General features: G+C 44.9%; 119 protein-coding genes, 2 pseudogenes and 1 riboswitch (1 of these 122 running past the window's edge). Of the genes and pseudogenes, 93 read left to right on the plus strand and 28 right to left on the minus strand.

All coding sequences use genetic code 11. The features are described from left to right. The first annotated feature begins 94 nt into the window (after nt 1–94). On the plus strand, nt 95–1,714 hold the full coding sequence (locus tag JOJ89_RS08320; RefSeq protein ID WP_029285240.1) for an ABC-F family ATP-binding cassette domain-containing protein: 1,620 nt from the start codon (nt 95–97) through the stop codon (nt 1,712–1,714). Nucleotides 1,715–1,770: 56 nt separating this feature from the next. Here the strand turns inward: JOJ89_RS08320 and JOJ89_RS08325 are convergent, their stop codons facing one another. Together JOJ89_RS08325 and JOJ89_RS08330 are read right to left on the minus strand one after the other, a co-directional pair. Further along, a complete protein-coding gene (locus JOJ89_RS08325; protein ID WP_029285239.1) occupies nt 1,771–2,685 on the minus strand; it encodes a CobW family GTP-binding protein in 915 nt (304 codons plus the stop codon). Between the two features lie 119 nt (nt 2,686–2,804). Then, nucleotides 2,805–4,034: an aminopeptidase gene (locus JOJ89_RS08330; RefSeq protein ID WP_203290088.1), complete on the minus strand. Its 1,230-nt coding sequence runs from the start codon at nt 4,032–4,034 to the stop codon at nt 2,805–2,807. Nucleotides 4,035–4,194: 160 nt separating this feature from the next. Between JOJ89_RS08330 and JOJ89_RS08335 the strand changes: the two genes are divergently transcribed. From JOJ89_RS08335 to abc-f, 3 genes are all read left to right on the plus strand, one after another. Next, nucleotides 4,195–5,361, plus strand: a complete 1,167-nt coding sequence (locus JOJ89_RS08335) for an acyl-CoA dehydrogenase family protein (RefSeq protein WP_203290089.1) — start codon at nt 4,195–4,197, stop codon at nt 5,359–5,361. Further along, nucleotides 5,361–6,233 carry an aminoglycoside phosphotransferase family protein gene (locus tag JOJ89_RS08340; RefSeq protein ID WP_242524706.1) on the plus strand — a complete coding sequence of 291 codons (873 nt, stop codon included), beginning with the start codon at nt 5,361–5,363 and terminating at the stop codon, nt 6,231–6,233. Before JOJ89_RS08335 ends, JOJ89_RS08340 begins: the two co-directional genes overlap by 1 nt. A 281-nt stretch (nt 6,234–6,514) precedes the next feature. Beyond that, nucleotides 6,515–8,275, plus strand: coding sequence for a ribosomal protection-like ABC-F family protein (gene abc-f, locus JOJ89_RS08345; RefSeq protein ID WP_203290091.1), 1,761 nt, complete (start codon nt 6,515–6,517; stop codon nt 8,273–8,275). 42 nt (nt 8,276–8,317) lie between these two features. Here the strand turns inward: abc-f and JOJ89_RS08350 are convergent, their stop codons facing one another. Together JOJ89_RS08350 and mreBH are read right to left on the minus strand one after the other, a co-directional pair. Next, the gene (locus tag JOJ89_RS08350) at nt 8,318–9,172 is read right to left on the minus strand and encodes a VanW family protein (protein WP_203290092.1); all 855 of its coding nucleotides are present in this window, start codon (nt 9,170–9,172) and stop codon (nt 8,318–8,320) included. A 264-nt stretch (nt 9,173–9,436) separates the two neighbouring features. Beyond that, complete coding sequence (gene mreBH / locus JOJ89_RS08355) at nt 9,437–10,444, minus strand: rod-share determining protein MreBH (RefSeq protein WP_203290093.1); 1,008 nt, start codon at nt 10,442–10,444, stop codon at nt 9,437–9,439. Nucleotides 10,445–10,597: 153 nt separating this feature from the next. Here mreBH and JOJ89_RS08360 point away from each other — a divergent pair, with 153 nt between their 5' ends. The 6 genes from JOJ89_RS08360 to ade all read left to right on the plus strand — a co-directional run bounded on the left by JOJ89_RS08360 (nt 10,598) and on the right by ade (nt 15,802). Continuing rightward, nucleotides 10,598–11,110, plus strand: coding sequence for an acyl-CoA thioesterase (locus tag JOJ89_RS08360; RefSeq protein WP_029285225.1), 513 nt, complete (start codon nt 10,598–10,600; stop codon nt 11,108–11,110). A gap of 170 nt (nt 11,111–11,280) precedes the next feature. After that, nucleotides 11,281–11,736: a DUF6884 domain-containing protein gene (locus tag JOJ89_RS08365; RefSeq protein ID WP_029285223.1), complete on the plus strand. Its 456-nt coding sequence runs from the start codon at nt 11,281–11,283 to the stop codon at nt 11,734–11,736. A gap of 85 nt (nt 11,737–11,821) precedes the next feature. After that, nucleotides 11,822–12,676: a gamma-glutamylcyclotransferase family protein gene (locus tag JOJ89_RS08370; protein ID WP_029565537.1), complete on the plus strand. Its 855-nt coding sequence runs from the start codon at nt 11,822–11,824 to the stop codon at nt 12,674–12,676. Between the two features lie 109 nt (nt 12,677–12,785). Beyond that, entirely contained in the window at nt 12,786–13,448 is a 663-nt protein-coding gene (locus JOJ89_RS08375) for a potassium channel family protein (RefSeq protein ID WP_029285219.1), read from the plus strand. Nucleotides 13,449–13,615: 167 nt separating this feature from the next. Beyond that, nucleotides 13,616–13,699 carry a putative holin-like toxin gene (locus tag JOJ89_RS21370; protein ID WP_406817974.1) on the plus strand — a complete coding sequence of 28 codons (84 nt, stop codon included), beginning with the start codon at nt 13,616–13,618 and terminating at the stop codon, nt 13,697–13,699. 214 nt (nt 13,700–13,913) lie between these two features. Next, nucleotides 13,914–14,015, plus strand: a riboswitch (purine riboswitch). A 65-nt stretch (nt 14,016–14,080) separates the two neighbouring features. Continuing rightward, nucleotides 14,081–15,802 (plus strand): adenine deaminase, encoded by a 1,722-nt coding sequence (gene ade / locus JOJ89_RS08380; RefSeq protein ID WP_203290094.1) that lies wholly within the window; start codon nt 14,081–14,083, stop codon nt 15,800–15,802. A gap of 69 nt (nt 15,803–15,871) precedes the next feature. Here the strand turns inward: ade and JOJ89_RS08385 are convergent, their stop codons facing one another. The 3 genes from JOJ89_RS08385 to JOJ89_RS08395 form a co-directional block, all read right to left on the minus strand. Continuing rightward, complete coding sequence (locus tag JOJ89_RS08385) at nt 15,872–16,009, minus strand: hypothetical protein (protein ID WP_158001607.1); 138 nt, start codon at nt 16,007–16,009, stop codon at nt 15,872–15,874. A gap of 218 nt (nt 16,010–16,227) precedes the next feature. After that, the gene (gene rnjA / locus JOJ89_RS08390; RefSeq protein WP_029285211.1) at nt 16,228–17,895 is read right to left on the minus strand and encodes a ribonuclease J1; all 1,668 of its coding nucleotides are present in this window, start codon (nt 17,893–17,895) and stop codon (nt 16,228–16,230) included. A gap of 4 nt (nt 17,896–17,899) precedes the next feature. Next, nucleotides 17,900–18,109, minus strand: a complete 210-nt coding sequence (locus JOJ89_RS08395; RefSeq protein ID WP_029285209.1) for a DNA-dependent RNA polymerase subunit epsilon — start codon at nt 18,107–18,109, stop codon at nt 17,900–17,902. A gap of 433 nt (nt 18,110–18,542) precedes the next feature. Between JOJ89_RS08395 and JOJ89_RS08400 the strand changes: the two genes are divergently transcribed. After that, nucleotides 18,543–19,313: a Cof-type HAD-IIB family hydrolase gene (locus JOJ89_RS08400; RefSeq protein WP_029285207.1), complete on the plus strand. Its 771-nt coding sequence runs from the start codon at nt 18,543–18,545 to the stop codon at nt 19,311–19,313. A 45-nt stretch (nt 19,314–19,358) separates the two neighbouring features. Here the strand turns inward: JOJ89_RS08400 and def are convergent, their stop codons facing one another. Together def and JOJ89_RS08410 are read right to left on the minus strand one after the other, a co-directional pair. Next, nucleotides 19,359–19,913 carry a peptide deformylase gene (gene def / locus JOJ89_RS08405; protein WP_203290095.1) on the minus strand — a complete coding sequence of 185 codons (555 nt, stop codon included), beginning with the start codon at nt 19,911–19,913 and terminating at the stop codon, nt 19,359–19,361. A gap of 145 nt (nt 19,914–20,058) precedes the next feature. After that, nucleotides 20,059–20,187, minus strand: coding sequence for a YjcZ family sporulation protein (locus JOJ89_RS08410; RefSeq protein ID WP_081414064.1), 129 nt, complete (start codon nt 20,185–20,187; stop codon nt 20,059–20,061). Nucleotides 20,188–20,425: 238 nt separating this feature from the next. Here JOJ89_RS08410 and JOJ89_RS08415 point away from each other — a divergent pair, with 238 nt between their 5' ends. From JOJ89_RS08415 to lpdA, 5 genes are all read left to right on the plus strand, one after another. Further along, nucleotides 20,426–21,094 carry a YkyA family protein gene (locus tag JOJ89_RS08415; protein WP_029565540.1) on the plus strand — a complete coding sequence of 223 codons (669 nt, stop codon included), beginning with the start codon at nt 20,426–20,428 and terminating at the stop codon, nt 21,092–21,094. A gap of 463 nt (nt 21,095–21,557) precedes the next feature. Continuing rightward, complete coding sequence (gene pdhA / locus JOJ89_RS08420; RefSeq protein WP_029285202.1) at nt 21,558–22,673, plus strand: pyruvate dehydrogenase (acetyl-transferring) E1 component subunit alpha; 1,116 nt, start codon at nt 21,558–21,560, stop codon at nt 22,671–22,673. Nucleotides 22,674–22,676: 3 nt separating this feature from the next. Beyond that, the gene (locus tag JOJ89_RS08425; RefSeq protein ID WP_029285200.1) at nt 22,677–23,654 is read left to right on the plus strand and encodes an alpha-ketoacid dehydrogenase subunit beta; all 978 of its coding nucleotides are present in this window, start codon (nt 22,677–22,679) and stop codon (nt 23,652–23,654) included. Between the two features lie 156 nt (nt 23,655–23,810). Further along, on the plus strand, nt 23,811–25,181 hold the full coding sequence (locus JOJ89_RS08430; RefSeq protein WP_203290096.1) for a dihydrolipoamide acetyltransferase family protein: 1,371 nt from the start codon (nt 23,811–23,813) through the stop codon (nt 25,179–25,181). A gap of 4 nt (nt 25,182–25,185) precedes the next feature. Beyond that, on the plus strand, nt 25,186–26,598 hold the full coding sequence (gene lpdA / locus JOJ89_RS08435; RefSeq protein WP_029285196.1) for a dihydrolipoyl dehydrogenase: 1,413 nt from the start codon (nt 25,186–25,188) through the stop codon (nt 26,596–26,598). Nucleotides 26,599–26,667: 69 nt separating this feature from the next. Here the strand turns inward: lpdA and JOJ89_RS08440 are convergent, their stop codons facing one another. Next, nucleotides 26,668–27,054, minus strand: a complete 387-nt coding sequence (locus JOJ89_RS08440) for a hypothetical protein (RefSeq protein WP_051827077.1) — start codon at nt 27,052–27,054, stop codon at nt 26,668–26,670. A 398-nt stretch (nt 27,055–27,452) separates the two neighbouring features. Continuing rightward, nucleotides 27,453–28,991 (minus strand): glycine betaine uptake BCCT transporter, encoded by a 1,539-nt coding sequence (locus tag JOJ89_RS08445; protein WP_029285183.1) that lies wholly within the window; start codon nt 28,989–28,991, stop codon nt 27,453–27,455. A 117-nt stretch (nt 28,992–29,108) separates the two neighbouring features. On the opposite strand from JOJ89_RS08445, the gene JOJ89_RS08450 reads away from it, so the two are divergent. Then, nucleotides 29,109–29,942: a polysaccharide deacetylase family protein gene (locus JOJ89_RS08450; RefSeq protein WP_242524679.1), complete on the plus strand. Its 834-nt coding sequence runs from the start codon at nt 29,109–29,111 to the stop codon at nt 29,940–29,942. A 33-nt stretch (nt 29,943–29,975) separates the two neighbouring features. Here the strand turns inward: JOJ89_RS08450 and JOJ89_RS08455 are convergent, their stop codons facing one another. Then, nucleotides 29,976–30,374 (minus strand): DUF1885 family protein, encoded by a 399-nt coding sequence (locus JOJ89_RS08455; RefSeq protein ID WP_203290097.1) that lies wholly within the window; start codon nt 30,372–30,374, stop codon nt 29,976–29,978. 155 nt (nt 30,375–30,529) lie between these two features. Here JOJ89_RS08455 and JOJ89_RS08460 point away from each other — a divergent pair, with 155 nt between their 5' ends. Both JOJ89_RS08460 and JOJ89_RS08465 read left to right on the plus strand, forming a co-directional pair. Beyond that, entirely contained in the window at nt 30,530–30,829 is a 300-nt protein-coding gene (locus JOJ89_RS08460) for a DUF3055 domain-containing protein (protein WP_029285178.1), read from the plus strand. 197 nt (nt 30,830–31,026) lie between these two features. Beyond that, nucleotides 31,027–31,167: a GapA-binding peptide SR1P gene (locus tag JOJ89_RS08465; protein ID WP_081414065.1), complete on the plus strand. Its 141-nt coding sequence runs from the start codon at nt 31,027–31,029 to the stop codon at nt 31,165–31,167. 614 nt (nt 31,168–31,781) lie between these two features. Here JOJ89_RS08465 and JOJ89_RS08470 read toward each other — a convergent pair. After that, nucleotides 31,782–33,254: an aminotransferase class I/II-fold pyridoxal phosphate-dependent enzyme gene (locus JOJ89_RS08470; RefSeq protein ID WP_029285176.1), complete on the minus strand. Its 1,473-nt coding sequence runs from the start codon at nt 33,252–33,254 to the stop codon at nt 31,782–31,784. Nucleotides 33,255–33,500: 246 nt separating this feature from the next. On the opposite strand from JOJ89_RS08470, the gene JOJ89_RS08475 reads away from it, so the two are divergent. The 23 genes and pseudogenes from JOJ89_RS08475 to JOJ89_RS08585 all read left to right on the plus strand — a co-directional run bounded on the left by JOJ89_RS08475 (nt 33,501) and on the right by JOJ89_RS08585 (nt 55,683). Beyond that, nucleotides 33,501–34,727, plus strand: a complete 1,227-nt coding sequence (locus tag JOJ89_RS08475; RefSeq protein ID WP_029285174.1) for an acyl-CoA dehydrogenase — start codon at nt 33,501–33,503, stop codon at nt 34,725–34,727. An 11-nt stretch (nt 34,728–34,738) separates the two neighbouring features. Continuing rightward, nucleotides 34,739–35,515, plus strand: a complete 777-nt coding sequence (locus JOJ89_RS08480; protein WP_029285172.1) for an SDR family oxidoreductase — start codon at nt 34,739–34,741, stop codon at nt 35,513–35,515. A gap of 12 nt (nt 35,516–35,527) precedes the next feature. Next, nucleotides 35,528–36,703 carry a thiolase family protein gene (locus tag JOJ89_RS08485; RefSeq protein ID WP_203290098.1) on the plus strand — a complete coding sequence of 392 codons (1,176 nt, stop codon included), beginning with the start codon at nt 35,528–35,530 and terminating at the stop codon, nt 36,701–36,703. After that, nucleotides 36,703–37,455, plus strand: a complete 753-nt coding sequence (locus JOJ89_RS08490; RefSeq protein ID WP_203290293.1) for an SDR family NAD(P)-dependent oxidoreductase — start codon at nt 36,703–36,705, stop codon at nt 37,453–37,455. Before JOJ89_RS08485 ends, JOJ89_RS08490 begins: the two co-directional genes overlap by 1 nt. Before the next feature lie 36 nt (nt 37,456–37,491). Then, the gene (locus JOJ89_RS08495; protein ID WP_029565544.1) at nt 37,492–39,096 is read left to right on the plus strand and encodes a long-chain-fatty-acid--CoA ligase; all 1,605 of its coding nucleotides are present in this window, start codon (nt 37,492–37,494) and stop codon (nt 39,094–39,096) included. A 72-nt stretch (nt 39,097–39,168) separates the two neighbouring features. Beyond that, the gene (locus JOJ89_RS08500) at nt 39,169–39,732 is read left to right on the plus strand and encodes a TetR/AcrR family transcriptional regulator (RefSeq protein ID WP_029565545.1); all 564 of its coding nucleotides are present in this window, start codon (nt 39,169–39,171) and stop codon (nt 39,730–39,732) included. A 78-nt stretch (nt 39,733–39,810) separates the two neighbouring features. Continuing rightward, on the plus strand, nt 39,811–40,695 hold the full coding sequence (locus JOJ89_RS08505; RefSeq protein WP_029285163.1) for a 3-hydroxyacyl-CoA dehydrogenase family protein: 885 nt from the start codon (nt 39,811–39,813) through the stop codon (nt 40,693–40,695). Continuing rightward, on the plus strand, nt 40,692–41,468 hold the full coding sequence (locus JOJ89_RS08510) for an enoyl-CoA hydratase (RefSeq protein WP_203290099.1): 777 nt from the start codon (nt 40,692–40,694) through the stop codon (nt 41,466–41,468). Before JOJ89_RS08505 ends, JOJ89_RS08510 begins: the two co-directional genes overlap by 4 nt. A gap of 11 nt (nt 41,469–41,479) precedes the next feature. Continuing rightward, the gene (locus tag JOJ89_RS08515; protein WP_029285159.1) at nt 41,480–41,887 is read left to right on the plus strand and encodes an acyl-CoA thioesterase; all 408 of its coding nucleotides are present in this window, start codon (nt 41,480–41,482) and stop codon (nt 41,885–41,887) included. Nucleotides 41,888–41,911: 24 nt separating this feature from the next. Next, complete coding sequence (locus JOJ89_RS08520) at nt 41,912–42,967, plus strand: phosphotransferase family protein (RefSeq protein ID WP_029565546.1); 1,056 nt, start codon at nt 41,912–41,914, stop codon at nt 42,965–42,967. 2 nt (nt 42,968–42,969) lie between these two features. Further along, a complete protein-coding gene (locus JOJ89_RS08525; protein ID WP_029285156.1) occupies nt 42,970–43,713 on the plus strand; it encodes a 2-phosphosulfolactate phosphatase in 744 nt (247 codons plus the stop codon). A gap of 16 nt (nt 43,714–43,729) precedes the next feature. After that, on the plus strand, nt 43,730–44,494 hold the full coding sequence (locus tag JOJ89_RS08530) for an SDR family NAD(P)-dependent oxidoreductase (RefSeq protein ID WP_029565548.1): 765 nt from the start codon (nt 43,730–43,732) through the stop codon (nt 44,492–44,494). A gap of 11 nt (nt 44,495–44,505) precedes the next feature. Continuing rightward, a complete protein-coding gene (locus tag JOJ89_RS08535; RefSeq protein WP_035206491.1) occupies nt 44,506–45,285 on the plus strand; it encodes an enoyl-CoA hydratase/isomerase family protein in 780 nt (259 codons plus the stop codon). A gap of 7 nt (nt 45,286–45,292) precedes the next feature. Further along, nucleotides 45,293–46,276, plus strand: a complete 984-nt coding sequence (locus JOJ89_RS08540) for a quinone oxidoreductase family protein (protein WP_029285150.1) — start codon at nt 45,293–45,295, stop codon at nt 46,274–46,276. Nucleotides 46,277–46,450: 174 nt separating this feature from the next. Then, entirely contained in the window at nt 46,451–47,317 is an 867-nt protein-coding gene (locus JOJ89_RS08545; RefSeq protein ID WP_029285149.1) for a branched-chain amino acid ABC transporter permease, read from the plus strand. Continuing rightward, complete coding sequence (locus JOJ89_RS08550) at nt 47,314–48,294, plus strand: branched-chain amino acid ABC transporter permease (RefSeq protein WP_029285147.1); 981 nt, start codon at nt 47,314–47,316, stop codon at nt 48,292–48,294. Before JOJ89_RS08545 ends, JOJ89_RS08550 begins: the two co-directional genes overlap by 4 nt. After that, nucleotides 48,294–49,073, plus strand: coding sequence for an ABC transporter ATP-binding protein (locus JOJ89_RS08555; protein ID WP_203290294.1), 780 nt, complete (start codon nt 48,294–48,296; stop codon nt 49,071–49,073). The genes JOJ89_RS08550 and JOJ89_RS08555 overlap by 1 nt, the downstream gene beginning before the upstream one ends. Then, nucleotides 49,051–49,758: an ABC transporter ATP-binding protein gene (locus tag JOJ89_RS08560; protein WP_203290100.1), complete on the plus strand. Its 708-nt coding sequence runs from the start codon at nt 49,051–49,053 to the stop codon at nt 49,756–49,758. The genes JOJ89_RS08555 and JOJ89_RS08560 overlap by 23 nt, the downstream gene beginning before the upstream one ends. 110 nt (nt 49,759–49,868) lie before the next feature. Next, the gene (locus JOJ89_RS08565) at nt 49,869–51,020 is read left to right on the plus strand and encodes an ABC transporter substrate-binding protein (RefSeq protein ID WP_029285141.1); all 1,152 of its coding nucleotides are present in this window, start codon (nt 49,869–49,871) and stop codon (nt 51,018–51,020) included. Nucleotides 51,021–51,314: 294 nt separating this feature from the next. Beyond that, nucleotides 51,315–52,988: a long-chain fatty acid--CoA ligase gene (locus tag JOJ89_RS08570; RefSeq protein WP_203290101.1), complete on the plus strand. Its 1,674-nt coding sequence runs from the start codon at nt 51,315–51,317 to the stop codon at nt 52,986–52,988. A 6-nt stretch (nt 52,989–52,994) separates the two neighbouring features. Beyond that, nucleotides 52,995–53,996, plus strand: coding sequence for a phosphotriesterase family protein (locus JOJ89_RS08575; RefSeq protein WP_029285137.1), 1,002 nt, complete (start codon nt 52,995–52,997; stop codon nt 53,994–53,996). A 436-nt stretch (nt 53,997–54,432) separates the two neighbouring features. Continuing rightward, a pseudogene (locus tag JOJ89_RS08580) lies at nt 54,433–55,387 on the plus strand (NAD(P)H-dependent flavin oxidoreductase). A gap of 26 nt (nt 55,388–55,413) precedes the next feature. Next, nucleotides 55,414–55,683: a UPF0223 family protein gene (locus tag JOJ89_RS08585; RefSeq protein ID WP_029285133.1), complete on the plus strand. Its 270-nt coding sequence runs from the start codon at nt 55,414–55,416 to the stop codon at nt 55,681–55,683. Between the two features lie 70 nt (nt 55,684–55,753). On the opposite strand, the gene JOJ89_RS08590 is transcribed toward JOJ89_RS08585, so the two are convergent. Beyond that, the gene (locus JOJ89_RS08590; protein WP_029285131.1) at nt 55,754–56,395 is read right to left on the minus strand and encodes a YktB family protein; all 642 of its coding nucleotides are present in this window, start codon (nt 56,393–56,395) and stop codon (nt 55,754–55,756) included. Nucleotides 56,396–56,649: 254 nt separating this feature from the next. Here JOJ89_RS08590 and JOJ89_RS08595 point away from each other — a divergent pair, with 254 nt between their 5' ends. From JOJ89_RS08595 to JOJ89_RS08605, 3 genes are all read left to right on the plus strand, one after another. Then, nucleotides 56,650–56,838, plus strand: a complete 189-nt coding sequence (locus JOJ89_RS08595; RefSeq protein WP_029285129.1) for a hypothetical protein — start codon at nt 56,650–56,652, stop codon at nt 56,836–56,838. 174 nt (nt 56,839–57,012) lie between these two features. Further along, nucleotides 57,013–57,804, plus strand: a complete 792-nt coding sequence (locus JOJ89_RS08600; protein WP_029285128.1) for an inositol monophosphatase family protein — start codon at nt 57,013–57,015, stop codon at nt 57,802–57,804. Then, on the plus strand, nt 57,804–58,259 hold the full coding sequence (locus JOJ89_RS08605; protein ID WP_242524680.1) for a GNAT family N-acetyltransferase: 456 nt from the start codon (nt 57,804–57,806) through the stop codon (nt 58,257–58,259). Before JOJ89_RS08600 ends, JOJ89_RS08605 begins: the two co-directional genes overlap by 1 nt. Nucleotides 58,260–58,320: 61 nt before the next feature. On the opposite strand, the gene JOJ89_RS08610 is transcribed toward JOJ89_RS08605, so the two are convergent. Beyond that, the gene (locus JOJ89_RS08610; RefSeq protein ID WP_029285124.1) at nt 58,321–58,506 is read right to left on the minus strand and encodes a YlaF family protein; all 186 of its coding nucleotides are present in this window, start codon (nt 58,504–58,506) and stop codon (nt 58,321–58,323) included. Nucleotides 58,507–58,645: 139 nt separating this feature from the next. Here JOJ89_RS08610 and typA point away from each other — a divergent pair, with 139 nt between their 5' ends. From typA to JOJ89_RS08625, 3 genes are read left to right on the plus strand one after another with little or no spacing between them, the layout of a single operon-like run. Continuing rightward, complete coding sequence (typA, locus tag JOJ89_RS08615; RefSeq protein WP_029285122.1) at nt 58,646–60,490, plus strand: translational GTPase TypA; 1,845 nt, start codon at nt 58,646–58,648, stop codon at nt 60,488–60,490. A 54-nt stretch (nt 60,491–60,544) separates the two neighbouring features. Next, nucleotides 60,545–60,853: a YlaH-like family protein gene (locus tag JOJ89_RS08620; protein ID WP_369733087.1), complete on the plus strand. Its 309-nt coding sequence runs from the start codon at nt 60,545–60,547 to the stop codon at nt 60,851–60,853. Beyond that, nucleotides 60,850–61,131 carry a hypothetical protein gene (locus JOJ89_RS08625; RefSeq protein WP_029285118.1) on the plus strand — a complete coding sequence of 94 codons (282 nt, stop codon included), beginning with the start codon at nt 60,850–60,852 and terminating at the stop codon, nt 61,129–61,131. The genes JOJ89_RS08620 and JOJ89_RS08625 overlap by 4 nt, the downstream gene beginning before the upstream one ends. A 9-nt stretch (nt 61,132–61,140) precedes the next feature. On the opposite strand, the gene JOJ89_RS08630 is transcribed toward JOJ89_RS08625, so the two are convergent. Together JOJ89_RS08630 and JOJ89_RS08635 are read right to left on the minus strand one after the other, a co-directional pair. Next, nucleotides 61,141–61,563, minus strand: coding sequence for a hypothetical protein (locus JOJ89_RS08630; RefSeq protein WP_035319098.1), 423 nt, complete (start codon nt 61,561–61,563; stop codon nt 61,141–61,143). After that, nucleotides 61,563–61,763 carry a YlaI family protein gene (locus JOJ89_RS08635; protein ID WP_029285115.1) on the minus strand — a complete coding sequence of 67 codons (201 nt, stop codon included), beginning with the start codon at nt 61,761–61,763 and terminating at the stop codon, nt 61,563–61,565. The genes JOJ89_RS08630 and JOJ89_RS08635 overlap by 1 nt, the downstream gene beginning before the upstream one ends. Before the next feature lie 176 nt (nt 61,764–61,939). Here JOJ89_RS08635 and JOJ89_RS08640 point away from each other — a divergent pair, with 176 nt between their 5' ends. Beyond that, nucleotides 61,940–62,395 (plus strand): pyridoxamine 5'-phosphate oxidase family protein, encoded by a 456-nt coding sequence (locus JOJ89_RS08640; protein ID WP_029285113.1) that lies wholly within the window; start codon nt 61,940–61,942, stop codon nt 62,393–62,395. 27 nt (nt 62,396–62,422) lie between these two features. Here the strand turns inward: JOJ89_RS08640 and JOJ89_RS08645 are convergent, their stop codons facing one another. After that, entirely contained in the window at nt 62,423–63,037 is a 615-nt protein-coding gene (locus tag JOJ89_RS08645; RefSeq protein ID WP_029285111.1) for a YhcN/YlaJ family sporulation lipoprotein, read from the minus strand. 170 nt (nt 63,038–63,207) lie between these two features. On the opposite strand from JOJ89_RS08645, the pseudogene JOJ89_RS08650 reads away from it, so the two are divergent. Then, nucleotides 63,208–64,535, plus strand: a pseudogene (locus JOJ89_RS08650) (PhoH family protein). Between the two features lie 58 nt (nt 64,536–64,593). Here the strand turns inward: JOJ89_RS08650 and JOJ89_RS08655 are convergent. Further along, on the minus strand, nt 64,594–65,082 hold the full coding sequence (locus JOJ89_RS08655; protein ID WP_029285107.1) for a hypothetical protein: 489 nt from the start codon (nt 65,080–65,082) through the stop codon (nt 64,594–64,596). 134 nt (nt 65,083–65,216) lie between these two features. Between JOJ89_RS08655 and glsA the strand changes: the two genes are divergently transcribed. From glsA to JOJ89_RS08680, 5 genes are all read left to right on the plus strand, one after another. Beyond that, nucleotides 65,217–66,146: a glutaminase A gene (glsA, locus tag JOJ89_RS08660; RefSeq protein WP_029285105.1), complete on the plus strand. Its 930-nt coding sequence runs from the start codon at nt 65,217–65,219 to the stop codon at nt 66,144–66,146. Between the two features lie 112 nt (nt 66,147–66,258). Continuing rightward, nucleotides 66,259–66,540, plus strand: a complete 282-nt coding sequence (locus JOJ89_RS08665; protein ID WP_029285103.1) for an Fpa/YlaN family protein — start codon at nt 66,259–66,261, stop codon at nt 66,538–66,540. Nucleotides 66,541–66,803: 263 nt separating this feature from the next. After that, nucleotides 66,804–68,012 (plus strand): FtsW/RodA/SpoVE family cell cycle protein, encoded by a 1,209-nt coding sequence (locus JOJ89_RS08670; RefSeq protein ID WP_029285101.1) that lies wholly within the window; start codon nt 66,804–66,806, stop codon nt 68,010–68,012. A gap of 69 nt (nt 68,013–68,081) precedes the next feature. Further along, on the plus strand, nt 68,082–71,525 hold the full coding sequence (gene pyc / locus JOJ89_RS08675; RefSeq protein WP_203290102.1) for a pyruvate carboxylase: 3,444 nt from the start codon (nt 68,082–68,084) through the stop codon (nt 71,523–71,525). A gap of 130 nt (nt 71,526–71,655) precedes the next feature. After that, nucleotides 71,656–73,080, plus strand: coding sequence for a cryptochrome/photolyase family protein (locus JOJ89_RS08680; protein WP_203290103.1), 1,425 nt, complete (start codon nt 71,656–71,658; stop codon nt 73,078–73,080). 27 nt (nt 73,081–73,107) lie between these two features. On the opposite strand, the gene JOJ89_RS08685 is transcribed toward JOJ89_RS08680, so the two are convergent. After that, nucleotides 73,108–74,049: a COX15/CtaA family protein gene (locus JOJ89_RS08685; protein WP_029285096.1), complete on the minus strand. Its 942-nt coding sequence runs from the start codon at nt 74,047–74,049 to the stop codon at nt 73,108–73,110. 463 nt (nt 74,050–74,512) lie between these two features. Here JOJ89_RS08685 and cyoE point away from each other — a divergent pair, with 463 nt between their 5' ends. The 9 genes from cyoE to JOJ89_RS08730 all read left to right on the plus strand — a co-directional run bounded on the left by cyoE (nt 74,513) and on the right by JOJ89_RS08730 (nt 82,765). Further along, entirely contained in the window at nt 74,513–75,430 is a 918-nt protein-coding gene (gene cyoE, locus JOJ89_RS08690; RefSeq protein WP_203290104.1) for a heme o synthase, read from the plus strand. Between the two features lie 99 nt (nt 75,431–75,529). Next, nucleotides 75,530–76,609 carry a cytochrome c oxidase subunit II gene (coxB, locus tag JOJ89_RS08695; RefSeq protein WP_203290105.1) on the plus strand — a complete coding sequence of 360 codons (1,080 nt, stop codon included), beginning with the start codon at nt 75,530–75,532 and terminating at the stop codon, nt 76,607–76,609. Nucleotides 76,610–76,643: 34 nt separating this feature from the next. Continuing rightward, complete coding sequence (ctaD, locus tag JOJ89_RS08700) at nt 76,644–78,515, plus strand: cytochrome c oxidase subunit I (RefSeq protein ID WP_029285092.1); 1,872 nt, start codon at nt 76,644–76,646, stop codon at nt 78,513–78,515. Continuing rightward, nucleotides 78,515–79,138 (plus strand): cytochrome c oxidase subunit III, encoded by a 624-nt coding sequence (gene ctaE, locus JOJ89_RS08705; protein WP_029285090.1) that lies wholly within the window; start codon nt 78,515–78,517, stop codon nt 79,136–79,138. The genes ctaD and ctaE overlap by 1 nt, the downstream gene beginning before the upstream one ends. Before the next feature lie 4 nt (nt 79,139–79,142). Then, complete coding sequence (gene ctaF / locus JOJ89_RS08710; RefSeq protein WP_029285089.1) at nt 79,143–79,472, plus strand: cytochrome c oxidase subunit IVB; 330 nt, start codon at nt 79,143–79,145, stop codon at nt 79,470–79,472. Nucleotides 79,473–79,645: 173 nt separating this feature from the next. After that, the gene (gene ctaG / locus JOJ89_RS08715) at nt 79,646–80,536 is read left to right on the plus strand and encodes a cytochrome c oxidase assembly factor CtaG (RefSeq protein WP_029285087.1); all 891 of its coding nucleotides are present in this window, start codon (nt 79,646–79,648) and stop codon (nt 80,534–80,536) included. Nucleotides 80,537–80,594: 58 nt separating this feature from the next. After that, on the plus strand, nt 80,595–81,056 hold the full coding sequence (locus JOJ89_RS08720) for a DUF420 domain-containing protein (protein WP_029285085.1): 462 nt from the start codon (nt 80,595–80,597) through the stop codon (nt 81,054–81,056). Nucleotides 81,057–81,201: 145 nt separating this feature from the next. Beyond that, on the plus strand, nt 81,202–81,711 hold the full coding sequence (locus JOJ89_RS08725) for a GNAT family N-acetyltransferase (RefSeq protein WP_029565559.1): 510 nt from the start codon (nt 81,202–81,204) through the stop codon (nt 81,709–81,711). A 313-nt stretch (nt 81,712–82,024) separates the two neighbouring features. Continuing rightward, complete coding sequence (locus JOJ89_RS08730) at nt 82,025–82,765, plus strand: sterol carrier protein domain-containing protein (protein WP_203290106.1); 741 nt, start codon at nt 82,025–82,027, stop codon at nt 82,763–82,765. A 37-nt stretch (nt 82,766–82,802) separates the two neighbouring features. Here JOJ89_RS08730 and ytvI read toward each other — a convergent pair whose 3' ends face one another. Together ytvI and JOJ89_RS08740 are read right to left on the minus strand one after the other, a co-directional pair. Further along, nucleotides 82,803–83,861: a sporulation integral membrane protein YtvI gene (gene ytvI / locus JOJ89_RS08735; RefSeq protein ID WP_029285079.1), complete on the minus strand. Its 1,059-nt coding sequence runs from the start codon at nt 83,859–83,861 to the stop codon at nt 82,803–82,805. 172 nt (nt 83,862–84,033) lie between these two features. Next, on the minus strand, nt 84,034–84,390 hold the full coding sequence (locus tag JOJ89_RS08740) for a YugN family protein (RefSeq protein WP_029285077.1): 357 nt from the start codon (nt 84,388–84,390) through the stop codon (nt 84,034–84,036). A gap of 195 nt (nt 84,391–84,585) precedes the next feature. On the opposite strand from JOJ89_RS08740, the gene JOJ89_RS08745 reads away from it, so the two are divergent. Together JOJ89_RS08745 and JOJ89_RS08750 are read left to right on the plus strand one after the other, a co-directional pair. Continuing rightward, a complete protein-coding gene (locus JOJ89_RS08745; protein WP_203290107.1) occupies nt 84,586–85,014 on the plus strand; it encodes a CBS domain-containing protein in 429 nt (142 codons plus the stop codon). 204 nt (nt 85,015–85,218) lie between these two features. Next, nucleotides 85,219–86,256, plus strand: a complete 1,038-nt coding sequence (locus JOJ89_RS08750; RefSeq protein ID WP_029285074.1) for a CAP domain-containing protein — start codon at nt 85,219–85,221, stop codon at nt 86,254–86,256. 192 nt (nt 86,257–86,448) lie between these two features. Here the strand turns inward: JOJ89_RS08750 and JOJ89_RS08755 are convergent, their stop codons facing one another. Then, on the minus strand, nt 86,449–86,931 hold the full coding sequence (locus JOJ89_RS08755) for a PaaI family thioesterase (protein ID WP_029285072.1): 483 nt from the start codon (nt 86,929–86,931) through the stop codon (nt 86,449–86,451). Between the two features lie 171 nt (nt 86,932–87,102). On the opposite strand from JOJ89_RS08755, the gene ylbD reads away from it, so the two are divergent. The 4 genes from ylbD (at nt 87,103) to JOJ89_RS08775 (ending at nt 88,793) form a co-directional block, all read left to right on the plus strand. Beyond that, nucleotides 87,103–87,498, plus strand: coding sequence for a YlbD family protein (gene ylbD, locus JOJ89_RS08760; RefSeq protein WP_029285070.1), 396 nt, complete (start codon nt 87,103–87,105; stop codon nt 87,496–87,498). Nucleotides 87,499–87,513: 15 nt separating this feature from the next. After that, nucleotides 87,514–87,753 carry a YlbE-like family protein gene (locus JOJ89_RS08765; RefSeq protein ID WP_203290108.1) on the plus strand — a complete coding sequence of 80 codons (240 nt, stop codon included), beginning with the start codon at nt 87,514–87,516 and terminating at the stop codon, nt 87,751–87,753. 103 nt (nt 87,754–87,856) lie between these two features. Then, complete coding sequence (locus tag JOJ89_RS08770) at nt 87,857–88,273, plus strand: hypothetical protein (protein WP_051827080.1); 417 nt, start codon at nt 87,857–87,859, stop codon at nt 88,271–88,273. 70 nt (nt 88,274–88,343) lie between these two features. Then, nucleotides 88,344–88,793 (plus strand): YlbF/YmcA family competence regulator, encoded by a 450-nt coding sequence (locus JOJ89_RS08775; RefSeq protein WP_029285065.1) that lies wholly within the window; start codon nt 88,344–88,346, stop codon nt 88,791–88,793. A 9-nt stretch (nt 88,794–88,802) separates the two neighbouring features. Here JOJ89_RS08775 and JOJ89_RS08780 read toward each other — a convergent pair whose 3' ends face one another. Further along, on the minus strand, nt 88,803–89,138 hold the full coding sequence (locus JOJ89_RS08780) for a hypothetical protein (protein WP_035206503.1): 336 nt from the start codon (nt 89,136–89,138) through the stop codon (nt 88,803–88,805). Nucleotides 89,139–89,233: 95 nt separating this feature from the next. Between JOJ89_RS08780 and JOJ89_RS08785 the strand changes: the two genes are divergently transcribed. Continuing rightward, entirely contained in the window at nt 89,234–89,506 is a 273-nt protein-coding gene (locus JOJ89_RS08785) for a YlbG family protein (protein WP_029285061.1), read from the plus strand. A gap of 53 nt (nt 89,507–89,559) precedes the next feature. Here JOJ89_RS08785 and JOJ89_RS08790 read toward each other — a convergent pair whose 3' ends face one another. Next, nucleotides 89,560–89,940, minus strand: coding sequence for a DUF7147 family protein (locus JOJ89_RS08790; RefSeq protein ID WP_029285059.1), 381 nt, complete (start codon nt 89,938–89,940; stop codon nt 89,560–89,562). A gap of 381 nt (nt 89,941–90,321) precedes the next feature. Here JOJ89_RS08790 and rsmD point away from each other — a divergent pair, with 381 nt between their 5' ends. Continuing rightward, a complete protein-coding gene (gene rsmD / locus JOJ89_RS08795) occupies nt 90,322–90,891 on the plus strand; it encodes a 16S rRNA (guanine(966)-N(2))-methyltransferase RsmD (RefSeq protein ID WP_203290109.1) in 570 nt (189 codons plus the stop codon). Between the two features lies 1 nt (nt 90,892). Beyond that, a complete protein-coding gene (coaD, locus tag JOJ89_RS08800) occupies nt 90,893–91,375 on the plus strand; it encodes a pantetheine-phosphate adenylyltransferase (protein ID WP_029285056.1) in 483 nt (160 codons plus the stop codon). A 46-nt stretch (nt 91,376–91,421) separates the two neighbouring features. Here the strand turns inward: coaD and ylbJ are convergent, their stop codons facing one another. Continuing rightward, the gene (gene ylbJ, locus JOJ89_RS08805) at nt 91,422–92,636 is read right to left on the minus strand and encodes a sporulation integral membrane protein YlbJ (protein WP_411334960.1); all 1,215 of its coding nucleotides are present in this window, start codon (nt 92,634–92,636) and stop codon (nt 91,422–91,424) included. 141 nt (nt 92,637–92,777) lie between these two features. On the opposite strand from ylbJ, the gene JOJ89_RS08810 reads away from it, so the two are divergent. Both JOJ89_RS08810 and JOJ89_RS08815 read left to right on the plus strand, forming a co-directional pair. Then, the gene (locus JOJ89_RS08810; protein ID WP_051827082.1) at nt 92,778–93,617 is read left to right on the plus strand and encodes a patatin-like phospholipase family protein; all 840 of its coding nucleotides are present in this window, start codon (nt 92,778–92,780) and stop codon (nt 93,615–93,617) included. After that, nucleotides 93,601–94,623: a SepM family pheromone-processing serine protease gene (locus JOJ89_RS08815; RefSeq protein ID WP_203290110.1), complete on the plus strand. Its 1,023-nt coding sequence runs from the start codon at nt 93,601–93,603 to the stop codon at nt 94,621–94,623. The genes JOJ89_RS08810 and JOJ89_RS08815 overlap by 17 nt, the downstream gene beginning before the upstream one ends. A gap of 82 nt (nt 94,624–94,705) precedes the next feature. Here JOJ89_RS08815 and JOJ89_RS08820 read toward each other — a convergent pair whose 3' ends face one another. Further along, complete coding sequence (locus JOJ89_RS08820) at nt 94,706–95,935, minus strand: nucleotidyltransferase (RefSeq protein WP_203290111.1); 1,230 nt, start codon at nt 95,933–95,935, stop codon at nt 94,706–94,708. A 296-nt stretch (nt 95,936–96,231) separates the two neighbouring features. Here JOJ89_RS08820 and JOJ89_RS08825 point away from each other — a divergent pair, with 296 nt between their 5' ends. The 5 genes from JOJ89_RS08825 (at nt 96,232) to JOJ89_RS08845 (ending at nt 98,891) form a co-directional block, all read left to right on the plus strand. Continuing rightward, a complete protein-coding gene (locus JOJ89_RS08825) occupies nt 96,232–96,468 on the plus strand; it encodes a hypothetical protein (RefSeq protein WP_203290112.1) in 237 nt (78 codons plus the stop codon). Nucleotides 96,469–96,521: 53 nt separating this feature from the next. Further along, entirely contained in the window at nt 96,522–97,043 is a 522-nt protein-coding gene (locus JOJ89_RS08830) for a YceD family protein (protein WP_029285045.1), read from the plus strand. A gap of 72 nt (nt 97,044–97,115) precedes the next feature. Next, on the plus strand, nt 97,116–97,289 hold the full coding sequence (rpmF, locus tag JOJ89_RS08835) for a 50S ribosomal protein L32 (protein ID WP_029285043.1): 174 nt from the start codon (nt 97,116–97,118) through the stop codon (nt 97,287–97,289). A gap of 123 nt (nt 97,290–97,412) precedes the next feature. Further along, nucleotides 97,413–98,195, plus strand: a complete 783-nt coding sequence (locus tag JOJ89_RS08840; RefSeq protein ID WP_029285041.1) for an enoyl-CoA hydratase/isomerase family protein — start codon at nt 97,413–97,415, stop codon at nt 98,193–98,195. Nucleotides 98,196–98,282: 87 nt separating this feature from the next. Beyond that, nucleotides 98,283–98,891 carry an RsfA family transcriptional regulator gene (locus JOJ89_RS08845; protein ID WP_029285040.1) on the plus strand — a complete coding sequence of 203 codons (609 nt, stop codon included), beginning with the start codon at nt 98,283–98,285 and terminating at the stop codon, nt 98,889–98,891. A gap of 35 nt (nt 98,892–98,926) precedes the next feature. Here the strand turns inward: JOJ89_RS08845 and JOJ89_RS08850 are convergent, their stop codons facing one another. Then, nucleotides 98,927–99,406, minus strand: coding sequence for an N-acetyltransferase (locus tag JOJ89_RS08850; RefSeq protein ID WP_029285038.1), 480 nt, complete (start codon nt 99,404–99,406; stop codon nt 98,927–98,929). Nucleotides 99,407–99,601: 195 nt separating this feature from the next. Here JOJ89_RS08850 and JOJ89_RS08855 point away from each other — a divergent pair, with 195 nt between their 5' ends. From JOJ89_RS08855 to mraY, 13 genes are all read left to right on the plus strand, one after another. Then, nucleotides 99,602–100,936 (plus strand): acetyl-CoA carboxylase biotin carboxylase subunit, encoded by a 1,335-nt coding sequence (locus JOJ89_RS08855; RefSeq protein WP_203290113.1) that lies wholly within the window; start codon nt 99,602–99,604, stop codon nt 100,934–100,936. Between the two features lie 76 nt (nt 100,937–101,012). Further along, entirely contained in the window at nt 101,013–101,228 is a 216-nt protein-coding gene (locus tag JOJ89_RS08860) for an acetyl-CoA carboxylase biotin carboxyl carrier protein subunit (RefSeq protein WP_029285035.1), read from the plus strand. A gap of 20 nt (nt 101,229–101,248) precedes the next feature. Further along, nucleotides 101,249–102,787: an acyl-CoA carboxylase subunit beta gene (locus JOJ89_RS08865; protein ID WP_407656359.1), complete on the plus strand. Its 1,539-nt coding sequence runs from the start codon at nt 101,249–101,251 to the stop codon at nt 102,785–102,787. Nucleotides 102,788–102,928: 141 nt separating this feature from the next. Beyond that, entirely contained in the window at nt 102,929–103,807 is an 879-nt protein-coding gene (locus tag JOJ89_RS08870) for a 2-dehydropantoate 2-reductase (protein WP_203290114.1), read from the plus strand. Next, nucleotides 103,804–104,193: a DUF3397 family protein gene (locus tag JOJ89_RS08875; RefSeq protein ID WP_203290115.1), complete on the plus strand. Its 390-nt coding sequence runs from the start codon at nt 103,804–103,806 to the stop codon at nt 104,191–104,193. The genes JOJ89_RS08870 and JOJ89_RS08875 overlap by 4 nt, the downstream gene beginning before the upstream one ends. A gap of 89 nt (nt 104,194–104,282) precedes the next feature. Continuing rightward, complete coding sequence (bshC, locus tag JOJ89_RS08880) at nt 104,283–105,908, plus strand: bacillithiol biosynthesis cysteine-adding enzyme BshC (protein WP_203290116.1); 1,626 nt, start codon at nt 104,283–104,285, stop codon at nt 105,906–105,908. 123 nt (nt 105,909–106,031) lie between these two features. Next, nucleotides 106,032–106,463: a division/cell wall cluster transcriptional repressor MraZ gene (gene mraZ / locus JOJ89_RS08885; RefSeq protein WP_029285027.1), complete on the plus strand. Its 432-nt coding sequence runs from the start codon at nt 106,032–106,034 to the stop codon at nt 106,461–106,463. 84 nt (nt 106,464–106,547) lie between these two features. Continuing rightward, nucleotides 106,548–107,480, plus strand: coding sequence for a 16S rRNA (cytosine(1402)-N(4))-methyltransferase RsmH (rsmH, locus tag JOJ89_RS08890; protein ID WP_203290117.1), 933 nt, complete (start codon nt 106,548–106,550; stop codon nt 107,478–107,480). 29 nt (nt 107,481–107,509) lie between these two features. Then, nucleotides 107,510–107,875: a cell division protein FtsL gene (ftsL, locus tag JOJ89_RS08895; RefSeq protein WP_029285023.1), complete on the plus strand. Its 366-nt coding sequence runs from the start codon at nt 107,510–107,512 to the stop codon at nt 107,873–107,875. A gap of 2 nt (nt 107,876–107,877) precedes the next feature. After that, on the plus strand, nt 107,878–110,079 hold the full coding sequence (locus JOJ89_RS08900; RefSeq protein ID WP_029565564.1) for a penicillin-binding protein: 2,202 nt from the start codon (nt 107,878–107,880) through the stop codon (nt 110,077–110,079). 122 nt (nt 110,080–110,201) lie between these two features. Continuing rightward, nucleotides 110,202–112,145, plus strand: coding sequence for a stage V sporulation protein D (locus tag JOJ89_RS08905; RefSeq protein WP_203290118.1), 1,944 nt, complete (start codon nt 110,202–110,204; stop codon nt 112,143–112,145). 263 nt (nt 112,146–112,408) lie between these two features. Beyond that, nucleotides 112,409–113,878: a UDP-N-acetylmuramoyl-L-alanyl-D-glutamate--2,6-diaminopimelate ligase gene (locus JOJ89_RS08910; RefSeq protein WP_029285018.1), complete on the plus strand. Its 1,470-nt coding sequence runs from the start codon at nt 112,409–112,411 to the stop codon at nt 113,876–113,878. Between the two features lie 90 nt (nt 113,879–113,968). Continuing rightward, nucleotides 113,969–114,808, plus strand: the 5' portion of a protein-coding gene (gene mraY, locus JOJ89_RS08915) for a phospho-N-acetylmuramoyl-pentapeptide-transferase (RefSeq protein ID WP_203290119.1). It continues 135 nt past the right edge of the window; only the first 840 of its 975 coding nucleotides appear in the window; the start codon lies at nt 113,969–113,971; its stop codon lies off the right edge, out of view.

The following is a 114,808-nucleotide window of genomic DNA, read 5'->3' on the forward strand; positions in this document are numbered from 1 at the left end:
TGTGAACATTGAATTCAGATTCTGTATGCATATTTTTTTCTGCCGGTTCGTGTTATAATTTTGTAGATATTGTATAGATGGAGGCTTAACTTTAATGATAACAGTAAGCAATGTAGGATTGCGCTATGGTGACCGCAAACTTTTTGAAGATGTTAATATAAAATTCACACCGGGAAACTGCTACGGATTAATTGGGGCAAACGGTGCAGGCAAATCAACATTTATTAAAATTCTCTCCGGAGAAATTGAAGCACAGTCAGGGAACGTAAGCATGGGACCTGGAGAGCGTCTTGCTGTCCTGAAACAGAACCACTTCGAGTATGAGGAAATTGAAGTGATGCAGGTCGTCATTATGGGCCATGCACGTCTGTATGAAGTGATGCAGGAGAAGGATGCAATCTACATGAAAGCTGATTTCTCAGATGAAGACGGCATGCGTGCGGCTGAGCTGGAAGGCGAATTTGCCGAGCTTAACGGATGGGAAGCAGAAAGTGAAGCTGCCATTCTTTTAAAAGGACTTGGCATCACTGAAGATCTTCATACGAAGAAAATGGCAGATCTTGCTGGCGGAGACAAAGTGAAGGTTCTTCTTGCACAGGCTCTCTTCGGCAAACCGGATGTTCTACTTCTGGATGAGCCTACTAACCACCTTGACATCAAGGCGATTCAATGGCTTGAAGAATTCCTGATCAACTTTGAGAATACGGTCATCGTTGTATCCCATGACCGTCATTTCCTAAACAAAGTATGTACTCATATCGCTGACCTTGACTACGGAAAAATCCAGCTGTATGTCGGAAACTATGACTTCTGGTACGAATCAAGCCAGCTGGCTTCCCGCATGGCTTCGGATGCGAACAAGAAAAAAGAAGAAAAAATCAAAGAACTTCAGGCGTTCATTGCACGCTTCAGTGCGAATGCATCAAAGTCCAAGCAGGCTACTTCAAGAAAGAAACTGCTTGATAAAATTTCTCTTGATGACATCAGACCTTCATCAAGACGCTATCCGTATGTCGGATTTTCACCTGAGCGCGAAATCGGGAATGATGTTCTTCGTGTAGACGGCATTTCTAAAACGATTGACGGCGTGAAAGTACTTGATAATGTCAGCTTTATCATGAACAAAGAGGACAAAATTGCGTTAGTCGGCCGCGACGAAATCGCGATTACAACGCTCTTCAAAATTCTGATGGGTGAAATGGAGCCGGACAGCGGAACGTTTAAATGGGGTATTACAACGTCCCAGGCCTATTTCCCGAAAGACAACAGCGAGTTCTTTGAAGGTGTCGACATGAACCTTGTTGACTGGCTCCGCCAATATTCGCCGAATGACCAAAGCGAGAGCTTCCTTCGAGGTTTCCTCGGCAGAATGCTGTTCTCAGGGGAAGAAGTGCTTAAAAAAGCAAGCGTTCTGTCCGGAGGAGAAAAAGTACGCTGCATGCTTTCAAAAATGATGCTAAGCAGCTCAAATATCCTGCTTCTTGACGAACCTACGAACCACTTGGATCTTGAGTCGATTACAGCACTGAACAACGGTCTTATTGCCTTCAAAGGCGCTATGATCTTTACGTCCCATGACCATCAGTTTGTACAGACGATTGCCAACCGCATCATTGAGGTTACTCCAAACGGCGTTGTCGACAAGCAAATGACGTATGATGAGTACCTTGAAAATGAAGATGTTCAAAAACAAGTACAAGGGATGTACGCATAATTTTGCGGCGCCAGAAATAGAAAAAATCGTCCTGCAGCTCGTGCAGGACGATTTTTTTATTGCTGAAGTCTGTCCAGTTCCTGTTTCAGCCAGTGGTGATCCAGGTTTTCTCCAATAAAGACAAGGGTTTTTTTCATTTTGACAGGTTCTTTCATGTAAAGCGGCATCCCGTAGGAATACTGAAAAAGATACGTTTCCGCCGAGCGGGTGAAAGCGACATAGCCTTTTACCCGGTAGATCGTATCAGGCATCGTTCGAAGGAAGTTCTCAAATGAGTCAAAATCAATCGGACCCGTAAAGGTATGAACATACGTCTTTAAATGCAGATGATGCTCGACATGAGTCTCTTCGTGCTCACGTCTCTTCATGCGTGTCACTTGCTGAAAATCACTCAGGCGGACGGATGCAAACTGGGTAAGCAGTACCTTCGATGCAGGAGCTATGTTCTGAATATCCATTACAAGGGAGGCCTGCTCAGAATCTGATAAGGCATCGATTTTATTAAGTAGCACAACATCTGCATGGTGAATTTGCTCCTGAAGCAGTTTCTGAAGCTGAATGCTGAGACCGGTACGGTCGTGATAGCGGGGGCCGTCAACAAGGGTGACAATGGCACCGATGGCAAGTTTGTCTGCAAAAACAGGAGACAAACAGGCGTCAAGGACTTCTATAGGGTGCGCTGCACCTGTCGTCTCAATATAGATGGCATCAAGCTCATACTGGGAAAGCATGCCTTGAAGCTGTGCTTCAAGCTGTCCCTGCATCGTGCAGCAGACGCACCCGTTGAGCAGTTCTTTCAGCGGAATATCATCAGAAACAGCATCCGAATCTATGGATATTTTACCGAGCTCATTCATCACGACGGCAATTTTTCTTCCGTTTTCTTGTTCCTGTTTCAGAATGTTTTTTAATAGAGTGGTTTTCCCTGCCCCTAAAAATCCGGACAGAATGTAGACTTCTACAGATTTCATATCATGTACGCTCCGTTCTTTAAGCTATTTTTCTATGGTACATGAAGGCTGCATGCAGCGTCAATTCCATTAAAAGAAACCTGCACGGATGCCATGCAGGTTTGGTGAATCCGGTTGAATTAAATAGACCATGTTCCTTTTCTGAAAATCGGTTCGCTTGTGCCGTCTTCAAGAATGCCGTCAATATCCATCTCTTCAGAGCCAATCATAAAGTCAACATGAGTGATGCTCGAGTTGACGCCGTTCTTCTCAAGCTCTTCGCGGGACATTTTTTTTCCGCCCTCAATGCAGAAAGCATACGCATTGCCGATTGCCAGATGGTTCGACGCGTTTTCATCAAACAGCGTATTATAGAAAAGTACATTCGACATTGAGATCGGGGAGTCATGAGGCACGAGAGCAACTTCGCCAAGGTAGTGAGATCCCTCATCAGTAGCGACAAGCTCCTTCAAAATCTCTTCGCCCTCTTCTGCTTTCACATCGGTAATTCTCCCGTTTTCAAACGTGATGGAGAAGTTGTCGATCAAGTTGCCGCCATAGCTTAACGGCTTTGTACTCGCCACTGTACCGTTTACGCCTTCTTTTGCAGGGACCGTAAACACTTCCTCTGTCGGCATATTGGCCATAAAGTCATGACCTTGTTCATTTGTGCTGCCTGCGCCGATCCAAAGATGTTTTTCAGGAAGCTCAATCGTTAAATCGGTTCCTTCTGCACGGTAGTGAAGTTTTTTATATTTTTTGCCGTTTAAATATTCGACTTTGCTGTTCAGTGAGCGGTCATGTTCTTTCCATGCGGAAACAGGATCTTCAAGATCAGTGCGTGTTGCTTTAAAAATAGCATCCCACAGGAGGTCAACTGCCTGGTCTCCTGCATCAGGGAAAACCTTTGCCGCCCACTTTTCAGAAGGAACAGCAATGACAGACCAGCTCACTTTGTCTGCCTGTATGTAATTTCTGTAGGTTGAAAGCGCCGTTCCAGCAGCTTTTGAATTCGCCGCGATGCGTTTTGAATCAATGCCTTTCAGCAAATCCGGTGATGATGAAACGATGGACATGAACGCAGCACCGCCTTCAGCCAGAGCTTCAAGCCCTTTCGCACGCCACTCAGGGAATTCGCTGAACGCTTCCATTGGAGCAAGCTCAAAACGGGCGCGCGTCACTTCATCGTCCGCCCAGTCAACCTGAACATGCTTCGCTCCTGTTTCATACGCTTTTCTGACGACAAGACGGACGAATTCCGCTGCATCGAGCGAAGCATTAATCACAAGCGTCTGTCCTTTTTGAATGTTTACCCCAACTTTAACGGCCAGCTCGGCATATTTTTCTAGATTACTTTGAAAAGAAGTCATTTGTTTAGCTCCTTATATAAGATTGGTTCTATTTTATCAGAACTGGCGGTTTTAGGAAATAAAAAAGACTGAGTATTCTATTTTCATCTGGGCTCAAACCGGAATTCTTTTCAAGCGGTGTATGAAAGAGATAAAATATAGTCAGAAAGAGGGTGGATGTATGCGGAATTCATCATTTATCAAGACAGATAAACAAAAACAGCTTGCCGCAAAGGCGGAGAAACTTGCTGAAACCTTTTCTGAGCGTGCGGAATATTATGACCGCCATGCGCTCTTTCCATTTGAAAACTTTGATGACTTAAAAAAAGCCGGATTTTTAACTTTATCCATTCCAGATACATACGGAGGGTCCGGACTTTCTCTTTATGACTTTGTTATGGTCCAGGAAATCCTGGCGCAGGGAGACGGACCGACAGCGCTGTCGCTTGGCTGGCATCTTGGCATTTTAATGAACATAAGAGAAACCGATAGATGGCCGGAAGAATTGTACGCTCAGATTTCCCGAGAAATCATACAGTTCGACAAAATCATCAACAGCGCTGCTTCCGAGCCGAACAGCGGCAGTCCTGTAAGAGGGGGAAAACCGGAAACAACGGCTGTCCGCAGGGGAAATAAGTGGGTCATCAACGGGAAAAAGATCTTTACATCGCTTGCCCCTGCCCTTGATTATTTTTTAATTACAGCAACAATAGAAGAATCCGGTGAAGTGGGAGAATTTATTATTCCGAAGGATTCAAAAGGACTTTCCATTATGGAAACGTGGGATACTCTTGGCATGAGAGGGACCAGAAGCGATGACCTCATTCTGGATGATGTTGTGCTCGATGATCAGGCGCTTGCTTCTTACCGTTCAAAACCTGCCAAAAAACCAATGCCCCAGGGCTGGCTCCTTCATATTCCGGCCTGTTATCTTGGAATCGCGATTGCCGCAAGAAATTTCGCAGTGGAGTTTGCGAAGAAACATCAGCCAAACAGTTTGGACCATCCGATTTCTGAGCTTCCTGAAGTCAGAAGAAAGACAGCCGAAATGGATTTAAAGCTTATGACGGCTAGACACCTTTTGTACGGCACAGCGGAAAAGTGGGATGAGAATCCCGATACGCGGCACACACTTTCAGCGGAACTGGCAGCTTCCAAAACGGTTGTAACGAACGCGGCCGTTGAAGTCGTTGATCTTGCAATGAGAATTGTCGGCGGGCAGAGCATCTTCCGCTCGCTTCCTATAGAACGCTATTACCGGGATGTAAGAGCCGGACTTCATAACCCTCCGGCAGATGACATTACCTATAAGCTCCTGGCCGACCAGGCATACAGTGAAGAATCGTGATGCTTCCTGAAACGTTCAGGCAGACAATCAGCGGCGTTCATGGTGAGAATGGAGATGTCTGGCTTCGGGATCTTCCTGACAGGCTTGCCGGTTGGGAGCGGAAATACGGCATCAGGATAGGCAAATTCTATCCAATGACCTTTCATTTTGTTGCTGAAGTGACGCTTAATGGCGGCGTGGAAGCGGTTATTAAAGCGGGATTGCCTGCTGATAAAGAGCTTATTAACGAAAAAAACGCCCTTACTGTTTTTGGAAGGGGCGCCGGAGTGATCAAGCTGCTTGAGGATCATACTGATGAAGGGTTTTTGCTGCTTGAAAAGGCAGTTCCGGGGACGGTCCTCTCAGACAGCATGGAGGATGAAAAAGCAGTCGCTGCTGCAGCGGCTGTGATGGGGCAAATTCGTGCGGATGACTGGGGCAGCATGCACTTTCCTCATTTAGCATACTGGTTTAAAGGTCTGGACCGTGCAGAAGATATTCCCGAAAGATACCTCAAAAAGGCATCTGCGATCGTAAAAGAGCTGCTGTCTGAAATGAATCATCCCACTCTTTTGCATGGAGACCTGCATCAGAATAATATACTCAGCCATTACGGGGAATGGAAAGCGATTGACCCCAAAGGCGTGATCGGCGAGAAGGAGTTTGAGGTGACCAGTTTTTGCAGAAACAATCTTTTTAGTAAGCAAAAGCCATTTGATATCCTTCAAACCAGGTTGTCTATATTTGAGAAAGAGACTGGACTTAACCTCAATAAAATGATCCGGTGGGGATACTGCGGAGCCGTTTTAAGCGCCTGCTGGTGCAAGGAAGATCATATGCCGTGCGCTGATGAAAATCTGAAACTCGCTGATTTGTATGAAAAACTGCTTTAAACATTCCATTTTTTGTTGACTTCTGATCAGAATACTGAATATACTAAAGTATAGTCTATTTTTGGAAAGGAAAAGGTGCTTGAAACAATGTGGAACTAATCTTATTTTCTAAACGTTTTTTGAATAAAGAAAAAACGGGACCTAGAGAATAGGATGAGTGTGCTCATTTTTCATACCATTTCCGAATTGAAAGGATTTTTCTGTGCATCTTTATGCCAGGTTCTTTCGGTTTCTTACATATGGTTGAAAATCCTCTCTAGGGCAAACTGGGAGGTTTTTTTATGGCTAAAAATAAACGGAACGAAAAAGCAATCGTGAAAATAAACGGACTGACAAAGCATTATGGAGATAAAGCGGTTTTCGAGAATGTCAGTTTTGACATCAGAGCAGGTGATCGTGCCGGTCTGGCAGGCTATAACGGTACGGGGAAAACAACACTTGCGAATTTGCTGTTTGGTGCACTCGAGCCTGACAAAGGCAGCATTACAAGGAAAGCCGATCTTAAAATTGGCTATTTACTGCAGTCAGTAGACTATTCGGTGCAGCATTTTAAAGACGCATTGAACAGCCAAGGGGATCAAACGATGCTTGAAGCAGCAGGCAGGCTTGGACTTCAAAAGGTGGCTGACTGGGAAGAGGAGCGGCTCCTGCATTTGAGCGGGGGAGAAAAGCTGAAGCTTGCTCTTGCTCAGGTCATTTCATCAAATCCGGACCTGCTGATTCTGGATGAACCGACCAATCATCTTGATTATCATGGCATTGAATGGCTGGCAGACTGGCTCCAAACATTCAAGGGAGCAGTACTGATCATATCCCACGACAGGCATTTTCTGGACCGGACCGTTTCACACATTTTTGAACTCCACAACAAAAAGCTAAAGGAGTTCAAAGGAAATTATACGGCGTACAGACAGGAAAAAAAGCGGCAGCTTGAGGAGCAAAAGCACGATTATGAAGAGCAGCAGCGTCATAAGGCGAAAATTGAGGGGCAAATGGAGAACCTGCGCAGCTGGTCTGAAAAGGCACACCGGAACTCAACAAAACAGGGAAGTCTGTCTGAGCGCAGGCAAATGGGCTACAAAGAATATCACCGGGCAAAAGCAAAAAAAATGGATGTGCAGGTGCGTTCTAAAATGAAAAGGCTGGAAGCCGAGCTTGTAAAAAATAAAGTTGAAAAGCCTCTTGAGGAAGCTGTTGTACAGTTTGAATTTGACGCTGCCGGAAAGAGGGGAAAACGGATTTTTGAAGCAAAAGGACTTCAAAAATCATTCGACGGCCGCACTCTGATTGAAAGCAGCCATTTTTACGTCAAACATGGAGAAAGAATAGGGATCATCGGGAGGAACGGTGCAGGAAAGACGACTCTCATACGAATACTTCAAGGAATTGAAGTGTTGTCCGGTGGAGAATTATGGAAGAGCCCCACATTGAAAATCGCCTGTCTGAGCCAGGATGTGGGCGACTTAAATGCGGATGAAAGTGTCCTGGATGCCATGCATGCAGTCGGCAGGGATAAGTTGCTAGAAGCGAGGACACTTCTTGCCAATATGGGGCTTAAAGAAGAGAAAATCAATGAGAAGATTGACTGCTTGAGTCTTGGCGAGAGAACCAGAGTCAAACTGGCCGGGCTCATCTTAAACGAATACGATTGTCTGATCCTGGATGAACCGACGAACCATCTCGATCTGCCAAGCAGGGAGCAGCTGGAGGAAACGCTGAGTCAGTTTGAAGGAACCCTCATCATCATCTCCCACGACAGATATTTTGTTGAAAAACTGTGCGATAAACTGCTGGTTTTTGAGAACGGCAGCATTAGAAGAGCTGATATGAGAATCGGTGAGTATTATTCAGCATTAAAGAATGGAAATACAGTAACTAATGACGATGAGGAAGAACTGCTGAAAGTGAATAACCGTCTGACAGCAGTAATAGGCAAGCTTAGCCTTATAAACAGGGATCATCCTGAATTCCAGGAATATGATAATGAATTTGCAAGGCTTATCCGCGAGAAAAATCTTCTTGAGAAACGCAAAAAAAGCTGAGACGGAATTCCGTCTCAGCTTTTTTTGGCTCCAGCGAGTTGTTTATTTTACTGCTTCAATGATCTGTACTTGAAGACTGCCGCTTGTGAGGTCTGTCATAGTCTTAATAATGACTGGATGGTCTTTGCTGTTCATAAACTTAAAATCATATCCGCCCCATGAAACGGTAGCATCCTTATTTATAGGAACATAGCCGACTTCTTTGGAATGGTGGTGAAGTTCAATGATTTCAAGTCCTGCCTGAGCCACTGCGTTGTACAGGGTGCTTGAAGTCTGGCATATTCCTCCGCCGATGCCTTCGACAAATTCTTTATTGACGATCTCCATTGCTTTTTGGTATCCGCGTGCAGGAGTCCGTTCGCCGACTGTCTGATTAAAAGCAAATCTGTCTCCGGGGCCAAGTACAATCTGGTCGATCGCATTTGCAGACAAAGCGATATTCATGCTCCTGCCCTTTACTGTAGCATTAAATGTCGTTCTGTAGGTTCCAATCACTTTCTGAGAAGCTCCGGTCAATGATTCTGCCGTAACGTTTGGTTGAGTTTCTGTAATCGGAAGGATAATTTCCCTGTCAAAAGCAGGAAGCGACTGCAGCTGCTGCAGCAATGCTTTTTCATCCAGAATAACTCTGCTTTGACCAGGTTCAAGCTGGCCGTTTCTTATTTTTGAAGGTGTCATTGGCCTGTCATACTGTCCGGCAAGCTCTTTCACAAGCTTTTGCATATTTTCCGCGTGGGCTGCTTTATCTGACAGAGGAGCGGCTTCGATGGTTTTGACTGCTTTGCCGTCCCTTGGGTCAATTAAGGCAAACTCCCGGCTGATTTCAGCAGCTTTTGCTGAGACCGCTTTGGCGCTGACGGCATTTTTAGCTGTCAGCAGCACCTCTTTTTCTCCCAATCCGCATCCGCTTAAACCTGCAGCAACAATTACAGCAATTAAAAAGCGTTTAATGATGTTCTCCCCCAGTTATCTATCATTTATTGTGAATCATACATTAGATAAGACGAAAAGGAAAGAGAAAAAGTTTCAAAAATTTGGAGAAAAAAAGAATATTTTGCTAAGGTTGAATTTGGAATTAATAAATGGTAGAATGAAATAAAAGAACATATGTTCTTATTTTGATGAGAAAAAGAACCGCTCAGGAAGCGGTCCGTTTTATGATTATTTAGAGACTTTCTGAAGCTTATGAATAACCTGCAGAGATCTGCCTGTTCCAATCGCCACAGATTCCAGAGGGTTTGGTGCAAGGTGAACTGGAACGACAATCTCTTCGCTCAGCCACTCCTGCATGCCTTTCATTAAAGCTCCTCCTCCTGTCAGAATCACACCGCGGTCTACGATATCACCGCTTAGTTCAGGCGGACAGTCTTCAAGTGTAGCGCGTATCGCTTCAAGAATGTGAAGCAGGGATTCTCTCATAGCGTTTTGCATTTCTGCAGATGACAGTGTAATCGTTTTTGGAAGTCCTGTCACCAGGTCACGGCCTCTGACATCCATATGAAGCTCTTCATGTTTGACAAGGGCATATCCGATTTCCATTTTGATGTTCTCCGCTGTGCGCTCACCGATCAGCAGGTTATAATTTTTGCGGACGTAGCCGATAATATCTTCATCAAGCTGATCTCCGCCAATTCTGATGGAATGGCATGATACGACACCGCCGAATGAAATAATGGCAACTTCAGTCGTACCGCCGCCGATATCAACAATCACATTTGCGATCGGTTCATCAACAGGCAGATCAGCGCCAATTGCAGCAGCAACCGGCTCTTCAATTAAATGAACAATCTTTGCGCCTGAATTCTTGACAGCATCGTGGATGGCGCGGCGCTCAACGCTTGTAGCGCCAGAAGGCGTGCACACGACAACGGTTGGTTTTCTGATTGAAAATCCAAGTTTCTTCGACGCTTTTCTCATAATTTGTTTAAGCATTTCTGTGGTCACATCATAATCAGCAATGACACCGTCTTTAAGAGGGCGTACAGCCACTATTTTACCAGGCGTTTTGCCGATCATGCTTTTTGCTTCCGTGCCGACGGCGAGTACATTTTTTGTAACAGTATCAATCGCCACTACGGACGGTTCGTTTAGAGCAATTCCTTTATCCTTGCTGTAGACAAGAATGTTTGCTGTGCCTAAATCAATTCCAATTTCAGAAGTAGAAAACATTTATCTTCACCCAATCCTCATAGATTTCGAGTCTTTCATAAGTATTCTGCAAAGAGTGTCGATTTATGGGGGCAGGATCAACTATTTCCTCATGAATTTTTTCGGTTTTTAAGGGCATACAAAGGAAAGGACCGAAAAAGGAAGTGAATGTAAGTGGAAATAAAGTTCTGCCGACACTCTTTTGTTGTGAAAACAAGCATTGTCCTTCCGTCAGATACAAATAACTACGGGACGTTATTTGGAGGAAGGCTGATGTCGTATATCGACGATGTTGCAGCAATAGCAGCAATCAGGCATGCTAGGACGCCGGTCGTCACAGCGTCCACAGATTCTGTTGATTTTCTTCATCCTATTTATGAAGGGAATTCAGTCTGTCTTGAAGCATTTGTGACGTATACAGGAAGAACGTCAATGGAAGTATTTGTGAAAGTCATTTCCGAAGATCTCCTGAACGGCAACAGAAACCTTTGCGCCATGTCGTTTTTAACGATGGTTGCCGTAGACAAACATAACAAGCCCACACCTGTCCCGCAGGTGGTGCCTGAATCAGAAACAGAAAAAATGCTGCATGACTCCGCACTGAAGCGGGCAGCAATCAGAAAAAAACGCAAAGAAGAAGCTGCTGGCATGGCAGCTGCATTTGGAACGGACTATCCGTGGTGCTGAAGCGAAAGCTGCAGGACCACGCGGTTTTTTTCAGGAAATCAACAATATGTTCCCTGAGATAGATTTTAAGTAAACTTGCTTTATATATTGTTTGTTCCAATACTTAGAGTTTAGCATGCATGCACCGCTTAAATGAACAAGAACAAACTTCCAGGAGGATGGATTCAGAGATGAAAGAGCTTTGTATCATACCGTGCGGAAACAGGAAAATATGGGATAAGGAGCCGGATATTGGCGAAGTGGAGGCAAAATACGCCTATACAGGAACGTTTCATTTGCTTTGCAGACAGTATGCAGATCTTTTCTATCATGATCAATGGGTGATTCTGTCGGCTAAACACGGTTTCCTGCTGCCGGAGGATCCAGTGCATGGTCCATATAACCTTTCTTTCAGCATGAAATCAGACGAGATTATGAAACTGGAAGACTTAAAGAAGCAGGCAGCCGAAAAAAATCTGATGCAGTATGAGCGCCAAGTAGTCCTTGGCGGAAAAAAATTCAGACCTATAGCAGATTCGGTGTTTGAAGGGGAAGCTGTTTTTCCTTTAAGCGGGTGCAAGGGGATCGGCTATATGCAGCAAAAACTGAAAAAAGCCATTGCTGAAAAAAGAAGGATTCACTGCTGAACTGCCGGTTCAGTCAGAATATACCGGCAATTGAGAAAATGGTATACTGAAGAAAATCAGCCGTGAAAGGAGAAAAAGGAACATAATGAAAGTAAGCTTGTTTGTTTATGGAACACTCCGGCACGGAGAAAGCAATTTTACATATATGAAAGAGGCCTCGTGCATAGCTGAACAGGCTCGGACGTCAGGAAAGCTTTATGACACGGGGGAAGGATATCCTGCAATGACAGCTGAATCCGGAGCTGTTTATGGGGAGCTGTATGTACTGGACAAAGAAAATCTGGAACGCATCCATGAGTTGGAGGGGTACTTTGCCGAAAACCACCAGAATAACTTATTTGACCTTAAAGAAGTCACTGTTATGACGGATACTGGAGAATTCCACGCTCTTACCTATGTAATGAACGAAAGCAGAACAAACGGGATGAAACAGATTGAGAGCGGCGACTGGAAAGAATATTTGTTTGCTTCCGAATTGCCAGAAGAAACGCTGTACTTTGCTTATGGGTCCTGCATGGATACAGAACGCTTCAAACTTGCAGGAGTCGATCATCACTTTTCTGAAGTGATAGGGGCAGGGAAAACAGAGCGATATTCGGTGAAATTCACTATTTCCGTACATGACGGCGGACGTGCAGATCTTGTTGAGGAACACGGGGGAGCGGAAGGAATTCTGTACAGAGTTTCCAAAGAAGCTGTCGAGTATCTTTATGTGAGAGAAGGCGTAGGAACAGGCATGTACCGCCCTGCATTTATCGGAGTAAAGGTAAATGGCCGTGAATACAAGCAGTGTCTGACTTTTACAGTCATCGACAAGAAAGAAGAGTTTCGGCCGCCTGGTCATTATTCGTCAGAGATATTAAAAGGTGCTGAGGGACGACTAAGTCCAGAATATGTGAAGCAAATAAAACGCTATATGGATGAGCTACCCGAAATGTAGGATTTCATTCTGCGGATAAGGCCGCCTGGATGGCGCTTGCCATTTTGATTTTTTGGGTTTAAAGTTATGGTAACATTTATTTGCAAAATGATAGCTGGAGGAAGTACATATGAAAAAAGATTTTGCAGTTATCGGCCTTGGACGCTTTGGCGGCAGCATTTGCCGTGAGCTCAGTGAAGAAGGCATGGAAGTAATGGCGATTGATCTTGATGAAGATAAAGTGAACGAATTTGCCAACATCGCGTCACATGCTGTTGTAGGGGATACAACAGATGAGGCAGTACTTAAAAGCCTTGGTATCCGAAACTTTGATCATGTCATTGTTGCGATTGGGGATAATATCCAGTCGAGCATCCTCACCACTCTGATGCTTAAGGAGCTGGGAGTAAAGTTCATTACGGTCAAAGCCCAGAATGATTATCACGAAAAGGTGCTTTCAAAAATAGGCGCCGATCAGATTGTCCATCCAGAGCGGGATATGGGTAGACGGATTGCCCATAATCTTATTTCAAACAATGTGCTTGATTATCTTGAGCTTTCAGATGAACACAGCATCGTTGAGATTGTGGCTAACAGCAAGCTTGATGGAAACACGCTGATTGATCTTGATATTCGTGCAAAATACGGGATTAACATTGTTGCCATTAAAAGAGATAAAGAAATTTTCGTATCTCCCCAGGCCGATGAAATTATCCAAAAAGGCGATATTCTGATTGTCATAGGTGCAGATACAGATATAGACCGGTTTGAAAAGCGGGTTTTGGAAGCTTAAAAAAGACACATTGCGTGTCTTTTTTTCATATGACATGCCTCGTCTGTCCGTTTGTACTTTTGGAAAAGTGGCATACTTGATAATGTATACATGCTGGATTCCAGCTGGGCGGTCGGCTGAGCCCCTGTCTCTTTTCTTTTGAAGCAAAGGAAGGGGGTGATGCCCGGATGACAGTCTTTGAAAGCTTGACGTTAGCTATCTCTTTCGCCACGCTTATCATTGCCATCCTGTCATTTGACCATAAAAAATAGACCCCCGGCTGTTCGGCTGCAGGCGAGGTCTGGAATGTTCTTTGACTGTTTCTTTCAGGCCGGCCCCAGATTCGGGACCCTTGTATGCAGGCCGCAGGCTGTCAAGCACCTGCGGCTTTATTTATTGCCTTCCTTTTATAGCCTTCCTCAGAAAGAGCTTTTCTATAAGCAGAAAAAAAGATTGACTGCAAGGCTGATGTGCCTTAGTATATGAAACTAATTAAACATCTTTTCTCGTATAATTTTGGAAATAAGGTCCAAAAGTTTCTACCGAACTGCCGTAAAAAGTTTGACTGCGGGGATTATATTAGAACAGGCGCAAACACATGCGTCTTTCTTTTGCATCCTCTTCGCAAGCCTATAAAAGCGAGGGGTTTTTTTATGACTGAAAAAGAAGAATTGAAATACAAGATCCGGGCTGCATCAAAAAAAGAAAAAGCAGAGCTTGTTTTTAAAAATGCCCGTATCGTGGATGTGTTTAATTTGGACATCATCCAGGGCGATGTCGCCGTTTCAGCGGGGAAAATAGTCGGCATCGGCGATTATGAGGGGCATGATGAGATCGATGCATCAGACAAATTTATCTGTCCCGGCCTGATTGACGGTCATGTCCACATTGAATCCTCCATGGTTCCTCCTCACGAATTTGCTGAAGCTGTGCTTCCGCACGGAGTAACTGCCGTGATAGCAGATCCTCATGAAATTGCCAATGTTTCGGGGGTGAATGGCATTCAGTACATGCTTGACAGCTCAGAGGGCATACCGCTTGATGTTTTCATTATGCTTCCATCCTGTGTTCCGGCAACAAGCTTTGAGCATTCAGGTGCAAGACTTGAAGCAGAGGACCTCCAGCCTTTTTTTCTGCATGAACGTGTCATTGGCCTTGCGGAAGTGATGGACTATGTAGCTGTAAGTAACACGTCAGAAAGTATGATGGATAAGCTTGAAATGGCGCTGAAGCATTCCAGCTTGCTTGACGGCCATATGGCGGGGCTCCCTTCGGATATGGCCAATGTTTACAGATCGGCCGGAATAAGTACGGATCACGAAGTGACGACTGCCCAAGAGGCAATACAACGCGTGCAGCGGGGAATGTATGTGCAGATCAGGCAAGGGTCTGCGGCTAAAGACTTTAACCGGGTTATTGGGGCGGTCAATCAGAAGAATGCCCGCAGATTTTTATTCTGCACAGATGATAAACACCTTGATGATCTTGTAAAAGAGGGAAGTGTGGACCATCATATCAGACTTGCAGTTAAACATGGTATACATCCTGTAACAGCCATTGGGATGGCGACTTTGAATGCTGCAGAATGTTACGGGCTTAAAAGCAAGGGTGCTGTAGCGCCAGGATATGATGCAGATCTTGTACTCGTAGATGATTTAAGCAGTTTTAAAGTTGATTCAGTTTATAAGCGAGGGGTGCTAACCGCAGCCAATGGAAAAACGGTGAAAACCGCAGATCGAAGAAAGGTTCCCGGCATGCTGCTGGATTCTGTTGTTCTTCCTGAAATCGATTCCTCCATGCTTGCTGTCCGTGCAGACGAAAATCAGCTGATGACTATAATTGAAGCTGTGCCCAATCAGCTCATCACGCGAAGGGCTGAGGAGTGCGTCAATACGGAAGGAGGATTTTTTGTTCCATCCGCAGATCTTGGGCACGTAAAGCTGATCATGGCTGAACGTCATAAAGGAACCGGGCTGATCGGCAAAGGAATTCTGAAAGGGTTCCCGATGAAGCGCGGCGCCATAGCAACGACGATTGCACATGACTCTCACAACCTCATTGCTGCCGGCATGAGTGATGAGGATCTCATCCACGCTGCAGCAGCAATCAAGGAAATGGGGGGAGGACTTGCCGTTGCGGCTGACGGGAAAATCCTCGCAAAGCTTCCTCTTCCTGTATCCGGTCTGCTGTCAGATCAGCCTTATGAAAAAGTTCTTGATGGCCTGCAAAAGATTCATGATGCTCTTGCTGTAACCGGCCTTCCGGACAGCTTTAATCCGTTTCTGACATTGTCGTTTCTCGGCCTTCCGGTTATTCCGGAGCTGAAAATAACGTGCGAAGGCATATTTGATGTTGCTGAATTCAGACATATATAACAGAAAAAACCGGTCCCAGAAATTTCTGGGACCGGTTTTTTAAAATGTATGTAAGAATGCAATGCTGCTCTAATTTTCAAACTGAGTCTTTCTGTCGATCTGCAAAAGAGTGACCGCCTTTTTAGTGGCAGGGCTGATCACGTCCGCCTTTACACCTTTTTCTTTTAAACGCTGTACAAATTTTTCAAGAGAGGATGGCTTTTTCATCGCTTAGGCACTACCTTTCTGAATCTAAAAGTACTTGACTGAACGGTCAGTTCATTATACCCCAAATGACACTCAGCTTCAAGATGGTTTAAGGAGGAGAATGTGCCGGTAAAAGCATAACTTCGGAGAATGAAAAAGACTGCCGTTAGCAGGGCAGTCTTCTTCAAAAAATATAAGATGGTGCGTCCGGGAAGAATCCCGGCTTGCAGCATTCTAGATTAAACCTCCATGATAATCGGCAGGATCATCGGGCGGCGTTTTGTTTTTTCATACAGGAACGGTGCAAGTGTGTCTGTAATTTCATTTTTGATTTCAGACCACTGGCTTGTGCGGCGTTCCATCACTTTATTCAAGTGTTTTGTAATCAGAACCTGGGCGTCATTGATCAGGTCGCCGGATTCTCTCATATAGACAAATCCGCGTGAAATGATGTCTGGACCGGCTGAAATTTTAAATTCTTTCATATTAATGCTTACGACTACAATGACAAGTCCTTCTTCTGAAAGAATGCGGCGGTCTCTGAGAACGATGTTTCCGATGTCGCCAATTCCGCTGCCGTCAATGTAAACAGATCCTGAAGGGATTTTGCCTGCTACGGACACTTCGCGGTCGCTTAATGCAAGCACTTCGCCGTTATCCATGATAAAGCAGTTTTCTGCAGCTACTCCGCAATCCTTTGCGAGCTTGGAGTGCATAATCTGCATGCGGTATTCACCGTGAATTGGCATAAAGTATTCAGGTTTCATAAGGCGCAGCATCAGCTTTTGTTCTTCCTGGCCGCCGTGGCCTGAAGTATGAACGTCGCTCAATGAACCGTGAATGACTTCTGCTCCTGCACGGTAGAGCTGGTTAATGGTCCGGCTTACGCTGATTGTGTTGCCCGGAATCGGCGAAGATGAGAAAACAACAGTGTCGCCAGGAATAATCTGAATCTGGCGGTGTGTTCCGTTCGCGATGCGGGAAAGAGCAGCCATCGGTTCACCCTGGCTTCCTGTGCAGAGAATGGTCACTCTGTTTGCAGGAAGGCGGTTAATTTCATGAGGCTCAACAAATGTATCTTTCGGACACTGAATGTAGCCAAGATCCTGACCAATTGTAATGGCAGATTCCATGCTACGGCCAAATACGGCAATTTTTCTGCCATGCTGAACCGCAGCTTCTACTACCTGCTGGAGCCTGTGAATGTTGGATGCAAAGGTAGCGAAAATGACGCGTCCGTCGACTTTCCGGAAAATTTCCTGGATGCTTTCCCCAACGCGGCGCTCTGACATTGTGAAATGGGGAATTTCGCTGTTTGTGCTGTCTGATAACAGGCACAGTACGCCTTCTTTGCCGATCTCAGCCATTTTCGTCAAGTTGGCAGGTTCGCCGACAGGTGTGAAATCGAATTTAAAGTCTCCTGTATGGACGATATTTCCCGGCGGTGTTTTGACAACGATTCCATAAGAATCCGGAATGCTGTGAGTAGTGCGGAAGAATGTTACAGACGTTTTTCTGAACTTAATAATGTCATCTTCTTTAATTTCGATGAGTTTAGCCTGGCGAAGCAAACCGTGCTCTTCTAATTTGTTGCGGATAAGTCCGAGGGCAAGCTTACCTCCGTAGATCGGAATGTTCACTTGCTTTAAAAGGTAGGGAATTCCTCCAATATGATCTTCGTGGCCGTGCGTGATGAAAAGCCCCTTAATTTTATCCTCGTTTTTTACTAAGTACGTATAATCGGGTATAACATAATCAATTCCAAGCAGTTCCTCTTCAGGAAACTTAATGCCCGCATCAATCATGATGATCTCATCCTGGAACTGGACACCGTACGTGTTTTTCCCGATTTCTCCAAGTCCACCAAGAGCAAAAACCGCTACCTGGTCATTTTTAACAAATTTCATAAAATCAAATCTCCAATACTTTAAAGTTTTCGTTTTGTTTTTCGTATTCTAAGTAAGCACCTTCAACAGATTGAACAAATTCAATGTTGTGATTGCGTTCCTTCAGTTTATTGCGTGCATCGCCTTCTGTTTTAGCTTCAATATAAAGGGTTTTTGTTTTTTCGCGAACAGGAACCTCTCCGAGTTTTTCCTGAAAATAAACTTTGTATAACATTGCCAAATCTCTCCTTAACTGCCGTATGTTAGACTAACTTGTTCTATTATATTCGATAATGGCCTCTAAGCCAACCCTCACCCGGTCCCGGGGCGTTTTTGGAGGAAAGAAAAAACCTTTCTGCGGGCAGAAAGGTTTCATTACGCTATTGATTTTCTGCCGAGAATGCTATTCCATTGAGAACGCAATCTGCGTCTGAGTTTTTTCATCATTATGTCCCACACTCCCATCTTGTCCAATTTTCGGATTGTTTACCGTTCGAATCTGCCAGACTTAGTATATGTGAATATCGGAAAAGATAACATGGGTATTTATGGAAGGGGGGGGCTGCGGCAAAAAATGCAGGTGTTTTGGTTGTGGCTGCATTTATTTTCCGCTATGATGAGTCATGTAAAAGCTGTCCAAATTAAGTACAAGTAAGGAGACCTATACTATGACAGGTAACGTAATCTTTTTTGATATAGACGGAACATTGCTTAATCATGATAAGGAAATTCCTGATTCAACAAGAAAAGCGGTAGAGGATGTGAAAAAAGCGGGACACCATGTTGCGATTGCAACAGGAAGAGCCCCGTTCATGTTTGAAGACCTTCGCCGCGAGCTTGGAATCGATTCCTTTGTCAGCTTCAACGGACAATATGTTGTTTTCGAAGGTGAAGTGATTTATAAAAACCCGCTTCATACAGAACGTCTGGAAGAATTATATGAATACGCAAAAACTTCGAATCATCCGCTTGTCTTTATGAGCAATGAAACGATGATGTCAACAGAAACAGATCACCCTTACATACATGAAAGCATGGGAAGCCTGAAATTCATGCACCCAGAGCATGATCCGGAATTCTACCGGAATCGTGAGATTTATCAGACGCTGCTGTTCTGCAAAGAAGGCGAAGAAGAGGCTTATAAAAAATACGAGGATTTTCACATCATCCGCTGGCATGAACTTGCAACAGATATTCTTCCATTTGGCGGATCAAAGGCAGAGGGGATCAAAAAGCTTATCGAACGCCTAAATATCAGCAAAGAAAATGTATATGCATTTGGTGACGGGCTGAATGACCTTGAAATGATTAAATTTGCAGGAACCGGCGTGGCTATGGGGAATGCGGTTTCCGAACTCAAAGAAATTGCAGATGAAATCACAACGAGTGTAGATGAAGACGGTATTTTGAACGGCTTGAAGAAAACCGGTCTTCTATAAGAAAAAACCTGTCTGCAGAGAAGACAGGTTTTTACGTGCTTACTTTTACCGTTCGATTGCAATGGCGCCTTCAGGTTCTTGCAAAGGGTCTTCACTGCTGAAGTGATCGTAGAACATCACACCGTTTAAATGGTCAATTTCGTGCTGAAAGACGATGGCAAGCAGCCCGCGAAGTCTGAGGTCTACATTTTCTCCTTCAAGGGATACGGCTTTTACCCGGATTCTCGCATAGCGCGGAACATATCCCGGAACAGGTCTGTCAACTGAGAGACAGCCCTCTCCGCTTGTTAAATAACTTTTCTCAACTGAATGACTTACAATTTTAGGATTGAACAGAGCGTAACTGTGCAATTGGCCCTTTTCATCTGTTAACCGGATGGCAATCATCCGTTTGGAGACATTTATTTGAGGGGCTGCAAGGCCAATCCCGGGTCTCAGGCCGTATTTTTCAATCATCTCGGGATTCTGGCTGTTCTGGACATATTCAAGCAGCTCCTGCAGCGTTTTTTTATCTTCATCAGAAGGCGGCATCGGCACTTCTTCTGCAGCTTTACGCAAGGTTGGATGACCTTCCCTGATAATATCCTCCGTAGTAATCACCCGGACTCACACTCCTTTTCCTGCTGAATTATCTTACTAAGTATAATGGAACTTGGATCAAACGAAAAGTCCTGCTTGTCCACCAGTATCATTTTTGGATGCGGCGGCCCACATCGAATGTGGGCTCTGCTGCCGCAAGCCATTTTTAGCAATGACCTACAAACGCTGCTCCTACGATAATTAATAGAATAAACAATACAACAATCAGAGCAAACGTGCGTCCATAACCAGGATAGCCGCAGCCGCCATAACCGTATCCAGGATAACCGTACATGAGAAAACCTCCTTTAAATGTGACGCTTTACCCTCAGCAGCCTGTGCATCAGCCTTCAGCGTCTAATATAACCTATGTTTTTTGGTTGAATGTGTATAGACGATAGCCCAGTTCCCCAAAAAATGAATGTCATTTTTCAGATGCCGGAGTTTTAAAACAAATAAAAATATTGTAAAAATACCCAGAACCTTTTATAGTAAATATGTTGAATGGGTTAGGGGGACTCGCGGTGAAAAAAATGGTTGCAGCTTCTGCAGTGCTGCTTGCCGGAGCATTATTCCTGGCAGGTTGCAGCGGTACTTCTGCAGAGGAAGAAATGTATAATGCTCTTGAGAAAGCCGTTTCGGCGGAAAGTTCATTCGAAGATCAGCAGGAGCCATTGGTGGAACTTGAGAAAAAAGAAAACGAACTTTACGAAGAAATCATTTCACTCGGCATGAAAGAGTATGAAAAAATCGTCTCACTTTCTGAAGAAGCACTTTCTGTCGTTGAAGAAAGAGAGAAAAGAGCCGAAGATGAAAAAGAGAGCATCATGGATTCGAAAGAAGAATTCAAAGCAGTTGAGGACATTTCAAAGAACCTGGATGATCAGGCTCTGAAAAGCAAAGCTTCTGACCTGCAAAAATTGATGCAGCAGCGCTACGACGCTTACGATGCACTTTCTGCAGCTTATAATGAAGCGATCGCTCTTGATAAAGAGCTGTATCAGCTTTTTCAGAAAAAAGATCTGAAGCTTGAGGAACTGGAAGCGAAAATCACGGAAATTAACAGCAGCTACGAAAAAGTGGCGGCTCTGAATAAAGAATTCAACGATTTTACTGAAAAGTACAACAAGGCTAAGATGGATTTTTACAAAAAAGCCGGAATTGAAGTCGAGCAGTCAGATGCCAAAGGCAAAACGTCATAATGGAGTTCAGTGAATGCAGGGAGCAGCCGCCCCTGCATTTTTTGTATGCTGACGAAGGATATGTCTGGAACTGCAAAAAGAGACAATGCTGTATCGATTTTTATAGTACAGAATATCAAATAGTTATAGTACAGATTGATTAAAAGGGAATAAAAGTAAAATGAAAAGCAGCAAAAAGGTTGAAAGAATATCAGTATAAATCAATTGACGTATACATTTTTAATGGTGTACACTAAAACATGTTGAAATGAATTGTATTAATTTTTTTCTTCCCTTTAATTAGTACAGATTTTTGTACTGTCCAATACATAGAGAACGTTTCGGCATTCTCTAAAGTGGTATAAAGATATGTAGAGTGAAGCCTAAAATAATGTGTCATAAGATGTCATTTTGGGAAGGCTAATGCTGTATGTGTCATATAATCAAGAATTATTTTTTATTAGAGAAAGGACAGGTGACTTAGATGGCTGCTAAAACGAAAAATGCTGTAGTTGACAGCAAAAAGCAATTTGAAGGAATTGCAAAGCAGTTTGAAACGTTCCAAATTCTGAATGAGCAGGGCGAGGTAGTAAATGAAGCTGCAATGCCGGACTTGTCAGATGACCAATTAAAAGAATTAATGCGCCGTATGGTGTATACGCGTATTTTGGACCAGCGCTCAATTTCATTGAACCGCCAGGGCCGTTTAGGATTTTATGCACCGACAGCAGGACAGGAAGCTTCACAGATCGCTTCTCATTTTGCACTTGAAAAAGAAGATTTCGTTCTTCCTGGATACCGTGATGTGCCTCAGATTATCTGGCACGGACTTCCTTTATACCAAGCATTCCTTTTCTCACGCGGACATTTCCACGGAAACCAGTTCCCTGAGGATGTAAATGCATTATCTCCTCAAATTATCATCGGTGCTCAAATCATCCAGACAGCGGGTGTTGCACTTGGACTTAAAAAGAAAGATAAAAAAGCTGTTGCAATCACTTACACTGGTGACGGCGGAGCATCTCAGGGCGATTTCTACGAAGGAATCAACTTTGCAGGCGCTTATAAAGCACCGGCTATCTTCGTTGTGCAAAACAACCGTTTTGCGATCTCAACTCCGGTTGAAAAACAATCAGCTGCACAGACAATCGCTCAAAAAGCGGCTGCTGCAGGTATCGTAGGTATTCAAGTTGACGGCATGGATGCACTTGCTGTATACGCTGCTGTGCGTGATGCACGCGAGCGCGCTGTAAACGGCGAAGGCCCGACACTTGTTGAAACACTTACTTACCGCTATGGCCCGCATACAATGGCCGGCGATGATCCGACACGCTACCGCACAAAAGAGCTTGACACCGAGTGGGAAGAAAAAGATCCTCTTGTACGCTTCCGCAAATTCCTTGAAACAAAAGGCATCTGGAGCGAAGAAGAAGAGAACAAAGTGATCGAACAGGCTAAAGAAGATATTAAAGAAGCGATTAAAAAAGCGGATGAATATCCAAAACAAAAAGTAACAGATCTAATGGATATCATGTATGAAGAAATGCCATTCAATCTGAAAGAGCAATATGAAATCTACAAAGCAAAGGAGTCGAAGTAAGCCATGGCTCAAATGACAATGATTCAAGCAATTACGGATGCTCTCCGCACAGAACTTAAAAACGATTCAAACGTTCTTCTATTCGGAGAAGACGTTGGCGTAAACGGAGGAGTATTCCGTGCTACAGAAGGACTTCAAAAAGAATTTGGCGAAGACCGCGTGTTTGACACGCCGCTTGCTGAATCAGGAATCGGCGGTCTTGCAATCGGACTTGGCCTGACAGGTTTCCGTCCGGTTGCTGAAATCCAGTTCTTCGGTTTCGTTTACGAAGTAATGGATTCCATCTCAGGACAAATGGCACGTATGCGCTACCGTTCAGGCGGCCGCTGGAATTCTCCAGTAACAATCCGTTCACCGTTTGGCGGAGGCGTTCATACTCCTGAGATGCATGCTGACAGCTTAGAGGGTCTTATGGCGCAGCAGCCTGGTGTGAAGGTTGTTATTCCTTCAACTCCATACGATGCCAAAGGACTTTTAATCTCTGCTATCCGCGACAACGACCCAGTCGTTTTCCTTGAGCACATGAAACTTTACCGTTCATTCCGCCAGGAAGTTCCGGAAGAAGAGTACACAATTGAAATCGGCAAAGCAGAAGTGAAGCGCGAAGGTTCAGACCTTTCAATCATCACTTACGGAGCAATGGTTCATGAATCTTTAAAAGCGGCTGAAGAGCTTGAAAAAGAAGGCGTTTCTGCAGAAGTTATCGACCTTCGCACAATCAGCCCGATTGATATTGACGCAATTATTGCATCTGTTGAAAAAACAGGACGTGCAATTGTTGTACAGGAAGCTCAAAAGCAAGCCGGCATTGCAGCTAACGTAGTGGCTGAAATCAACGACCGCGCTATCTTAAGCCTTGAAGCACCTGTGCTTCGCGTAGCAGCTCCTGACACTGTTTTCCCATTCTCTCAAGCAGAGGGAGTATGGCTTCCTAACTTCAAGGATGTCATTGAAACAGCTAAAAAAGTAATGAATTTCTAATTATACATTTATGAAAAGAAATCAGTTGGTCCGGGCAGAGTGTTATTGTTTCATGATGGAGCGCATCGAAGGCGCAAAAGCATTTGAACGATCAAAGTTCTTCCGAGACCTGACACCTGGTTTCTTTTCCATATGAAAAATAGGAGGTAGTATACCGTGTCTTTCGAATTTAAAATGCCGGATATCGGTGAAGGTATCCACGAAGGTGAGATTGTAAAGTGGTTTATCAAGCCTGGCGATGAAGTAAACGAAGATGATGTTCTGGCTGAGATTCAGAATGATAAAGCAGTCGTAGAAATTCCTTCTCCTGTCAAAGGAAAAGTAATTGAGGTTAAAGTGGAAGAGGGAACTGTTGCTACGGTTGGACAAACTCTTATCACATTTGATGCACCAGGTTACGAAAACCTTAAATTTAAAGGTGACGACCATGGCGATGAGCCTGCTAAAGAAGAGTCTAAAAAAGAGGAAGCTCAAGTTCAGGCTACAGCTGAAGCCGGCCAGGACGTGAAAAAAGAAGAAGCTCCTAAACAGGAAGAAGAAGCAGCAACTGGTGCAGGTGCACAAGATCAGGCTGATGCAGATCCAAACAAGCGTGTAATCGCAATGCCATCAGTACGCAAATACGCTCGTGAAAAAGGCGTTGAAATCCGTCAGGTATCAGGCTCAGGCAAAAACGGCCGCGTAAGCAAAGAAGATCTCGACGCATTCCTTGATGGCGGTTCTAAACCTGCTGCTGAAGCTCAGGCTGAAGCTCCGAAGGCAGAAGCTAAAGAAGAAAAAGCAGAGCAAAAAGCACCTGCTAAACAAGCTGTTCCAGAAGGCGACTTCCCTGAAACACGCGAAAAAATGAGCCCGATGCGCAAAGCGATCGCTAAAGCAATGGTTAACTCGAAGCATACAGCTCCTCACGTAACATTGATGGACGAAGTGGACGTAACAAACCTTGTTGCTCACAGAAAACAGTTCAAAGGTGTTGCAGCCGAGCAGGGTATTAAGTTAACATATTTACCGTACGTAGTGAAAGCTCTTACATCAGCGCTTAAGAAATACCCGGTTCTTAATACTTCAATCGATGACAAAACCGAAGAAGTTGTTCAAAAGCATTACTACAACATCGGTATTGCCGCTGACACAGAAAAAGGACTTATGGTTCCTGTTGTTAAAAACGCAGAACGCAAATCAGTCTTTGAAATTTCTGATGAAATTAACGGCCTGGCTACAAAAGCCCGCGACGGTAAACTTTCTGCTGCGGAAATGAAAGGCGCTTCTTGCACGATTACAAACATCGGTTCTGCAGGCGGCCAATGGTTCACTCCGGTTATCAACCACCCAGAGGTTGCGATTCTTGGAATCGGCCGCATCGCTGAAAAAGCAATCGTTGTTGACGGAGAAATTGTTGCTGCTCCAGTACTTGCGCTGTCACTGAGCTTTGACCACCGCATGATTGATGGTGCTACAGCACAAAATGCTCTAAATCACATTAAGCGTTTATTGAACGACCCACAACTTATTCTAATGGAGGCGTAATTCAATGGTAGTAGGAGATTTCCCTATTGAAACAGATACTCTTGTCATTGGTGCGGGACCTGGCGGCTATGTAGCTGCCATCCGCGCTGCACAACTAGGACAAAAAGTAACAATCGTAGAAAAAGCAAACCTTGGCGGCGTTTGCCTTAACGTAGGATGTATTCCTTCAAAAGCTTTAATTGCTGCAGGTCACCGCTTTGAGAATGCCAAGCATTCTGAAGACATGGGAATTAAAGCCGAAAACGTAACAGTTGACTTTACAAAGGTACAGGAATTCAAAGCTGGCGTTGTAAAGAAACTTGTCGGCGGAGTTGAAGGACTTCTTAAAGGAAACAAAGTTGAGATTGTCAGCGGAGAAGCTTACTTTGTTGACAGCGAATCTATTAAAGTAATGGATGACAACTCATCTCAAACGTACAAATTCAAAAACGCAATCATTGCTACTGGATCTCGCCCAATTGAAATTCCAGGATTCAAATACTCTAAAAGAGTGCTTGATTCAACTGGTGCTCTAAGCTTGAACGAAATTCCAAAGAAAATTGTTGTTATCGGTGCAGGCTACATAGGCACTGAGCTTGGAACAGCTTATGCCAACTTTGGTTCTGAAGTTGTCTTCATCGAGGCAATGGATGAAATCCTTATGGGCTTCGAAAAGCAAATGAGTTCTCTTGTTAAGCGTAACCTTAAGAAAAAAGGAAACGTTGAAATCCATACAAAAGCAAAAGCAAAATCTGTTGAAGAAACAGAAAACGGCGTAAAAGTAACCTTTGAAGTGAAAGGCGAAGAGCAGACAGTTGAAGCAGATTACCTTCTTGTAACTGTTGGCCGCCGTGCAAACACTGATGAGCTTGGACTTGAGCAAGTAGGCGTTGAAATGTCAGACCGCGGCGTTATCAAAATTGATAAGCAGTGCCGTACAAGCGTTTCTAACATCTACGCAATCGGTGACATCGTTGAAGGTCCTCCGCTTGCTCATAAAGCTTCATACGAAGGTAAAATTGCTGCTGAAGCAATTGCCGGCGAGCATGCTGAAATCGACTACCTCGGAATTCCTGCTGTTGTATTCTCTGAGCCTGAACTGGCTACAGTTGGATACACTGAAACACAGGCTAAAGAAGAAGGAATCGAAGTTGTTGCAGCGAAGTTCCCATTTGCTGCTAACGGACGTGCTCTTTCTCTTAACGAAACAGACGGTTTCTTGAAACTTGTTACACGTAAAGAAGACGGTCTTGTTATCGGAGCTCAAATCGCAGGTGCGGCTGCTTCTGATATGATTTCAGAGCTAAGCCTTGCAATTGAAGCTGGCATGACTGCAGAAGATATCGCAATGACAATTCATGCGCATCCAACATTGGGAGAAATCACAATGGAAGCTGCTGAAGTTGCAATCGGAAGCCCAATCCACATTATTAAATAATAATCAAACCCCCTGATGGCATCCATCAGGGGGTTTTTTTGCAGAAAAAAAAGACGGTGTGAAATCCGTCTATCGATCTCCGCTGCTGCCTGAAAGAGCTTTTACAACGGGATTAATAATTTCTTCCTTTGTTCCTACGTGGCCTTCAATCTGGAAGAGGACGCGATTATCGTCTACAACCACAAGCGAAGGAAATGTATCAATGTCTACAGGATAGTCTTCATCACTGCTCGTTTCAACAAATTCCAAGTCTTCCACTTCTTCGGGGAAATCCTGTTTCAGATCAATCAGAGCATCAAAATAAACAGATTCCCGGTGTTCATCCTGTTCATCTGAAAAAAACAGCAGCTTTTTATCATCGTCTTCTGGACGCAGCGATTCTGAGGATATATTCAGACTGCAAGATGAAAGAAGAAAAACTGGCATGATGAAGGCGACAATAACCGACTTTGCCATATTGTCCACCCCTTTTAATGAAATGGTCGTAACGGTCCGAACTAAGTCCTACTTCGTACCTATTTTACAGTTTCCGTTAATCTAAATTAATGCTATTTTATCATGTTTTCCGAATATTCCCCTGAATGTTACCTATTTGTTACAAAAATGAAAAATACAATGACAGTTTGTCGCAAAAATTTATAATTTACTTCATAACAAGGTGGAACGGTGAGGCAGCGAGAGGATGCGTACCCTGGAAAACTGAAAAACGATGTGGGAGGGTAAGAAAGAGAAGAATACGTACCCTCGAAAACTGAAAAACGATGTGAGAGGGTAAGAAAGAGAAGAATGCGTACCCTCCAAAACTGAAATTCGATATGAGAGGGTAAGAAAGAGCAAAGAAAAAAGACACTTCATTACAAAGTGTCTTTTTTAGTCTCAGTCCGATTCATAACAGGGAATTTTTCGCGTCTCAATGATTTCATTAACGAAATGACCATTAAAATCATGATGACGGCAAACGGAAGTGCAGCAATGATGGATGCCCTCTGAAGAGCTTCAAGACCGCCAATCCATAAGAGAACGGCAGCTGCAGCAGATTGGATAAAGCCCCATACAAATTTGATTTTGTTTGGCGGATTTAAGTCTCCGTCTGTTGTCTGCATGCCAAGCACAAAAGTTGCCGAATCGGCTGAAGTAATAAAGAAAGTGCTAATCAGGAGAATAGCGAGCAGTGACATGAACATGCCAAACGGAAATTGTTCAAGGACAGCAAACAGAGCGACTTCCATCCCTTTATCATTGACGATATCCATGATTGGCTTTTTCATAAAGTGCTGCAGGTATAATGCGGAACCTCCGAAAACTGAGAACCACAATGCACCGAAAATGGTTGGAACAGCAAGAACACCGATCAGAAATTCTCTGATTGTTCTACCTCTGGAAATCCGTGCGATAAATGTGCCGACGAACGGAGCCCACGATATCCACCATGCCCAGTAAAAGATGGTCCAATCCTGAACCCATGTGCTTTCCTCGTTAAAAGGCGTAAGACGGAAGCTCATGTAGGTCAAATTCTGCAGGTATCCGCCAATGGTTGTCGTGAACAAATCCATGATGAAATTTGTCGGGCCTGCAAAGAGCAGAAAGAGCATGAGGGCAATCGCCAGAATAATATTAACGTTGCTGAGTATTTTAATTCCTTTATCAAGCCCTGTTTGAGCAGACAGCATGAAAAGAAAGGTCACTATCACAATAATAATCAGCTGGGTTGAAAATGTATTGCTGATTCCGTCAAACAAGTAGGAGACACCTGCACTAATTTGAATGGCGCCGAGCCCAAGGGACGTTGCAACTCCAAAAATGGTGGCAAACACTGCAAGGAAGTCTACCAGTACGCCGGCCTTTCCATCTGCACGATCCCCAATAAGCGGCCGAAGAATATTACTGATAACTCCGTTTTGATTTTTCCTGAACGTAAAATAAGCAAGTGATAAAGCGATAACCGAGTAAATGGCCCAAGGATGAAGGCCCCAGTGGAAAAAGGAGTAGCGCATCGCAGCACGGGCAGATTCATCCGTGAATCCTTCACCGGAAGGAGGTGCGCTGTAATGATTCATCGGCTCAGATACTCCCCAGAACACAAGTCCGATTCCCATGCCGGCACTAAAAAGCATCGCAAACCAGCTGAGGTAAGAATACTTTGGTTCATCATCATCATTTCCAAGCTTGATGTTTCCGTACTTCGTAAAAATTAATCCAATTGCAAAAATAAGAAAAAAAGTAGCAGTCAGCAGATAAAACCAGCCGAATTTTTCAATAATAAATCCGTGGATAAGTGTCGTTACATTTGACAGATTGGCACTCCCGATTATGCTTTTTGGCAGCGCTCCCCACAAAATAAAAAGAACAGAAACGATGAGAGAAAGGATAAAAACAGGTGTTAGTCTCTTCATATTCAGACCTCCTTCAAAATAGGAAATAAGAAGTGTTGTTAATTAATTCCTCTTCCTATATAGTGAAGCAATCGGCGGCAAATTATTCTAAAAAGAATGCACCGGGGAGGAAAGAACGTGAGAAAAGCACTCTGTATGACGGCAGCAGCTTTTTTCCTTGCAGGATGCACTGCATCAGGAACTGGCGGCAAAAACGAAGAAAAGCCGCCTGAGGAAGAGAAAGCGGTACATGAGGCAGGGGAGGAAAAACCAGAGCCTGCAGCAGATCTGGAATCAGATGAAAAGACTAAACAGCCAGCCATATTGGATAAAACGCCAAAATATAAAATCGATCCGGAAAATTGGTCACTTAAGCCTTTAAGTCCTGATGTCAGCCCGAAAGCGGTGCTTCTGACTATCGACGATGCTCCTGATCAGCACAGTGTGGAGATGGCTCAGACATTAAAAAAGATGGGAGTAAAGGCGATTTTCTTTGTAAATGGTCATTTCCTGGATACGGAAGAGGAGAAAGCAAGACTGAAAGAGATTTATCAGCTTGGCTTCCCTATTGGAAATCATACAATGACCCATTCCAATCTTAAGGACCTGACCCCTTCAGAACAGAAAAGGGAAATTACGGTTCTGAATGATCTCGTTGAGCAAATAACGGGTGAACGTCCCCGTTTTTTCAGAGCTCCGTTTGGAAGCAACACAGATGAAAGCGGAAAAATTGCGGAAGAGGAAAAGATGGTGCTGATGAACTGGACGTACGGCTATGACTGGGAAAGTGATTACCAGACAAAAGAAGCACTGACAGAAATCATGATCAATACTCCGTACTTGACTGATGGTGCAAACTTGCTAATGCATGACCGCAAGTGGACAAGCGAAGCATTAAGCGCCATTGTGACAGGACTGAAACAAAAAGGGTATGAAATGGCTGATCCTGATACAATTGAAACTCCTCTTTAGAATGAAAACAGCGATCTTTGGCGATCGCTGTTTTCATCTTTTGTAATAGTACATCTTCCTTCCGTTGAATAAAGTCAGTACCCCTTTTAGTTTTTTTGCCAGAAACTTTGAAAATTCATTTGCTTTATTTCTGTCGCCATATTTGGAATCTGCCGGCAGGGTAATTTGCAGAAATGAAAAGGCCTCTTCATTCACGGGACCTGCTCCAATATACATTTTTGCATAGCCGCGCTCCTCAGAGGTAAGGGAGAGATATCCGTCCTCATGCTTGCACTCGTATGGAAAAGCAGACTGGTCATAGTCAAACTGCAGCTGTTCGCCCGTTTTTCCTGTTATCTCTTTGTAATAAAGAAAGAGCTCCTCAACCTGTTGGAGGGATATTGTCTGCTGAGCAGATCCTTCGACTAAATGAATAAAAGCGTGTGAGGCCATTGCGTCAACTCCTAAGCACAATTTTATAGATGTCCGATTATTTAAAATATTACATATTATCCGCCGGCTTGCAAGTTCAAGGGGAAATGATTGTGCTCTTCGGAATAATGAAGTATAATTAATCTGAATAATCCGATAAAAAGAAGGAGGCCATCATGAACACATTGGAAAAGTTTTATGATGATACCGAACAGGCAAATGTCAGGTATGTTGGTTTTGCTTCCAGTGATTTAAGGTACGATATGGCCATCGTGTATTCAGGCATGTTTTTTGGCAAACCTCTCGTCATCTGCCTTCAGACCGGAAAATCTGTTCTCCTTGACTCATCAGATATCGAAGACCTCGAATTCCTCATGCGCACCTTTCGGATTGATACACTGCAGCAGGCAGCAGAACTGTCAGATTTCTTCCGTGAAGTCATCCCGTCCGTCCAATTAACAACTCAATATGAATAGTTAAGCAAAGACTGGCGAACAGATCCGTTCCGCCAGTTTTTTTGTGCATTTTTCAAAAAAGAATACTTTTAGAGATAAAAAGATTAAATGTGTTATACAATTTAGGCTTGACGGATTAAATGTGTTATATTATTATAAAGTTACAAAGTATTAAGCGCTTTCAAATAGTGCTAATCCATTCAAAAAGGGGTATGGAAATGGGAACAATCGTGTGTCAAACCTGCAACGGAACGATCGATCATTTTGAAGATGAAAAGGTCAGTGTTTTGTACGGAAAATGCACAAGCTGCGATTGCCAAGTACTAGAGAGAGAAATGACAGTTATTCAAGGGGTTTAAATAGAAGATTGAAAAGCATGCAGGGGGGCCTGCATGCTTTTTTTGCTGTTTAAAAGACAAGGTGAATGGTACCCCATAAATCTGACGGAGCAAATTACAGGGAAGCAAAGCGTCAAAATGGTACCTCATAAATCGGCCGGAGCAAATTACAGGGAAGCAAAGCATCAAAATGGTACCCCATGAATCAGGCGAAGTAAATTATGGGGAAGCAAAAAGCGAGAATGGTACCTCATAAATCAGACGGAGCAAATTAAAGGGAAGCAAAAAGCGAGAATGGTACCTCATAAATCAGACGGAGCAAATTAAAGGGGAGCAAAAAGCCAAAATGGTACCTCATAAATCAGGCGGAACAAGTTATAGGGAAGCAAAAAGCGAGAATGGTACCTCATAAATCAGACTGATCAAATTATAGGGAAGCAAAAAGCCAGAATGGTGCCCTATAAATCAGGCGGAGCAATTTATAGGGCAGCAAAGCGTCAAAATGGTACCCCATAAATCAGACAGAACAAATTATAAGCTGCCCAGCATCACACCAATCCGCTGTTATCAAATAAATAACAAAACAAACCCCCGGGAACTCTTTCCCGGGGGTTTCAGCATGCACCATGCTTCAGTTATTTAATCGCTCTATGCTCTTTAATTACCCGCAGGTAATGGAGTTCCGGATCTTCCGGTCCCTGGACGGGAAGCCCGACTTCAAGATTTTTGCGCACATATGAAAGGTTCTCTTCTGAAATGATTTCTCCTGGAATGAAAATTGGAATCCCCGGAGGATACACCATGATAAACTCTGCAATGATCCGGCCAGCAGATTCTGAAAACGGAACGATTTCTGTGTCAGCGTAGAAAGCGTCACGCGGCGTTAAAGCCAGTACTGGAATATCCGGAAGCATGACCTCCGGCTTAGCTTTATCAGCTGATGCGTGTGCAAATTGCGCCGACAGCGCCTGCAGCGCTTCAACCAGGATTCCGGTTTCTCTTTCCGTGTCACCAGGTGTGATGATACAGAGAATGTTGTATAAATCAGACATTTCCACTTCGATATTATAGTTTTCACGCAGCCATTTTTCTACATCATAGCCATTCAGTCCGAGCTCTTTAATCGAAATGATTAATTTCGTCGGATCGTAATCATAAGCGGCCTTTGTGCCGATGATTTCTTCTCCGATGCATTCAATTTTATCGATTTCATTGATTTTGTTTCTTGTTTCATTTGCAAGCTGTATCGCTTTTTCGGCAAGATCGCGTCCTTCTGTGGCAAGCCTCTTTCTTGCCACGTCAAGGGATGCAAGCAGCAGGTAGGAAGTTGACGTTGTTGTCAGCATGCTCAGGATTGTCTGGACTCTCTGAACCGAAACAAGTCCTTCCCGCACATTGAGGATCGAACTTTGAGTCATGGAGCCACCTAGCTTATGAACGCTTGTAGCGGCCATATCAGCACCTGCCTGCATCGCTGAAAGCGGCAGGTCATCATGAAAATGAATGTGCACGCCGTGTGCTTCATCAACAAGCACCGGCACGTTGTAGGAATGAGAAATTTCCACGATTTTTTTCAAATCAGCTGAAACGCCGAAGTACGTAGGATTAATGACGAGCAGCCCTTTTGCATCAGGATGCTGCTCAAGTGCATGTTCAACAGATTCGGTTGTTATGCCGTGCGAAATGCCGAGGTCTTTGTCAATCTCAGGGTGGATAAAGATCGGTGTTGCACCTGAGAAAACTACGGCAGACATAACAGATTTATGAACATTGCGCGGGACAAGGATTTTATCTCCAGGTCCGCAGACGGCCATTACCATGGTCATGATGGCCCCGCTCGTGCCCTGCACAGAGAAGAATGTATAGTCAGCTCCGAATGCTTCTGCTGCGAGGTCCTGGGCTTTTTTTATCATGCCTTTAGGAGAGTGGAGATCATCCAGCGGGCCGATGTTGATCAAATCTATAGATAAAGCAGATTCCCCGATAAAAGATCTGAATTCCGGGTCAATGCCTGCTCCTTTTTTATGTCCAGGAATATGGAATTGTACAGGATCTTTCTTTGCATGTTCTTTTAGCCCTGTAAATAACGGTGTTTCATATTGCGACAATTTGTATTCCCACCTTCTTTAGTGCGTAATCTATTTTCATCACGTTCATTTACACATAAAACAAGTGAATTATATCACTTTCTACAAGGATTGGAAAGGAGTTTTTAGCGGGCAGATAAACGGGGGACAATGAATATTTAACAGAATTTTTAGAATAATAGTTGTCTTTTTTGGCAGAATCATATTATGATAGAAACAGAACTACATACCAACCGGTTAGTAAGGTGGATGAAAGGGTGATGAGAGTTGAATTTCTCGTATTCAGAAAAGGTAGTTGAGCTGCAGAAGCAGGTAATCTCTTTTATGGAAGAATTCGTCTATCCGAATGAAAAGAAATATGAAGAGCAATTAAATGATCAGGAAACGAGATGGTCTGCCATTCCTCCTATTATGGAGGAGCTGAAAGCCAAAGCAAAGGAACGGGGACTGTGGAACTTGTTCCTTCCAGAAAGCGAATATGGTGCCGGGCTGACAAATCTTGAATATGCTCCGCTTTGTGAGATTATGGGCCGTTCGCTGCTCGCTCCGGAAGTTTTCAACTGTGCTGCACCTGACACTGGAAACATGGAAGTGCTTGTGAGGTATGGATCGCATGAACAGAAAGAAAAATGGCTGAAACCGCTGCTTGCGGGCGAGATCCGCTCTTGCTTTTCCATGACAGAACCAGACGTTGCCTCAGCTGACGCGACAAATATTGAAGCGAGCATTATCCGCGACGGTAATGAGTATGTCATCAACGGAAGAAAATGGTGGTCATCCGGTGCAGGAGATCCGCGCTGCAAGATTGCGATTGTCATGGGTAAATCTGATTACAACGCTCCTAAATATGAGCAGCAGTCTATGATTCTCGTGCCGCTCGATACTCCGGGAGTTACTATTGAAAGAGTTCTTCCCGTTTTTGGCTATGATCATGCTCCGCACGGTCATGCTGAAATTACGTTTAAGGATGTCCGCGTTCCTGCAGAGAATATGCTTCTAGGCGAAGGAAGAGGGTTTGAGATTGCCCAGGGCCGCCTTGGACCGGGCCGCATCCATCACTGCATGCGCTTAATAGGGGCTGCAGAACGTGCGCTTGAAGAATTATGTAAGCGTGTACAAAAGAGAGAAGCCTTCGGTAAACCGATATCAAGCCAGGGTGTTGTCAGAGAGTGGATCGCTGATTCCCGAATTGAAATTGAGCAGGCAAGGCTGCTGACGCTGAAAGCTGCCTATATGATGGATACAGTTGGAAACAAACAGGCGAAAACGGAAATTGCCATGATTAAAGTGATTGCTCCAAACATGGCTTTAAAAGTCATTGACCGTGCTATTCAGGCATTTGGAGCAGCCGGAGTAAGCGAAGATACTCCGCTTGCGGCTCAGTGGGCAGGGGCAAGAACGCTCAGAATCGCCGACGGTCCTGATGAGGTTCACCGTGCACAGCTGGCAAGACTTGAACTGAAAAAATACGATGTGAATCTGCAGACTGTATAAGGAGGGATATCATGCACATCAAGGAACTTTTTGATCTGAAAGACAAGGTCGCCATAATTACAGGCGGCGGCAGGGGGCTTGGCGCCCAGATGGCGGAAGGCTTTGCCCAGGCCGGCGCATCGCTCGTGCTCTGCTCCAGAAAGGCAGCTGCCTGTGAGGATACAGCGCAAAGGCTGAGCAGTGAATACGGAATCAAGGCGATCGCACTCGGGTGTGACGTAACGAATCAGGCTGATGTGAAAAATGTGGTGCAGACAGCAGTGGACACGTTCCGAAAAATTGACATTCTCGTCAATAACAGCGGTGCTACATGGGGAGCTCCGGTACAGGACATGCCGCTTGATGCGTGGAATAAAGTCATGAATGTGAATGTAACGGGCACCTTTTTGATGTCACAGGAAGCAGGAAAGCACATGATCCAGCAAAAAAGCGGAAAAATCATCAACATTGCTTCCGTTGCAGGCCTTGGAGGGACAGACCCGCGCTACATGGATACGATTGCCTATAACACCAGTAAAGGAGCGGTTATTACCTTTACAAAGGATTTAGCTGTGAAATGGGGCCAATACAACATCAATGTCAACGCGATTGCCCCGGGATTTTTCCCGACAAAAATGTCCCAGGTCATTATCGAGAATGGAAAAGACCATTTCCTGAACATGACGCCGCTCAAGAGGTTCGGGACCGACCAGGATTTAAAAGGAGCTGCATTGTTCCTTGCAGCTAAAGCATCAGACTTTATGACCGGTGATGTTCTCGTCGTTGACGGCGGAACACATGCCATGTAAGGAGGAAGAAGAATGAACAGAGATCCTGTCATTGTAGCGGCAGTCAGAACACCCATCGGACGCCAGGGCGGTGCGCTATCCGCCATGGAACCGAATGAGTTCGGGGCAATCGTCATAAAAGAAGCCATGAACCGTGCAGGCGTTACGGCAGATATGATTGATGATGTTATTTTTGGAAACGTCCTGTCAGGCGGAGGCAATATTGCAAGACTCACTGCCTTAACAACCGGCCTTTCTATCAGCATTCCCGGATTGACAGTAGACCGGCAATGCGGCTCAGGCATTAATGCAGTCTGTCTTGCAGCCCAGGCCATCAAAGCCGGTGACGGAGACGTCTACATTGCCGGAGGAACAGAAAGCATGTCCCTTGCGCCATTTCTGATGGAAAAGCCGAAAAAAGCATTCAGTCCTGCACCGCCAAAATTTAAATCTGCTGTCCTTTCGCCGAAGGAGATCGGAAATCCGCCAATGGGCATAACAGCAGAAAATCTGGCGGTCAAATACGAAATAAGCAGGGAAGAGCAGGATGAATATGCACTGAGAAGCCAAGCGAGGATGGCCGCAGCTGTCGAAGAAGGCAGATTCGACGAGCAGATTGTGCCCGTCCCTGTTCCTCAGCGAAAAGGGGAGCCGCTTCTATTCGAAAGAGACGAGCACCCGCGTCCGAATACGACGATTCAGGGTTTGGAAGCACTCCAGCCTGCATTTAAAGAAGGCGGAACGGTTACGGCTGGAAGCAGTTCAGGGTTAAATGACGCGGCATCCGCTGTTGTCGTCATGTCCCGCGAAAAAGCGGCGGAGCTTGGACTAAAACCGCTGTGTACAGTCAGACAGTATGCAGTTGCAGGAGTAGACCCGAACATTATGGGAATAGGTCCGGTTCCTGCAGTAAAGCTTGCACTTGAGAAATCAGGCCTTTCACTCAGCGACATGGATTTGATTGAACTGAACGAGGCGTTTGCCGCTCAAGTTCTGGCATGTGACCGTGAACTGAAGTTTGACCACAGCAAATTGAACGTAAACGGCGGTGCGATTGCACATGGACACCCATTGGGTGCGACAGGAGCGATTCTTATGACGAAAGCCGTATATGAACTGCAGCGGTCAGGCGGCCGTTTTGCAATGATTACGGCCTGCATCGGAGGAGGCCAGGGAATCGCCGCCATCATTGAAAGAGAGTCTGAGTGATGAGACTTGAGGGGAAAACAGCAGTCATAACCGGGGGAGCTGGAGGAATCGGCAGAGCAACGGCGTTCCTCTTTGCTGAACATGGAGCAAACGTTGTGATCGGGGACGCCGATCACGAGGCCGGGGAAAAAACAGCTGCAGCTGTGAGGGAAAAAGGATTCTCCTGTCTTTTTGTACATACAGATGCAGCAAAGGCTGAAGATGTAGAAAGACTGATGGATGGGGCTGTTGCCGCATACGGGGGCCTTCACATCCTGTTTAACAACGCCGGTGTTTCAAATCAGAGTGTGAAGCTTCATGATATGGAAGAAATGGAGTGGGACAGAGTCGTTGATATTAATCTGAAGGGTGTTTTCCTCGGCATGAAATATGCTGTTCCGCATATGAAACAGAGCGGGGGCGGATCGATCATCAACACGTCGAGCGTGCTCGGCATAAAAGGGAAAAAGCGAATGGCTCCTTATAACGCCTCAAAAGCCGGAGTCATAGCCCTCACTAAAAATGCCGCGCTTGATTACGGGAAAGACGGGATCCGGGTCAATGCCATTGCTCCGGGTGTGATCGATACAGCCATTGTTGATGAATGGCGGAATGATGAACGAAGATGGGGCATTTATACAACATCCAATGCGCTCGGCAGAATCGGCCAGCCTGAAGAAATCGCTAAGGCTGTGCTGTTTTTGGCAAGCGACGATGCCTCATATGTAACAGCTGCTGCTCTACTCGCAGACGGAGGAACGATTACCTTTTGAAAAAGTCTATCTTTTTTAGCATAAGGAGGAGTTCAATTGGATCAATGGCTAGCTAATTATCCGGATACTGTCAGTCACGAGTTCGAAATACCCTACATTTCCATTCCGCAGATGCTTGAAGAAACCGTTGAGAATTACGGCGACAAAGAGGCGATTTCGTTTTACGGGAAATCCATCTCCTACCGTCAGCTGTACGGGATGACCATTGCCTTTGCATCAGCGCTTCAGAAAAAAGGCGTTCAAAAAGGGGACAGGGTGGCGATCATGCTTCCAAATTGCCCGCAATATCCGGCAGCCTATTACGGAGCCCTTAAAGCGGGAGCCATTATCACCCAGGTTAATCCGATGCTCGTCGAACGGGAGCTTGATTATATTCTGAATGATTCCGGCGCGGAAACGATTGTCGTATATGATGCGCTTTATCCGCGAGTAAAGGCGGTCAGTGCAGGCACGGCTTTAAAGCGGATTATTACCGTCAGTCTGCAGGAGGAAATGACTCCTGCAGAGGGAGATTTTACGTTTTCGCAGTTTCTTTCTTTTTCAACAGGAGAGGTTCTTCCGGTGCAGATTGAACCGGAGCACGATATCGCCGTGCTTCAGTATACAGGAGGAACGACCGGGCGCTCAAAAGGGGCGATGCTTACACACAGAAATTTGATTGCAAATATTTATCAGTCTTTCGAATTTTTCAAGCATGAAGTTCAGACCGGCTCAGAACGCTGCCTGACAGTAATCCCGCTCTTTCACGTCTTCGGAATGACCTCGTGCATGAATTTGACTGTCCTGAGAGGGAATTCAATGATTCTGCTTCCGCGATTTGACCTTGAGGAAGTGATGCAGACCATCAAACGTGAACAGCCGACCATTTTTCCGGGTGTACCGACGATGTATGTGGCCATTACCAACCATCCTAAAGCTGAGGAGTACGGGATCAGCAGCATCCGCATCTGCAACAGCGGCAGTGCACCGATGCCTGTTGAGCTGCTGAATGAATTCGAGCGCAAAACGGGTGCCAAAATTCTTGAGGGATACGGATTATCAGAGGCTGCTCCAACGACTCACTGCAACCCGCCGTTTGCCAAGCGGAAGCCTGGGAGCGTCGGAATCGGCGTGCCGGGCACGGCTTATAAAATTGTCGATGTGGCAACAGGCAAAGAAGAAGTGCCTGCCGGAAAACTCGGAGAAGTCATCCTTAAAGGCCCCCAGGTGATGAAGGGCTACTGGAACATGCCTGAGGAAACGGCCAATACGCTCCGGGACGGCTGGCTTTTTACGGGCGATATCGCAAAGGTTGATGAAGAGGGATACCTTTACATCGTTGACCGGAAAAAAGACCTGATCATCGCAAGCGGCTACAATGTGTACCCGAGAGACATAGAAGAAGTTCTCTATGAACATGAAGCGGTGCAGGAGGCTGTCGTTATCGGGGTGCCTGATCCTTACAGGGGAGAGACTGTCAAAGCTTTTGTTGTGTTAAAAGCAGGGCGGCAGGCATCAGATGAAGAGATTATCGCCTTTTGCAGGTCCAATCTTGCTGCCTATAAAGTACCGGCGATGATTGAATTCAGAAGCGAACTTCCGAAAACAAGCGTGGGCAAAATCCTCCGCAGGGCCTTGCGGGAAGAAACCCTTCAAAGATAACAGGAAACTATGAATCTCTTTAAGTGCTTATGGTATACTTTTTTTAATCTAAGCTAGAGAGGATTAGCCAATATGAAGGAAAAAATCATCCAGGAAAGCATTCAGCTGTTTGGAGAAAAAGGCTTTAAGGAAACGTCCATTCAGGACATCGTCGATGCACTCAGCGTCACTAAGGGCACATTCTATTACTATTACAAAAGCAAAACTGAGCTGCTTATGGCCATCCATTTAAAATACATTGATGAGCTTCTGAGAAAACAGGAAGAAATCATCCATGACGGTTCGAAGCCATATAAGCAAAAGCTGCATGAAATTGTTTATATGCTGATTCATGATATTGAAAAAGAAGGCTTAAGCGCAAAAGTGTTTTTCAGGGAAATGAGAAATTTGACAGAAGAGGATATGGCTGAGGTCATTAAAAAACGCGACCAGTTCAGACTGAACATACAGCAGCTTCTTGAAGCAGGAATCGGAGCAGGGGAATTCCGGTCCGACTTGCCGATGGATATTGTCACCTTCGGTATACTCGGCATGACAAACTGGAGCTACTTCTGGTTTGATCCAAACGGAAGAGTGTCTGACGCAGAAGTATCGGATATTTTTCTGAAAATGGTGCTCCAAGGATTGAAAGGGTAAAGGGGGTTCCGGTTTTGTCCCGGATCTCTCCCTGCTCTAATTATACCGACTGGTCAGTAGTTAAAAGGAGAGATGATGATGAAAAAGGAAGATATTCAGCAGATTTCGGTCATTGGAGCGGGTCAGATGGGCCATCAGATTGCCATGCTGTGCGCCCTTGGCGGTTATGAAACCGTGATTCAGGACGTTCAAGAAAGCGCTTTAGAAAAAGCGGAAGCATCTCTCCGTAAATTGATGGACAAATGGGTATCAAAATCCAAACTGACGGAGGAGCAAAAAGAGGCGGCATTTGGAAGGCTTACCTTTACACCTTCGCTTGAACAGGCTGCTGCCCACGCTGATTTTATCATTGAAGCAGTCGTTGAAAAGCTGGATGTAAAAAGGGAATTGTTTGCAAAGCTTGACCAAATGGCAAAGCCTCATGCCATTTTTGCATCCAACAGCTCAACTATTGTCAATTCACTGATTGCATCAGCAACAAATCGTGCAGACAAAGTTGTCAACATGCATTTCTTTTTTCCGCCGCTTGTCATGGACTGTGTGGAAGTTGTCATGAGTGAAGACACGTCAAAAGAAACAGCCGATTTGACGATGGATGTCTGTAACACAATCAACCGCACGGCAGTCCTTCTGAATAAAGAAATTTCCGGCTTTATCGCCAACCGGATTTTGGGTGCCCTGCAAAGAGAAGCCGTTTACCTGTATGAAGAAGGGTATGCAAGTTTTCAGGATATCGACACCATTTGCCGAAAAGCACTGAATCATCCGATCGGGCCGTTTGAATTAATGGATCTGTCCGGCATTGATGTCGGCTATTACGTCATGCAGCAAAGGTATGCGGAGTCGGGAGACCCTGCTGATAAGCCTTTTGCCTGCATTGAGCAGAAGGTGCGTCAAGGTGATCTTGGACGAAAAACGGGCAAGGGATGGTACACCTATCAAAAAGAAGAGGTGAAAAAATGAGCGTTGTATCTTACGAAAAACATGGAGCAGCTGCTGTTGTCACAATCAGCAATCCCCCTTTGAATGTCATGAACCAGCAGGTTACAAGAGAGCTTAAAGAAGCCTTTGCAAGTCTCAGAGAAGATGATGAGACACTTGCGGTCATTCTGACAGGAGCGGGTGACAGAGCGTTTATGGCCGGAGCTGATATTAAAGAATTTCCGAACCTTATCGGGAAAAAAGGCATTAAAGCCAATTTCCTGGAAGGACACGCATTCTTAAATGAAATTGAACAGTTCCCTAAACCGGTGATTGCGGTTTTAAACGGAATGACCTTCGGAGGAGGGTGTGAACTTGCATTAACATGCGATCTAAGAATAGCCGAGGAGCATGCCCAGGTAGGGCTTCCGGAAATTAAACTCGGATTATTCCCGGGTGGAGGCGGCACTCAGAGGCTTCCGAGAGCGGTTGGAGCAGCTAAAGCAAAAGAGCTCATGTTCACGGGAGATCCGATTGACGCAGCTGAAGCAAAAAGAATCGGCCTCGTCTCGTATGTTGTACCAAAGGGAGAAGGAATTCAAAAAGCCCTTGAACTTGCCGGCCGCATGACGCGCCACTCGCTTCCTGCCCTGTCCAAAATTAAAAAAGCGGTAGACGAGGGCATGAGCAGCACGCTTGAAGAAGGACTGGATCTTGAAGCTGGCCTGTTTGAAGAGGTATTTCAGACAGAAGATATTAAAGAGGGCGTACAGGCATTCATTGAAAAACGAAAGCCTGCTTTCAGCCATAAGTAAGGAGATGCTCCATGCATGAAGCACGGATGAGAGTCAGGTTTTGTGAAACAGATGCGCTTGGGCATGTGAACAATACTAGCTACTTCATTTACCTTGAAGATGCGCGCGTTCAGTTTTTTGAAGCGCTCGGATATTGCATGTCTTCAGGGGACTGGCCGTTTATCCTTGCCAGAGCAACATGCGATTTCCGCGGTCAGGCTTACTTCAATGAACACCTGATCATAAAAACGTCCGTTATGAAAATCGGAAAAAAAAGCTTCACCGTTCATCATGAAATTACAGAACAGGAATCCGGAAGACTGATTGCAGAAGGCGAAGCGGTCATTGTGACCTATAACTTTAAAACCGAGGAAACAGAAGAGATGCCGGACCATCTTGTAGAACAGCTGAAGAATTATGCTGCAAGAATTAATATCTGAATTTTCAAAAAAAGAGGTGGCGCGATGTCTCAGCTTATTCCGGTAAGAACAGGAGAAGAACTGAATGCAGGGGTTCTTGAGACATACTTAAGAACGAAAATAGAAGAGCTGCCTGAAGGTACTCTTCAAATCAATCAGTTCGGCACAGGTGCTTCAAATTTAACGTATGCCCTTAAGATCGGCAGCTGGGAAGGGGTGCTCAGAAGGCCGCCGCTTGGACCAGTGGCTCCTAAAGCGCATGATATGGAACGGGAATTTGTCATTTTAAAAGACTTGCATCCATTGTTTCCTCTGGCGCCGAAACCTTATTTTTTCAGCAGCGATGAGTCGATTGCAGGCAGCCCGTTTTTCGTTATGGAAAGACGGCACGGTGTATTGGTCGACACTGAGTTTCCAAAGGGAATCGAAGCAACCCGGGAACTTGGCAAATCTCTTTCTGAGCTGATGGTCGATACGCTTGTCCGTCTTCATGATGTTCCGTATAAGGGTACGGCGCTTGAAAAACTGAGCAGGCCTGAAGGATTTATGGAGCGTCAGGTGCATGGCTGGATCGGCCGTTATCACAGGGCAAAAACAGATGATATACCAGAAGTCAGGCTGCTGACAGAGTGGCTTGAGAAAAACCTGCCAGCATCACCTGATCCGACGGTAATTCATTATGATTTCAAATTGAATAATTCGCTGTTTTCAAGTGACCTGAAAGAAATGACCGGCCTGTTTGACTGGGAGATGACCACAATCGGGGATCCTCTCGCAGATCTCGGGGCCGCCATGAGCTACTGGATGGAGGAGGATGATCCGGAGCCTTTGAAAAAAGGAATGGGCAAGCCTTCTGTTACAGCGAGCGGCATCTTCTATACCAGAAAGCAATTTATAGAAAGCTATGCTAAAAAAAGCGGCAGAGATACAGCAAACATCCATTACTACACTACATTTGCCACCTTTAAGCTTGCCGTCATCTGCCAGCAGATCTATTACCGCTTTAAAAAAGGGCAGACAAATGACCAGCGCTTTGCCCGCTTTGGGCCATATACTGAAATCCTCATCCAGCATGCACTGCGGCTGGCACAGAAGGGCTGACTATGGGGAAAATACATGTTGTGACCAGAAAAGAAGAAATAGACGAAGCCAAAATGAAAGGCAAAATTGCGGTAGTCTTTGATGTGCTGCTTGCCACATCAACCATTGCCACTGTTCTTGAGCATGGTGCCCGCTCCGTCATCCCTGTTCTGGACGGTGAACAGGCCCGAAGCCGTGCAGCGGAAATGAACAAGGATGACTGCATGCTTGTCGGCGAATATGAGGGAAGGACGATTGATGGATTTCTGGATCCTAACCCCTCCGCTTTGAAGGCTTCAGCCAAAGGGAAAAAAATCATATTATCTACGACAAACGGAACGGTTGCCATTCATAAAAGCAGTCCTGCCAGAAGAATATTCGCCTGCTCGCTCTTGAATGCCAAAGCAGTGGCAAATGCCCTTACTAAAGACCACAGTGAGGATACAATCATCCTTGTCTGTTCCGGTTCGTCCGGGCATTTCAGTTTGGAAGATTTCTACGGCGCAGGCTGCCTGATTCAGCACCTGGCAGAAGCGGGGGGCTATGAACTGAGTGATGCCGCCCAGACTGCGAAGCTGTTTTATGAAGGCTGCAAAGAAGAACCGGCAGTCGTACTTGCGAAATCCAAAGTCGGGAAAATGCTCGAGAAATACGGTTTTCAGGAGGAAATCAGCTTTATTTCCGCTAGAGACTGCTTTTCATGCGTGCCGGTCCTATACGGAGATGAATTAATCGATTACCGCCATCTGAAAGTCAACTCGTCATGAAAGGAGAGTGGGAAAATTGAGATTTCAAAACCAAATCGCTGTAGTGACAGGCGGAGGTAGCGGTATCGGGCTTGAAACGGCAAGAAAGCTTGCATCAGAAGGAGCAAAAGTCATTCTTGCAGGAAGAAGCGAGGAAAAACTGAAGGCGGCGGCAGAGCAGCTGAACCATTCAGAGCAAGCTGCGTTTCCTTTTGCGGCTGATGTTACTAAGGAAGAGGATGTCCTCTCACTTCTCTCATATGTGAAAGAGGAGTTTGGCGATCTGCATATTCTCGTCAACAACGCTGGTGGGTCTGTACACTCGAGAATTATGGATACAACAGCAGAACAATGGGATTTTGTTCAAAATGTCAATCTGAAGAGTGTTTTTCTTGTATCAAAAGTGCTTGGCGGCTACATGGCTGAGTGCAGCGATGAGGGTAACGACAACAGGGCAATCGTCAACGTAGCGTCTCTTTCAGGACATAAGGCGGGGGCGGAAATCCCTCATTACAGTGCAGCTAAAGCGGCCGTCATTCATTTTACAAGGGCGCTTGCACATGAGTTCGCGCGAAATGGCATCAGAGTCAACTCGGTATCACCGGGTTTCATTGAAACACCCCTGACAGAGCAGGGTCTTCAAAATGCAAGATTCACGGAAGCGATAAAGCGGAATACCGCATTGAAGCGTGTCGGCAAGCCTGAAGAAATTGCGAACATTATTGCATTTGCTGCTTCTCACGAGGCATCATATATGACCGGTTCCGATCTGCTTGCAGACGGCGGCTGGCTGATTACATAAACCAGGGAGGAATTAAGATGAGTGATTTATTAGTAGAAAAAAGCGGAAATGTCTTGTTTTTAACGCTGAACCGTCCAGAAAGGCTGAATGCTTTCAGTGCAGAGATGATTTTGTCACTGACGAATGAACTTGCCGCAGCAAAAAAAGATGACAGCATCAGAGCGGTTGTCCTGTCAGGATCAGGACGGTCGTTCAGTGCAGGCGGGGACGTCAAAACGATGGGAGAGGCTGACGGCCAGCAGGTTTATGATCATATTGGCCGCCTGAATGAATGCATCAAGGCTTTTAAAGAACTTGATAAACCTGTCATTGCCGCTGTACATGGGTTTGCCGCAGGTGCAGCCTTCAACCTTGCTCTCGCGTGCGATCAGATTCTGGCTGCCGAAGACAGCAAGTTTGTGATGAGCTTTTCACAGGTCGGGCTGATTTCCGACGGAGGAGGCCTTTATTTTCTGCCTAGGATCATTGGACCTTATAAGGCAAAGCAATTGTTCTTCAATGCTGAACCGATTACAGCTGTCCAGGCTGAAGAATATGGCATCGTAAACAAAGTAGTCCCGCTTGAGCAGCTTAAGGATGAAGCTGTCTCATATGCCCATAAGCTCTCCCAGGGACCTGTAAAAGCATATGGCATGATGAAAAAAATCATCAATGCCTCAGCGGTGAGCACACTTGATGAAATTCTTGAGCAGGAACGGATCGCACAGACGCTGATGATCTCAACAGAAGATCATCAGGAAGGCATTCATGCATTTAAAGAAAAACGCAAGCCAGTCTTTCAGGGGAAGTGAAGAGATGATGAGAGCGATCCAATTAAAAGAATACGGCGGACCGGAAGTATTGAAGGTAGTGGAACTTGATGTGCCGAAGCCGGCTGAAAACGAAGTGCTGATTAAAATTGAAGCAATCGGCGTCAATTATGCAGATACGGCAAGAAGGGAAGGGCAGTATGTGATTGATACGCCGCTTCCGTTTGTTCCCGGTGCAGAGGTGGCTGGAACGGTCGCTGAGACAGGAAACGGGGTTACCCGTTTTAAAAAGGGCGACAAAGTCGTTACCCTTCTTGGATCAAGCAGAGCTACAGGCTATGCAGAATATACCGTTGCAGAAGAACGCGGGCTGATTCCCGTTCCTGAAGGAGTGGATCTCAAGCAGGCTGTGTCTCTCCCGCTGCAGGGACTGAGTGCTTATCATATCTTAAAAACAATGGGACGGGTTGAAAAAGGCGAAACGGTCCTTGTTCATGCGGCTGCAGGCGGAGTCGGTACCATTGCCGTCCAGCTTGCCAAATTGTTTGGGGCAGGCAAAGTCATTGCAACAGCCAGTACGGCTGAAAAAAGAAGGCTTGCTCTTGAGATGGGGGCAGATGAAGCTGTTGATTATACACTTGAAGGCTGGGAGAAGGAAGTGCTGCAGCTGACGGACGGCAAGGGCGTAGATGTTGCTCTTGAGATGGCCGGAGGAGATGTTTTCAGGAAAACCCTCTCCTGCATGGCTCCATTTGGCCGCCTGGTCATTTACGGCGTGGCGAGCGGGGAGCAATCAAGGCTTTATCCATCATCGCTGATGGCTCAAAACCTGTCTGTCATCGGATTTTTTCTTCCTCAGATTATGAGAAAGAAAGAAATCTATCTTCAAAGTTTGTCTGACCTGCTTGGACATCTTCAAAAAGGAGAACTGAAGCTTACGATCGGCGGCGTTTATCCGCTCGAACAGGCAGGTGAAGTTCATGAAATGCTTCAGGGTAGACAGACGAAAGGAAAACTGATTCTCGTGCCTTAATTTTTTTAAAGCGGGGGGCTTTAGTCCCCCTGCCTCTTATCTTTTACTACATCCATCCTTATCCAGCAGCAGTTTTGCAAAAACTCCTCTCATCTACTCTGATATGTACCTGTCATGAATATCTTCCAGATGGACTGCAATTGAATGAAAATAAGCATGAGCAAGGGGGCCGCTATGGAATTATTTCTTCAGCAATTGTTTAACGGAATTACAATTGGAAGCGTTTACAGTCTTGTGGCTTTAGGGCTGACGCTTGTGTTCGGCATTCTGCATATCCCGAATTTCGCCCACGGTTCGTTCTATATGATCGGCGCTTATGTCAGTCTCTTATTTATGACTCAGTATGGCATGAACTACTGGGCAGCACTCATATTGTCGATCCTGATTGTTGCTGGTCTCGGCATTCTCTGCGAGCAAGTAGTGTTTAAATACCTTGGAAATGTCAATCCGATGAGAGTCATGGTTGCTGCAATCGGCCTGATGCTGTTTTTTGAAGCGCTGGCGCAGCTGATATGGGGAACAGATTACAAACAAATGCCAACGCCTTTTTCAGGGGTAGTGGAAATATTCGGGCTGACCATCACGCAGCAGCGGATACTGGTTGTTGTATCATCCGTCCTCCTTATGCTTGCTTTGCATTTTTTCCTGACAAAGACGATGATTGGAGCTTCCATTGTCGCAATGTCACAAAACAGGGACGGCGCCTTTTTGGTCGGCATCAACGCCAATATGGTGGCCATGCTGACATTTGCCATTGCAGCGGCGCTTGCTTCTGCAGCCGCTACTTTAGCTTCTCCAATCAATCTCGTCTTTCCGACGATGGGGAGCCTCGTCATTATGAAAGCCTTCGTCATCATCATTATCGGAGGGATGGGCAGTATTCCCGGGGCAATAGCGGGAGGATTTCTACTTGGGCTGACTGAAAGCATGGGGGCTACTTATCTTTCAAACGATTATAAAGACATCTTTGCCTTTCTTCTCCTCGTGGCCATTTTAACCATTAAGCCTACCGGTCTCTTTTCAAAGGGGGCACGTACATGAAGGTTCAAAAAATACTGCTGCCTGTTATTCTGCTGATTGCGGTGCTGTTTCCTTTAATCTCTCAAAATCATTATCATAAGCAAATCCTCATTCTTGTCATGATCTGGTCCATCGCTGTTTACGGACTTAACATCATCTCGGGGTTTACAGGCCAGCTGTCTTTGGCCCATGCCGGTTTTTTTGCGGCAGGCGCCTACACGCTCGGAATACTGACATCTACTTATCAGATGAATTTCTGGCTTGCATTTGCAGCTGCGCTTGCCGTTACAGTAACCCTGAGTTTTGTAATCGGTCTGATTGCGCTAAGGACAAGACACCATTTTTTCGCCATATACACCATGTGTGTGGGGTTTATTATATACCTGGTCATCGACAAGTGGGATGAAGTCACCGGTGGAGTAAGAGGGCTGATCGGCATTCCTGTGCCGTCGCCTCTTGGTCCTGTCACCTTTGACACGATTGAATCGCAGTACTATTTTATCTTGTTCTTTTTGCTCGGAACAATCATCGCTGTTAAAAGAATCAAAGACTCTCTATTCGGCAGAACGCTCTTTGCCATCAGGGGAAGTGAGGATCTGTCAAAGACAATCGGGATCAATATTATGAAAAATCAGCTGCTCGCCTTTGTCCTCTCCGCTTTTTTTGCGGGTCTCTCAGGCGTGCTGTATGCGGGTTTTATCCGTTTTCTCGGGCCGGATATCTCAGCGATCACCGTCACGTTTGAAATGCTGATGTATCTTCTTGTCGGAGGAATCGGCACGATGACAGGACCTGTTCTCGGTACATTTTTGATTGTTACTGTCACACAGTCCCTGCAGTTTCTGGAAGAATACAGAATGCTGATTTTCGGTCCGATCGTCGTTTTGATCATGCTTTTTTATCCAAAAGGGCTTGTCGGAAGCTATCACTCTCTGAAAATGTATTTCTCGCAGCGCAGGCCTGCTGATGCAAAGAGGAAAATAAAGGAGGCTGGATGATGCTGATAGAAATCAGGCAGCTGACAAAATCCTTCGGGGGATTGACGGCTGTAAATGAAGTTGACCTTGGGATTGAAAAAGGGAAAATCACCGCAATCATAGGGCCGAATGGAGCCGGAAAATCCACATTCCTGAATCTGATCAGCGGTTTTCACCGGCCGACTTCCGGAACCATCCTGTTTAACGGAACAGATGTGACGGCAGCAAAGCCTGCCAGGATGGCAAAGCTCGGAATCGGCAGGACGTTTCAGACGACAAGTCTTTTTTCGGACGCTACTGTCATTGACAATGTGCTGATCGGCCATCGCCTCAGAACGAAATCAAACTTGTTTGACGGAATCTTTAAAACAAAAAGGGAACGGTCGGAGCAGCAGCTGTGCTATGACAAAGCGATGGAAGCTCTTACCTTTTGCGGGGTCGACCATTTAGAAGGCGAAGTGGCTTCTGCCATCTCACAGGAAGCCCAAAAACGGGTGGCCATTGCACTTGCTCTTGCAACTGAACCGCAGATCATCCTTCTTGACGAACCGGCAGCAGGAGTTAATCCCGATGAAACAGACGGACTGTCCGAGCTGATCCTCAAATTGAAGCGCACCGGATATACAGTCTGTTTCATCGAACATAAGATGAAGATGGTCATGAGTCTTGCTGATAAAGTGATGGTTCTCAATCACGGCAAAAAAATTGCAGAAGGTCTGCCGTCCGATATTCAGGCAGATCCAAACGTGATTGAAGCTTATCTTGGAGGACATGCCTATGCTGAAGCTGCAACATATTGATGTTTTTTACGGGCGATTTCAGGCATTGAAAAACGTATCCATGGAAATTGAACAGGGAGAGCTTGTGACCATTCTGGGGGCAAACGGTGCAGGGAAAAGCACGCTTTTTCATACGCTGTCGGGCCTGAACAAGGTTTCTTCCGGCGACATTCATTTTGAAGACCGGAAGATTCATAATATGGCGCCCTATAAATTAGTCAGAGCTGGTATTGTCCAGTGCGCCGAAGGCAGAAAGCTGTTTTCTGAAATGAGTGTTTTTGAAAATCTGAAAATGGGAAGCTATACCCGGCGAAGAGATAAAAAGGCTGTCCAAAAACAGCTGGATGACATTTATGCCCTGTTTCCGATTCTATTTGAAAAACGGAAAGATGCTGCAGGGTCGCTCAGCGGCGGTCAGCAGCAAATGCTTGCCATCGGCAGGGCTCTCATGGCGAAGCCGAAGATTCTGATGCTTGATGAACCTTCTCTCGGACTCGCACCGCTGATTGTAGACCAGATGTTTAAAGTCATCCAGGAAATTCATAAGCACGGGACGACGGTGCTGCTCGCTGAACAGAACGCGCATGCCGCTTTGTCCATTTCAACAAGAGGTTATGTTATGGAGAACGGACAGATTGTGATGCAGGGGACAAAAAAAGAGCTGTTTGATAACGATGAGGTCAAACGCGCCTATATTGGCGCTTGACATAGTTTTTTTTTGCAAATGGCATGCCTGCAGCGCAAATAGGTTGGGCAGAAGTCGATTTTGATGAAAAACAAGGGGGAATTTCTGTGAAATCGCTTAAAAAGATCGGGATGGTTCTTGGGCTTTCGATGTCGTTAATGGGTCTTGCAGCATGCAATTCAAGCGGTGCGTCAGGCGGGGGAGATGCAGGCGGAGAGGGCACAGTCAATATCGGATACAGCGGTCCTCTTTCCGGTCCCGCTGCTTTTTACGGGGAGAATACGCTGAGAGGCCTGACGATGGCGGCAGACGAGATAAATAAAGAAGGATTTGAAGTCGACGGAAAAACATACAAGGTGAAAATTGTATCGCTTGATGACAAGTACCTTCCAAATGAAACGGGTACGAATGCCCGCAGGCTGGTGCAGGAAAATAAAGCGCCGATCGTTTTTGTTCCGCACAGCGGCGGTGTGTTCGCGACGCAAGTTTTTAACCAGCAGGAAAACTTCATCATCGGGGCCTATACAAGCGAACCGAAAATCCAGGAACAGGGCAATAAGCTGACATTAAGCATTCCTCCTGCATATGACGCGTATCCTGAGCCGTATGCTGATTATCAGATGGAACGCTTCGGGAAAAAGCTTGCACTGATTCCGACTGCTACACAATATGGCAAAGACTGGACGGCTACCATTAAACCGGTCTGGGAAGAAAAAGGCGGAGAAATCGTTTTTGACGGTTCAGTGGATTTCAGCAAAGAAACAGACTTTTTCACCATCATGACAAATGCGCTTAAAGAAAAACCTGACGTATTGTTTGTGGGGGGACCGTCCCAGCCGACGGCACTGCTGATCAAACAGGCGAGAGAGCTTGGGTTTAAAGGCGGTATCATGATTATGGACCAGGCGAAATTTGAAGAAATGGAACCGGTCCTTGGAGGGTATGAAATGCTTGAGGGTGCGATCGGGACGCTTCCAATCAGTGAAAGCGACGCACCGGGAGGCAAGGCGTTTGTTGACAAATATGCAGAGCTGACTGACGGCATTCCTACAGCCGAAAGTGCATTTAACTATCAGGCCCTTCACGTCGCAGTGAAAGCAATGCAGGCAGCAGGCACTGTCTCAGACCCGGCGAAAATCATGGAGAACATGGATAAAGGAATTAAAGAACTTGAAGACGAGCAAATGGTATGGCACTTGACCGGAGTGGAAAACAACGGATTCAACTGGAAAACGTCCATCCACGTCGTAGAAGACGGAAAGCTTGTGAAATTGGATAAGTAAGGTTGTCCTGCAGATTGAAAGATTGAATTTTAACAGTTTCCCGCTGTATACAGCGGGAAACTGTCTTTAATTAAGTCTGTGTTCGCAGTTATGGTTGCTTCAAAGTCTTTAAATAAGACACCAGTGACTTGAGCGAAAGGGAACGGGTACAACTTAAAAAACTAAGTAACAGTTACTTAATAAACCATGTGATGATAAGAAAAAATTTTTCCACAAAGAATAAAGGTATTTATCAGAAAAGTTAGAAATGTTACTGTAAGCGCTATCAAAACCAGTAAGGAAGGTGGAACACATATGATTCAATCTCATTTCAAGCATTGGCCGGTCAGGGTGCCATACACACTGACAGTACCTGAAACAACCTTGTACGAAAACCTTGAACTGTCTGCAAAAAGATACCCGGACAAAACAGCCATTCATTATTACGGCGCAGAACTTACATACAAACAGCTTTTAAAAGAAACCGAAGCACTTGCCGGATTCCTTGAAAAGAAAATGGGCGTTCAAAAAGGTGAAAATGTTCTGCTGTTCGTTCAAAATTCGCCCCAGTTTGTCATCGGGTATTATGCCATCCTCCGTGCCGGCGGCGTCGTCGTGCCGATTAATCCGATGAACACTTCAGAAGAACTGAGATTTTTTATAAACGACTGCGAGTTAAAGACAGGTATTGTAGGGCAGGAGCTGTACGCCAAGGTGCTTCCTTTGCTGGATTCAGTCCCGATGAAAAATGTCATCGTTTCAACCTATTCTGATTATCTGCAGGCAGGGAGCCCCGGTCATGGAATACCGGAAGAAGTAAAAATGGGGCCGATTGAGCTTGGTCAAACCGGGCATATTCACTGGAAGGATGCGCTGTCGAGTCTGGAAGTGCCTTCACAAATGACGGCATCAGCTGATGATCTCGCTGTACTGCCGTACACATCGGGAACGACAGGACTTCCAAAGGGGTGCATGCATACTCACCGCACCGTTCAAGCAAACACGTTCGGAGGCTATCACTGGCTGAATGCAACGTCTGATGCCGTATGTCTTGCGACTTTGCCCCTGTTTCATGTGACAGGCATGGTACACAGTATGCACATCCCAATCCTCTCTGGTGCCACCATGATCATGATGACAAGGTGGGACAGGGAATATGCGAGAAACACCATCAGGGATAAAGAAGTGACGCACTGGATAACAATCAGCACGATGCTGATCGACTTTATGGCCAATCCTTCCCTGAAAAAAGAGGATATGGCAAGCCTGATGAATCTTGCAGGAGGAGGTGCAGCTCTTCCTGCAGCAGTTGGAGAAAGACTGTACCAATTGTCCGGCCTGAAATTTATTGAGGGCTACGGGCTTTCAGAAACCATTGCCCAGACGCATTTTAATCCGCCTGACAGATCGAAGCTTCAATGTCTTGGAATCCCTTCATTTGATGTAGATGCAAGGATTATTGATCCCGTGACATGCCGGGAGCTTGAAAATGGAGAAGAAGGCGAAATTGTCGTGAACGGGCCGCAAGTCTTTTTAGGCTATTACAGAAGACCGGAGGAAAATGAAAAATCGTTTGTCGAGATTGAAGGAAAAAAATTCTTCAGGACCGGCGATATTGGAAAGCGCGACGAAGAAGGCTATTACTTTATCGTGGACAGAGTAAAACGAATGATCAATGCATCGGGCTTTAAAGTGTGGCCGACAGAGGTTGAAGGCATGCTTTATCAGCATCCTGCCATTATGCAGGCATGCGTGGTCGGCGTACCTGATGAACGCAGGGGAGAAACGGTCAAAGCCTTTATCATTCTGAATCAGGAATATAAGGGGAAAATTGACGGCGAGGAAATCATCGCCTGGGCAAAAGAAAAAATGGCAGCCTACAAGTATCCAAGGATGATCGAATTCAGAGAAAGCCTTCCGATGACCTCAAGCGGCAAGCTGCTTTGGCGGAAGCTTCAGGAAGAAGAAAAACAAAAGGTGATGGGGTGAAGCGCAATGACCGGCACAGTTGAAACCGTTACAGGGCCGATCCCGGCAGATCAGCTCGGCAAAACACTGATTCATGAACATTTTGTTTTCGGGTATCCGGGTTTTCACGGTGACGATTCCCTTGGAGGCTTTGATGAGCAGGATGCCCTTGAAACAGGCATAACCGTCGCTCTTCAGCTGCTCAGCTTCGGAGTCGATACAGTAGTGGATCCTACACCGAATGAGTGCGGCAGAAATCCGGAGCTGCTGAAGGAAATATCAGAAAGAACCGGCCTCCAGATTATCTGCGCCACGGGATATTATTATGAAGGGGAAGGAGCTACTCCTTACTTCAAATTCAGACAAGGCCTCGGGACGGCAGAAGAAGAAATTTATGAAATGTTCAAAAAAGAGCTGACAGAAGGCATTCGCCAGACGGGCATCAAGCCTGGAATTATAAAACTTGCATCAAGCAAGGGTGAAATTACGCCTTATGAGCAAATGTTCTTCAGAGCCGCAGCAAGGGTTCACCGTGAAGAAGGCACGGTGATTCTTACCCACACCCAGGAAGGCACAATGGGGCCGGAACAAATCAAACTGCTCATTGAACTTGGCTGTGATCCGAAAAAGATCGTCATTGGACACATGTGCGGCAATACGGATACTGACTATCACTCAGCTGTTCTTGAGCACGGAGCTTATATAGCTTTTGACCGTTTCGGCATTCAGGGAATGGTGGGAGCACCTGACGATGACATAAGAATAAAGACGCTGATGGAATTACTTGATAAAGGGTATGCAGACCAAATCATGATGTCTCACGATACCGTAAACTACTGGATGGGAAGACCGCTGATCCTCCCGAAGCAGGTTCAGGAGAAAATGAAGAACTGGCACCCTGCCCACCTGTTTGAAAATGTTATTCCGGCTCTTCGGGAAAAGGGAGTGCAGGAAGAGCAAATCAGAACCATGACAGAAAAAAATCCTTCCAGACTGTTTGCCGGTGTGGGGGCAAAGGTAAGGCTTTAGGGCCGGGCAAGGAAACTCAGTAAAAAGAATCCGAACGGTTTAAGCCGTTTCGGATTTTATTGCTTTAATTGACTGATCTGACTGGAACAACGAGTTAGTGGGGTCATTTCCTAGGCGTAGTCACTATTCTTCTGTTGAAGTGTTTGCTAAAGTGGCGTCATTCCATAGAGTGCTGCCATTATTACCGTTTAGGGATCATTAGAAGTGGCTTCATTCTCCAGAGTGCTGCCACTTTTGCCGTTGAGGGATCATAAGAAGTGGCGCCAATCCACAGAGTGCTGCCACTTTTGCAACTGAGGGAGCTCCGAAAGTGGCGCTATTCCCCAAAGCGGCACCACTTTTTTCATTATGAGTGTTCCTTTTTTCACACAGCAAGAAGGAGAACGGCTGTCTTGAGAGAAGTGGAATACAGTACGATTTTAAAGGGGGGATCATGATGAACTGGAAAACAAGAATAACCGATATGCTTAATATTCAGTACCCGATCATACAGGGAGGTCTTGCATATCTCGCTTATTCGGAACTGGCTGCGGCAGTGTCGAATGCCGGGGGGCTTGGGCAGATCACGGCGATGTCGCTTGGAGAGCCTGAACTGCTGAGAGAAGAGATCGCGAGAGTCAGGATGAAGACTGATAAGCCGTTTGGCGTCAACTTCGCAGTCGGCCAGCACGGCAGACCTTATTCTGACCTGCTTCAGGTTGCAATTGATGAAGAAGTGCCCGTGATTACGATGACAGGAGGAAATCCTGCACCCATTTTTGAGCAGCTAAAGGTGAATGTAAAAAAAACTTGTGCTTGTAGCTGCGAGAAGACAGGCTGAAAAAGCTGAAGAGCTTGGTGCTGATGCTGTGATGGTTGTCGGCCAGGAGGGGGGAGGACATCTCGGACGGGATGATACAGGCACATTTGTCCTCATTCCGCAGGTTGTCGATGCGGTTTCCATTCCGGTCATCGCTTCAGGCGGAATTGGAGACGGAAGAGGCCTTATGGCAGCATTAAGCCTTGGTGCAGAAGGAATTGAAATGGGCACAAGGTTTATCGCTACTAAAGAATGCACCCATGCCCATAAGGCATACAAGACAGCCCTTGTGAACAGCTCTGAAAGAGACACAGTCGTGATAAAACGCAGTATAGGCACGCCTGCCCGCGCGCTTGCAGGGACTTGGACGGACACCATTCTTGACATGGAGCAAAAAAAGGCAGATTATGAGCAGCTGAAAGATTATATTAGCGGACAAGCTAACAAAAGATACATATATGATGGTATGATAGACAATGGTTTTGCCTGGGCAGGCCAGGTTACAGGGCTGATCAGGGATGTTCCGAGCGTGGACGAGCTGTTTTCAAGAATCATCTCAGAAGCCTCGGAAATCAGAGGGAAATGGAACTAGCAGCAGGAAAAAGGCAGGTGAACAGAGTGGATTATCAATATCCAATACAGCCGGATTGGTCGACAACAGAAATCATCGACGTCATCTCATTTTTTCAGGCAGTCGAGAAAGCCTATGAAAAGGGGATCAGCAGAGAAGACTTCATGAAGAAATACCGCAGGTTTAAAGAAATTGTCCCAAGCAAAGCGGAGGAAAAAAACATTTGCGATGATTTTGAGGAAATAAGCGGCTATTCCAGCTACAGGGCTGTGAAAAAAAGCAAAGACAACAGCGATGCTGAAATAATTAAAATGTAAAAAAAGGACGGGTATGCTCCGTTCAAAATCAAAACAGGGTGCCATCCTTAGATGGCACCCTGTCTGGTTCTTATGACTTAACCGCAGCTTTTTGAGACAGCTTGTAAAGCGGGAGAAGTGTTTTGAATGCATCCTGCACGGTGCTGATAAATTCGTCACCGCTCATCTTTACTGCGTCATCGCGGTCAATTCGGATGCCGCAGAGCAATTCCGCTTTTTTAACGTTTTGAAGACGCTGGAACAGGTTTTGAAAATCAGTGCTGCTCAGCTCTTTTTGAACGAGGGTCTGAGGTTTTGTATGATCGCCTGACCATACATAGTGATCAGGAATATTCTTTTTCAATTTGCTCCAGTTTTTTTCAATCGCTTCGCCGTACTCTTCTTTAACCGGAGCTTCGTATATGACGGCAAACCAGGCAAAGGCGTGTGACTCCCAAAGTCCGATTTGGAAGTGCGGCAGCATTTTGTAGCCGCGTTTGCTGCCGGCAAATGCAACCCACGTATCATTCGGAGGGTTAACCGATCTGCGGGCATGCTTTGCAACATGAGAGAACATCTCTTCTCCTGTCATGGCAGACAGCTCACCCGCGAACACTTCCCCGAGCACTTCAAGCTTTGGCCTGACAGTAGATATGAGCGCCTCCATCCGCTGATCAAGTCCATCTATTTTAAAAACATCAAAATCTTCATTTGTAAATCCTTTAAATTCCATATGATTGCCTCCCGTTTGCAGGTAATGGAATCAGTTTAGCACAGGTGTGCGCATATTCGAAAGGAACTTGCACGTTTCGACACTCCTTCAATGTGGTATTTAAAAAATAATAGGTAAATACACAATTTTCACTTCCAAGTTGCATCCTATTTCCATATCTCATATCATATATAAAAATATCAGAAAATTAAGTCAATCGATTAAAAGTCACCGGTTAACAATTATAGACAATTTTTGAAAGGGGCGGTAGAAAGATGAAACAAATCGTGAGAACGACAGGACAAAAGGAATCAGATCATCGCATAGGGGTGCTAAAGCTCGAACTGGACTATGAATTGGCCACCCTTTACGACGCCATGACCGAAAATGATGAAACGAAGAAGAATGAATGCAAACGCAAGCTTGAAAGACTCAGAAAAGAATGGATCAGACTTCAGGCATAGCAGCCGCAAACAAAAGCGAACCTCAGCACAGGGTTCGTTTTTATCTGAGCAGACAAATCCTCCCTGCAGAGCGCTTGCGTTTCTTAAATTCATTGCGTTATTCTTACTATATAGAAGTCTTTCACAGCCATTAACCCTGCAATTAGGTTACCTACATAGAAAGAAGGTTTATACATGGAAAATTGGACTAAGATTGAACAGGATGCTAAAACGTGGATTTATGAGGCAGGAGAAAAAATCAGGCAGTCTTTTCAGAAGGTCCTGTCTGTTCAGGCCAAATCGAATCCCGATGATCTCGTTACGAATATGGACAAAGAAACAGAACAATATTTAATTTCTAAAATCAACCATACATATCCCGATCATAAAATTCTTGGTGAGGAAGGCTTCGGGGACAAGCCTGACTCGATGGACGGCGTTATCTGGATTGTTGATCCGATCGACGGAACGATGAACTTTGTTCACCAGCAGCGCAATTTTGCCATTTCCATTGGAATTTATGAGAACGGCGTCGGACAGGTCGGCCTGATCTATGATGTCGTGCATGATGAGCTTTACCATGCAGTAAAGGGAAAGGGCGCCTATATGAATGACGCGGAATTGCCTAAGCTTGAAGATGTTCCGCTGAATGAGGCCGTCATAGCCCTGAACGCTACGTGGGTAATGGAGAATAAACGATTTGACCATAGTAAGCTTGTTCCTGTTGCAAAAGCGGTCAGAGGCACAAGGTCATATGGTTCTGCTACGATTGAATGCGCATATGTTGCAGCGGGCAGGCTTGACGCCTACATCACTTTGAGGCTTGCACCGTGGGATTTCGCAGCCGGCCTGGTGCTGCTTGAGGAAGTCGGAGCAAAAGCAAGCACTCTTGACGGGAAACCAATCAATATGCTTGGACAAAACAGTATTTTCGTTGCGAAAAAAGGGATTCATGACACGATTTTGAATGAGTACTTAAACAACTAATGATTGAGAGCAGACCATACGAGGATTCAGATCTGGATTTTTTCAGGGAGCTCATAGCTTCAAGCCCTGCATGGCAAAAAGAAGAATGCCTCCCGGAGCAGGCTCTGGAATACATGTTTTCTTACAAGATGTATAACGGGGAATGGCAGATATGGAGCTGCAATAATGAAGCAATCGGCATTTCCTTTCATATCAGCTGGTCTCCTTCAAACGAGAAACCGTGGCTAGGAACAGTACTTGTTAAAGAAGACCAGCGAAACAAAGGGTACGGAAAAGGAATGGTTTCGCGGATCTCAGCCGATCTGAAGAAGGCGGGCCATAAAGCCGTTTTTGCCGGCTGTCCTGCGGATAAGCTTGAATGGCTGAAATTTCTCGCATCGTGCGACTTTGAGCAGCTGAAGCTTGAACGGGATGCGGGCGGTAAAGAGTATATGATTACAGTGAAACCTGCTTAGCAGGTTTTTTTTCATGCAGTAAAAAAATACAAAAATAAAGCCCGGACACATATCCAGGCTCCTAAAGCATTCCTTTATCGCGCATTTTCTTTTTTGTGGCAAAGCCAAATCCCATTGCTCCGGTAAGTGCAAGCAGCGAGAGAACGACTCCGATTATGCTTCTTTCCCCGACAGCGATGCCGACTGCAACCATAGAAGCTGCCGCTGTAAAAGCTAAAAGAAAGAAAATCCATTTTCCGGATTTCATCGTTGTTTTCATCCCCTTTAAAGCGGTTTGGACAGAAAATACTGCCCCTTTTAACAGTTTACATAAAATGATTTCTTTTTTCTACAAAAGTTTGTGGTATAATACACTAGGTTATTTTAAATTTTTAGGAGATGAAAATGTGAAACTTCGAAATGATATTCGAAACATTGCGATTATTGCCCACGTAGACCACGGGAAAACGACGCTTGTAGACAAATTGCTTCACCAGGCAGGAACGTTCCGTGCGAACGAACAAGTTGCAGAAAGAGCGATGGATTCAAACGACCTCGAACGCGAGCGCGGAATCACGATCTTGGCAAAAAATACGGCAATTAACTATAAAGATACACGCATTAACATTATGGATACACCAGGACATGCCGACTTTGGCGGAGAAGTAGAGCGCATCATGAAAATGGTTGACGGCGTACTTCTTGTTGTTGACGCTTATGAAGGATGTATGCCCCAAACACGCTTCGTGCTGAAAAAAGCACTTGAGCAAAATCTGACGCCGATTGTAGTTGTCAATAAAATTGACCGCGACTTTGCACGTCCTGAAGAAGTGGTTGATGAAGTTCTTGACCTGTTCATCGAACTTGATGCAAATGAAGAACAGCTTGAGTTCCCGGTTATCTTTGCATCTGCCATGAACGGAACGGCAAGCACAAGCCCTGACCCGGCTGATCAGGAAGAAAACATGGTTGCATTATTTGATTCTATTGTTGAGAACATTCCTGCACCAGTTGACAACACAGATGAGCCTCTTCAATTCCAGGTAGCTCTTCTTGACTATAATGACTATGTAGGACGTATCGGAATCGGCCGTGTATTCCGCGGAACGATGACTGTCGGCCAGCAGGTTTCATTAATGAAAATCGACGGAAGCATTAAAAACTTCCGTGTAACGAAATTATTCGGATTCCAGGGATTAAAACGCGTTGAAATCGAAAGCGCTAAGGCAGGGGATCTTGTTGCCGTTTCCGGAATGGAAGACATCAACGTAGGGGAGACTGTCTGCCCGGTTGAGCATCAGGAAGCATTGCCTATCCTGCGAATCGATGAGCCTACTCTTCAAATGACGTTTGTTGTTAACAACAGCCCATTTGCAGGCCGCGAAGGAAAATATGTGACGTCACGTAAAATTGAAGAGCGTTTAATGGCGCAGCTTCAGACAGATGTCAGCCTTCGTGTTGAGAACACAGAATCTCCGGATGCGTGGATTGTGTCAGGACGCGGTGAGCTTCACCTTTCCATCCTGATTGAAAACATGCGCCGCGAGGGCTATGAGCTGCAGGTTTCAAAACCTGAAGTTATCGTAAAAGAAATTGACGGAGTCCGCTGTGAGCCGGTTGAGCGTGTTCAAATCGATGTTCCTGAAGAGCACACGGGTTCTGTTATGGAATCAATCGGTGCCCGCAAAGGCGAAATGCTTGATATGATCAACAACGGCAACGGTCAAGTCCGTTTGATTTTCAACGTGCCTGCACGCGGATTAATTGGATACTCTACTGAGTTCATGTCTATCACACGCGGTTTCGGCATCATCAACCACACATTTGACAGCTACCAGCCAATGCAGCCTGGCCAGGTTGGCGGACGCCGTCAGGGTGTACTGATCTCAATGGAAAACGGAAAGTCAACAACTTACGGTATCCAGGGAATCGAAGACCGCGGAATCATCTTCCTTGATGCAGGTACAGACGTGTATGAAGGAATGATCGTAGGAGAGCACAACCGCGAAAACGACCTTGTTGTTAACATCTGCAAAATGAAGCAGCAGACAAACATTCGTTCAGCAAACAAAGATCAAACGAGCACAATGAAAAAACCTCGCATCATGTCACTTGAAGAATCTCTTGAATACTTGAACGAAGATGAGTATTGCGAACTTACGCCTACTTCAATCCGTTTGAGAAAGAAAATTCTTGATAAGAACGAACGCGAAAAGCAGGCTAAAAAGAAAAAGCTTGCAGGATTGCTTTAAGTCTGACTCTCGACGTGCAATGGAGGGGATAGCGGGATGAACGTATACGAAAGTATGTGGCCGGTTGCCTACAGTATTTATACGGCAACAGAACCCGATACACAAACAGGGGCAAATATCTTATATCTGGTCATTCTCGGACTGTCAATTGTCGTATTCAAGCTGGGGTTTGCTAAAAAGCTTCCTCTTCTTCAGACAATTGTCATCTACTTGTTTTTGATGTTCGGCTGTACGGTTCTGACGTTTTTAGGGGCGTTTTTGCCTGTTGCAGAAGGACTCATTGTGGCTGCACTGATTTTGATTATTTATAAAATCAGACTCCACAGGGCAAAAAAAGCCGAGCAGCAGGATGCCGCAACATGAAGTCTATTCAGGACTCCCTCTACAATTGGCTCTCCATTAAAACAGTGGCAGACGCCCGTCCTGATGACACGGCAGCAGCAGATACATTCAGCCTTTTTGATCAGCTGCTGAAAGAAAATCATGACATACAGGAAATTTCTGTCCAAAAGGACGATGTGATGTACCTGGTCGCGTATAAGCTGAACGGGGAACAGAAATCATCCAGATTTCCGGTTGAACTGATTGACAGCATGATTGAGCAGATTGAAGCTGAACCTGAAAAATATAAGAACTATTAAAAAGACACCTCAACGTTGAGGTGTCTTTTTGTGTATGCATGCCGCAAGCACTGCGGCAAACAGAATATGGCCGGCAATCCACCAGGAGATCGCTTCAATATTAAAAATGCCGGGTGTTTCTTTAACAGCAAGAATGGTAAGGGGAAAATAAAGGAGAGCTGCAGGCAGGGTAAGGAGGAAAGATGCAGCCCATACTTTTCCTTCAGACAGCCTGAAAGCACGGGTCATCCAGCTGCAGACGATGCCAATTGCGACAGCCACCGCCAAATGCAGAATAAATTCAGCAAGTTCAGGAAGAGGCCTGCTGTAAATAAAGTCGATATTCAGCAGTAAGACATATACTTTTTCACCGCTGAATTGTTCGGCAAATTTAAGAAAAAGCCCCAAAAGGATTCCGCTCAGCAGGCCGGCGATGGCGCCTCTCAGTGCCACTACCAGCTGTCCTCTGTTTTTTTATCTCTGTAAAGCTTGAAATTTCCCGTATTTGCCCGTTCAATTGTCCGGTTTTCTATTCTGTTTTCACACTCTTTGCACATATATGTATGAATTGGCCTGTTGCGCAGACGCTTCGCCTGGAGTGTTTCATCATGGATCGTTTCAACTTTGTCGCACAGCACGCATTTTACTCTCATGTGACACCTCATTCTTTTTTTGTAGGAGATATTGAATTTGATTAAGCCGCCAGTTCCATTCGTAAGTTCGGCAGGCAGCGGAGTTTATCGGCAAAAAGGATGTCCGAATTTGAATGTAGCAAGCATTAGAAAAAAAAGGTATGATAGCATTATACAACGAATATGGAGGGAAGAAAATGGCTAATAAGTCAGAAACCAAATTGATTCAGCCTTTGTTTGACAATCTCCAGAAAGAACGTTTTGCTGTTTTTGCCACAATTGACTTTGAAACAGGCGCTCCAAATGTGTCAGCCGTCTCCTGGGTTTTTGCGCCGGATGAGGAGCGGGTGTACCTTGCGGTTGATAACCGCTCGCGCATTGTCAAAAATGTCAAAAAGCATCCTGCTGCAGCTCTGACGCTGCTTGCAAATGAGTCTACATATACTATTAACGGAAATGCACATATAAAAGAAGAAAAACTTGAATCTGTCCCACTGAAGCTTGCCCTGATCGAACTGGTGATCTCTGAAGTAAGAGATGTTATGTTTTACGGTTCGAAAATTTCGGCTGAACCAGCATATGAAAAAACATATGATGAAAAAGCAGCAGCTAAGCTTGACGGCCAGGTTTTAGAAGCCATGAAAAAAGCTTAGTTCAGCGTGAACTAAGCTTTTTTTGCTTCAATCTTTGTTTAAATGGTTTTCTGACTGATCATTCTGTTCGCGGTCAAGCTCTTTTTGCTCTTTCGTGTTGAGCTGATTGTTGTCCTGCTCAGTCGGTCTGTTATTGCGGTTTTGATTGTTCAGCGCATCATTCGGGATTTCGGGCATCACACGGCCTACTATGGCAGCAAGCTCATCAAGAATGCCTGAGATCGGTTTGCCCTGCTGAAGATCTTTGCCGATTGCTTTTAGACGCACTGTCGTATCGGCATCTGCAATGATGACAGCATTTGCACCGTACGGGTCGTGCTGAATGCTTTCAGCAACCGCATATTTAATGGATTCAGCCTTGTTTCTGTCAAGCTCTGAGTTCACATCAATCCCTACAATGGCATATCTCCCGAGAACAACGGCGCTGGCATCATTTACACCAGGCACCCGGCCTGCAAGATCAACGAGGCGGCGTGAAATCTGCTGGCCCGTTTTCTTTTCAACCGGTTCATTGACAGAGTTCCTGACGTTCATCGGTTTTCCGTTTTGATCTTCAGAACGGTTTTGTTCTGATCCCTGATTAAAAGAACAGGCTGAAAGCATAAGCACAAGGACCAATGCTGAAAATGTCATACTGCGCATGTAATCACTCCTTTTAGACCATGCTTTTTAATTTTATTGTCCGATAAATCTTCTATCTTTATGCACCATTTCATATATTTTAGCAACGCTTCAATTACAGCTTGATTATTTCATGACCCCGAGCACGCGCAGCACGCTCTAAAAACCCGTATAAGGTAGGAGGCGGAAGGTTGAGTAAAATCTATGTTTTGGATACGAATGTCTTACTTCAAGATCCGAATTCCATTTTTTCATTTGAAGACAACGAAGTAGTCATTCCAGCAGTTGTACTAGAAGAGGTCGATTCAAAAAAAGGTATATGGATGAAATAGGACGAAATGCAAGACATGTTTCCAAACTCATTGATAGCCTAAGGCTCATCGGAAAGCTGCACGAAAAAATACCGCTGCCGGGCGGAGGCTTTTTAAGAATTGAACTGAATCACCGCTCGTTTCACGAGCTGCAGGAGATTTTCATCGAAAAAACGAATGATAACCGGATCCTTGCGGTGGCGAAAAATCTGTCAATTGAAGAAGAGACAACTGAAAACGGCAGACCTGTCATATTGGTGAGCAAAGATACGCTGGTCAGAGTAAAGGCAGATGCAATCGGGCTGATTGCAGAAGATTTTCTGAGCGACAGAGTGGTTGAGATTGACCGGATCTACACGGGCTATCTTGATTTGTATATAAGCGGGGATGATCTCAACAGGTTTTATGAAAAAAATGAGCTGATTCTGGCAGAGGTGACAAATCATCCATTTTATCCGAATCAGTTTGTCATTATGAAGAATGCTCTCGGCGGTTCGTCATCTGCTATTGGAATTGTGGACAAAACCGGGAAAAAAGTAAAACGTCTGGTCTTTGATCATGATCATATTTGGGGGATAAAACCGAGGAACGTACAGCAGACAATGGCAATGGAGCTGCTTCTGAGAAACGATATGCCTCTTGTGACGCTGATCGGGAAAGCAGGAACAGGCAAAACGCTGCTTGCTTTAGCCGCTGGACTTATGCAGACAGAGGACCTGGGATCATTTAAGAAACTGCTTGTGGCAAGACCCATTGTGCCGGTCGGAAAAGATATCGGCTATTTGCCGGGGGAAAAGCAGGAAAAGCTCAGACCGTGGATGCAGCCGATTTATGATAATCTCGAGTATTTATTTAATGCCAAAAAGCCGGGGGAACTGGATGCCATTCTTGCCGGAATGGGTTCGATTGAAGTAGAAGCCCTCACATATATAAGAGGAAGAAGTATTCCTGAACAATTCATCATCATTGATGAGGCTCAGAATTTAACCAAGCATGAAGTGAAAACAATCCTGACGAGGGTTGGGGAAAAGAGCAAAATTGTCCTCATGGGGGATCCCGAGCAGATTGATCATCCTTACTTGGATGAATACAACAATGGGTTAACCTATGTAGTGGAGAAATTTAAAGACCAGCAAATTGCAGGGCATGTCAGACTTGTCAAAGGGGAGCGCTCAGGCCTCGCCCAGCTGGCCGCTGATTTGCTATAAAAAAGACGAAAAGCCGCTGATCTCAGCGGCTTTCTTAAGGGAAAGCAGAGAATGCTTTCTACTCAACAATTATTCTTTTTATGTTTTTAAAAGGATTGTCTTTATTGCTTCCGTCACCATAGTAAAGAGTAGCAGGTCCGTCACCTGCAAGGGGTTTGCCGTTTCTGCTGAAGCCGATTACGGCGTTTGAGGCTTCTTCCAGAGTCAGTTCAATTTCTCCTTCGCCAGTGGAAAAAATGACTTTTCGTGCATCCGCTCTCGGCTCGGCATTTTGGAGAAACGGGTAAAATGGGATTCCGAACGTTCCGTTAAGAATCGCCTCTTTTTTTGAAACTTTTCTTTCTTCCGGCATCCGCGCACCTTCTTTTATTTCCTGATCCCAATGTTTTGAAACAGCTTTTGTGTATTCTTCAAGCTCGTCAACGGAGTCTCTGGTTTCCTCAAAATAAGTGTTCAGATCCACTTTGCGGTCATCAAAAATCCAGACCCCCGGATCGAGTGTAATTGGATAGGCTACATTTCCTGTCAGAGTAATGATGGATTCCATTGCTGCACGTCCTTCCTTTAGTAAGCTCTTTGTAAAGTATAAGCGCTTTCCTGTATTTTGTCATGCCGCTCATGCTGATTCTTTTAATTGGGCAAACTACGTTTCATAATGATGAGCAGATGAGGTGAACGGAAATGCCGTGCAAGACGAATGAAGAGCTTGCTGAACTGGTGGAAGAAGCGAAAAAGGTGACGTCAGAAGGAAAAGTGGCGGATTATATACCGGAGCTTGGAAAAGCAGAAGCGGATGATTTATCCGTTGCCATTTACCATGTGGAAAACTCCTGTATGTCTGCCGGGGATATTGAAAAGACGTTTACTCTGCAAAGTATATCAAAAGTGCTGACCCTGGCTCTTGTTTTAATGGATCACGGGGAGCCCTTCGTTTTCAGCAAAGTTGGAATGGAACCGACCGGAGATCCGTTTAATTCGATCGTCAAACTCGAAACACACGAAAAACAGCGCCCTCTGAATCCAATGATCAATGCCGGGGCGCTCGCGGTCACAAATATGATTAAAGGCTCGACAAAGGAAGAAAAACTGCTGAGGTACATTGATTTCATAAGGAAGCTTACGTTTAACAAGAAAATAAACATCTGCAAAAATGTGGCCGCGTCTGAATTTGAAACCGCCTGGCTGAACAGGTCGCTCTGCTATTTCATGAAAAAAGACGGAATAATTGAAGGTGACGTTGAAGATCTGATTGATCTGTACTCCAATCAGTGCGCTATTGAGATGCACAGTTTGGACCTGGCAAAGATAGGGGCTGTTTTTGCGCTGGACGGCAAGCACCCAGAAACGGAACAGCAGTTGATCCCAAAGGATATTGCCAGAATCTGCAAAACCTTTATGGTAACGTGCGGAATGTATAATGCTTCAGGGGAATTTGCAATAAAAGTAGGCATTCCTGCAAAAAGCGGGGTCTCAGGCGGAATTATGGGAATCGTCCCCTATCAGTTTGGAATCGGCATCTTTGGGCCGTCACTTGATGAAAAGGGGAACAGCATTGCAGGAATAAAACTCCTTCATCTTTTGTCAGAAAAATATGAATTGAGCATCTTTTAGCGGAAGAGGGCCGGCGTGCGGGAAACACCCTGTTTTTTCTTGATTTTTTCACGCTTACCCTATAATATTAATAGATAGATTAAGGTAATCGCTCGGGAACGGAGGGGTTCAATTGGCGTCTGAGATTGCAATTGATCATCGAGAAAAAGCACTTGCTCTTTTAAAAGCGGATGCTGATAAAATTACGAAGCTGATTCAAGTCCAAATGGACAATTTGACGATGCCTCAATGTCCTCTTTACGAAGAGGTTTTAGATACACAAATGTTTGGACTTTCAAGAGAGATTGACTTTGCTGTCAGACTTGATCTTATTGATGAAAGAGAAGGCAAGGCGATACTCGACACACTTGAGAGAGAGATGTCTGCACTTCATGAAGCTTTTACGAAAAAATAAGCTTCAAGGTAAAGCTTACAGAATGAAAATGAAAACTCAAACTGCCTGAAAATTGCAGTTTGAGTTTTTTTATAAGGTAAATCATTCCCGGAGCTTTAGACCTACATACTTTTTTAACTTGTTTCCGCCTGTCTAGCGGGTTAACATAAGTCGTGCCCCTTAAACCAAGATTTCAGAAGGAATTCCGTCTGCCAATCTCGAACAATAAAGGAAAAAGATCTACATCATGAAAACAGCAACTTGTAACGATAGGAAGCGATAAAATGATAAAAAAAATCTTAAAATCATATGACTACTCCCTTATTCTGGCGGTGCTTCTTCTGTGCGGATTCGGGCTTGTCATGGTATACAGTTCCAGTATGATTTCAGCGGTTGCAAGATGGGATTATGCGAGTGACCATTTCTTTGTCAGGCAGTCAATCTTCGTTGCCGCGGGATTTCTTGTTCTGCTTTTAGCCATGTTTTTTCCGTACAGAGCTTATCTGCAGCCGGTGTTTCTCAGAAGCGTCGTTCTGATTTCGATCGGCATGCTTCTTGCCATCTTTGTTTTCGGATCGGTAGCAGGGGGAGCCAGAAGCTGGTTTTCCGTTATGGGTTTTAAGCTGCAGCCTGCTGAATTTGTGAAACTGAGCGTCATTCTGTATCTCGCTGCCGTTTATGAAAAAAAACAGGCCTATATCGATCACTTTGGAAGAGGAGTTCTGCCTCCGATCATCTTTACAGGGTTTATCTGTGTTCTGATCATTTTGCAGCCGGATATCGGTTCTGCTTCCATCATTGCCATGATCGCCATATCAATGGTCCTGTGCTCGGGACTTGGCATGAAAAATATTGTGAAATTGCTGATTCTTGGTCTGGCAATGGTTGTTCTGATCAGTCCTCTTGTTCTTATTATGTGGGATGATATCTTTACAACGGAGCGTGTAAGCAGATTCACTGGCTTTATGGATCCATTTGCTGATGCAGGAGATTCAGGCTTCCACCTCATCAATTCGTATTATGCCATTAGTTCTGGCGGGCTTACCGGCCTTGGGCTTGGTGAAAGCATTCAAAAGTACGGATATCTGCCTGAATCGCATACAGATTTTATTCTTGCGATCATTTCTGAAGAGCTTGGCATCTTTGGCGTGTTATTTGTCCTTGTTCTCCTGGCTTTTATTGTGTTGAAGGGATTTCATATTGCACGCAGCTGCGATGATGCATTCGGCACACTCCTTGCCATTGGGATTTCGAGCATGATCGGCATTCAGACAGCCATTAATGTCGGCGGTTTAACCGGTCTTCTTCCGATAACAGGGGTTACGCTTCCGTTTATCAGCTACGGAGGATCGTCTATGATCCTGCTGATGCTCTCGATGGGCCTGCTCATAAACATTTCGATGTTTGTCAAATACCGCTCTGTCTATCAGAAGGACGAAGTGAAAAAAACGGCTGAGCTTAAAGGCAACGCGGTTCCTTTTCAGCAAAATTAAAGTGATATACTAATTTTAAATGTGCTATACTAATAATCGAGCAACTGATGAAGCCTAAGGGGGATTCCTATGACGCAGAAAACAATTCAGAAAATACTTGTAGCTAACCGCGGTGAAATTGCCATTCGCGTGTTCCGCGCCTGCACGGAGCTGAACATCAGAACGGTCGCTGTATATTCCAAGGAGGACTCGGGCTCTTTCCACCGTTACAAAGCAGACGAAGCATACATAGTCGGTGAAGGAAAAAAACCGATCGATGCCTATCTTGATATTGAAGGTATTATTGAAATTGCGAAAAACAACGGGGTTGATGCCATCCATCCCGGATACGGATTCCTGTCTGAAAACATTCATTTTGCAAGAAGATGCGAAGAAGAAGGCATTATTTTTATCGGGCCTAAATCCGCACATCTCGATATGTTCGGGGACAAAGTAAAAGCGAGAAAACAGGCCGAAATGGCAGAAATCCCTGTCATTCCCGGCAGCGACGGACCGGTTGCAAGCCTTGAGGATGTAGTTGATTTCGGCCGTAAAAACGGATATCCGTTCATTATCAAAGCTTCGCTTGGCGGAGGCGGACGCGGCATGCGTATTGTCAGAAGCGCCTCTGAGGTGAAAGAAAGCTATGATCGCGCCAAATCAGAAGCGAAGGCTGCATTCGGCAATGACGAAGTGTATGTTGAAAAGCTGATTGAAAATCCAAAGCATATTGAAGTTCAGATTATCGGGGATGACCACGGAAACATCGTCCATCTGTATGAGCGCGACTGTTCGGTTCAGCGCCGTCATCAGAAGGTTGTGGAAGTTGCACCAAGCGTATCTGTAAGCGAAGAACTCAGACGGGAGATTTGCGATGCAGCTGTCAAGCTGATGAGCAACGTCAGCTATGTGAATGCCGGAACCGTTGAATTTCTCGTAGCAGGCGGAGAATTCTACTTTATTGAAGTTAATCCCCGCGTACAGGTAGAGCATACGATTACTGAGATGGTGACTGGAATTGACATTGTGCAGACGCAGATTATGGTTGCACAGGGACATGCCCTCCATAGCAGTAAAATCGGCATACCGCAGCAGGAGGAGATCAGAGTAACAGGCTATGCCATCCAATCAAGGGTAACAACAGAAGATCCTTTGAAAGGCTTTATGCCGGATACAGGAAAAATTATGGCCTACCGATCAGGCGGCGGATTCGGGGTCAGGCTTGATGCCGGCAACGGATTCCAGGGGGCAGTCATTACACCTCACTATGACTCTCTTCTTGTAAAGCTTTCAACACAGGCGCTTACCTTTGAACAGGCAGCTGCCAAAATGATCAGAAACTTAAGGGAGTTCCGCATCCGCGGAATCAAAACGAATATTCCGTTCTTAGAGAACGTCATCAAGCATGAAAAGTTTATGTCAGGTGAATATGATACTTCTTTTATCGACTCGTCTCCGGAGCTGTTTGTCTTTCCGAAGAAAAAAGACCGGGGAACAAAAATGCTTTCCTATATCGGCAATGTGACCGTCAACGGATTTCCCGGCATCGAGAAGAAAAAGAAACCTGTATTTGACAAGCTTCATATTCCAAAAGTCAAATACTCAGAACCGGTCCCTGAGGGAACGAAACAGATTCTGGACAGGCTTGGACCTGAGGGTCTTGTAAACTGGCTGAAAGAGCAGGATGAAGTGCTGCTGACGGATACAACTTTCCGCGACGCCCATCAGTCTCTGCTTGCCACGAGACTCAGAACAAATGACATCAAACATATTGCAGAGCCGACGGCAAGACTTCTTCCAAACTTGTTTTCTCTTGAAATGTGGGGCGGGGCTACATTTGATGTAGCGTACAGATTCTTAAAAGAAGATCCGTGGGACAGACTGCTGACAGTCAGAAAGCAAGTCCCGAATGTTTTGCTTCAGATGCTCCTTCGTGCATCAAATGCTGTTGGGTATAAGAACTATCCCGACAACGTGATCGAAGAGTTTGTAGAAAAGTCAGCCTATGCGGGCATTGACGTTTTCCGGATATTTGACAGCTTGAACTGGGTAGAGGGAATGCGGCCTGCCATTGAAGCGGTCAGAAAATCCAACAAGCTTGCAGAAGCGGCCATTTGCTACACGGGGGACATTCTTGATCCTTCCCGCCGGAAATATGATCTCGCCTACTATACGAATCTTGCGAAAGAACTTGAAGCATCAGGCGCGCATATTCTTGGAATTAAAGATATGGCGGGTCTCCTTAAACCTCAGGCAGCCTATGATCTGATTTCTGCACTGAAAGAAACAATCGATATCCCTGTGCATCTTCATACACATGATACGAGCGGAAACGGCCTGTTTACATATGCCAAAGCAATTGAAGCAGGTGTCGATGTCGTCGATACAGCTGTGAGCTCGATGGCAGGGCTGACTTCACAGCCGAGCGCCAATTCTCTGTACCATGCGCTGCAGGGAATGGAGCGCCGTCCGAATATTGATATTGAAGCGCTTGAAGAGCTTTCGCAGTACTGGGAAGGCGTGCGTCACTATTACCGGGATTTTGAGAGCGGCATGAATGCCCCTCACTCTGAAGTGTACATGCATGAAATGCCCGGCGGACAGTACAGCAATCTTCAGCAGCAGGCTAAAGGCGTCGGCCTTGACGACCGCTGGAACGAAGTGAAGGAAATGTACAGACGCGTCAATGATCTTTTTGGAGATTTGGTGAAAGTGACCCCGTCTTCTAAAGTAGTTGGCGATATGGCCCTGTTTATGGTTCAAAACAATCTGACAGAAAATGATATCTTCGAGCGCGGCGAGACGCTTGATTTCCCTGATTCAGTTGTAGAGCTGTTTGAAGGCTATCTCGGCCAGCCGCATGGCGGGTTCCCGGAAAAACTGCAAAGAATCATCCTGAAAGGCAGAGACCCGATTTCAGTGAGACCGGGAGAGCTGCTTGAACCGGTTGATTTTCCTGCCTTAAAAGAAGAACTGTTTGAAACACTCGGACGTCAGGTAACAAGTTTTGATGCGATTGCCCATGCGCTTTACCCTAAAGTCTTCCTCGACTACGCTAAGACGTTTGAGCAATTCGGTGATATTTCTGTACTCGATACACCTACGTTCCTGTACGGAATGAGGCTTGGCGAAGAGATTGAAGTTGAAATCGAACAGGGGAAAACCCTGATTGTAAAGCTTGTATCAATAGGCGAACCTCAGCCTGACGGTACGCGGGTTGTGTATTTTGAACTGAACGGCCAGCCGCGTGAAGTTATTATCCGCGATGAAAACGTCAAGGCGACGGTTACCGCCAAAATGAAAGCAGATAAAGGCAATAAGGATCACATTGGCGCGACAATGCCCGGCACAGTCATTAAAGTGCTTATCGAAAAGGGCGAAAAAGTAAGCAAAGGCGATCATCTTCTTCTTACTGAAGCTATGAAAATGGAAACGACCGTTCAGGCCCCATTCTCAGGCACCATAAAAGAGATTCATGTTTCAAACGGAGAAGCCATTCAGACTGGTGATCTGCTGATTGAAATGACTGTATAACTCTCATTTGTAAAAACGTCAAAGACAAGAGCCCGGTGTAAACCCCGCTCTTGTCTTTTTCTATTTGGAAGCCTATCATTTCTTTCATTCGCCTGGGGAAAACAGTACAATCATGAAAGAGGTGATTGTCATGAAGACAGCAGCAGTCTGGTTCAGAAGAGATTTGAGGCTGCAGGATCATACAGCCCTGTCTGAGGCCGTAAAATGGGCAGAAGAACATAACGGAAAGCTGTTTTTGTTTTTTCAGCTGAATCCAGCTTTTCTCGAAAAGCCGGCAGACTTCCGCCATCACTATTTTTTTCAGACATTAAAGGCGTTTATGGACAACTGCAGGGATCATAAAATTGCCTTTCATCTGATGTATGGCGAGACAGAAGAAATAATGGAAATGGTTATTGAAAAGGTGCCTGAGATCAACCTGTTTTTATTTAATGAAGATGAAACAGGCTACGGAAAAGAACGTGATGACAAGGTGAAAAGGGTTCTGAAAGAAAATGAGGTCGATTACTGGACATTTCAGGATCATTTCCTTCATGGGGCCCGGGAAGTGAAAAAGCAGGACGGCTCCCTTTACAAAGTCTACACGCCTTATTACAAAGCGTGGAGCAAGCTTGAAAAAAAACAGCCTGCTGAAATCGATCTGAAAAAACTCAGTGCCTGCTCCGTTTCCATACAGGACCTCCCAGATACAGGTGCTGAAAAGCTCGAGGAGATGATCGGCAGCCTTGAAGAAAGGGAGGACATCGGGGAAGAAGCTGCGTTAAAAACCCTGAAGGAGTTTACAGACGAAAAATTAAAAGATTACCATAAAAAAAGAGACCTTCCGGCTGAAGCGGGGACGAGCAGGCTCTCAAGATATTTAAAAACTGGAACCATCTCTATCCGCACCGTCTATCACCACATCATGCAGACTGAGGATCATCCTCAGGATACGGGAAAAGAAACATTTATCAAGGAGCTTGCCTGGCGGGACTTTTATAATATGGTGTACGTTCAGTTCCCGAACAGCGTGAAGGAAGAAGCGGATAAGCGCTACCGGTCAATCAAATGGAATACGGATAAAGAGAGGCTGAAAGCGTGGAAAGAAGGTAAAACAGGCTATCCGATCGTTGATGCGGGCATGAGGCAGCTGAATGAAGAGGGATGGATGCATAACCGGCTGAGAATGATCACAGCTTCCTTTTTAACGAAAGATTACTTGCTTGACTGGAGACTCGGGGAGGCGTATTTTGCAGAAAAACTTGTCGATTATGAGCCCGGATCCAACATTGGAGGATGGCAGTGGGCAGCATCTGTCGGAACAGACCCGGTCCCGTATTTCAGAGTGTTTAATCCGGTCACGCAATCAAAAAAGTTTGATCCGGACGGAGAGTACATCAAAAAATACGTGCCCGAGCTTCGGGACGTTGACGTGAAACGAATTCATGAGCCGTGGAAGATGAGCAGCGGGGAGCAGAAAGAAGCAGGCTGCATCATCGGAACCGATTATCCGGAACCTACAGTTAATCACAGCGAACAGCGGGTAAAAGCAATTGAAATGTTTCAGGGCATATAAAAAAGAGAGGCGTCATCGCCTCTCTTTTTATATGGCTTTCTTATCTTCTTTGTTTTTTAAAGCCTCACGGTTAATGCGGTTGCGGCTGATCAGCAGGATGAAATAGCTCAGCACGCCGAACAGACAGGAAATGATCAGTGCGTGGGCCAGGGCAACACCAAGGTTCAGCCCGGTTAATACGACAAGCGCGCCTGATGCGACCTGCATGGAAATAAGGGCAAATGCTATGATCCATCCATAATAGACGACTTTCTGATGTTTATAGTGCTTAACTGCGGTATAAGCAGCATATGCCACCCAAACGAAAATCAGAGCAGCTGCAAATCTGTGGCCCATTTGAATCCACTCATGCAGGGTTGCCGGCAGTCCGTATGGTCTGTTGCTGCACATCGGCCATTCCGGACATGCGAGGCTTGCGCCTTTATGTCTGACAAATGCGCCTGTATAGACCACGATATATGTGTAGCTGATGATGCCGATGCTGTGGAATTTCATCCTTTTATCAATAATAAGGGACTCTGTATCAAACTTTTTGTCCACTTCAAAAATCAGCAGGGTGAGCAGCAGCACTGATGCAAAAGAGATAAGAGAAATACCGAAATGCAGGGCAAGAACGGCATCAGACTGTCCCCATTTTACTGCGGCTGCACCAATAAGCGCCTGAAGAATCAGGAAGAAAAATGAAAGTGCGGCCAGAAATTTCGTTTCCCGCTTATGTCCAATCTTGATCCAGGAAGTAACAGCAAGCAGTAGGACAAGAATCCCAGCAAGGCCGCTGACCACCCTGTGGCTGAGCTCAATGACAAGCTCCGGGGTAATTTCAGACGGAATCAGTTCTCCGTGGCAAAGCGGCCATGAATCTCCGCATCCTGCGCCGGATTCCGTTTTTGTGACAAGCGCTCCCCCTAGAAGCACAAGAAGCATCACAAGTGTTGTGAGCACACCAATTCCTTTTAATGCTCGATGCAAGATGTTCACCTTCTTATTCGTAGTAATGAGCTTATGAAAACCGGACATTTCAAAGTCCGGCCAGGCAACAAATAATGACAATATCTATCTACTGTTTATTATACTGGCAAAACAGATTGAATGAAAAGGAATGATATGGAGAAATCCCATTAGAATCATTTTTTCGCAAAAGATTCCATTATCTATAAAAAATTCCTGACAGGTATGATAGAATGTTAACGTGGTCATAAAGGTATGCCATTTATTTTTAGAGTATCAGTGAATGAATTGCTTTTCAATGAATTAGCCGGCTCTCCTGTTCTGCTTCACAATTTCGACAAAACTTCTTCATATTTTGTTCACAAAACAAGAACCGATTATGGTTTAATATCAAGAAGGAAGCGATTTTGAAAATATTGCTTAATTTAGTATGATATAGCAAGCTGCACAGCCGGCAGCAGAGCAAAAAGGGGGACTGTCATACGTGCCAGATTCAAGGACCTCGAAAGAAACGGGATTCGGTGAGGTAGTTTATGAAACAACCGTATTAAAAGACTTTTTGAGCCTTATCAAAATGGGAATCGTTAATTCCAATTTGATTACCGCTTTTACAGGCATCTGGCTTGCGCTGTATTTTAACGGGCAAAGTTTTCTTGGGAATATTGACACAGTTCTGTATGCGCTCTCAGGATCAGCTCTTGTGATTGCAGGATCTTGTGCCATTAACAACTTTTATGACCGTGACATAGACCATATTATGGAGCGGACAAAGACGAGGCCGACTGTCACAGGCAGAATGAATCCAATTCAGGCGCTGTGGATTGGTGTTTTATTGCTTGCATTCGGATTTATCATGCTTTCCATGACAACGGCAGCAGCAACGCTTATCGGGTTGATCGGCGTAATTACATACGTCTTTTTATATACAATGTGGACAAAACGCCACTATACGCTTAATACAGTTGTCGGCAGCATCTCCGGTGCCGTTCCTCCTCTCATAGGATGGGCAGCTGTTGATGCAGACCTCAGTGTGACGGCATGGGTATTGTTCATGATCATGTTTATCTGGCAGCCGCCCCATTTCCTCGCTCTCGCAATGAAGCGGGTTGAGGAATACCGGGCAGCCGGGATACCAATGCTGCCTGTCATACACGGATTTGCTGTTACAAAAAGGCAAATGATGGTGTGGGTAATCTGTCTGTTGCCTTTGCCGTTTTACTTGTTTCAGCTCGGGGCTGCATTCATCATTCTGGCAACTGTCCTGAACATCGGCTGGCTGGTGATTGCCCTGTCAGGCATAAGGGCTAAGGATGACCTAAAATGGGCAAAGTGGATGTTTATTTATTCGCTGAACTACTTAACGATCCTTTTTGTGGCGATGGTACTTTTCACGATCAACTAGGTTAGAAATTCTTTCTTTTAGGAATTTACATAGAAGGAATTGACGATTCCTGTTTAGCATGCGGGGATTAATTTACTGAAAGAGGGGTTTGATTTAGCTATGGAAAAGAGGCTGACAAAATTTCGTCTCGTTGCCGTATTTGCAATGCTGACACTTGTCCTAGCCGGCTGTGGTGAACCATATCTTTCCGCTCTTCAACCAGCTGGTGAAGTAGCGGATATGCAGTACTCGCTTATGATTTTGAGTACACTCATCATGGTCATTGTAATCGCAGTCGTAACTGTGATCTTCATTTATGTGGTTGTGAAGTTCAGACAGCGCAAAGGTGAGGAAAATAAAATTCCTGAGCAAGTAGAGGGAAGTCATAAACTGGAAATCATTTGGACTGTTATTCCTATTCTTTTACTGCTTGTGCTGGCGGTTCCTGTTGTTTCTGCAACATTTGAGCTTGCAGACGTTAAGGCGATGGACAAAAAAGACCGCAAGCCTGAAGATGCAGTCGTTGTAAACGTCAGAGCAAACCTTTACTGGTGGGAATTCGAGTATCCTGACTACGGGATCATCACGAGCCAGGATTTAGTTGTGCCGACAGATGAAAGGGTTTACTTTAATCTGATTGCTTCCGATGTTAAGCATTCATTCTGGGTGCCTTCTGCAGGCGGAAAAATGGATACAAACACGGAAAATGTGAATAAATTCTGGCTTAATTTTGACGGTGACCGTGCTGAGCAGGCCGGAGAATATTTCTACGGTAAATGTGCTGAGCTTTGCGGACCTTCACACGCTTTGATGGATTTTAAAGTTGAAACAAAATCCAAGGAAGAGTTTGTTCAGTGGGCTGAAGAAATGAAAAATGCCAAAGCTGTTGCATCTTCTGACCTTGCTAAAGAGGGAGAGAAGCTGTTCCAGGAAAAAAGCTGTATCGGCTGTCATGCTGTCACTCCGGTGGATGAGCGTCCTGAACAGGCAAGAACTGCTCCAAACCTTGCAAGCTTCGGCGAGCGTTCACGAGTTGCAGGAATTCTTCCTCATAATGAAGAGAACATCAGAAACTGGCTTAAAGATCCTGAACAGTACAAACCGGGCAATAAAATGACAAAAACATATCCGGAACTGAATGATCAGGAACTTGATGCTCTTACAGAATACTTAAGCGGCTTGAAGGTAGAAGCCAAATAAGATTGTCTTAGCAGAATAAAAGGGAGGTAACACTGTGAGTACGTTAACTCAGAAAAAAGGGTTCGGCGCAGTTCTCTGGGACTACCTGACAACGGTAGACCATAAGAAAATCGCCATCCTTTACCTGGTTTCCGGCGGCTTCTTCTTCCTCGTGGGAGGTCTGGAAGCGATGCTGATCCGTATTCAGCTCGCTGTACCGGATAATGATTTCATCTCAGCCGGACTATATAATGAAGTATTGACTATGCATGGCACGACCATGATATTCCTGGCAGCGATGCCGCTGATTTTTGGATTTATGAACGCGGTTGTACCGATTCAGATCGGAGCGCGCGACGTTGCATTTCCTTTCTTGAACTCACTTGGGTTCTGGCTTTTCTTCTTTGGAGGATTGTTCCTGAACATGGGTTGGTTTTTAGGGGGAGCACCTGATGCAGGCTGGACGAACTATGCGTCGCTTGCCCTCAATTCACCGGGACACGGAATTGATTTTTATCTTCTGGGTCTTCAGATATCAGGTTTCGGAACTCTTATTGCAGGGATTAACTTCCTGGCAACAATCATTAACATGCGTGCGCCTGGTATGACTTATATGCGCATGCCGCTCTTTACCTGGACAACATTTGTTGCATCTGCACTTATCTTATTTGCTTTCCCGCCGCTTACTGTGGGTCTTGCAATTATGATGTTTGACCGTGTATTCGGAACTGGGTTTTTCGTTCCTGAGCTTGGCGGAAATACGATTATCTGGGAGCATTTATTCTGGATCTTCGGACATCCTGAGGTTTACATCCTGATTCTTCCTGCATTCGGAATTTTCTCTGATGTCCTTCCTCATTTTTCTAAAAAGCGTCTTTTCGGATACTCTTCCATGGTATTCGCAACTGTGCTTATCGGCTTTTTAGGATTCATGGTATGGGCGCATCATATGTTTACAACTGGTCTTGGACCGATTGCAAATGCCATTTTCGCCGTTGCCACAATGGCAATTGCTGTTCCTACGGGCATTAAGATCTTTAACTGGATGTTTACTATGTGGGGCGGAAGCATCCGCTTTACGGTTCCGATGATCTGGTCTGTAGCTTTCATTCCGACATTTGTAATGGGCGGAGTAACAGGAATCATGCTTGCCGCTGCTCCAACAGATTATCAGTATCATGACACGTATTTCGTTGTAGCCCACTTCCACTACGTTATTGTAGGCGGAGTTGTCATGGGATTGTTTGCAGGCCTTCACTACTGGTGGCCGAAAATGTTTGGAAAAATGCTCGGCGAAAAGCTTGGCGTCGTTACATTTGTCCTGTTCTTTACAGGATTCCATTTAACTTTCTTTATTCAGCATTTCCTTGGACTGATGGGGATGCCGCGCCGTATTTTCACATTCCTGCCTGGCCAGGGACTTGAAATGGGTAACTTAATCAGTACAGTCGGTGCATTCCTGATGGCAGCCGGAACAATCGTATTGCTCTGGAACATCATTATTTCATCGATTAAAGGTGAAAAAGCTGCAGGAGATGCATGGGGAGACGGGCGCAACCTTGAGTGGGCCGTTTCATCACCGGCACCTGAATACAACTTTAAACAAACTCCGCTTGTACGCGGACTTGATGCACTTTGGGTAGAAAGAATGGAAGGCAATAAAGGAATGACTCCAGCAGAACCGCTTGGCGATATTCACATGCCTAATGGATCGATTCTTCCTTTGATCATGTCTTTCGGACTGTTCGTTGCTGCATTCGGACTGCTTTATCATTCAGAACACGCATGGGGCATCCCGGTTGTTATCATCGGATTTGGCATTACTCTAGGCTGTATGTTCCTGCGTTCCATCATTGATGATCACGGTTATCACATCCACAAAGAAGATTTGATGAATGATGATAACGATAAGGGGGTAAAGGCATAATGCATGTTGAGGAAAAATTGACAGCTGAAACGTTCCCTGCCTCACCTGAAAAGGCGACCCTTGAAGGCAAAAATAAATTTTTGGGCTTCTGGCTCTTCCTTGGCGGAGAGACAGTCCTGTTCGCATCGTTGTTTGCGACGTTCCTGGCTCTCAGGGATTCTGACAACGGAGGGGCAACTACCCAGGAAATGTTTGAGCTTCCGCTCGTATTTGCTGCAACGATGCTTCTTTTGACAAGTTCACTGACCAGTGTATATGCAATGTATCACATGAAGAACTTTCAATTTAAAAAAATGCAGCTTTGGATGGGAATCACGGTTCTATTAGGAGCTGCCTTCCTAGCACTTGAGATTTATGAATTTAATCATTATATTCATGAATACAAATTCACGATTACAAGCAGTGCACTCGGGTCTGCCTTTTACACGCTTGTCGGAACACATGGTGCCCACGTGGCATTCGGTCTCCTTTGGATTACAACATTGATGGTCCGCAATGCAAAAAGAGGACTGAACTTATACAACGCACCTAAATACTACGTTGCAAGTCTTTACTGGCATTTCATTGACGTTGTATGGGTATTCATCTTCACAGTTGTATACTTAATGGGAATGGTGGGATAAACTGATGGCAAATCAAAACTCAGGAAACCCAAAAGTAGATCTTGCTTATCGCCGCAAGAAAAACAAAGAAGATATGAAGTATCAGGTTGTAACCTTTGCACTGATGATCTTTCTGACTGTCGTTGCGTTTGTTGCAATCGGATATGACGGCATAGCAGAATGGTTTAAGATTCCATTTATCCTTCTTCTTGCTGTCGTACAGGTTATTTTCCAGCTTTACTACTTTATGCACATGAGCCACAAAGGACATGAGGTGCCTGCGCTTTTCCTTTATTCAGGAATCGGCGTTGCCTTTTTGACAGTCCTTGCTTTTGTCACAATCATTTGGTGGTAAGTTCTGATCCGGCTGATTTTTCAGCCGGATTCTTTTTATGTTTTCTTTCAGTCAATCCTGCGGGACGCCTGTCTTTGTCATAGAACGTTCATTGATAGCGCTTCATCTAAGGTGTATAATAAGACAAGGAGTATTAGCAGAAATAGGAGTTGAACTCATTGTTAAATTTAGAAATGTTTGGCTTTAGAGCAATGTGGAGCCCGATTTTTTTTCTGTTTACAGCAGGCATTCTTGTGCTCTATTTCCTTGCAGCAGGGCCTCTGAGAAGCAGATTTAAAGAAAGCGCTCCTGTCACGATCAAACAGAAAGCTCTGTTCACGTCGTCCATTCTGCTTCTTTATGCGGTAAAAGGCAGTCCTCTGGATTTAATGGGGCATTTAATGTTCAGTGCACATATGACACAAATGGCCCTCTTATATTTGCTCGTTCCGCCGCTTATGATTTACGGTGTGCCCGTATGGATGTGGAGAGCCATCATATACAGACCGGGAATTAAACAGACGGTTTCCTTCCTGTCCCGTCCGCTGATTGCCCTTTTTGTATTTAATGGCGTATTTTCGCTCTATCATATTCCTCTTGTTTTTGATGCGGTGAAAACAGACCATATTCTTCATGCGGCTGTTACCATCTTTATTTTTATTGCCGCAATGCTTATGTGGTGGCCTCTATTAAATGAGCTTCCCGAATGGAGAGAGCTTGGCGGAATTAAGAAGATCGGCTACATATTTGCAAATGGAATGCTGCTTACACCGGCCTGTGCGCTGATTATCTTTGCAGAGACATCTTTGTATTCCACCTACTCGAATCCAAGCGCCTGGGCCAGCGCTCTTGAGCTGTGCGTTCCTGCAAGCATGCTGGCAGGTCTTGATCTGACAGGACCGGAAATGTTTAATACCCTTCCTCTAGTTGAAGACCAGCAGCTTGGCGGCATCATGATGAAGATTATTCAGGAATTTGTCTATGGAGGACTGCTCGGAATTATTTTCTTTAAATGGGCCCGTAAAGAAAGAGAGAAAGACGAACTTGAAGAACGCAGCCGTCTTGCTCCTCAGCCGGTAAAATAAGATACGCTCCGGTTTTTCTGCTTATCAATCTATGATTACTATATTAGGAGCTGCCAATATGAACGTACCTCTTTTACCTACAATCAGTACAGCCTTTATCGTTCTCAGCGCTGCAGCCGTTGCCGTTGGATGGTATCTTATCAAACAGCGGAGAATAGAGGCGCATCAGAAGGCGATGATGACGGCCGCTGTATTTGCAGTAATCTTTTTTATTGTCTATGCATCGCGGACGATCTTTGTCGGGAACACTGCTTTTGGCGGACCGGATTCGATTAAAATCTACTATACTGTATTTTTGATTTTCCATATCACTCTTGCAACTGTAGGGGCAGTGCTTGGAATCATCATGCTGGTCTCAGGTTTTAAAAACAGGCTCGCAAGGCACAGAAAGCTTGGACCCGGAACAAGCATCATCTGGTTTTTTACTGCAATCACAGGAGTTGCTGTTTATTTTCTCCTTTATATTCAATACAAAGGCGGAGAAACGACATCTGTTTTTAAAGCGATATTGGGATTTTAATTGTTGAAGCAATAGAATGAAAGATTTCTATTGCTTCTTTTTTTATGCTCTAATCTTGAAAAAACGCTCTGCAGGAAGTATAGGACGCTCATTATGGCCATAAAATGAAAGTATGAGGGAGTTCTTGAAAGGGAGTGTCGGGAAGATGATCGAAATTATAACAGACCGGCTTTTAATTATTCCTTGTTCACTGGATATTGCAAAGTCGCTGATTTTTCACAGAAAGGAACTGGAAACCCGGTCCCCGATTGGAATACCCTGTGCCTGGCCTTCTTCTGCTGTAAGAGGGATGCTCCCGCTGTTTATTGAAAAGCTCGAGAAAAACGATCAGGAGCACGGATTGGGTCTTTGGCTGATCATTTTATACAATGAAAAAAGAATTATCGGAGATTTGTTTCTTCAGGGAATACCTGATGACAGCGGGACAGTCGAGCTGAGCTACAACATTCATGAAGCGGCTGATGAAGAAAGTCTGACCTATGAAGCGATTGATGCTGTCATGGAATGGCTGACAAGTGAACGAAAAGTAGCCAGTATTCAGATGGAGTGTCTGGATGAGAACAGCAAATCCATCAAACTGTTTGAAAAGCTCGGTATGATCTGCACGAAAAAAGAAGATGTTTTCTTATCCTGGGAGCTGAAAAAGAAAGCGTAGAAGAGGGGTGTGCAGCATAGGCGAAGCCAAAAAAAGAATGGAAGCAGATCTGCCATTTTTTCAAGCTGCACCCGGGGAGGATTTATTTGTCCGCCTTAGAGAGCTGACTTATTCGGGTCATAAGCTTAAAGCCGTTCAAGTAAGTGCATCCCCTTTCATTAATTGGAGGTCCAGCAAGTTGGACAGGCAAATGAGCGGTCTCCTTGAAGAATGGAGAAGTCAGGGATGTCACTTGGTTTTTTTTGATCACATGCCTCTCTCATTCAAAAGGAAGTATGGAGTTGAAAAGTTAATAAGGGCAAGGGAATGGAGAATGGCTCCCGAATGCCTTTATTTACGGTCATTTAACAGTTCCTGTGAAGTATTTGAAGCCAATGGAATCAGCGGTAAATACTTGTCAAAACAGATCGTGAAGAAATTATCGGGGCATCGAACCTGCCTGATTTCTTCTTCTGACGACCTCACGGAACTCAAGAGTGCGGCTCAATACTCCCTTTTTGCAGCGAATAACGACAAAGGTGAAGCCATTGGCTATATGAAATGTTTCATGGCCGATCAAAAGCTTCATATAAAAGAATGGGCCGCAATCAGCCCGAAAGCCAAACCGGCCCTTTGGAACAAAATCAGGACGCTTCCAGCGAATGAATTAATCTTGACACTGCAAGAGAGTGATTCATTTCCATATCAGTTGAAAAATCCATTTTTATCAAGCCGTCAGCTTCCAGTCTTTATTGGAAAAATCATTAATTTGCCTGATTTTATGGCTGTGTTTCCTTTTAACAACGCAGAGAGTCCCCTGTACTTGCGAGTAACGGATTCATCCTTGCCTGCAAACAGCGGCATATATTGCATCGAGGACGGGAAGGGAAGAGCTGTTCAATCAGCCGGCTGCAGAAGTGTGGTGTCTGTTGAGAGCAGTATTCTCGCTGCGCTCCTTTTTAAAAGCCTGAATCCGGGCATGCTTTATGGGGCCGGGTATATAAACGGCTCTAAGCACGATGTGAGACTTCTTGAAAAGACATTGCCGGGAGAAAAACCGTATTGTTTTTTATAAAATAAGAGCCGGACAATTTCAGTCCGGCTCTTGCAATTTAAATTTTAAATGTAAAGCGGATAATCCCTGCTTCTCTTGCAGAGTTGTAGATAATTAAAATCATCGGGCCGATGAAAAATCCAAGGACGCCGAACAGTTTCAGTCCAAGATACATGGAGATCAGTGTTGCAAGCGGGGAAAGACCAATGTGGCTTCCCATGACTTTCGGTTCAACTGTCCTTCTGATGATTAAAAGGACCGCAGTCAGGATGCCGAGTTTTGCTGCAAGAATAGTATCTCCGGAGATAAGGTGATACAGCGTCCATGGACCCATAATGATGATGGAGCCGATAATCGGTATCACATCAATCACCCAAATGATGATGGCCATGACAAGAGCGACCTCGGGCATAATCAGCATCAGACCGATAAAGGAAGCGATAAAAATAATGATGCTTACAAGAAACTGAGCTTTGACAAAGCCGAAAATAACATAGGACATGCGGTTAATCATAAAGTTTACTTTTTGCGCAGTGTTTTCCTTCATATGTGCATACATGCGCATCTTCAGATTGGGCAGCTCCAGCATGAAAAGAAACAGTGCGATTAAAAATACGAGCATGTTGACCATATAATCGGGAATGTTCGTTATGATCGTTTTCACATTTTCGATGTTAACGGAGCTTGCAAGATCTGCTTTTGTCTTCTCAAGAAATTCTTTTACCTGATTGCTGATTTCATTTACAAATTCGGGAGGAAGATCTTTTGCCGAGTGTGTAAATCTTTCTTCAATTTCATTCCAGGCAACCGTAATTTCATTTATGTACTCAGGCGCATTTTCAATCGTAATGATTGCTTCACCGACAACCTTCGTCGTAATGAAATAGCCGCTTACAGCAATGAGACATAAAAACAGCAAAAAGGTGATAAGGACACTCAGTTTCCGCTGAAGTTTTGCACGGTTCTGCAAAAGCCTGACAAGCGGCTCCAGCAAAAGTGCAGTCAGAAAAGCCATAATGAGAGGAACTGAGATCGGCAGAAGAAAATAGATGATCAGCCCGATCAGGACTATGAATAATGCAGTGAGGAGGCGCCGCTTAGTAAATATAGTAGACAATCTTTTGCTCCTTTCAATCTTTCTCTCTAAATTATAGTACGAAAGTACGGAATTAAGGAACGGAATTTTGGCAATTCTTCAAAAAAGTTTTAAAAATAAAGAAAATAAAAAACAAAAGCTGCGAGAGCTTTTGCTTTTTTGCATCTGCTTCTGCACTGGACAGAAACAGATCTTATACGATGCGTCCGATTTCTTCTTTCAGCTGTTTCAGAAGATTTTTGCTTGTGTTTAAAACAGCATTTGGAAAATCCTCGCCTTCTCCGTATTCAACACCATGAGGATAATAGTGCTTTCCAAGAAGGGGAGTCATGAGTTTTATCACCGCATGTCTCGATCCGATATCACCTTCAGCAGCATAGCCTGGAATGCGCAGGTAGAACGTTTCCCCTTTGTTTTCAAACTTGCGGTCATATGTAACGCGCTCATAATCCCATTGCCCTGCACGGACAATTCCAAGATCATCCATGATTTCATCCAGTCTGTTCAGTTCAACCGTAAGCCCGTCAAGTCCCGTGTTTTCCATTTTCATTATGTATTCCCTCCTAAAAACCTTGTCGCGGCATTTTCATTAGTAAAGCGCTTTAATGAACTCCCCTTCAATCATAGTACGAATGCATCGAACTTTCAATCTTTACCTTTTATTTTACATCTTTATCTTGTTTTTGGACAAACTGGGTGTATCGGAACTTTTCGTTCACATATCGTTTGTCAGGGAGGATAAAAGATGCAAAAAGTGAGAGATATTATGTCTGAAGATATTCAAGTATGTACACCGCTTGATAATGTTTATGAGGCTGCTGTTAAGATGAGGGACTGGGATGTAGGCTCGATTCCCGTAGTCGAAGGCGATAAGCTGATTGGAATGATTACAGACCGTGATTTGGTTATCCGTGGAATAGCTGAAAAACATCCGGGGTCTAACAAGGTGACAAATGTAATGAGTGATCACCTCTGTACTATCGGCCCGGATGCAACAGCGGAAGAAGCTGCAGGGCTCATGGCCGAGCATCAGATCAGACGGCTTCCTGTAGTGGAAAATGGCCGAATGCTCGGGATGGTTTCACTGGGAGACCTGTCACTTAATCATCTGTCAGACCAAAGAGCGGGAACAGCGCTCTCAGACATTTCCGAACACGGCAGCCATTTGCACTGAAGAATAAAGGAGCATGCAGCTGCATGCTCCTTTTTAAACGATTTAGCCCTCCTGAACCGTACGATTTGAAAAAAAACCTGTTTTTTGATTAAATGACCTATAAAAGGATATACTATCTGCCAATCTTGTGAAATACTGTTTACTAGTATATAGATTTTGCTGTTTCATATAATGGCAGAAACGAAAGACCTGGAGGGATGAAAGCTGGGCGGTATATTTAAGACGTTTTTTCTTTTGCTGATTATTGCAGGTTCTTATTTTTTATATATTCAGTATGGAAATCATGAGCAGCCGATCAGACAGCAGGATGAGAGCGAACAGCTCGCCGGGCAGTCTGAAGAGCAGCTGAACGTGCCGGAAGAAGGGGTATTATCCTTCATTGGAAAATCATCAGATGATATCGTGAATACACTGGGGGAGCCAGTCAGGATTGATCCGTCTTCCTACGATTATGAATGGTGGATTTATAATCAGAATGACAGGCAATATCTGCAGGTTGGAGTGAAGGACAATAAGGTTGTCACCGTTTATGCAATTGGACCTGATGTCAATGTGAATCCTTATAAGCTCGGACAGCCTGCCGGAGATGTTTTTAAAACAAATTCTATATCCTCAAGCATTTCCATTGATTTAAATGGCAGTTCCTATCGATTTGAAATGTCCGAGGAAGACATGAACACGAGGCCTATTGTGCAGATTGGAGATATTTTTGTTCAGCTTTACCTGGATAAATTTGACGGAGAACTGTCGAGCATAAGGGCCCTGGATAAAGAGACCCTCATCAAGCAGAGGCCATACGAAGTGGTTTACAGAGGGGAACTTCTTGAACCCGCCGAACTGACAGATGAACAGTGGAAGGCGGTTGAAGAAGGCGCAGAAAAGCAGATTTTGGATCTGACAAACGTGATCCGCGACAGGCACGGCGTACCGCCTGTAGAATGGGATCAAATGACTTCAGAGGTTGCTTTCGGGCACAGCAATGATATGCTCGTCAACAATTACTTCTCTCATGAGTCACCAACTGAAGGAACTCTTGGCGACAGACTGAAAGAAGGAGGAGTCACTTATCAGCTTGCGGGTGAAAATATTGCTGCCCAGTACATTGACGGCATTGCTGCTGTTGAAGGCTGGCTTAACAGCAAAGGCCACAGAGAAGCCCTGCTGAACCCTGAATTTACAAAGCTTGGTGTCGGTGTTAACGAGCTTTACTATACACAGAACTTCATCAGGCCTTTTGAATAAAGACAGAAAGACATCCGGGCTGGATGTCTTTTCTTATGCTTTGCGGTATGCTCTTCGTTCGGCATAGGCTTTACAAAGCCTGCACACATGGATTTTCTTCTGTTTTTCCCCAAGATAAACCTCTGAATGCTTCACTTTCTTTTTACAGAAATAACAGGTCTTTTTAAAAAATGGAAACATTGGATCCCCGCCTTATTGAGCTGGTCTGTCGATGATAAAAAAGCTTGCTGTACAATGGGCCATTAATTTTCCGTCATCCCGGACGACTCTGCCTTCTGTCACAAGCGTTTTGCTGCCCTTATGGATAAGAGATGCGGTGCAAGTGAGTTCTGAGCCTATGCCAGGAGCCACATAGTTGATCTTCATTTCAGACGTTACAGCTGCAAGATGGCCTGGCAGGACGTGATGGACGAGAGAGCCCATTGCAGAGTCAAGCAGAGTAGCAGTGATGCCTCCGTGCACAATATCCAGTGAATTTTGAATTAAAGGGGTGTTCGGTATTTTTAAAATAAATTCATTTTCCCTGTATTCCCCGCTTGGCGCAAGGAATGCTCCTATGTATGTACCGTTTTCTTTTTGCGCTTTCTTTTGCAGTCCCAAAAGAAACAGCTCGGCTGCTTGAAGATCTTCCTCCTTTATTTCAGCCAAAAGCTTCGCAATTTCTGCCTTTTCCATGTCTCACTCATCCTTTCTGTGCTGCTTTTATCTTATCAGCTGCTGCAAACTGAGCGCAATCAGGATTTTCCAGTGAAGGATGTAAATGACACTTCCTTTGAAAAATTGGGCGAACCGATTGACCGTTCAAAAATAAAATAAAGCAGGCGAATGTAAGCAGAGGTGATCATAATGACTGAGAAAAAAGAACATCCATCTATTGCACAATTTAAAGAATTTGTAAAAAAACATCCAAAATTGATTTCAGAGGTAAGAAAAGGCGATAAAAAATGGCAGGAATTATTTGAAGACTGGTATCTGCTCGGAGAAAATGATGCTTCCTGGCAAAAATACAGGGAAGACGCGGCCGAGGCTGAAAGTGCAGAGGATAAAAAATCCGATTTTATGTCCAGAATGATGACGGCTGTTAAAAACATGGACGCAAATCAGATGAATCAGCATCTGTACAACATGAACAACACAATTTCTTCCATTCAAAATCTGTTTTCAACATTCGGGCTGACAAAAGGTGCTTCTTCAGGCCAGTCAAAAACGCAAAGTAATCCATTTTCTTTCAGAAAAGATTAAGCAGGAGCGGGTGAGATGAGAAAAGAAATTCAGGACATGATTGCAGCAGACAACGAATTAAAAAAGTTCATACGCGAGCAGCCGCAGTGGTACAGAAAGCTGTCGAGAAACCCGGGCGACACCGAATCAATGAAGCTTGCGATGATGAATTATTATCAAAAAACCATTCCTCACAAGGTAGCCCAATTTTCAAACTCCGTCAACATGGCTTCCATGATGCTCGGCATGCTACAGTCCATGAGGCAGCAGGATTAATAGAAGAGGGGTCAGGTAAAGACTTTCTCTTCTATTTTCTTTTATCCGGACATATTTGGCTTCTTTCTGGTGAAACTACCGTGAAAAGGAGGCGTTGTTTACTGTGAAACATTTTATTTTGCTGTTGGCTCTGGCTGCGGCTCTATCTGCATGTTCGAATGAAAAGCCCCGGCCTGAGGGGGAGGAAACGGTCCCTATGGAAGTCAGCATGCTTGGAGATGAGGCGGTTGAAACAGCCGTTCAGCCGAGGCAGCTCAATGTCACTCATCATGTTAAAGGAAGCAATGTATACATAGAATGCTACATCCCGAATTTTTCCTTTTCGGATGAGCGCGGGGAAAAGGTTAACGGAGAAGGCTATCTGAATCTGTATATTGACGGAAAAAAAACAGATGAAATTCATACAGCTGCATTTATCATAAAAGGACTGGACAAAGGAACCCATACGATTTTTATAGAAGTGCTCCACAACGACTCTTCCCGCTATCATCTGAAAAAGACGTGGAACGTCACAATCTGATGCAGGACGAGCCGCTCCATTTACCATTGAGGCGCAAACATGGTAGAATGTAGTTTGAGGTGATGTTTCTATGCTAGCTACAATGGAAAGTGTTCAATTGCTCGATGAAGCTGAGCTTCTTGGCGCATTAGTGGTACAATCAGAAATTGCGGAAGATTACCGCCGCACTTTAGATACATTAAGAAAAGACAAATCTGCACAGAAAGTGATTGCGCGTTTTGTTGAGATAAAGAATTTATATGAGGATGTTCAGCGTTTTGGTAAATACCATCCCCAATATAAAGAAATAACAAAAGCGATGAGAGATGCTAAACGGGAGCTCGACCTCCATGATGCAGTGTCTGCGTTTAAAAAAGCGGAGAAAGAGCTGCAGAATCTCCTTGATGAGATCAGCGTCGAACTTGGCACAGCCGTGTCGCAGAATATCAAAGTGCCGACCGGCAATCCGTTCTTTGATTCCGGGTCAAGCTGCGGGGGCGGATGCGGCTCCGGCGGGTCGTGCGGCTGTAAAGCATCATAAAAGCGAGGCTCAGCCTCGTTTTTTATGTCTGTTTTTTAAACGGATGCAGTCATCGCATAAATTACCGCAGCAAAACATCTTTTCCTGGGGCACATAAAAACGGTGGCGGAATACATAAAGATTTTTATCCTCTCTGACAAAAACGGTTTCAGCCGTCAGCCTTTTGCCGCGCATGGCGGTCCGTGCCGACTTCTCAATCAGTAAGGCAAGCTCATTTGCTGATGCATTTCCTTTGTGCGCAATATAAAGAAACGGGATGCCTGCTGTTTTTTTAACCGTGCACGCAAGGCGTTTGTCCTCATTCATAAGCCGCAGGAACAGCTGAAACGTCTGCTCAAGATCCAACTTGGCCAGCTCCTTTCAAAAAAGCTGCGTATTGTAAAAAAATTAGAAAATTGTTACACTTCAAGTGGAGAATATAAAAAGGGAGAATATGAACGATGTTTGATAAACGTCAAGGCATTATTATATGGATGCATTCGTTAAAGCAGATTAAAATGCTCCGCAAATTCGGCAACATCCACTACGTATCAAAAAAATTAAAGTATGTCGTCTTATATTGTGACATGGAGCAGGTTGAACATACAATCGAAAAGGTTTCTTCCTTTTCATTCGTCAAGCATGCTGAACCGTCATATAAGCCCTTTCTTAAACTGGAGTTTGAATCGAAGATTGATAAAGCGAAAGAATATGACTATAAACTTGGCTTGTAAGAAAAAGCGCAGTCCTCGCGGCTGCGCTTTTTTTGATCTGTTAAGTCCGGCGTTTATTGCCAGGCAGGCAGATATCTGTTCATTCTGAGAATGCCTGTTAAATACTGATAATATAACTCTTTCTCAGCAAACTCTCCAGAGGATTTCACATTTAGTGCAATCATCGGTTTTTCAAGAGACTCCGAGAGCTCCTGGAATAGTTGGCGGCGCTTCGTTTCACCCGCCGGAATACCTTCAAGGCATAGATAGATGGCTTGAAATTGTCCCGGGTCAGTCGGCTGCATAACTACCGCAAAGGAAGACATGCTTCTTCCATCTGTATCTGTCTCCAAGATTAAAAATCTTGAGACACGGTGCGCATTAGCTTTAGATGTTTCAATCAGTTCATATAGGTCGGAATATCCTGCTCCAAGTTCGATAAAGCGCTGAATCATGCGTATTTGTCCCCCTGTTTGTTCGTTCTTCACATAATGTATCACTTTTTTGGAAAGTACGGTAGGTGATGATTTTATTTTCTTTCAGAAAAAATGTTAGAAGATGTATAGGGTCCGGATGATTAGTGGATAATGTTAGTAACAACATCGATCGAGATGTTGTTGCCAACCGCGGAGAAGACTTACGTTTCCCCATAAGTTCTTCCTCCGGTTTCTCCTCTCCCTTTGCCTTCTGCCCAAAAAAAGCGTGCTTTTTTTGGTTCAGAAGGACCCCGCAGGATGCCTGCGGGGTTTTTTTTAATGCATTTGCCCATTCTCTATGGTACGATAAAACAGGCTGTTTTCATGCAGTAAAGACATAAAATGACAGTGGTGAAAAAGATGAGAGTAGTTTCTGGGAGCTGCAAGGGCCGCCCGCTTAAGGGTGTACCGGGTACGTCAACGCGCCCTACAACTGATAAAGTGAAAGAATCCATTTTTAATATCATCGGGCCTTATTTTGAAGGAGGTCTTGCTGTTGACCTGTTTGGAGGAAGCGGAGGTCTTGGGATCGAAGCGCTCAGCAGGGGAATGGATACGTGCATATTTGTAGACAGAGAAGCAAAAGCAATCGCAACGATACATAAAAATTTAGAAGCCTGCCGCTTTCAGGGTCAGGCCGAGGTTTACCGGAATGATGCAGAGAGAGCACTGAAAGCGATGGCAAAGAGAGAGCTGTCCTGTGAGCTCATGTTTTTGGATCCGCCGTATAAGAAACAAAAATTGAAAGCGCTTATCGAATTAATAGACGAGCTTAAACTTTTGAAGACAGGCGGCATCATTGTGGCTGAGCATGATCATGATGTTGAATTGCCGGAAACAATCGGAGCTTTTGTGATGACGAGGAAAGAAACATACGGCATCAGCGGGGTATCCATTTTTGCACACACAGATAAAGGGACGGGGGAGTAAGATGGCAAGCATTGCAGTTTGTCCGGGAAGCTTTGATCCTGTGACTTACGGACACTTGGATATTATTAAACGGGGAGCAAAAGTTTTTGATCATGTTTATGTGTGCGTCCTGAATAATTCTTCTAAAAATCCGCTCTTTAATGTGGATGAGCGCATCGAGCTGCTGCAGGAAGTGACAAAGGATATGCCGAATGTCACGGTGGAGTCGTTTAAAGGCCTTCTGATTGAATATGCAAACAGCAAAAAAGCAAGCACGATCTTAAGAGGGCTCCGTGCAGTGTCGGATTTTGAATATGAGATGCAGATCACATCCATGAACAGAGTGCTTGATGAGAATGTTGAGACCCTGTTTATGATGACGAACAATCAGTATTCGTTCCTCAGCTCAAGCATTGTAAAAGAAGTGGCCAAGTACAGGGGAGATATTTCAGAGCTTGTTCCAAAGCCTGTTGAGCACGCCCTTAAACAAAAATTCAACAAATAAAATCAAGAGGTCTCATGAATTGAGGCCTCTTTTTTATGAGGATTCTTCACTTTCTCTGAAGCATTCTCTTGGCATAGATGATGACATAGACGGATAGTGAGAAAAGTGTAATAACAGGACCTGTTTGCGTAAGCACGGACCAGACGGAACCAAGCACAACCGGCGCATCTTCCCTTAAAAATACAGGAATGACGGAAACCTCTGAACCGGAAACACCCAAATACAGCGGTTTCCAGAAGAGCCAGGCGAAAAATGCCGCATAAATGCCCTGCAGGATCCTTGCAGCGAAAAACGGCTGAAAACGGATATCTGTATCAGCAAGGATACTTGCCACCTGCGCCTGGATGGACAATCCGCTGAAGCCGAGCATAAAGCTGACGACAATTGCTTTTTGAAGCAAGTCTGTGTCAACCGTGCTCACAAGCTGACTGCCAAGAGTCATCTCAAATAACCCAGAAACGAGGGGAAGACCAAGAGAAGCCGATAAATGAACAGAAGCGAGAATAAGGCTGAATCCTGCAGCCGCTGCGTCTGTCAGAGATAAAAGGGATAATAGTTTGTTTATGACAGAAAATAAGATAATAAAGCCGCCTACCATTAAAAGCGTCTGGATGGATGAAAGAACGGCATCGCCAAGCATTTTGCCGATTGGGCGCCGGTCTTCTATACGTGTTCTGTGCATTTCATCAAAAGCTTCTTTAATGGACGGAATCTTTCTTGATTTGTCCTGATTTTCAGATTGGCTGTCCCTGCCGTGAAACCTCATTGTAAGACCTACTGCAAGATTTCCGGAATAGTGGGCAGCTGCAAGGAGAAGACCAAGTGCCTGATTGTTGAAGAAACCGATCGCTACAGCACCGAATATGAAAAGGGGATTTGACGAGTTTGTAAATGAAACAAGCCTCTCTGCTTCTCCTGCAGTAAGCTGCTGTTTCTTCCTCATCTCTGCAGTCAGTTTAGCGCCTGCCGGAGACCCTGAAGCCCATCCCATCGCCCAGACAAATCCGCCAATGCCGGGCACTCTGAACAGCGGCCGCATAACTGGTTCAAGAAGCACGCCGATAAAGGCGACAACACCGAAGCCGGTCAATAGCTGAGAGAGAATGAAAAAGGGAAGAAGAGACGGAAAAACAACTCCCCACCACAATTCAAGCCCTGCCTTAGAAGCAGTAAAGGAAACCTTCGGGCTTATGATCATGGCAAATGCAAGGATGAAAAGCGAGCATCCAAGCACGAGTGTCTTCATTTTAGATGAATTCAACATGCGTCCCCCTCTTGCTTCTTTCTATACTTTTGAAAGCAGGAAGTGATAAAATAAATTCAGACTTCCTGCAGGGTTGTACACTCTTTGATACTTCAATATACGAGAATAGGGGACCGTTTTAGACCATAGAATTGACTAATGAACGAATTGACATCAGAGGAGGGTATCTCTTTGAAAAGAGAACCTAAAATTGGTCTTGCACTGGGATCCGGGGGAGCGCGCGGATTTGCACATCTCGGAGTACTGAAAGTATTGAACGATGAAGGAATACCTGTCAATATGATTGCCGGAAGCAGCATGGGCGCGCTTGTCGGGAGTTTTTATGCAACGGGGCTCGGATTTGAGCATTTATATAAACTTGCAGTGATGTTCAAACGGAAATACTATCTTGACTTTACTGTGCCGAAAATGGGGTTCATTGCCGGAAACCGCGTAAAGGAATTTATCCGCGTTTTTACAAGAGGGATGAATATCGAAGATCTCGAAATTCCGCTGTCTATTGTGGCAACGGATTTGTACGAAGGAAAAAAAGTCATCTTTACAAAAGGGCCTGTGGCAGATGCGGTGAGGGCAAGCATTGCGATTCCAGGCATATTTGTTCCTGAAAAAATTGACGGCAAACTGCTCATCGACGGCGGAGTGGTCGATCGTATTCCCGTATCGGTGGTCAAAGAAATGGGGGCTGATCTCGTCATTGCAGTGGACGTTTCCCGCGTGAAAAAGACGGAAGAAATAACATCCATCTTTGATGTTATTCTGCAAAGTCTTGATATTATGCAGGATGAACTTGTTCATCACCGGAAAATTGCTTCTGACATCATGATTCGCCCGCATGTCGAGCAGTACAGTTCCAAAGCATTTAAAAACATTAAAGAAATCATTGAAATTGGTGAAAACGAAGCAAAAAAGCATGTAGAGGAAATAAAATTGCTTATAGAGAGCTGGAAGGGGTCTCAGCAGGATGAAGAAGAATACTAAACTGGTAAGAGCGATCCTTATAGGGATCATTCTGGCAGCGGTGCTGAATTTTATTAAGCTTCCTTTTTATATAACGAAGCCCGGAATGGCTACGGAGCTTGAGCCGATTATTGAAGTGGAGGGCGGCTATGAGGAGGAAGGCAGCTTTTCCCTTACAACCGTAGGTTTTGGAAGAGCCAATATCTTCTCTTACGCCATAGCTTCTGTGTTCCCGTATCACGAAATCCTTCCTCTTGAGGACGTTGTCCAGGAAGGTGAATCAGATGATGAGTATCTGGACCGGCAGCTTCATATGATGGAATCTTCTCAGGAATCAGCGGTTGCGCTTGCTTATGAAAAAGCGGGCAAAAAGGTAGATTATCTTTTCAGGGGAATTTACGTCATGCAGGTGGTAAAAGATATGCCTTCTGAAGGCAAACTGAAAAACGGCGACAGAATTTTTGAAGTTGACGGCAGCGAATTTAAAACAGCTGAAGAATTTATTGCATATGTCGGCAAGAAGAAAAAAGGCGATACAATCGAAATTACATACGAACGCAATGGAAAAAAAGGAAAAACAGAGATTGTGGCAGATACCTTCCCGAACGACCCGAACAAAGTGGGAATCGGCATATCTCTTGTGACGGACAGGGAAATTGAAACCGATCCGGACATCACGCTTGATACAAGCAATATTGGCGGGCCTTCAGCAGGACTGATGATGTCGCTTGAAATTTATAATCAGCTGACAAAAGAGGATTTCACAAAGGGCCATCAGATTGCAGGAACCGGAACCATTGACGACAATGGAAAAGTCGGTCCGATCGGAGGGATTTCGCAGAAAATTGTGGCTGCCGATAAATCAGGGGCAGATATTTTCCTTGCTCCAAATCAAGAGGGCATTGAAACGTCAAATTACAGGGAGGCGGTCAAGACGGCAAAAGATATAGGCACAGAAATGAAGATCGTCCCGATTGACACCTTTGACGACGCAATCACTTATCTCGAAAAGCTGGACGTGAAATAAAACGGACGGCTCTATACGAAAAAACCACGCGGAAACATTTCTGCGTGGTTTTTTCGTATAAAAGCCTCAACTGAACTAAGTTCTACAAAAAACAGTCTTTCTCCCTGTCATACTGAATCGGTCTAGTGGAATATTCCCGTTTGATACATTGGGATCTCAGCGGTTCAGGCAGGATCATCGCATGAACCCCTGAAGCTTTGATGTCAAGCTCAAGCAGCGGGTGGCTGAATGATGAAAGAACAGAAACAAGCGGCGTCTCCAGGTTTTTTTTCACCATGTTTAAGTAGGACCTGCCTGCTCCAGACATTCCTAGCAGCCTTAAATAGGGAGCGCGTCCGCCTGCCTGCAGCATTTGATCTTTCGTTGTCCGTGTTAAAACATGAAGGCACATCCGCTGCAGTCTTGTCCATGTATATCGTTTCGTTTTAAGCTGTTCCATAAACTCTTTAAACGATTCCGCTTGCATCATCACAGATTTCACCCTGTTTTCAAGGCCTTCCTCAACTTCATAGATTTGTCTCATTTCTTCCGTGCTCATCGTGCAGACCGTATACTTCAGCAGGTCAAAATAGTTTTCCCATTGATGAAGAACGCCGTGCTCTGAATCATACTGGCGCAGAAGCTCGTCAGTAGACGATGGAACAAACCGGGAAATATCCTTTTGTTCATCTGAAAACAGCGCTTTTCTTATGCTTGTTGCACTTGCGATCGGAGATGAATTAAAATCTTCATCATGATAGCCTGCAGCGGTCCGTTTGATTGTGAGGGGACGTATGGACGCTTTCTGCTTTAGAATTGCACGAACATACTGAAAGCCCAGAATATTATTCGGAAGGGACAGATCAAGCGGGCGTGAATCCGTTTCAATGGCAAGAAATGCTGAAGTCTGGGCACTGGGATAGCTCATGCCCTCTTTCATAAACTGTTTAACGAGCTGCTGATACTCTGCATGATGGCTGTTCAGTAGCTCGGCTGTTTCAAGAAAAGGAGAGATCTCCCCGTTTTCACTGCCGAAGCATACACTGCTGCATCCGAGCGCTTCAAGAATGGAAATGGCACCATCAGCAAAGGTTTCAGCTTTTTGAGTTGCATAGGCATAAGGGAGTTCAATCACAAGATCTGCACCCTGCTTTAATGCCATTTTCGTACGCGCCCATTTTGAAACAAGAGCAGGCTCGCCGCGCTGAAGAAAATTGCCGCTCATCACGGCAATCACTGCATCTGCCTCAGAAGCCGTTTTTGAAGCCTCAAGATGATAAAGATGTCCGTTATGAAACGGATTATATTCCACAACCAATCCTACCGCTTTCAAGTGGGCATGCCTCCAAACCAAATGTTTTACATAAATCATGTCTCCTGAAGCGGAGGAAGTCAAGTTCGGTTCTTGGAAAAGCTGTTCTGCTGTTTTTGAGGGACCGGTTTGAAGCTTGAGGTAGCAAACAGGATTGTATTACGACCCTTCAGTGAAAAGGGTGGTGGCTGAAGGTTCAAAAGAGGGCGGCATATGACCGTTTAGAGAACAGCATCTGAGCTGAAGGGTTATAAGAAGACTACATATGACCGTTCAGGGAGCAGCATCTGAGCTGAGGGGTCATAAGAAGGGTGCATATGACCGTTCAGAGAGCAGCATCTGAGCTGAGGGGTCAAAAGAAAGCCGCATATGACCGTTCAAAGAACAGCAGCAGACCTAAAAGGTCAAAAAAAGATTTCATATTACTGCACAATGAATTCCTCCTGAAAAAAATCCTCCATGCACCTGACATAAAAAAACGTGTTTTTTGCCCCGAATATTTTGCTTTAAATGCTTATTCATGTATACTAAACACTGTAAAGAAAAAATATTGACAAATATTATTGCGAAAGCTATAATTACCTTTGTTGCCTTGAGGTGATACCATATGAAATGGTCTATTAATGAATTGAACAAACTGCAAAACAAGGGACTGCAGATTGATGAAACGATCCAGTTAACCGATATGAGAGGCGCTCTTTCTGAAGTTCGCGATATTTCTCCTGTTAAAGTAACAGGCAGAGCAGATCTCGGCTCTTCAAAAGCTGTCTTTCATCTGACGCTTTCCGGCACGCTGATTCTCCCTTGTGCAAGAACGCTGGTGGATGTTCCATTTCCGTTCGAAATTCATACAACTGAAACGTTTTTATTAAAACCGAATGCAGACTTCGAGATGGAAGAAGATGTCCATCACGTTCAGGAAGATATCGTTGACTTAATACCTGTTATTAAAGAAAACATTCTTTTGGAAGTGCCGATGCAGGTTTTTAGCGATTCTGTTGAAGAAAATGATCAGGCTGCCCCGCAAGAGGGAAAAGATTGGAAAGTGATCTCTGAAGAAGAGAACAAAAACAAGATTGACCCAAGACTTGCCGGGTTATCGAAATTTTTCGATGATCAAGACAGCTGATGCTATTGTTTAGCACTTATATATAGGCTGTTACACACTGTTTTAACGAAACTCTGTAAGGAGGTGGGAATAATGGCTGTACCTTTTAGAAGAACTTCTAAAACGAGAAAGAGACTGCGTCGTACACACTTCAAATTGCAAGTGCCTGGTATGGTAGCATGCCCAAACTGTGGTGAAGTGAAATTAGCTCACCGCGTATGTAAAGAATGTGGAACATACAAAGGAAAAGAAGTTGTAAGCAAATAACAGCTTCATTAAAAACGCAAGGATCCTAAAGGGTCCTTGCGTTTTTTTGTGTTTGTGCTGGTTTGCTTCTTATCCTTCCTATAAAATAAGAGGGGAGATAATAACGGCAAGAAGGGGATGCATATGGGGAAAGTAACAGCAGTCGAAAGCGAGGGTATTCTTCAGGTTACGCTGAACAGGCCTGAACGGAGAAATGCCATAGATTTTGATGTCATGAATGAACTGAGCCAGATTCTTGCTAGCGCACTGGATAATGAAAGAATTCTTGCACTGACGATAACCGGCAGCGGGACAAAGGCTTTTTGCTCAGGCGGAGATCTTTCCGTTTTTCATGCCCTTGAGACGGAGGAGGAAGCATTTGAAATGCTATCACGAATGGGCGATATTCTTTACCGGATCGCTGCTTTTCCTCTTCCGGTCTTTGCCCTCATTAACGGAACAGCTGTCGGGGGCGGAATGGAGATTGCTGCGGCTGCTGATTTCAGGCTGGTCAGCGTTGGTGCCGACCTCGGCTTTATTCAGGGCAGTCAGGCAATCACGACCGGCTGGGGAGGCGGCACGCTGCTGTTTGAAAAAATACAGCATGATGCTGCTATGACGATGCTGATGAGCGGAAGAAAATTAGGGGCACTAAAGGCAAAAGAACTGGGATTTGCTTCAGAAGTTCTTGAAGCTTCCGACTTTGAATCCAAAGCGCTGCGCTATGTGAAAGAGTCGCTTGTATCTTTCCCGCCGGTGCTGAAAGCTTATAAGCAAATGCAGGTTGAAAAGTGGATGGCAACAGGACTCAGGGACCGTATGAACAAAGAAATCCGCCAGTGTGCAAAGCTTTGGACAGGTGAAGAACATATGCGGCTGGTGCAGAAGTTCCTCGCCAAAAATGACGCGGCAAAAAAGAGCTTGTAAGTCATGTATTAAAACATTGTCAATTAGTCTATCTACTCTAGCAGGCGCATAAGTATGTAAAAAATGCGCATTGAGGGGGAACAGACAATGACGACTACACGGCAGGATGCCTGGACACAGGATGAGGATTTAATGCTGGCAGAGATCGTACTCAGACAAATCCGGGAAGGCGGCACGCAGCTTGCTGCATTCGAAGATGTCGGCAGAAAATTGTCCAGAACGGCAGCTGCATGCGGTTTCCGCTGGAATTCGTATGTCAGAAAGCAATATAAATCTGCAATTGAGATTGCCAAGACGCAGCGTAAACAGCTGCGCAGCCAGGAACCGAACGACCAGCCTCAAAAACAGGCTTCAAGCACAGCTGATCACGAACCTGCTGAAGCGGGCGCATTGACGTTAGGGGATGTCATTGCCTTTCTGCAAAACTATGAGAACTCAGGGAGTCCAGCAGGGCTCAAGAGTGAAAATGAAAAACTGGCTCAGCGCATAAAGCAGCTTGAACATGATCTTGAACAGGCTAAGTCAGAAAAAGAAACGATTCATAATAATCTTAAGATGGTGGAAGAGGATTATATGATGCTGATTGAAATGATGGAAAAAGCGAGAAACATAGCTGTCATGAGAGATGATGAACGAAGCAGAAAAGTGAATTTTCAAGTGGACCAGAACGGAAAAATAGAACGGACAGAAAAATAAGAAATGACCGCTGACAAGCGGTCATTTCTTATTTTTTATGCATTTTCGCTTTTTTGCTCTGATACTCCTTCAGGATACCATACGAGAGGATTTTCTCCCTTATCGCGCTCCATATCATACGTTACCGGCTCAAATCCCATCCTTGACCAGAACTCCCCGGATTTCACGCGCGGATTTGTTTTAATCGGCACACCATAGGATTTTGCATATTCAACAAGCGCCGTGCCGCAGCCCTTGCGTTTATAATCAGGCAGAACTTCAAGCTTCCAAAGCTCCAGATAATCCTGCTTAGGTTCAAAGTAAACATCAAACCTTTTATCAACACGGTAGAGACTCATGCGGGCGACAAGCTTATCCCCGAAGTAAATCCCGTAAAATGGTGAATTGCTGTCATTTTCAATGATATTGTCCTGAAGATCGTCAAGCATGGAGAGTTCCTGAAGCCCGTACTCTTTGAACTTCTTAAATTCTTCCAGCGTTTTAAAATTTATTAATAATTTTTCTACCTTAAACATGGTTTATGCCCCCTTGCAGCCTATGAATCTTGCGTTTAAGATCATTAAAATGGTAAAGCTTTGCATTTATTATACCATGCTCAGAAAATTAAGAAAGGTTTTCGTATGCGTTTTCATTTTTCGGGAAGGAATCTTTAAAAAGATGGAGAAATGTACTTAGTGGGGATTTTCTTATCATCATGGGAGGGGAGAATATTGAAGAAAATTTTAATTGCAAACAGGGGAGAAATCGCACTCCGGATTATGAAAACGTGTCAAAAAATGGGGATAGAAACGGTTGCTGTTTATTCGGATGCCGATGAAGGACTGCCTTTTGTAAAGGCAGCTGATTATGCATTCAGGATCGGTGAAGCGCCTGTAGCGAAATCTTACTTATTAAAAGATGATATTTTAAACATAGCAGTCCGTGAAAAAGTGGATGCCATTCACCCGGGATATGGTTTCTTGTCCGAAAATACCGAGTTTGCCCAGGCGGCAGAGGCGAAAGGGATTAAATTTATTGGCCCGAAGTCTGAGACACTTGCCATAATGGGTGACAAAGTAGCGGCTAGGAAAACAATGAAAGAAGCAGGTGTTCCCGTCGTGCCGGGAAGCTCAGGACTTGCTGATATGGACGAAGCATGCGCATATGCTTCTGAGATCGGCTATCCGGTCATGCTGAAAGCAAGCGGAGGCGGCGGAGGAATCGGCATGCAGCGCTGCGATGACGAGGAAGCTTTGAAAAAATCCTTTGCTTCCGTCAAGACGAGAGCAAAAGCTTACTTTGGAAATGATGATGTGTTTATTGAAAAATTCATTTCAGAAGCAAGGCATATTGAGATTCAGCTTTTTGGTGATGAGTTCGGGAATGTTGTGCACATGTTTGAGCGGGATTGTTCTGTTCAGCGCAGAAACCAAAAAGTGGTGGAAGAATCACCATCGCCTCATCTGTCTGAAGCAACCCGGGAAAAAATGTGCGCTGCTGCAGTTGCTGCAGCCGTTCATGCAGGGTACATAAATGCCGGCACGATTGAATTTATTGTGGATGAAGAAGAAAATTTCTATTTCCTTGAAATGAATACAAGACTTCAAGTGGAGCACAGGGTGACAGAAGGAATAACAGGACTTGACCTTGTTGAATGGCAAATCAGGACCTCGGCAGGAGAAAAGCTTCCATTCTTGCAGCCTGAGATCACAAAAGAGGGCCATTCCATCCAGTTCAGGCTCTATGCGGAAGATCCTGTGAAATTCATTCCGTCACCAGGTTTAATTAAAGCGTTTACATTTAATGAAACGGACGGAGTCATTGTCGACTGTGCCTATGCAGAAGGGGATACAGTCACACCGTTTTATGATCCGCTAGTTGCAAAAATCATTGTAACCGGTGAAAACCGTCCGGATGCATTAGCTAAAGCCGAGACATTTTTGAACGGAGTTAAAGTAGAAGGAATTAAAACCAATCTGCCGTTATTTCTGACGATCTTATCAAACAGTCAGTTTAAAAAGGGCACATACAGCACGTCCTTCCTGCAGACGGCCGTTTTGGCATAAGAGAGTGCTGAAAGGCTTCAGCAGATTCAAAAAACATGAATAAAGTAACCAAACACCATGAATGGAGGATTTAAACATGATCGAAATTAAAGCAAGTATGGCAGGAACGGTATTACATGTATTAGTGGCAGCAGGTGATGAAGTAGCGGCTGGACAAGATGTGATCATGCTAGAGTCAATGAAAATGGAGATCCCCCTCGACAGTCCGGGAAACGGCACAGTGGAAGAGGTGAAAGCAGAAGCTGGGGATTTTGTTAACGAAGGCGACGTTCTGCTTGTTTTAAAACCTTAATGGAGGAGGGATTCCAAATGATGAAAGTTGATGAACTTGAAAAATTGCTTAAAGAAAAGACAGCTGAAATCGAAGCCGGCGGACACCCTAAATATCACGACAAACTGAATGCCCAGGGCAAGCTGTTTGTCAGGGAACGGCTGAACAGGCTGTTTGACAACGGAAAGTATACAGAAGACGGCAAGTTCGCCAATAATCAGGCAGGCGATCTTCCATCTGATGGAGTTGTGACCGCTGTCGGAAAAATAAACGGAGAAACGGTTTGCGTGATGGCTAATGACTCGACGATCAAAGCGGGATCATGGGGTGCCAGAACCGTTGAAAAAATCATCCGCATTCAGGAAACAGCAGAAAAATTGAAAGTGCCCCTCCTCTATTTGGTTGATTCTGCAGGTGCCAGAATTACGGATCAAATTGATATGTTCCCAAACCGCCGAGGCGCAGGCAGAATATTTTACAATCAGGTAAAGCTGTCCGGCAGCATCCCGCAAATCTGTCTCCTCTTTGGGCCTTCAGCTGCGGGGGGAGCTTATATTCCTGCTTTTTGCGATATTGTGATCATGGTTGACGGGAATGCTTCCATGTATCTTGGATCTCCGCGCATGGCCGAGAAAGTCATCGGGGAAAAAGTTTCGCTAGAGGAAATGGGCGGTGCGAGAATGCACTGTTCGGTGAGCGGATGCGGTGACGTTCTTGTGAAAACAGAAGAAGAGGCGATTCTTGAAGCAAGACGCTATTTGACGTACTTCCCGCAAAACTATCTGAGCGTTACGAAAGAAGCAGAACCTGTTTTGCCAAAACAGGGCAGACCGCTTACAGAAATTGTGCCTCACAATCAGAATGCGCCGTTTGATATGTATGAATGCATTGATTCACTTATTGATGCAGGCAGTTTTTTTGAAATCAAACGATTATTTGCTCCTGAAATCATCACAGGATTTGCGAGACTGGACGGGAAAGTCGTGGCCATTATCGCGAATCAGCCGAGGGTAAAAGGAGGCGTGCTTTTTGTGGATTCCGCCGACAAAGCGGCAAAATTCATGCAGCTGGCAGACGCTTTTCACATTCCGCTCCTGTTCCTTGCCGATGTGCCGGGTTTCATGATTGGAACGAAAGTGGAGCGTGCCGGCATTATCCGCCACGGGGCAAAGATGATTGCAGCGATGAGTTCGGCAACTGTGCCTAAAATCTCCGTGATTGTGAGAAAAGCATACGGTGCAGGACTTTATGCGATGGCAGGCCCTGCATTTGAAACAGATTGTGTAATCGCCCTTCCAACTGCGCAGATCGCCGTTATGGGTCCTGAAGCAGCAGTGAATGCCATTTACTCAAACAAAATTAATGAAATTGAAGACCCGAAAGAAAGAATGAAGTTTGTTCTTGAAAAGCAGCAGGAATACAAAGAAAATATTGATATTTATAAGCTCGCATCAGAAATGATTGTGGATGATATTGTTTCTGCTGATAATCTGAGAGAAGAGCTGATATCAAGATTTTCCCTTTATGAAACGAAAGCCATTCCATTCGGCGAACGCAAGCATCCGGTCTATCCGGTCTGATGACAAACAAGCCAGCCATGAGCTGGCTTGTTTTCTTTTATTTGGCGAAAATTTCACCTAACAGGCGGCGGAATAGCTATAGGAACATTTTTACTATTTTGTTATGATAAAGAAACGAATGAGAAACGGTGGGATGCTTATATGGAAATTGGCATTATCGGCATAGGCTCTGTGGGAATGCTCTGTGCAGCTTACTTGGCTAAAGAGCACATAGTCACAGTTTACACGAGAAGAAAAGAACAGTCAGACCTGATCAATGAAAAAGGAATAATCCTTATTCATGGCGATCAGAAAACAACTGTAAAAGATGTGAAAGCGCGTTCCGGCAAGGATTTCAAAGAGCCGCTGCTGATAATAGCGGTCAAGCAGTATCAGCTTGGCGATGTTCTTCCTTTATTAAAAGAAACGAAAGAAAGGAAAAACCTCCTGTTTCTCCAAAATGGCATGTCGCATATCCCAATGCTTGAATCTCTTGAAGGACATAATGTCTATATCGGTTCTGTCGAACATGGATCTTTAAAGACGGGGGATGCGACTGTCGCGCATACGGGTGCGGGTGTCATTAAAGTGGGTTCTCTTTTCCCTGATCAGCCTCCTCTGACACTTACGGACCTTCATTCAGAACGTTTCCCGTTTGAAGCTGCCCGGAACTGGAAAGAATCACATTCAAGAAAATTGCTTGCAAATGCAGTGATTAATCCGCTGACAGCACTTTTAAAAGTGAAAAACGGTGAGCTTACTGAAAACCCGCATTACAGCAGAATGGCTAAATCGGTATTTAAAGAAGCTTCCGGGATTTTGGGTATAACGGATGAAAATGCCGAGTGGGAAAAAGTGATGGAGATCTGCAGAAGGACGGCGGAGAACAGGTCGTCCATGCTCAGGGATACGGAAGCAGGCCGTAAAACAGAGATTGACGGCATTATCGGCTATTTGCTTGATGAGGCAAAAAAGCAGAATACCCGGGTTCCTCTGCTTGAGTTTTTGTATCATGCAGTTAAAGGCGGGGAAAAAGAATGAACAGCGAATGGATCATAAATCTGGCAGCATTTGCCGTGTCTCTGCCGCTGCTTACTTTCCTCATTCTGGTCGCTGTTTTATCAGCTGTAACGGGAAATGTAAAAAGGGGTATGCTGTATGCAGCAGATGCTGCTGTCATTCTGTTCGCGCTCTCCATTTATTTTAAATTGCTTGTTTTATCTGATACCGCTGTTTACGGGGGCATTTTTCTGTTTCTGCTGCTTGTGATGTTTGCTGTTCTCATTTATATGATAAGATCGAGCTCTTCTGTGCCGCTGTCAAAAGCCTTCAAAAAGTGCTGGCGATTTTCTTTTCTGATTCTCCTTCCGCTATCAACCATTCTTGCGGTATTCGGAGCAGTAAGAGGGATACTCGAATATATCTGAAGGTGCAGGCAAAGTCTTTTTCTTTTCAGCCGGATAAATGCTATACTCTTCTCGGATGCTTACATAACCCGGAAAGGAAGTTTACACAAATGGAGATTACTGACCTCTCCCTTCGCCATTCAAACCGATTAGTCGAAGATCTGATCAGCGGCAGGCTGAATACAGCTGACTACTTTGACTACAGCATTACGGATGACACCGTTTATGAACAAAGAGTGAAGGACTTGAAAAATAGAACATTCGCAAGAGAAGAGCTGTCCTCCTATCTTTTGAGGTACCACCAAAAGCATTTTCAGGACAAGGAACCTGTGATTCGGAACATTGAGCGTTTAAAAGATCCGGAAAGTCTTGTTGTCGTCGGGGGACAGCAGGCAGGTCTTCTGACAGGACCGCTCTATACAATTCACAAAATCATCTCAATTCTCGTCCTTGCAGAGCAGCAGGAAGCAAAGCTCTCTGTTCCGGTCATTCCAGTCTTCTGGGTGGCGGGTGAAGACCATGACTTTGCTGAGGTCAATCATCTGCATGTCTCTCAAAACGGGGTTATCAAGAAGAAGGCTGTTAAAACAGCCATGAATGAAAAGATTCCTGTGTTCTATAAGAATATCGACCACGAGGAATGCTGGAACTTTATCTGCTCTATTTTTGAAACTTTCGGGGAAACCGACTATACAATGGAGCTGATGAACAGCCTGAAACAAACATTGTCTGTTTCAGCCACATATACAGAGTTTTTCGAACATCTTACATATGAAATGTTTTCGGATTACGGATTGGTGCTCATTAACTCTTCAGATCATGAGCTCAGAAAAATGGAAGCCGGATTTTTTCAGCATTTGATCTTGAAAAATGAAGAGCTGTCTGAGAGCCTTTCAGCTCAGCAGGCATTCATGAAAGAAGCTGGCTACAAGCCGATCATTGAAGCCGATCACACGAGCGCAAATCTTTTCTACCATGACAGCAAAGGTGACCGTCTGCTTCTGAAGCGTACAGGTGATTCCGTCTTTTCGGCCGAAGGTCAGTCGTTTACAGAGGCGGAACTGAAGCAGTTTGCAGAACAATATCCAGAGAGGCTGAGCAACAATGTTGTCACAAGGCCGCTCATGCAGGAATATCTGCTTCCGACACTTGCCTTTATCGCAGGGCCGGGAGAAATTTCTTACTGGGCAGAGCTTAAGAGAGTATTTGATACAGCAGGCTTTCACATGCCGCCTGTCGTGCCAAGGCTGAATATCACCATTGTTGAACGGTCCATTGAATCGGACATGAGGGAAGTTTCACTTACGATCGATGACCTGTTTTCAAAAGGGGCTGACAAAGTCCGTGAAGAGTGGCTTGCAAAAATGGAGCCTTCTCAGCTGACCCCTGAAATTTCTCAAGCAAAGACCGAGATTGAACGGATTCACAAAAACCTGCGGGAGTCAGCAGTATCAAAAGACGCTAGTCTGGAACCGTTTCTTGAGAAAAATGCATTTTTCATTCAGTCGCAGCTTGATTTGCTTCAATCTTACGTCGACAAAAAAATTCAGCAAAAGCACCGCGCGGAATTGGATAAATTCACAAGAATCGCGAAATCTCTCCAGCCAAATGGCGGATTTCAGGAGAGAACATGGAATATTTACTATTATTTGAATAAATATGGACCCCATTTTGTGCACGAAATCGTGAAGCTTCGCTATTCTTTTAACTTCCATCATAAAGTTGTCAAAATTTAAAGAACGAATTTCTGAAATCCTGTGGAATACAGGGTTTTTTTTTATGAAAAGAACGTGTAGAATAGGAAGTGGGGAGAAGTGGGGGGAAGTGGTGACCGAGAGAAAGAAAGTGGGGCGACGGACATGTTCATGGGAGAATATCATCACACGATTGATGCAAAAGGCCGCATGATCGTTCCAGCCAAATTCCGCGAAGAACTCGGAGAAACTTTCGTCATCACCAGAGGACTCGATCAATGCTTGTTCGGCTATCCGATGAGTGAATGGAAAATGATCGAAGAAAAGCTGAAGGCCCTTCCATTAACAAAAAAAGACGCACGTGCATTTACAAGATTTTTCTTCTCGGGTGCTGTTGAATGCGAACTTGATAAACAGGGGCGCATAAACCTGGCTGCACCGCTTCTGCAGTATGCAAAGCTTGAAAAAGAGTGTGTTGTTATCGGAGTATCAAATCGGATCGAACTTTGGGATAAGGCAATTTGGGATACATATGTAGCCGAACAGGAAGATTCATTTGCCGAAATTGCTGAAAATATGATTGGTTTTGATATATAATAATCTCTTGTGCAACAATGAGTAATAGCAATGTCAAAATCAGCATCCCAAGTACGTACGAATCTGATAAAGGTGGTACCAGCAATGTTTCAACATAAAACAGTATTATTGCATGAAACGGTAGATGGTTTGAACATCAAAGAAGATGGGGTATATGTCGACTGCACATTAGGCGGAGCGGGACACAGTTCTTACTTGCTGTCCAAGCTCTCAAAAAAAGGGCATCTTTTCGCTTTTGACCAGGACGATGCAGCCCTCTCGCATGCAGAAACTCTATTAGAGTCCTACAAAGGACAAGTAACATTTATTAAGAGCAATTTCAGACATTTAAAAGAAGAACTTGAAAACCTTGGTGTAACAGAGGTTGACGGCATTTTATTCGACCTCGGAGTTTCATCGCCGCAATTAGATACACCTGAGAGAGGCTTCAGCTATCATCATGACGCACCTCTTGATATGAGAATGGATCAGAACGCAAGGACTTCCGCCTATGATGTCGTGAACGGGTGGACCTATGAAGAGCTGGTTAAAATCTTCTTCAGATACGGAGAAGAAAAGTTCTCTAAACAAGTAGCAAGGAAAATTGAAGCTGCAAGGGAAATTCAGCCGATCCGGACGACCGGAGAGCTGGTGGAACTAATTAAGGATGCCATTCCCGCACCTGCAAGACGCAAAGGCGGCCATCCTGCCAAACGGATTTTTCAGGCGATCCGAATTGCGGTTAATGATGAATTGAAAGTGTTTGAAGAAGCGATCGGACAAGCAGTTGAAATGATTAAACCCGGCGGCAGAGTCAGTGTCATTACCTTCCATTCTTTAGAGGACCGAATCTGCAAGACGGCATTCAAGCAAGCTGCTTCATTACCGGAACTGCCTCCTAATTTGCCGGTTATACCTGATGAATTCAAGCCTAAAGTGAAACTGATCACAAGAAAACCGATTACACCATCTGAAGAAGAGCTTGAAGAAAACAATCGTGCAAGATCAGCCAAGCTGCGTATACTTGAAAAACTGTAAAAAATAGATGAAACGAGGGGGTTTTGTTCATGAGTAATTTAGCTGTGAAAATCCAGCAGCAAAGGCAAGAGCAGCATAAGCAAATGCCCGAACAGCAGCAATCTGTGGTCATCAAAAGAAGACCTACAATCACAATCGGCGAAAAAGTGCTGATCGTTGCCTTTTTATCTGTTCTGCTGTTTGCAGCCATTCAAATTGTTTCAAATAGCGTCGCGGTCTACAAGGGAAATGTGGCCGTTCAGAAAATCGAAGCAAAAATCCAGGATCAGCAGAAAGTAAACGCAGATCTTGGCGTACAGGTAAAAGAGCTAAGCAGCTATGAGCGCATAATGGGCATAGCTAAAGGCCTTGGACTTGAGCTTGATACGAATAAAGTGAAAGTAGTAAATGACTAATCATGAATCAGCCGAAAAATATCAATATGAACAGAGGAGCAGCAATATTAACCTTAATATTTGCATTGCTCTTTTTTGTCTTAGTCATCCGTTTCTTGTATTTGCAGACAACAGGCGAAGTAAATGGGGAAGTCCTTGCCGCAAGGGCCCAGGAACAGTATGAAAGAAAGCGGACAATAGAAGCAAGCAGGGGCTCCATTGTAGACAGAAAAGGTGAAGTGATTGCCGAGGATACAAATACGTACACTCTGATCGCTGTACTTGACGAAAAAATGACCACTTCTCCAAAAAAACCAAGACATGTATTTGACCCTGAGGAAACGGCGGAAAAGCTTGCTCCCCTCCTTGATATGGAAAACAGTGAAGTCAAGGATATACTTGAAAAAGATGCCGATCAGGTCGAATTTGGATCAGCGGGCAGAAACATCAGTCATTCACTCAAAGTCAAAATTGAGAAATTAAACCTTCCGGGTATCGGTTTTATCCGTGATACGCACAGGTATTATCCAAACGGCACCTTTGCATCACATATTATCGGGTATGCCCAAAGAGAAGAAGGTTCAAAGAAAACTATCGGCATGTTTGGAATTGAAAAAAGCCTTGATAAGTTCCTTCAGGAAAAAGACGGATATATGGCATTTGAAGGCGACAAGCAGGGGTTCAAGCTTCCAAACGGCGAGGAAAAGATTGTTGCTCCAGATAATGGAGATACGGTCTATCTGACACTCGACCAAAAGATTCAGACATTCCTTGAAGATGCGATGAACGAAGCGGCTGAAGAATATGAACCTGAAAAAATCATCGGAATTGTCGCAGATCCGAAAACAGGAAAAATACTGGCAATGGGGCAGCGCCCGAGCTTTGACCCTAACGTCCGTGATATTAATAACTATTATAATGATTCAGTGGCCTATCCTTTTGAGCCCGGCTCAACTATGAAGATCTTCACTGTGGCAGCAGCTATAGAAGAGGGTGTCTTCAATAGGGACGAGTTGTATAAATCCGGCGCCTATAAAGTAGAAGGCGGAAGAATCCGCGACCATAACAAAACCGGATGGGGGACGATTACTTTCCTTGAAGGTGTTCAGCGTTCATCTAACGTCGCGATGGCTATTCTTGCAAAAGAAAAGCTTGGCCCTGACCGCTTTATGAATTACATGGAGAAATTCGGACTGAATCAAAAAACGGGAATCGATCTTCCCAATGAAGCAAACGGAGTCTTCAATTACAAGTATGATATTGAAAAAGTAACAACCGCTTTCGGCCAGGGATCCACTGTAACGCCAATTCAGCAGGTGCAGGCAGCTACGGCGATTGCTAACGGCGGCAAAATGATGAAGCCGTACATCATTGATAAAATTGTTGATCCTGACAGCGGAAAAACGGTGAAAGAAAACAAACCGCAAACAGCGGGAACGCCAATTTCGGAAAAAACCTCAAAAGAAGTGCTCGACATTCTTGAAACAGTCGTAAGTTCCGAAAAAGGCACAGGAAAACCATACAAAATTGAAGGCTACAGTGTGGCCGGAAAAACAGGAACGGCCCAGATGGCAGGCAGTGATGGAAGATATCTGACCGGCAGAAACAATTTTGTGTTCTCATTCCTCGGAATGGCGCCGAAAGAAGACCCTGAACTCCTTGTTTATGTAGCGGTGCAAAAGCCGCAGCTTAAAGATACGGAAACAGGTTCAATGCCCGTATCGACCGTGTTTAACTCTGTCATGAAAAACAGTCTTCAGTATATGAAAATCCAGCCGACTGAAGAAGTGGAAGAAGAACCGGAAAAAGCGGAGACAGAAGTAGGCTCTGAGCTTCCTTCTTTTGAAGGGGAAAGTGTCACAGCTGCACAAAAATGGCTGCAGGACAATAAGATGAATGCCGTCATTCTCGGCAGCAGCAATGAAGTGATTGAACAATACCCCGAAGAAGATTCGAGATTGATCGCGAACGGGCGGGTTTTTCTGAAGACAGACGGGAAAATGTCAATGCCTGATCTTACCGGATGGTCATCGCGGGATGTCATGAAGCTTGCCAATTTCCTTGATTTAGAGCTTGAGGTAAAAGGGAATGGCTATGCTGCCTCTCAAACAATCAAAAAAGGTGAACGTGTTCAGAAAAATGACCGGCTGACGGTGAAACTTCAAAGTCCAGCGGGGGCTTCCGGTGATGAAACGGAAGAATCTGAAGAGACTGAAACAGAATAAGAGAGGGCCCGGACCGCTTTGGACGGGCTCTCTTTTTGCTTTTTCCTAGTTGTCCAGTCAAAGTTCTAGTACTCACGGTACAAGCATATATTTGAACGAGCCTTAAGTAAGGAGGAAAATATATGCGAGTTTCAAATGTGACGGTGCGCAAACGGCTTGCAATGGTGCTGATGTTTGGTTTTCTGATTTTTCTTATTATCGATATCCGCCTTGGATACGTTCAATTTTTTATTGGAGACAAACTGACAGCCCTGGCGAAGGATTCCTGGAGCCGGAACATTCCGTTTGAGCCGGAGAGGGGCGAGATTCTGGACAGGAACGGCGTGAAGCTTGCGACGAATATGAGTGCTCCGTCTGTTCTCGTTGTGCCGAGGCAGGTCGAGGACCCGGCGGGCACGGCAGAAAAGCTTGCAGCTGTTCTAAATATGCCGAAAGAACGTGCTTATGAACTGATCACCCAGAAGCAATCCATTCAGAGAATTAATCCCGAAGGCCGAAAGATTTCTCATGAAAAAGCAAAAGAACTCAGGGCACTCGGTTTAAAAGGTGTTTACATAGCGGAGGATTCAAAACGCCATTATCCGTTCGGCAGCTACCTCTCGCACGTACTCGGATTTGCAGGAATTGATAATCAGGGCCTGCTTGGACTGGAGTCGTATTATGATGAACAGCTGAAAGGAACAAAGGGATATGTGAAGTTTTATTCTGATGCTAAAGGGAAAAGGATGCCAAAAGAGGCTGATGAATATACCGCTCCGGTGGATGGCCTGAATTTAAAACTGACAATCGATTCAAAAGTGCAGACGATCGTCGAGAGGGAACTCGATAATGCACAGGCACAATACAATCCAGACGGCATGATCGCAATCGCGATGAATCCGAAAAACGGCGAAATCCTTGCGATGTCAAGCAGACCTGATTTTGATCCGGCGGATTTCCGGAATGTCGATCCGCTCATCTATAACCGGAACCTCCCTGTATGGAGTTCCTATGAGCCTGGTTCAACATTTAAAATCATTACACTTGCAGCTGCACTTGAAGAGAAAAAAGTAGATTTGCAGAAAGAGCATTTTCATGACGGGGGTTCAGTGGAGGTTGGCGGGGCCAGATTAAAGTGCTGGAAGCGCGGAGGACACGGGAGCCAGTCTTTCCTTGAAGTTGTTCAGAACTCCTGTAACCCGGGTTTTGTAGAGCTTGGTCAAAGACTTGGAACCAGCACCCTTTTTAAATACATCCAAAACTTCGGTTTTGGCCAGAAAACAGGCATTGATCTTCAGGGAGAGGCCAGGGGAATCCTGTTTGATGTTAAAAATGTAGGACCGGTGGAACAGGCAACGACCGCATTCGGACAGGGGGTATCCGTTACACCGATCCAGCAGGTTGCAGCCGTTGCGGCAGCTGTAAATGGAGGTACGCTTTACACCCCGTATATAGCTAAGGAATGGATCGACCCTGTTACAGGAGATGTGATCAGCAGCACAGAACCCGAAGCAAAGCGCAAAGTCATTTCCGAAGAAACGTCGAAGCAAATCAGATATGCACTTGAAAGTGTAGTAGCCCAAGGAACAGGGAAAAACGCATTTGTTGAGGGGTACCGTGTAGGCGGAAAAACAGGGACAGCTCAAAAAGTAAAAGACGGTGTCTATATGAAGAACAACTATATTGTTTCATTCATTGGATTTGCTCCGGCAGACGACCCGGAAATCGTTGTTTATACAGCAGTCGATAATCCTAAGGGCACTGTGCAGTTCGGGGGAACGGTTGCAGCCCCGATTGTCGGAAACATTATGGAAGACAGCCTGAGGGAGCTTGGAGTGAAACCGCGGAAAAACCAAATCGAGAAGGAATACACATGGCTAGACACAAAACTTGTGAGCGTTCCGAATGTTGTAGGGCTTACAGCGCAGGAACTCAGGGAGCAGATGGTGAATCTCAAACTTGATATCGCAGGATCCGGAGATACAGTTGTTCAGCAGTCGCCTCAAGCAGGCGTAAAGGTGAAAGAAGGGTCAACACTTCGTCTTTATTTAGGAAAAGGAAGCAAAAAATCAGAAGACAATGACTAAACGCATATGTTCTGAAGCCGGCATTCACAAAACGTGACTGCCTCGCTTTTGTTTGGGGAGAAACAGCTCTGCCCCCGCACATTTTTTAATGCGGATATGGCTCTTTTACCGAAGATAAGATAAAATAGGTACTGTGCGTTTTTCTGACAAAAGGATGACCATTTGCCGGTATGCCGGCAGGCCGTATATGGAAAAGGACGATTTGCTGCACGACTAAAATAAAGACAGAAACTATTGTTGGTTCTTGAGAGGATTTGGTAAAAATGAAATTACACACACTGCTTTCGCAGCTTCAGAATATAAAATGGAATGTGGAGGAAAATCCGGAAATTCTCTCGATTGAAATGGATTCACGGGAAGTAAAGCAGGACAGCTTATTTATCTGCATCAGCGGATATACGGTTGACGGACACGATTATGCAGAGCAGGCCGTAAGGAACGGCGCAGCCGCTGTACTGTCTGAAAAACCTTTAGACCTGCCGGTGCCTGTTGTCGTTGTTAAAAATACTAAGCGTGCGATGGCGCTTCTTGCAGATGCTTTTTACGGCCATCCAACACAAGGCATGCATTTGATCGGCGTAACAGGAACAAACGGAAAAACATCAACGACACACCTGATTGAGAAAATTCTTGAAAATGCAGGGAAAACAACCGGCCTGATTGGAACAATGTACATAAAGATTGGCAATGAAGAACTGAGTGTCAAAAATACGACACCTGAGAGCCTGACCCTTCAAAAAACATTCCGTACAATGGCAGATAAAGGAGTAAGCCATGGTGTGATGGAGGTTTCATCTCACGCTCTCCATATGGGCCGCGTCCATGGATGTGACTATGATGTAGCCGTGTTTACAAACCTTACCCAGGATCACCTGGATTATCACGAGACAATGGATGCGTACCGCGCAGCCAAAGGGCTCTTGTTTTCTCAGCTTGGCAATACATTTAACCCGGATAAGCCCAAAACGGCGGTTTTAAATGCAGATGATCCTGCATCAGGCGAATTTATGAGCATGACAGCAGCCCATATTCTCACATACGGGATTGATTCAGAATGCGATGTATCTGCACGAAACATCGTCATGTCTCCAAGCGGAACGGCATTTGACCTTGTCACACCGTTTGGCTCACAGCACATCAAAATGAAACTCATCGGCAAATTCAGCATTTATAACGCTCTCGCTGCTGCATCAGCGTGTCTTGCTTCTGGTGTAAGCCTTGAAATTGTTGCCGGAACACTGGCTGAGATTGAAGGGGTAAGAGGCAGATTTGAAGTCGTTGACGGAGGCCAGGATTTCTCTGTCATCGTTGATTATGCCCATACACCTGACAGTCTTGAAAATGTCCTGAAAACAGTTAAGCAGTTTGCTGCAGGGAAAACGTTTGTCATTGTCGGCTGCGGCGGGGACAGAGACAGGACGAAGCGGGCCATCATGGCGCAAATAGCTGTCAAGTATGCAGAAGAGCCCATTTTCACATCGGATAACCCAAGAAGCGAAGAGCCTGCTGCTATCCTTAAGGAAATGGAAGAAGGTGTTGAAGGAGCCTATTTCCATACGATCGAAAAAAGGGAAGATGCGATTTTTTACGCAGTAAATGAAGCAAAAGCGGGGGATGTGATCCTGATTGCAGGCAAGGGTCATGAAACGTATCAGATTATCGGATCAGAGGTATTCGATTTTGATGACCGCGAGGTTGCGCTGCGTGCGGTACAATCTAAATTAAATCAATAACCGGCGGACTTATCCGTACTTTATGAATGAAACAGGGACGCTCAGGCTTACGGGCCTGCGTCCTGCAGTGATACCAGGGAGGATCTATACATGCTTGAACAAATTATCATCTTTACAATACTAATGGGCTTTTTAATCAGTGTTCTGATATCTCCCATCTTTATCCCTTTCTTAAGAAGGCTTAAATTCGGACAGAGCATCAGGGATGAAGGGCCAAAATCGCATCAGAAGAAATCAGGAACGCCTACGATGGGCGGCATCATGATTATCTTGTCTGTCATTGTGACAACCATTGTCATGAGCTACAAATTTGCAGAACCAAGCGTTGAAATGTATTTGCTTTTATTTGTTACGTTCGGTTACGGCCTTCTCGGGTTTTTGGATGATTTCATCAAAGTTGTGATGAAGCGCAACCTCGGCCTAACATCGAAACAAAAGCTGCTCGGGCAAATCATTATTGCTGTTATTTTCTATATCGTTTTCAGACAGTTTGGATTCTCTTCAGAGGTCCGCATTCCGGGTACTGAGCTCGGTGTTGATCTTGGATGGGCGTATGTGCTGCTTATTGTCTTCATGCTTGTCGGCGGTTCTAATGCAGTTAACTTGACGGATGGTCTCGACGGTCTGCTTTCAGGTACGGCTGCCATTGCGTTTGGAGCATTTGCTGTTCTTGCATGGAATCAATCTCAATATGATGTGGCCATTTTCTCTGTAGCAGTCGTAGGGGCTGTTCTTGGATTTCTCGTATTTAATGCTCACCCCGCAAAAGTATTTATGGGAGATACAGGATCTCTTGCGCTAGGCGGAGCAATCGTAACCATCGCCATTTTAACCAAGCTTGAAATCCTGCTTGTTCTGATCGGCGGAGTATTTGTTATTGAAACTCTTTCCGTTATTATTCAGGTAATCTCTTTTAAAACAACAGGAAAG

This window comes from Metabacillus sp. cB07 (assembly GCF_016839225.1).
Classification (GTDB): Bacteria; Bacillota; Bacilli; order Bacillales; family Bacillaceae; genus Bacillus_P; species Bacillus_P indicus.

Coding starts and splice junctions, on each gene's coding strand:
- JOJ89_RS08320 (WP_029285240.1), top strand. CDS start 95: ATGATAACAGTAAGCAATGTAGGATTGCGCTATGGTGACCGCAAACTT.
- JOJ89_RS08325 (WP_029285239.1), bottom strand. CDS start 2,685: ATGAAATCTGTAGAAGTCTACATTCTGTCCGGATTTTTAGGGGCAGGG.
- JOJ89_RS08330 (WP_203290088.1), bottom strand. CDS start 4,034: ATGACTTCTTTTCAAAGTAATCTAGAAAAATATGCCGAGCTGGCCGTT.
- JOJ89_RS08335 (WP_203290089.1), top strand. CDS start 4,195: ATGCGGAATTCATCATTTATCAAGACAGATAAACAAAAACAGCTTGCC.
- JOJ89_RS08340 (WP_242524706.1), top strand. CDS start 5,361: ATGCTTCCTGAAACGTTCAGGCAGACAATCAGCGGCGTTCATGGTGAG.
- abc-f (WP_203290091.1), top strand. CDS start 6,515: ATGGCTAAAAATAAACGGAACGAAAAAGCAATCGTGAAAATAAACGGA.
- mreBH (WP_203290093.1), bottom strand. CDS start 10,444: ATGTTTTCTACTTCTGAAATTGGAATTGATTTAGGCACAGCAAACATT.
- JOJ89_RS08365 (WP_029285223.1), top strand. CDS start 11,281: ATGAAAGAGCTTTGTATCATACCGTGCGGAAACAGGAAAATATGGGAT.
- JOJ89_RS08370 (WP_029565537.1), top strand. CDS start 11,822: ATGAAAGTAAGCTTGTTTGTTTATGGAACACTCCGGCACGGAGAAAGC.
- JOJ89_RS08375 (WP_029285219.1), top strand. CDS start 12,786: ATGAAAAAAGATTTTGCAGTTATCGGCCTTGGACGCTTTGGCGGCAGC.
- JOJ89_RS21370 (WP_406817974.1), top strand. CDS start 13,616: ATGACAGTCTTTGAAAGCTTGACGTTAGCTATCTCTTTCGCCACGCTT.
- ade (WP_203290094.1), top strand. CDS start 14,081: ATGACTGAAAAAGAAGAATTGAAATACAAGATCCGGGCTGCATCAAAA.
- JOJ89_RS08385 (WP_158001607.1), bottom strand. CDS start 16,009: ATGAAAAAGCCATCCTCTCTTGAAAAATTTGTACAGCGTTTAAAAGAA.
- rnjA (WP_029285211.1), bottom strand. CDS start 17,895: ATGAAATTTGTTAAAAATGACCAGGTAGCGGTTTTTGCTCTTGGTGGA.
- JOJ89_RS08395 (WP_029285209.1), bottom strand. CDS start 18,109: ATGTTATACAAAGTTTATTTTCAGGAAAAACTCGGAGAGGTTCCTGTT.
- JOJ89_RS08400 (WP_029285207.1), top strand. CDS start 18,543: ATGACAGGTAACGTAATCTTTTTTGATATAGACGGAACATTGCTTAAT.
- JOJ89_RS08410 (WP_081414064.1), bottom strand. CDS start 20,187: ATGTACGGTTATCCTGGATACGGTTATGGCGGCTGCGGCTATCCTGGT.
- JOJ89_RS08415 (WP_029565540.1), top strand. CDS start 20,426: ATGGTTGCAGCTTCTGCAGTGCTGCTTGCCGGAGCATTATTCCTGGCA.
- pdhA (WP_029285202.1), top strand. CDS start 21,558: ATGGCTGCTAAAACGAAAAATGCTGTAGTTGACAGCAAAAAGCAATTT.
- JOJ89_RS08425 (WP_029285200.1), top strand. CDS start 22,677: ATGGCTCAAATGACAATGATTCAAGCAATTACGGATGCTCTCCGCACA.
- lpdA (WP_029285196.1), top strand. CDS start 25,186: ATGGTAGTAGGAGATTTCCCTATTGAAACAGATACTCTTGTCATTGGT.
- JOJ89_RS08440 (WP_051827077.1), bottom strand. CDS start 27,054: ATGGCAAAGTCGGTTATTGTCGCCTTCATCATGCCAGTTTTTCTTCTT.
- JOJ89_RS08445 (WP_029285183.1), bottom strand. CDS start 28,991: ATGAAGAGACTAACACCTGTTTTTATCCTTTCTCTCATCGTTTCTGTT.
- JOJ89_RS08455 (WP_203290097.1), bottom strand. CDS start 30,374: ATGGCCTCACACGCTTTTATTCATTTAGTCGAAGGATCTGCTCAGCAG.
- JOJ89_RS08460 (WP_029285178.1), top strand. CDS start 30,530: ATGAACACATTGGAAAAGTTTTATGATGATACCGAACAGGCAAATGTC.
- JOJ89_RS08465 (WP_081414065.1), top strand. CDS start 31,027: ATGGGAACAATCGTGTGTCAAACCTGCAACGGAACGATCGATCATTTT.
- JOJ89_RS08480 (WP_029285172.1), top strand. CDS start 34,739: ATGCACATCAAGGAACTTTTTGATCTGAAAGACAAGGTCGCCATAATT.
- JOJ89_RS08485 (WP_203290098.1), top strand. CDS start 35,528: ATGAACAGAGATCCTGTCATTGTAGCGGCAGTCAGAACACCCATCGGA.
- JOJ89_RS08490 (WP_203290293.1), top strand. CDS start 36,703: ATGAGACTTGAGGGGAAAACAGCAGTCATAACCGGGGGAGCTGGAGGA.
- JOJ89_RS08500 (WP_029565545.1), top strand. CDS start 39,169: ATGAAGGAAAAAATCATCCAGGAAAGCATTCAGCTGTTTGGAGAAAAA.
- JOJ89_RS08505 (WP_029285163.1), top strand. CDS start 39,811: ATGAAAAAGGAAGATATTCAGCAGATTTCGGTCATTGGAGCGGGTCAG.
- JOJ89_RS08510 (WP_203290099.1), top strand. CDS start 40,692: ATGAGCGTTGTATCTTACGAAAAACATGGAGCAGCTGCTGTTGTCACA.
- JOJ89_RS08515 (WP_029285159.1), top strand. CDS start 41,480: ATGCATGAAGCACGGATGAGAGTCAGGTTTTGTGAAACAGATGCGCTT.
- JOJ89_RS08520 (WP_029565546.1), top strand. CDS start 41,912: ATGTCTCAGCTTATTCCGGTAAGAACAGGAGAAGAACTGAATGCAGGG.
- JOJ89_RS08525 (WP_029285156.1), top strand. CDS start 42,970: ATGGGGAAAATACATGTTGTGACCAGAAAAGAAGAAATAGACGAAGCC.
- JOJ89_RS08540 (WP_029285150.1), top strand. CDS start 45,293: ATGAGAGCGATCCAATTAAAAGAATACGGCGGACCGGAAGTATTGAAG.
- JOJ89_RS08545 (WP_029285149.1), top strand. CDS start 46,451: ATGGAATTATTTCTTCAGCAATTGTTTAACGGAATTACAATTGGAAGC.
- JOJ89_RS08550 (WP_029285147.1), top strand. CDS start 47,314: ATGAAGGTTCAAAAAATACTGCTGCCTGTTATTCTGCTGATTGCGGTG.
- JOJ89_RS08555 (WP_203290294.1), top strand. CDS start 48,294: ATGCTGATAGAAATCAGGCAGCTGACAAAATCCTTCGGGGGATTGACG.
- JOJ89_RS08560 (WP_203290100.1), top strand. CDS start 49,051: ATGCTGAAGCTGCAACATATTGATGTTTTTTACGGGCGATTTCAGGCA.
- JOJ89_RS08565 (WP_029285141.1), top strand. CDS start 49,869: ATGGTTCTTGGGCTTTCGATGTCGTTAATGGGTCTTGCAGCATGCAAT.
- JOJ89_RS08570 (WP_203290101.1), top strand. CDS start 51,315: ATGATTCAATCTCATTTCAAGCATTGGCCGGTCAGGGTGCCATACACA.
- JOJ89_RS08575 (WP_029285137.1), top strand. CDS start 52,995: ATGACCGGCACAGTTGAAACCGTTACAGGGCCGATCCCGGCAGATCAG.
- JOJ89_RS08590 (WP_029285131.1), bottom strand. CDS start 56,395: ATGGAATTTAAAGGATTTACAAATGAAGATTTTGATGTTTTTAAAATA.
- JOJ89_RS08595 (WP_029285129.1), top strand. CDS start 56,650: ATGAAACAAATCGTGAGAACGACAGGACAAAAGGAATCAGATCATCGC.
- JOJ89_RS08600 (WP_029285128.1), top strand. CDS start 57,013: ATGGAAAATTGGACTAAGATTGAACAGGATGCTAAAACGTGGATTTAT.
- JOJ89_RS08605 (WP_242524680.1), top strand. CDS start 57,804: ATGATTGAGAGCAGACCATACGAGGATTCAGATCTGGATTTTTTCAGG.
- JOJ89_RS08610 (WP_029285124.1), bottom strand. CDS start 58,506: ATGAAATCCGGAAAATGGATTTTCTTTCTTTTAGCTTTTACAGCGGCA.
- JOJ89_RS08620 (WP_369733087.1), top strand. CDS start 60,545: ATGTGGCCGGTTGCCTACAGTATTTATACGGCAACAGAACCCGATACA.
- JOJ89_RS08625 (WP_029285118.1), top strand. CDS start 60,850: ATGAAGTCTATTCAGGACTCCCTCTACAATTGGCTCTCCATTAAAACA.
- JOJ89_RS08635 (WP_029285115.1), bottom strand. CDS start 61,763: ATGAGAGTAAAATGCGTGCTGTGCGACAAAGTTGAAACGATCCATGAT.
- JOJ89_RS08640 (WP_029285113.1), top strand. CDS start 61,940: ATGGCTAATAAGTCAGAAACCAAATTGATTCAGCCTTTGTTTGACAAT.
- JOJ89_RS08645 (WP_029285111.1), bottom strand. CDS start 63,037: ATGCGCAGTATGACATTTTCAGCATTGGTCCTTGTGCTTATGCTTTCA.
- JOJ89_RS08655 (WP_029285107.1), bottom strand. CDS start 65,082: ATGGAATCCATCATTACTCTGACAGGAAATGTAGCCTATCCAATTACA.
- glsA (WP_029285105.1), top strand. CDS start 65,217: ATGCCGTGCAAGACGAATGAAGAGCTTGCTGAACTGGTGGAAGAAGCG.
- JOJ89_RS08670 (WP_029285101.1), top strand. CDS start 66,804: ATGATAAAAAAAATCTTAAAATCATATGACTACTCCCTTATTCTGGCG.
- pyc (WP_203290102.1), top strand. CDS start 68,082: ATGACGCAGAAAACAATTCAGAAAATACTTGTAGCTAACCGCGGTGAA.
- JOJ89_RS08680 (WP_203290103.1), top strand. CDS start 71,656: ATGAAGACAGCAGCAGTCTGGTTCAGAAGAGATTTGAGGCTGCAGGAT.
- coxB (WP_203290105.1), top strand. CDS start 75,530: ATGGAAAAGAGGCTGACAAAATTTCGTCTCGTTGCCGTATTTGCAATG.
- ctaE (WP_029285090.1), top strand. CDS start 78,515: ATGCATGTTGAGGAAAAATTGACAGCTGAAACGTTCCCTGCCTCACCT.
- ctaF (WP_029285089.1), top strand. CDS start 79,143: ATGGCAAATCAAAACTCAGGAAACCCAAAAGTAGATCTTGCTTATCGC.
- ctaG (WP_029285087.1), top strand. CDS start 79,646: ATGTTTGGCTTTAGAGCAATGTGGAGCCCGATTTTTTTTCTGTTTACA.
- JOJ89_RS08720 (WP_029285085.1), top strand. CDS start 80,595: ATGAACGTACCTCTTTTACCTACAATCAGTACAGCCTTTATCGTTCTC.
- JOJ89_RS08725 (WP_029565559.1), top strand. CDS start 81,202: ATGATCGAAATTATAACAGACCGGCTTTTAATTATTCCTTGTTCACTG.
- JOJ89_RS08730 (WP_203290106.1), top strand. CDS start 82,025: ATGGCTCCCGAATGCCTTTATTTACGGTCATTTAACAGTTCCTGTGAA.
- JOJ89_RS08740 (WP_029285077.1), bottom strand. CDS start 84,390: ATGAAAATGGAAAACACGGGACTTGACGGGCTTACGGTTGAACTGAAC.
- JOJ89_RS08745 (WP_203290107.1), top strand. CDS start 84,586: ATGCAAAAAGTGAGAGATATTATGTCTGAAGATATTCAAGTATGTACA.
- JOJ89_RS08755 (WP_029285072.1), bottom strand. CDS start 86,931: ATGGAAAAGGCAGAAATTGCGAAGCTTTTGGCTGAAATAAAGGAGGAA.
- ylbD (WP_029285070.1), top strand. CDS start 87,103: ATGACTGAGAAAAAAGAACATCCATCTATTGCACAATTTAAAGAATTT.
- JOJ89_RS08765 (WP_203290108.1), top strand. CDS start 87,514: ATGAGAAAAGAAATTCAGGACATGATTGCAGCAGACAACGAATTAAAA.
- JOJ89_RS08775 (WP_029285065.1), top strand. CDS start 88,344: ATGCTAGCTACAATGGAAAGTGTTCAATTGCTCGATGAAGCTGAGCTT.
- JOJ89_RS08785 (WP_029285061.1), top strand. CDS start 89,234: ATGTTTGATAAACGTCAAGGCATTATTATATGGATGCATTCGTTAAAG.
- JOJ89_RS08790 (WP_029285059.1), bottom strand. CDS start 89,940: ATGATTCAGCGCTTTATCGAACTTGGAGCAGGATATTCCGACCTATAT.
- rsmD (WP_203290109.1), top strand. CDS start 90,322: ATGAGAGTAGTTTCTGGGAGCTGCAAGGGCCGCCCGCTTAAGGGTGTA.
- coaD (WP_029285056.1), top strand. CDS start 90,893: ATGGCAAGCATTGCAGTTTGTCCGGGAAGCTTTGATCCTGTGACTTAC.
- JOJ89_RS08810 (WP_051827082.1), top strand. CDS start 92,778: ATGAACGAATTGACATCAGAGGAGGGTATCTCTTTGAAAAGAGAACCT.
- JOJ89_RS08815 (WP_203290110.1), top strand. CDS start 93,601: ATGAAGAAGAATACTAAACTGGTAAGAGCGATCCTTATAGGGATCATT.
- JOJ89_RS08825 (WP_203290112.1), top strand. CDS start 96,232: ATGACCGTTCAGAGAGCAGCATCTGAGCTGAGGGGTCAAAAGAAAGCC.
- JOJ89_RS08830 (WP_029285045.1), top strand. CDS start 96,522: ATGAAATGGTCTATTAATGAATTGAACAAACTGCAAAACAAGGGACTG.
- rpmF (WP_029285043.1), top strand. CDS start 97,116: ATGGCTGTACCTTTTAGAAGAACTTCTAAAACGAGAAAGAGACTGCGT.
- JOJ89_RS08840 (WP_029285041.1), top strand. CDS start 97,413: ATGGGGAAAGTAACAGCAGTCGAAAGCGAGGGTATTCTTCAGGTTACG.
- JOJ89_RS08845 (WP_029285040.1), top strand. CDS start 98,283: ATGACGACTACACGGCAGGATGCCTGGACACAGGATGAGGATTTAATG.
- JOJ89_RS08850 (WP_029285038.1), bottom strand. CDS start 99,406: ATGTTTAAGGTAGAAAAATTATTAATAAATTTTAAAACGCTGGAAGAA.
- JOJ89_RS08860 (WP_029285035.1), top strand. CDS start 101,013: ATGATCGAAATTAAAGCAAGTATGGCAGGAACGGTATTACATGTATTA.
- JOJ89_RS08865 (WP_407656359.1), top strand. CDS start 101,249: ATGAAAGTTGATGAACTTGAAAAATTGCTTAAAGAAAAGACAGCTGAA.
- JOJ89_RS08870 (WP_203290114.1), top strand. CDS start 102,929: ATGGAAATTGGCATTATCGGCATAGGCTCTGTGGGAATGCTCTGTGCA.
- JOJ89_RS08875 (WP_203290115.1), top strand. CDS start 103,804: ATGAACAGCGAATGGATCATAAATCTGGCAGCATTTGCCGTGTCTCTG.
- bshC (WP_203290116.1), top strand. CDS start 104,283: ATGGAGATTACTGACCTCTCCCTTCGCCATTCAAACCGATTAGTCGAA.
- mraZ (WP_029285027.1), top strand. CDS start 106,032: ATGTTCATGGGAGAATATCATCACACGATTGATGCAAAAGGCCGCATG.
- rsmH (WP_203290117.1), top strand. CDS start 106,548: ATGTTTCAACATAAAACAGTATTATTGCATGAAACGGTAGATGGTTTG.
- ftsL (WP_029285023.1), top strand. CDS start 107,510: ATGAGTAATTTAGCTGTGAAAATCCAGCAGCAAAGGCAAGAGCAGCAT.
- JOJ89_RS08900 (WP_029565564.1), top strand. CDS start 107,878: ATGAATCAGCCGAAAAATATCAATATGAACAGAGGAGCAGCAATATTA.
- JOJ89_RS08905 (WP_203290118.1), top strand. CDS start 110,202: ATGCGAGTTTCAAATGTGACGGTGCGCAAACGGCTTGCAATGGTGCTG.
- JOJ89_RS08910 (WP_029285018.1), top strand. CDS start 112,409: ATGAAATTACACACACTGCTTTCGCAGCTTCAGAATATAAAATGGAAT.